The sequence below is a fragment of the Sulfitobacter sp. 1A15258 genome (genome assembly GCF_043557045.1).
In the GTDB taxonomy this organism is placed as follows: Bacteria; Pseudomonadota; Alphaproteobacteria; order Rhodobacterales; family Rhodobacteraceae; genus Sulfitobacter; species Sulfitobacter faviae.
Window position 1 is genome coordinate 333738 of the sequence record NZ_JBIFFK010000003.1, and the last position, 111156, is coordinate 444893.

At 63.9% G+C, this 111156-nt stretch carries 110 protein-coding genes (2 of these 110 running past the window's edge); 60 read left to right on the forward strand and 50 right to left on the reverse strand.

Features of this window, described 5'->3' with window-relative positions; all coding sequences use genetic code 11:
* A protein-coding gene (locus ACGYK9_RS08950; protein WP_243266482.1) for an AEC family transporter crosses the window boundary here: on the reverse strand, nucleotides 1–414 show its 5' portion. 516 nt of this gene lie to the left of the window's left edge; only the first 414 of its 930 coding nucleotides appear in the window; it begins with the start codon at nucleotides 412–414; the stop codon falls past the left edge of the window.
* A gap of 254 nt (nucleotides 415–668) precedes the next feature.
* Here ACGYK9_RS08950 and ACGYK9_RS08955 point away from each other — a divergent pair, with 254 nt between their 5' ends.
* Nucleotides 669–1121: an I78 family peptidase inhibitor gene (locus ACGYK9_RS08955; protein WP_394409699.1), complete on the forward strand. Its 453-nt coding sequence runs from the start codon at nucleotides 669–671 to the stop codon at nucleotides 1119–1121.
* Between the two features lie 9 nt (nucleotides 1122–1130).
* Here the strand turns inward: ACGYK9_RS08955 and paaK are convergent, their stop codons facing one another.
* A complete protein-coding gene (gene paaK, locus ACGYK9_RS08960; protein WP_394409702.1) occupies nucleotides 1131–2441 on the reverse strand; it encodes a phenylacetate--CoA ligase PaaK in 1311 nt (436 codons plus the stop codon).
* Nucleotides 2441–2878, reverse strand: a complete 438-nt coding sequence (gene paaI / locus ACGYK9_RS08965) for a hydroxyphenylacetyl-CoA thioesterase PaaI (RefSeq protein ID WP_394409705.1) — start codon at nucleotides 2876–2878, stop codon at nucleotides 2441–2443. The genes paaK and paaI overlap by 1 nt, the downstream gene beginning before the upstream one ends.
* Before the next feature lie 130 nt (nucleotides 2879–3008).
* Here paaI and ACGYK9_RS08970 point away from each other — a divergent pair, with 130 nt between their 5' ends.
* Entirely contained in the window at nucleotides 3009–3356 is a 348-nt protein-coding gene (locus tag ACGYK9_RS08970; protein ID WP_209218493.1) for a DUF2794 domain-containing protein, read from the forward strand.
* On the opposite strand, the gene ACGYK9_RS08975 is transcribed toward ACGYK9_RS08970, so the two are convergent.
* From ACGYK9_RS08975 to ACGYK9_RS08985, 3 genes are all read right to left on the reverse strand, one after another.
* Nucleotides 3353–4135, reverse strand: a complete 783-nt coding sequence (locus tag ACGYK9_RS08975) for an NlpC/P60 family protein (protein ID WP_394409708.1) — start codon at nucleotides 4133–4135, stop codon at nucleotides 3353–3355. The two genes, ACGYK9_RS08970 and ACGYK9_RS08975, sit on opposite strands and share 4 nt — an antisense overlap.
* A complete protein-coding gene (locus ACGYK9_RS08980) occupies nucleotides 4132–5514 on the reverse strand; it encodes a leucyl aminopeptidase family protein (protein WP_394409711.1) in 1383 nt (460 codons plus the stop codon). Before ACGYK9_RS08980 ends, ACGYK9_RS08975 begins: the two co-directional genes overlap by 4 nt.
* 63 nt (nucleotides 5515–5577) lie before the next feature.
* Nucleotides 5578–5955: a hypothetical protein gene (locus tag ACGYK9_RS08985; protein ID WP_394409714.1), complete on the reverse strand. Its 378-nt coding sequence runs from the start codon at nucleotides 5953–5955 to the stop codon at nucleotides 5578–5580.
* Between the two features lie 155 nt (nucleotides 5956–6110).
* On the opposite strand from ACGYK9_RS08985, the gene ACGYK9_RS08990 reads away from it, so the two are divergent.
* Complete coding sequence (locus ACGYK9_RS08990; protein ID WP_209218489.1) at nucleotides 6111–6761, forward strand: carbonic anhydrase; 651 nt, start codon at nucleotides 6111–6113, stop codon at nucleotides 6759–6761.
* A gap of 78 nt (nucleotides 6762–6839) precedes the next feature.
* Here the strand turns inward: ACGYK9_RS08990 and ACGYK9_RS08995 are convergent, their stop codons facing one another.
* From ACGYK9_RS08995 to ACGYK9_RS09005, 3 genes are all read right to left on the reverse strand, one after another.
* Nucleotides 6840–7862 (reverse strand): aspartate-semialdehyde dehydrogenase, encoded by a 1023-nt coding sequence (locus ACGYK9_RS08995; protein WP_067266005.1) that lies wholly within the window; start codon nucleotides 7860–7862, stop codon nucleotides 6840–6842.
* A gap of 108 nt (nucleotides 7863–7970) precedes the next feature.
* A complete protein-coding gene (locus ACGYK9_RS09000; protein ID WP_082852096.1) occupies nucleotides 7971–8645 on the reverse strand; it encodes a hypothetical protein in 675 nt (224 codons plus the stop codon).
* 1 nt (nucleotide 8646) lies between these two features.
* Nucleotides 8647–8940 (reverse strand): hypothetical protein, encoded by a 294-nt coding sequence (locus ACGYK9_RS09005; RefSeq protein ID WP_394409717.1) that lies wholly within the window; start codon nucleotides 8938–8940, stop codon nucleotides 8647–8649.
* 217 nt (nucleotides 8941–9157) lie between these two features.
* Here ACGYK9_RS09005 and ACGYK9_RS09010 point away from each other — a divergent pair, with 217 nt between their 5' ends.
* The 3 genes from ACGYK9_RS09010 to ACGYK9_RS09020 all read left to right on the forward strand — a co-directional run bounded on the left by ACGYK9_RS09010 (nucleotide 9158) and on the right by ACGYK9_RS09020 (nucleotide 11682).
* Nucleotides 9158–9739, forward strand: a complete 582-nt coding sequence (locus tag ACGYK9_RS09010) for a hypothetical protein (protein WP_394409720.1) — start codon at nucleotides 9158–9160, stop codon at nucleotides 9737–9739.
* 124 nt (nucleotides 9740–9863) lie between these two features.
* Nucleotides 9864–10493 (forward strand): ribonuclease HII, encoded by a 630-nt coding sequence (locus tag ACGYK9_RS09015; protein ID WP_394409723.1) that lies wholly within the window; start codon nucleotides 9864–9866, stop codon nucleotides 10491–10493.
* Between the two features lie 88 nt (nucleotides 10494–10581).
* On the forward strand, nucleotides 10582–11682 hold the full coding sequence (locus tag ACGYK9_RS09020) for a site-specific DNA-methyltransferase (protein WP_394409726.1): 1101 nt from the start codon (nucleotides 10582–10584) through the stop codon (nucleotides 11680–11682).
* A gap of 124 nt (nucleotides 11683–11806) precedes the next feature.
* On the opposite strand, the gene ACGYK9_RS09025 is transcribed toward ACGYK9_RS09020, so the two are convergent.
* The 3 genes from ACGYK9_RS09025 to mutY form a co-directional block, all read right to left on the reverse strand.
* A complete protein-coding gene (locus ACGYK9_RS09025; RefSeq protein ID WP_394409729.1) occupies nucleotides 11807–12232 on the reverse strand; it encodes a response regulator in 426 nt (141 codons plus the stop codon).
* Nucleotides 12233–12300: 68 nt separating this feature from the next.
* On the reverse strand, nucleotides 12301–13449 hold the full coding sequence (locus ACGYK9_RS09030) for an alkane 1-monooxygenase (protein ID WP_394409732.1): 1149 nt from the start codon (nucleotides 13447–13449) through the stop codon (nucleotides 12301–12303).
* Nucleotides 13450–13515: 66 nt separating this feature from the next.
* Nucleotides 13516–14580: an A/G-specific adenine glycosylase gene (gene mutY / locus ACGYK9_RS09035; RefSeq protein WP_394409735.1), complete on the reverse strand. Its 1065-nt coding sequence runs from the start codon at nucleotides 14578–14580 to the stop codon at nucleotides 13516–13518.
* Nucleotides 14581–14662: 82 nt separating this feature from the next.
* Here mutY and ACGYK9_RS09040 point away from each other — a divergent pair, with 82 nt between their 5' ends.
* Genes ACGYK9_RS09040 through ACGYK9_RS09050 form a run of 3 tightly spaced genes read left to right on the forward strand, consistent with a single transcriptional unit; the run spans nucleotide 14663 to nucleotide 17012 of the window.
* Nucleotides 14663–15172 (forward strand): DUF721 domain-containing protein, encoded by a 510-nt coding sequence (locus ACGYK9_RS09040; protein ID WP_394409738.1) that lies wholly within the window; start codon nucleotides 14663–14665, stop codon nucleotides 15170–15172.
* 35 nt (nucleotides 15173–15207) lie between these two features.
* Nucleotides 15208–15894 (forward strand): DsbA family protein, encoded by a 687-nt coding sequence (locus ACGYK9_RS09045; protein WP_394409742.1) that lies wholly within the window; start codon nucleotides 15208–15210, stop codon nucleotides 15892–15894.
* The gene (locus ACGYK9_RS09050; RefSeq protein WP_067624451.1) at nucleotides 15894–17012 is read left to right on the forward strand and encodes a CaiB/BaiF CoA-transferase family protein; all 1119 of its coding nucleotides are present in this window, start codon (nucleotides 15894–15896) and stop codon (nucleotides 17010–17012) included. Before ACGYK9_RS09045 ends, ACGYK9_RS09050 begins: the two co-directional genes overlap by 1 nt.
* Here the strand turns inward: ACGYK9_RS09050 and lpxK are convergent.
* The 6 genes from lpxK to ACGYK9_RS09080 form a co-directional block, all read right to left on the reverse strand.
* Nucleotides 17009–17995, reverse strand: coding sequence for a tetraacyldisaccharide 4'-kinase (gene lpxK, locus ACGYK9_RS09055; protein ID WP_394409745.1), 987 nt, complete (start codon nucleotides 17993–17995; stop codon nucleotides 17009–17011). The genes ACGYK9_RS09050 and lpxK overlap by 4 nt on opposite strands.
* Nucleotides 17982–19226 (reverse strand): 3-deoxy-D-manno-octulosonic acid transferase, encoded by a 1245-nt coding sequence (locus ACGYK9_RS09060; RefSeq protein WP_394409748.1) that lies wholly within the window; start codon nucleotides 19224–19226, stop codon nucleotides 17982–17984. The genes lpxK and ACGYK9_RS09060 overlap by 14 nt, the downstream gene beginning before the upstream one ends.
* A gap of 6 nt (nucleotides 19227–19232) precedes the next feature.
* Nucleotides 19233–19475, reverse strand: a complete 243-nt coding sequence (locus ACGYK9_RS09065) for a DUF4170 domain-containing protein (protein WP_067262181.1) — start codon at nucleotides 19473–19475, stop codon at nucleotides 19233–19235.
* A 63-nt stretch (nucleotides 19476–19538) separates the two neighbouring features.
* Entirely contained in the window at nucleotides 19539–20315 is a 777-nt protein-coding gene (locus tag ACGYK9_RS09070; protein WP_394409751.1) for a 3'(2'),5'-bisphosphate nucleotidase CysQ, read from the reverse strand.
* Complete coding sequence (locus ACGYK9_RS09075; protein WP_394409753.1) at nucleotides 20308–21654, reverse strand: TldD/PmbA family protein; 1347 nt, start codon at nucleotides 21652–21654, stop codon at nucleotides 20308–20310. Before ACGYK9_RS09075 ends, ACGYK9_RS09070 begins: the two co-directional genes overlap by 8 nt.
* A 112-nt stretch (nucleotides 21655–21766) precedes the next feature.
* Nucleotides 21767–23407, reverse strand: a complete 1641-nt coding sequence (locus tag ACGYK9_RS09080) for a DUF2125 domain-containing protein (protein WP_394409755.1) — start codon at nucleotides 23405–23407, stop codon at nucleotides 21767–21769.
* 143 nt (nucleotides 23408–23550) lie between these two features.
* On the opposite strand from ACGYK9_RS09080, the gene ACGYK9_RS09085 reads away from it, so the two are divergent.
* Nucleotides 23551–24300 carry an SDR family oxidoreductase gene (locus ACGYK9_RS09085; protein ID WP_067261708.1) on the forward strand — a complete coding sequence of 250 codons (750 nt, stop codon included), beginning with the start codon at nucleotides 23551–23553 and terminating at the stop codon, nucleotides 24298–24300.
* Entirely contained in the window at nucleotides 24297–24911 is a 615-nt protein-coding gene (locus ACGYK9_RS09090) for an enoyl-CoA hydratase/isomerase family protein (protein ID WP_394409757.1), read from the forward strand. Before ACGYK9_RS09085 ends, ACGYK9_RS09090 begins: the two co-directional genes overlap by 4 nt.
* Here the strand turns inward: ACGYK9_RS09090 and ACGYK9_RS09095 are convergent.
* Nucleotides 24908–25213: an HNH endonuclease gene (locus tag ACGYK9_RS09095; RefSeq protein ID WP_394409760.1), complete on the reverse strand. Its 306-nt coding sequence runs from the start codon at nucleotides 25211–25213 to the stop codon at nucleotides 24908–24910. The two genes, ACGYK9_RS09090 and ACGYK9_RS09095, sit on opposite strands and share 4 nt — an antisense overlap.
* A 121-nt stretch (nucleotides 25214–25334) precedes the next feature.
* On the opposite strand from ACGYK9_RS09095, the gene ACGYK9_RS09100 reads away from it, so the two are divergent.
* Nucleotides 25335–26513 carry a TIGR03862 family flavoprotein gene (locus tag ACGYK9_RS09100; RefSeq protein ID WP_394409763.1) on the forward strand — a complete coding sequence of 393 codons (1179 nt, stop codon included), beginning with the start codon at nucleotides 25335–25337 and terminating at the stop codon, nucleotides 26511–26513.
* Here ACGYK9_RS09100 and ACGYK9_RS09105 read toward each other — a convergent pair.
* From ACGYK9_RS09105 to ACGYK9_RS09125, 5 genes are all read right to left on the reverse strand, one after another.
* A complete protein-coding gene (locus ACGYK9_RS09105; RefSeq protein ID WP_394409766.1) occupies nucleotides 26510–27103 on the reverse strand; it encodes a glutathione S-transferase family protein in 594 nt (197 codons plus the stop codon). The genes ACGYK9_RS09100 and ACGYK9_RS09105 overlap by 4 nt on opposite strands.
* Nucleotides 27104–27122: 19 nt before the next feature.
* Complete coding sequence (holA, locus tag ACGYK9_RS09110; protein ID WP_394409769.1) at nucleotides 27123–28121, reverse strand: DNA polymerase III subunit delta; 999 nt, start codon at nucleotides 28119–28121, stop codon at nucleotides 27123–27125.
* Nucleotides 28118–28618, reverse strand: a complete 501-nt coding sequence (lptE, locus tag ACGYK9_RS09115; protein WP_394409772.1) for an LPS assembly lipoprotein LptE — start codon at nucleotides 28616–28618, stop codon at nucleotides 28118–28120. Before lptE ends, holA begins: the two co-directional genes overlap by 4 nt.
* Nucleotides 28605–31151 (reverse strand): leucine--tRNA ligase, encoded by a 2547-nt coding sequence (gene leuS / locus ACGYK9_RS09120; protein WP_394409775.1) that lies wholly within the window; start codon nucleotides 31149–31151, stop codon nucleotides 28605–28607. The genes lptE and leuS overlap by 14 nt, the downstream gene beginning before the upstream one ends.
* An 82-nt stretch (nucleotides 31152–31233) precedes the next feature.
* Nucleotides 31234–31728, reverse strand: coding sequence for a DUF3576 domain-containing protein (locus ACGYK9_RS09125; RefSeq protein ID WP_394409778.1), 495 nt, complete (start codon nucleotides 31726–31728; stop codon nucleotides 31234–31236).
* 280 nt (nucleotides 31729–32008) lie between these two features.
* Between ACGYK9_RS09125 and ACGYK9_RS09130 the strand changes: the two genes are divergently transcribed.
* Together ACGYK9_RS09130 and ACGYK9_RS09135 are read left to right on the forward strand one after the other, a co-directional pair.
* Nucleotides 32009–32896, forward strand: coding sequence for a porin (locus ACGYK9_RS09130; RefSeq protein ID WP_394409781.1), 888 nt, complete (start codon nucleotides 32009–32011; stop codon nucleotides 32894–32896).
* Between the two features lie 102 nt (nucleotides 32897–32998).
* Nucleotides 32999–33652 carry a YggS family pyridoxal phosphate-dependent enzyme gene (locus ACGYK9_RS09135; protein WP_394409784.1) on the forward strand — a complete coding sequence of 218 codons (654 nt, stop codon included), beginning with the start codon at nucleotides 32999–33001 and terminating at the stop codon, nucleotides 33650–33652.
* On the opposite strand, the gene ACGYK9_RS09140 is transcribed toward ACGYK9_RS09135, so the two are convergent.
* Together ACGYK9_RS09140 and ribA are read right to left on the reverse strand one after the other, a co-directional pair.
* Nucleotides 33642–34136, reverse strand: a complete 495-nt coding sequence (locus ACGYK9_RS09140) for a L,D-transpeptidase (RefSeq protein ID WP_394409786.1) — start codon at nucleotides 34134–34136, stop codon at nucleotides 33642–33644. The two genes, ACGYK9_RS09135 and ACGYK9_RS09140, sit on opposite strands and share 11 nt — an antisense overlap.
* The gene (gene ribA / locus ACGYK9_RS09145; RefSeq protein WP_394409789.1) at nucleotides 34133–35224 is read right to left on the reverse strand and encodes a GTP cyclohydrolase II; all 1092 of its coding nucleotides are present in this window, start codon (nucleotides 35222–35224) and stop codon (nucleotides 34133–34135) included. Before ribA ends, ACGYK9_RS09140 begins: the two co-directional genes overlap by 4 nt.
* 162 nt (nucleotides 35225–35386) lie before the next feature.
* Here ribA and ACGYK9_RS09150 point away from each other — a divergent pair, with 162 nt between their 5' ends.
* The 5 genes from ACGYK9_RS09150 to ACGYK9_RS09170 all read left to right on the forward strand — a co-directional run bounded on the left by ACGYK9_RS09150 (nucleotide 35387) and on the right by ACGYK9_RS09170 (nucleotide 38976).
* Complete coding sequence (locus ACGYK9_RS09150) at nucleotides 35387–36073, forward strand: response regulator transcription factor (RefSeq protein ID WP_067261731.1); 687 nt, start codon at nucleotides 35387–35389, stop codon at nucleotides 36071–36073.
* 288 nt (nucleotides 36074–36361) lie between these two features.
* Nucleotides 36362–37150: an exodeoxyribonuclease III gene (locus ACGYK9_RS09155; RefSeq protein ID WP_394409792.1), complete on the forward strand. Its 789-nt coding sequence runs from the start codon at nucleotides 36362–36364 to the stop codon at nucleotides 37148–37150.
* A 54-nt stretch (nucleotides 37151–37204) separates the two neighbouring features.
* Nucleotides 37205–38125, forward strand: coding sequence for a thioredoxin (trxA, locus tag ACGYK9_RS09160; protein ID WP_394409795.1), 921 nt, complete (start codon nucleotides 37205–37207; stop codon nucleotides 38123–38125).
* A gap of 27 nt (nucleotides 38126–38152) precedes the next feature.
* On the forward strand, nucleotides 38153–38797 hold the full coding sequence (locus tag ACGYK9_RS09165; protein ID WP_067261736.1) for an LON peptidase substrate-binding domain-containing protein: 645 nt from the start codon (nucleotides 38153–38155) through the stop codon (nucleotides 38795–38797).
* Nucleotides 38794–38976 carry a Trm112 family protein gene (locus tag ACGYK9_RS09170; protein WP_271692896.1) on the forward strand — a complete coding sequence of 61 codons (183 nt, stop codon included), beginning with the start codon at nucleotides 38794–38796 and terminating at the stop codon, nucleotides 38974–38976. Before ACGYK9_RS09165 ends, ACGYK9_RS09170 begins: the two co-directional genes overlap by 4 nt.
* A gap of 15 nt (nucleotides 38977–38991) precedes the next feature.
* Here ACGYK9_RS09170 and ACGYK9_RS09175 read toward each other — a convergent pair whose 3' ends face one another.
* Nucleotides 38992–40218, reverse strand: a complete 1227-nt coding sequence (locus tag ACGYK9_RS09175) for an FAD-dependent oxidoreductase (RefSeq protein ID WP_394409798.1) — start codon at nucleotides 40216–40218, stop codon at nucleotides 38992–38994.
* Between the two features lie 85 nt (nucleotides 40219–40303).
* On the opposite strand from ACGYK9_RS09175, the gene ACGYK9_RS09180 reads away from it, so the two are divergent.
* The 4 genes from ACGYK9_RS09180 (at nucleotide 40304) to ACGYK9_RS09195 (ending at nucleotide 46668) form a co-directional block, all read left to right on the forward strand.
* Nucleotides 40304–41638, forward strand: coding sequence for an amidase (locus ACGYK9_RS09180; protein WP_394409801.1), 1335 nt, complete (start codon nucleotides 40304–40306; stop codon nucleotides 41636–41638).
* Nucleotides 41639–41759: 121 nt separating this feature from the next.
* Complete coding sequence (locus tag ACGYK9_RS09185) at nucleotides 41760–42944, forward strand: aminotransferase class I/II-fold pyridoxal phosphate-dependent enzyme (RefSeq protein WP_394409804.1); 1185 nt, start codon at nucleotides 41760–41762, stop codon at nucleotides 42942–42944.
* A gap of 12 nt (nucleotides 42945–42956) precedes the next feature.
* Nucleotides 42957–45893: a DNA translocase FtsK 4TM domain-containing protein gene (locus ACGYK9_RS09190; protein WP_394409807.1), complete on the forward strand. Its 2937-nt coding sequence runs from the start codon at nucleotides 42957–42959 to the stop codon at nucleotides 45891–45893.
* 169 nt (nucleotides 45894–46062) lie between these two features.
* Nucleotides 46063–46668, forward strand: a complete 606-nt coding sequence (locus tag ACGYK9_RS09195) for an outer membrane lipoprotein carrier protein LolA (protein ID WP_394409811.1) — start codon at nucleotides 46063–46065, stop codon at nucleotides 46666–46668.
* 70 nt (nucleotides 46669–46738) lie between these two features.
* Here ACGYK9_RS09195 and ACGYK9_RS09200 read toward each other — a convergent pair whose 3' ends face one another.
* On the reverse strand, nucleotides 46739–47329 hold the full coding sequence (locus ACGYK9_RS09200; RefSeq protein ID WP_394409814.1) for a lytic transglycosylase: 591 nt from the start codon (nucleotides 47327–47329) through the stop codon (nucleotides 46739–46741).
* Between the two features lie 304 nt (nucleotides 47330–47633).
* Here ACGYK9_RS09200 and hspQ point away from each other — a divergent pair, with 304 nt between their 5' ends.
* Nucleotides 47634–47960, forward strand: coding sequence for a heat shock protein HspQ (gene hspQ / locus ACGYK9_RS09205; protein WP_067261750.1), 327 nt, complete (start codon nucleotides 47634–47636; stop codon nucleotides 47958–47960).
* A gap of 38 nt (nucleotides 47961–47998) precedes the next feature.
* Here the strand turns inward: hspQ and ACGYK9_RS09210 are convergent, their stop codons facing one another.
* From ACGYK9_RS09210 to ACGYK9_RS09220, 3 genes are all read right to left on the reverse strand, one after another.
* A complete protein-coding gene (locus ACGYK9_RS09210; RefSeq protein WP_394409817.1) occupies nucleotides 47999–49576 on the reverse strand; it encodes a gamma-glutamyltransferase family protein in 1578 nt (525 codons plus the stop codon).
* Nucleotides 49577–49802: 226 nt separating this feature from the next.
* The gene (locus ACGYK9_RS09215; protein WP_394409820.1) at nucleotides 49803–50267 is read right to left on the reverse strand and encodes an ATP-binding protein; all 465 of its coding nucleotides are present in this window, start codon (nucleotides 50265–50267) and stop codon (nucleotides 49803–49805) included.
* A 4-nt stretch (nucleotides 50268–50271) separates the two neighbouring features.
* Complete coding sequence (locus tag ACGYK9_RS09220) at nucleotides 50272–50610, reverse strand: STAS domain-containing protein (RefSeq protein WP_067266757.1); 339 nt, start codon at nucleotides 50608–50610, stop codon at nucleotides 50272–50274.
* A gap of 87 nt (nucleotides 50611–50697) precedes the next feature.
* On the opposite strand from ACGYK9_RS09220, the gene ACGYK9_RS09225 reads away from it, so the two are divergent.
* From ACGYK9_RS09225 to ACGYK9_RS09240, 4 genes are all read left to right on the forward strand, one after another.
* A complete protein-coding gene (locus ACGYK9_RS09225; protein ID WP_394409823.1) occupies nucleotides 50698–51870 on the forward strand; it encodes a thiolase family protein in 1173 nt (390 codons plus the stop codon).
* 75 nt (nucleotides 51871–51945) lie between these two features.
* Nucleotides 51946–52404 carry a GAF domain-containing protein gene (locus ACGYK9_RS09230; protein ID WP_394409826.1) on the forward strand — a complete coding sequence of 153 codons (459 nt, stop codon included), beginning with the start codon at nucleotides 51946–51948 and terminating at the stop codon, nucleotides 52402–52404.
* A gap of 48 nt (nucleotides 52405–52452) precedes the next feature.
* A complete protein-coding gene (locus ACGYK9_RS09235) occupies nucleotides 52453–53100 on the forward strand; it encodes a pseudouridine synthase (RefSeq protein ID WP_394409829.1) in 648 nt (215 codons plus the stop codon).
* Nucleotides 53101–53283: 183 nt separating this feature from the next.
* Nucleotides 53284–53937 (forward strand): peroxiredoxin, encoded by a 654-nt coding sequence (locus ACGYK9_RS09240; protein ID WP_394409833.1) that lies wholly within the window; start codon nucleotides 53284–53286, stop codon nucleotides 53935–53937.
* Nucleotides 53938–53944: 7 nt separating this feature from the next.
* On the opposite strand, the gene ACGYK9_RS09245 is transcribed toward ACGYK9_RS09240, so the two are convergent.
* The 9 genes from ACGYK9_RS09245 to rbfA form a co-directional block, all read right to left on the reverse strand.
* Nucleotides 53945–54697, reverse strand: coding sequence for a glycosyltransferase family 25 protein (locus ACGYK9_RS09245; RefSeq protein ID WP_394409836.1), 753 nt, complete (start codon nucleotides 54695–54697; stop codon nucleotides 53945–53947).
* A 51-nt stretch (nucleotides 54698–54748) separates the two neighbouring features.
* On the reverse strand, nucleotides 54749–55453 hold the full coding sequence (locus tag ACGYK9_RS09250; protein ID WP_394409839.1) for a glycosyltransferase: 705 nt from the start codon (nucleotides 55451–55453) through the stop codon (nucleotides 54749–54751).
* Between the two features lie 60 nt (nucleotides 55454–55513).
* Nucleotides 55514–57655, reverse strand: coding sequence for a polyribonucleotide nucleotidyltransferase (gene pnp / locus ACGYK9_RS09255; protein WP_394409842.1), 2142 nt, complete (start codon nucleotides 57653–57655; stop codon nucleotides 55514–55516).
* Between the two features lie 281 nt (nucleotides 57656–57936).
* A complete protein-coding gene (gene rpsO, locus ACGYK9_RS09260; protein WP_067266742.1) occupies nucleotides 57937–58206 on the reverse strand; it encodes a 30S ribosomal protein S15 in 270 nt (89 codons plus the stop codon).
* Between the two features lie 168 nt (nucleotides 58207–58374).
* Nucleotides 58375–59313: a calcium-binding protein gene (locus ACGYK9_RS09265; protein WP_394422490.1), complete on the reverse strand. Its 939-nt coding sequence runs from the start codon at nucleotides 59311–59313 to the stop codon at nucleotides 58375–58377.
* Between the two features lie 87 nt (nucleotides 59314–59400).
* A complete protein-coding gene (locus tag ACGYK9_RS09270; protein WP_394410006.1) occupies nucleotides 59401–59937 on the reverse strand; it encodes a DUF1643 domain-containing protein in 537 nt (178 codons plus the stop codon).
* A gap of 6 nt (nucleotides 59938–59943) precedes the next feature.
* Complete coding sequence (gene truB, locus ACGYK9_RS09275) at nucleotides 59944–60870, reverse strand: tRNA pseudouridine(55) synthase TruB (RefSeq protein ID WP_394409848.1); 927 nt, start codon at nucleotides 60868–60870, stop codon at nucleotides 59944–59946.
* A gap of 78 nt (nucleotides 60871–60948) precedes the next feature.
* Nucleotides 60949–61695 carry a phosphodiester glycosidase family protein gene (locus ACGYK9_RS09280; RefSeq protein ID WP_394409851.1) on the reverse strand — a complete coding sequence of 249 codons (747 nt, stop codon included), beginning with the start codon at nucleotides 61693–61695 and terminating at the stop codon, nucleotides 60949–60951.
* A complete protein-coding gene (rbfA, locus tag ACGYK9_RS09285; protein WP_394409854.1) occupies nucleotides 61692–62135 on the reverse strand; it encodes a 30S ribosome-binding factor RbfA in 444 nt (147 codons plus the stop codon). The genes ACGYK9_RS09280 and rbfA overlap by 4 nt, the downstream gene beginning before the upstream one ends.
* Before the next feature lie 96 nt (nucleotides 62136–62231).
* On the opposite strand from rbfA, the gene dapB reads away from it, so the two are divergent.
* Nucleotides 62232–63050, forward strand: a complete 819-nt coding sequence (gene dapB / locus ACGYK9_RS09290) for a 4-hydroxy-tetrahydrodipicolinate reductase (RefSeq protein ID WP_394409857.1) — start codon at nucleotides 62232–62234, stop codon at nucleotides 63048–63050.
* A 79-nt stretch (nucleotides 63051–63129) separates the two neighbouring features.
* On the forward strand, nucleotides 63130–63489 hold the full coding sequence (locus ACGYK9_RS09295) for a dihydrodipicolinate reductase (protein ID WP_394409860.1): 360 nt from the start codon (nucleotides 63130–63132) through the stop codon (nucleotides 63487–63489).
* 5 nt (nucleotides 63490–63494) lie between these two features.
* Here the strand turns inward: ACGYK9_RS09295 and ACGYK9_RS09300 are convergent, their stop codons facing one another.
* The gene (locus ACGYK9_RS09300) at nucleotides 63495–63695 is read right to left on the reverse strand and encodes a DUF1674 domain-containing protein (RefSeq protein WP_271689916.1); all 201 of its coding nucleotides are present in this window, start codon (nucleotides 63693–63695) and stop codon (nucleotides 63495–63497) included.
* A 199-nt stretch (nucleotides 63696–63894) separates the two neighbouring features.
* On the opposite strand from ACGYK9_RS09300, the gene ACGYK9_RS09305 reads away from it, so the two are divergent.
* On the forward strand, nucleotides 63895–65166 hold the full coding sequence (locus tag ACGYK9_RS09305; protein WP_394409863.1) for an RsmB/NOP family class I SAM-dependent RNA methyltransferase: 1272 nt from the start codon (nucleotides 63895–63897) through the stop codon (nucleotides 65164–65166).
* Between the two features lie 3 nt (nucleotides 65167–65169).
* Here the strand turns inward: ACGYK9_RS09305 and ACGYK9_RS09310 are convergent, their stop codons facing one another.
* Nucleotides 65170–65919: a phosphate/phosphite/phosphonate ABC transporter substrate-binding protein gene (locus ACGYK9_RS09310; RefSeq protein ID WP_394409866.1), complete on the reverse strand. Its 750-nt coding sequence runs from the start codon at nucleotides 65917–65919 to the stop codon at nucleotides 65170–65172.
* A gap of 164 nt (nucleotides 65920–66083) precedes the next feature.
* Here ACGYK9_RS09310 and ACGYK9_RS09315 point away from each other — a divergent pair, with 164 nt between their 5' ends.
* The 6 genes from ACGYK9_RS09315 (at nucleotide 66084) to ACGYK9_RS09340 (ending at nucleotide 73234) form a co-directional block, all read left to right on the forward strand.
* Nucleotides 66084–67832, forward strand: a complete 1749-nt coding sequence (locus ACGYK9_RS09315; protein WP_394409869.1) for a heparinase II/III family protein — start codon at nucleotides 66084–66086, stop codon at nucleotides 67830–67832.
* Between the two features lie 16 nt (nucleotides 67833–67848).
* Nucleotides 67849–69435, forward strand: coding sequence for a bifunctional phosphoribosylaminoimidazolecarboxamide formyltransferase/IMP cyclohydrolase (gene purH, locus ACGYK9_RS09320; protein ID WP_394409872.1), 1587 nt, complete (start codon nucleotides 67849–67851; stop codon nucleotides 69433–69435).
* 15 nt (nucleotides 69436–69450) lie between these two features.
* Complete coding sequence (gene lspA, locus ACGYK9_RS09325) at nucleotides 69451–69939, forward strand: signal peptidase II (RefSeq protein WP_067266723.1); 489 nt, start codon at nucleotides 69451–69453, stop codon at nucleotides 69937–69939.
* A 52-nt stretch (nucleotides 69940–69991) separates the two neighbouring features.
* Entirely contained in the window at nucleotides 69992–70504 is a 513-nt protein-coding gene (locus tag ACGYK9_RS09330; protein ID WP_394409875.1) for a DUF3035 domain-containing protein, read from the forward strand.
* A gap of 64 nt (nucleotides 70505–70568) precedes the next feature.
* Entirely contained in the window at nucleotides 70569–71915 is a 1347-nt protein-coding gene (locus tag ACGYK9_RS09335; protein ID WP_394409878.1) for a M16 family metallopeptidase, read from the forward strand.
* Nucleotides 71912–73234 carry a M16 family metallopeptidase gene (locus tag ACGYK9_RS09340; RefSeq protein WP_394409881.1) on the forward strand — a complete coding sequence of 441 codons (1323 nt, stop codon included), beginning with the start codon at nucleotides 71912–71914 and terminating at the stop codon, nucleotides 73232–73234. The genes ACGYK9_RS09335 and ACGYK9_RS09340 overlap by 4 nt, the downstream gene beginning before the upstream one ends.
* Before the next feature lie 57 nt (nucleotides 73235–73291).
* Here the strand turns inward: ACGYK9_RS09340 and ACGYK9_RS09345 are convergent, their stop codons facing one another.
* Nucleotides 73292–75637, reverse strand: coding sequence for an aldehyde dehydrogenase family protein (locus ACGYK9_RS09345; RefSeq protein WP_394409883.1), 2346 nt, complete (start codon nucleotides 75635–75637; stop codon nucleotides 73292–73294).
* A 44-nt stretch (nucleotides 75638–75681) separates the two neighbouring features.
* On the reverse strand, nucleotides 75682–76695 hold the full coding sequence (gene deoC, locus ACGYK9_RS09350) for a deoxyribose-phosphate aldolase (protein ID WP_394409886.1): 1014 nt from the start codon (nucleotides 76693–76695) through the stop codon (nucleotides 75682–75684).
* A 177-nt stretch (nucleotides 76696–76872) separates the two neighbouring features.
* Here deoC and ACGYK9_RS09355 point away from each other — a divergent pair, with 177 nt between their 5' ends.
* The 12 genes from ACGYK9_RS09355 (at nucleotide 76873) to ACGYK9_RS09410 (ending at nucleotide 89993) form a co-directional block, all read left to right on the forward strand.
* Complete coding sequence (locus ACGYK9_RS09355) at nucleotides 76873–77862, forward strand: metal ABC transporter solute-binding protein, Zn/Mn family (protein ID WP_394409889.1); 990 nt, start codon at nucleotides 76873–76875, stop codon at nucleotides 77860–77862.
* 3 nt (nucleotides 77863–77865) lie between these two features.
* Nucleotides 77866–78660 carry a metal ABC transporter ATP-binding protein gene (locus ACGYK9_RS09360; protein WP_394409892.1) on the forward strand — a complete coding sequence of 265 codons (795 nt, stop codon included), beginning with the start codon at nucleotides 77866–77868 and terminating at the stop codon, nucleotides 78658–78660.
* Nucleotides 78657–79862: a metal ABC transporter permease gene (locus tag ACGYK9_RS09365; protein ID WP_067266713.1), complete on the forward strand. Its 1206-nt coding sequence runs from the start codon at nucleotides 78657–78659 to the stop codon at nucleotides 79860–79862. The genes ACGYK9_RS09360 and ACGYK9_RS09365 overlap by 4 nt, the downstream gene beginning before the upstream one ends.
* Nucleotides 79859–80788: a metal ABC transporter permease gene (locus ACGYK9_RS09370; protein WP_394408699.1), complete on the forward strand. Its 930-nt coding sequence runs from the start codon at nucleotides 79859–79861 to the stop codon at nucleotides 80786–80788. Before ACGYK9_RS09365 ends, ACGYK9_RS09370 begins: the two co-directional genes overlap by 4 nt.
* Before the next feature lie 296 nt (nucleotides 80789–81084).
* Nucleotides 81085–82974, forward strand: coding sequence for a DNA mismatch repair endonuclease MutL (mutL, locus tag ACGYK9_RS09375; protein WP_394409896.1), 1890 nt, complete (start codon nucleotides 81085–81087; stop codon nucleotides 82972–82974).
* On the forward strand, nucleotides 82971–84215 hold the full coding sequence (locus ACGYK9_RS09380; protein ID WP_394409898.1) for a DNA recombination protein RmuC: 1245 nt from the start codon (nucleotides 82971–82973) through the stop codon (nucleotides 84213–84215). The genes mutL and ACGYK9_RS09380 overlap by 4 nt, the downstream gene beginning before the upstream one ends.
* The gene (locus tag ACGYK9_RS09385; protein ID WP_394409901.1) at nucleotides 84216–85229 is read left to right on the forward strand and encodes a pyridoxal-phosphate dependent enzyme; all 1014 of its coding nucleotides are present in this window, start codon (nucleotides 84216–84218) and stop codon (nucleotides 85227–85229) included.
* A 136-nt stretch (nucleotides 85230–85365) separates the two neighbouring features.
* A complete protein-coding gene (locus ACGYK9_RS09390; RefSeq protein ID WP_394409904.1) occupies nucleotides 85366–86685 on the forward strand; it encodes an NAD(P)/FAD-dependent oxidoreductase in 1320 nt (439 codons plus the stop codon).
* On the forward strand, nucleotides 86682–87470 hold the full coding sequence (locus ACGYK9_RS09395) for a DUF1365 domain-containing protein (protein WP_394409907.1): 789 nt from the start codon (nucleotides 86682–86684) through the stop codon (nucleotides 87468–87470). The genes ACGYK9_RS09390 and ACGYK9_RS09395 overlap by 4 nt, the downstream gene beginning before the upstream one ends.
* Nucleotides 87467–88702, forward strand: coding sequence for an MFS transporter (locus tag ACGYK9_RS09400; RefSeq protein WP_394409910.1), 1236 nt, complete (start codon nucleotides 87467–87469; stop codon nucleotides 88700–88702). Before ACGYK9_RS09395 ends, ACGYK9_RS09400 begins: the two co-directional genes overlap by 4 nt.
* On the forward strand, nucleotides 88699–89265 hold the full coding sequence (locus ACGYK9_RS09405) for a DUF3833 family protein (protein ID WP_067267771.1): 567 nt from the start codon (nucleotides 88699–88701) through the stop codon (nucleotides 89263–89265). Before ACGYK9_RS09400 ends, ACGYK9_RS09405 begins: the two co-directional genes overlap by 4 nt.
* Nucleotides 89262–89993, forward strand: coding sequence for an SDR family NAD(P)-dependent oxidoreductase (locus tag ACGYK9_RS09410; protein WP_394409913.1), 732 nt, complete (start codon nucleotides 89262–89264; stop codon nucleotides 89991–89993). Before ACGYK9_RS09405 ends, ACGYK9_RS09410 begins: the two co-directional genes overlap by 4 nt.
* A gap of 3 nt (nucleotides 89994–89996) precedes the next feature.
* On the opposite strand, the gene ACGYK9_RS09415 is transcribed toward ACGYK9_RS09410, so the two are convergent.
* The 3 genes from ACGYK9_RS09415 to ACGYK9_RS09425 are packed head-to-tail and all read right to left on the reverse strand — an operon-like array spanning nucleotide 89997 to nucleotide 92348.
* Nucleotides 89997–91052, reverse strand: a complete 1056-nt coding sequence (locus ACGYK9_RS09415; protein WP_394409916.1) for a saccharopine dehydrogenase — start codon at nucleotides 91050–91052, stop codon at nucleotides 89997–89999.
* A complete protein-coding gene (locus ACGYK9_RS09420) occupies nucleotides 91049–91672 on the reverse strand; it encodes a glutathione S-transferase family protein (protein WP_394409919.1) in 624 nt (207 codons plus the stop codon). The genes ACGYK9_RS09415 and ACGYK9_RS09420 overlap by 4 nt, the downstream gene beginning before the upstream one ends.
* Before the next feature lie 25 nt (nucleotides 91673–91697).
* Nucleotides 91698–92348 carry a histidine phosphatase family protein gene (locus ACGYK9_RS09425; protein WP_209218422.1) on the reverse strand — a complete coding sequence of 217 codons (651 nt, stop codon included), beginning with the start codon at nucleotides 92346–92348 and terminating at the stop codon, nucleotides 91698–91700.
* Nucleotides 92349–92521: 173 nt separating this feature from the next.
* Here ACGYK9_RS09425 and fdhF point away from each other — a divergent pair, with 173 nt between their 5' ends.
* Nucleotides 92522–95287 carry a formate dehydrogenase subunit alpha gene (fdhF, locus tag ACGYK9_RS09430; RefSeq protein WP_394409922.1) on the forward strand — a complete coding sequence of 922 codons (2766 nt, stop codon included), beginning with the start codon at nucleotides 92522–92524 and terminating at the stop codon, nucleotides 95285–95287.
* A 15-nt stretch (nucleotides 95288–95302) separates the two neighbouring features.
* Nucleotides 95303–96496 (forward strand): Zn-dependent hydrolase, encoded by a 1194-nt coding sequence (locus ACGYK9_RS09435; protein WP_394409925.1) that lies wholly within the window; start codon nucleotides 95303–95305, stop codon nucleotides 96494–96496.
* 6 nt (nucleotides 96497–96502) lie between these two features.
* Here ACGYK9_RS09435 and ACGYK9_RS09440 read toward each other — a convergent pair whose 3' ends face one another.
* Both ACGYK9_RS09440 and ACGYK9_RS09445 read right to left on the reverse strand, forming a co-directional pair.
* Entirely contained in the window at nucleotides 96503–97219 is a 717-nt protein-coding gene (locus tag ACGYK9_RS09440) for a response regulator transcription factor (RefSeq protein WP_394409928.1), read from the reverse strand.
* The gene (locus tag ACGYK9_RS09445) at nucleotides 97216–99126 is read right to left on the reverse strand and encodes a PAS-domain containing protein (protein ID WP_394409931.1); all 1911 of its coding nucleotides are present in this window, start codon (nucleotides 99124–99126) and stop codon (nucleotides 97216–97218) included. The genes ACGYK9_RS09440 and ACGYK9_RS09445 overlap by 4 nt, the downstream gene beginning before the upstream one ends.
* Nucleotides 99127–99253: 127 nt before the next feature.
* On the opposite strand from ACGYK9_RS09445, the gene ACGYK9_RS09450 reads away from it, so the two are divergent.
* From ACGYK9_RS09450 to ACGYK9_RS09490, 9 genes are all read left to right on the forward strand, one after another.
* Nucleotides 99254–99676, forward strand: a complete 423-nt coding sequence (locus ACGYK9_RS09450) for a c-type cytochrome (RefSeq protein ID WP_394409934.1) — start codon at nucleotides 99254–99256, stop codon at nucleotides 99674–99676.
* 159 nt (nucleotides 99677–99835) lie between these two features.
* Complete coding sequence (locus tag ACGYK9_RS09455) at nucleotides 99836–101806, forward strand: AMP-binding protein (RefSeq protein ID WP_394409937.1); 1971 nt, start codon at nucleotides 99836–99838, stop codon at nucleotides 101804–101806.
* Between the two features lie 44 nt (nucleotides 101807–101850).
* Nucleotides 101851–102669: an ABC transporter ATP-binding protein gene (locus ACGYK9_RS09460; protein WP_394410009.1), complete on the forward strand. Its 819-nt coding sequence runs from the start codon at nucleotides 101851–101853 to the stop codon at nucleotides 102667–102669.
* 56 nt (nucleotides 102670–102725) lie between these two features.
* Nucleotides 102726–103715: a branched-chain amino acid ABC transporter permease gene (locus ACGYK9_RS09465; RefSeq protein ID WP_271688894.1), complete on the forward strand. Its 990-nt coding sequence runs from the start codon at nucleotides 102726–102728 to the stop codon at nucleotides 103713–103715.
* Between the two features lie 159 nt (nucleotides 103716–103874).
* The gene (locus ACGYK9_RS09470) at nucleotides 103875–104951 is read left to right on the forward strand and encodes a branched-chain amino acid ABC transporter permease (protein WP_067267750.1); all 1077 of its coding nucleotides are present in this window, start codon (nucleotides 103875–103877) and stop codon (nucleotides 104949–104951) included.
* An 82-nt stretch (nucleotides 104952–105033) separates the two neighbouring features.
* Nucleotides 105034–106314: an ABC transporter substrate-binding protein gene (locus ACGYK9_RS09475; protein WP_394409940.1), complete on the forward strand. Its 1281-nt coding sequence runs from the start codon at nucleotides 105034–105036 to the stop codon at nucleotides 106312–106314.
* A 67-nt stretch (nucleotides 106315–106381) separates the two neighbouring features.
* Nucleotides 106382–107218, forward strand: coding sequence for an ABC transporter ATP-binding protein (locus tag ACGYK9_RS09480; RefSeq protein ID WP_067267747.1), 837 nt, complete (start codon nucleotides 106382–106384; stop codon nucleotides 107216–107218).
* A 90-nt stretch (nucleotides 107219–107308) separates the two neighbouring features.
* Nucleotides 107309–108535: a phenylacetate--CoA ligase family protein gene (locus tag ACGYK9_RS09485; protein WP_394409943.1), complete on the forward strand. Its 1227-nt coding sequence runs from the start codon at nucleotides 107309–107311 to the stop codon at nucleotides 108533–108535.
* Nucleotides 108536–108589: 54 nt separating this feature from the next.
* Nucleotides 108590–110260: an ABC transporter permease gene (locus ACGYK9_RS09490; protein WP_394409946.1), complete on the forward strand. Its 1671-nt coding sequence runs from the start codon at nucleotides 108590–108592 to the stop codon at nucleotides 110258–110260.
* Between the two features lie 392 nt (nucleotides 110261–110652).
* Here ACGYK9_RS09490 and ACGYK9_RS09495 read toward each other — a convergent pair whose 3' ends face one another.
* On the reverse strand, nucleotides 110653–111156 hold the final stretch of the coding sequence (locus ACGYK9_RS09495; RefSeq protein ID WP_394409949.1) for a Fe(3+) ABC transporter substrate-binding protein. Its footprint extends 513 nt past the window's final position; 504 of the gene's 1017 nt are visible here — the last part of the coding sequence; the start codon falls outside the window, past its right edge; its stop codon occupies nucleotides 110653–110655.

Sequence of the window (111156 nt, forward strand, 5' to 3'; positions counted from 1 at the left end):
AGAAAAGATGATCATGTCGACGGTCAACGCCAGCAGCACGGGGCCGATCGCCTCTGGCCCCAAGAGCAGCGTCAGCATCGGCACGCCCAGAAAGCCGGTGTTGCCGATCACGGCGCATTGCGCCTCGATCCCGTTGGTGGCCACATCGAGCCCGCGCAAAAAACCCACGAGGCTGGCGATGGCATAGACGAAGGCCGTCCCCCAGAGGTAGGCGGCGACAAGGCGGCTGTCCCAGACCTCGGCCAAGGACAGATTGGCGGAAAAGCGGAACAGCATCGCCGAAAGGGCGAAGTAGAAGACGAATTTGGTGAGATAGGCCGTCGCTTCAGCAGAGAAAAACCGTGTGCGCCCGGCCCAGTAGCCAAGGCCGATCAGCGCAAAGAACGGCAGGGTTTTCAGGAAGATCGCGACCATGGGTCAAGCATTAGCCAGCCCGCCCTTGGGGTGCAATGGGGCAGGGGCTTGGGCCTTGGCTGAACCGATCGACGCCAACCGCGCGCTCATGGGGTTGCGGCCAGCGGGATCGCTTCGGGCGGCTCCGTGATCTCGCCGCCCCAGCAGTCCCATCGGCAGGTTCCGGCAAGGGCAAAGCGCCCGGCCCTTGGCGGGGCGGGTCAGGGAGCTACCTGTTGCGGGATGGACGCCACGCGAAGAACGAGGTTTGGAATATGAGAGTAGTTTTCTTGGCACCCCTAGTGCTGGCCGGATGCGCTGAATTGTCGACAGCGCCGGTGCAGAACCCGATCCCGGCCCCCGCGCCTGCGGCCACCACACCCCCGCCATCGCCGGAACCCGAGGCCCCGGCGCGGTCCGAAACCCCCAGCAGCGCGGCCAAGCCCAAACCGCTGCCGGAGTCGGTCGTGAACGCGGTGAACGACACCTCCAGCCCCTCTGAAGATGACGGGCAAGAAGAGCTTGCCGCCGCCGAGCCGCCGACCGACACCTGCAAAGAGGGCAGTTGGTGGGGGCTGATCGGACGCCCGCAATCGGCGGCGAGCATCGTCTCAGAGCCCAAGCGTGTCTATACAGAGGGCGACCCGGTGACGATGGACGCCAATCCCAACCGCACCAACATCGTCTTGGACGCGGAAGGCAAAATCGCCAAAGTCACCTGCGGCTAGGGCCGTCCCCTAGCCCTTGGGGCGGTTGTCGAGAATACGCACGGCTTTGCCCTCGGACCGGGCAACGCCGCCCACGTCCATGACTTCGACCGTGACCGAAATGCCGACGGTCTGTTTGATCTGTGCCGACAGCGCTTTGATCGCAGCAGCCCGGGCATCGGTGGTGACGCTGGCGTCAGCGCATTCACACAGCACGCGCATCTGGTCCATCCGATCGGGGCGCGAAAGCTCGATCTGGAAATGCGGGGCCAAGCCGGGCGTGGCCATTAGCGCCTCTTCGATCTGGGTGGGGAAGACGTTGACGCCGCGGAGTATAATCATGTCGTCGCTCCGCCCGGTCACCTTCTCCATCCGCCGCATGGCGCGCGCGGTGCCCGCCAGCAGGCGGGTCAGATCGCGGGTGCGGTAGCGGATGATCGGGAAGGCCTGTTTCGTGAGCGAGGTGAAAACCAACTCGCCCATTTCGCCATCCTCGACCGGGGCGCCAGTCTCGGGGTTGATGATCTCGGGGTAGAAGTGATCCTCCCAGATGTGCAGCCCGTCCTTGGTCTCCACGCATTCCATTGAGACGCCCGGCCCCATGACTTCGCTGAGCCCGTAGATGTCGACCGCATGCATGTCGAAGGCCTGTTCGATCTCCTGCCGCATGGCGTTGGTCCAAGGTTCGGCCCCGAAGATGCCGACTTCGAGCGAGGATTGGCGCGGGTCGATGCCTTGTTTGGCAAACTCATCCAAGATCGACAGCGCGTAGGACGGGGTGACAGTGATGCCCTTGGGGGCGAAATCTTCGATCAGGCGCACTTGGCGCGGGGTCATCCCACCCGAGATCGGCACGGTCGACAGGCCAAGCGCATCGGCGCCAAGGTGGATGCCCAAGCCGCCGGTGAACAGCCCATAGCCATAGGCATTGTGCAGCATGTCGCCCGGGCGCATCCCCGCCGCGCGTAGGGAGCGGGCGACGACTTGCCCCCAGTTCGCCAGATCGTCCTTGGTATAGCCCACCACGGTCGGCTGCCCGGTGGTGCCGGAGGACGCGTGAATGCGCGCCACCTGATCGCGCGGCACGGCGAACATGCCAAAGGGGTAATTGTCACGCAGGTCAGTCTTTACCGTGAAGGGAAAGCGCGAAAGATCGGAAAGCTGTTTCAGATCATCGGGATGCACGCCCGCATCGTCGAAGCTTTGCTTGTAGAAAGGGACGTTGTCATAGGCGTGGCGCAGGGACCATTTCAGGCGCTCCAATTGCAGGGCGCTGATCTCGTCCCGGCTGGCGATCTCAATCGGGTCGAGCGTATCCTTCGCGGGGGTCAGGTCTTTCATCAGGTCGGCTCCTCCTCGGTAAATAGCTGGCCCTTGACGGTGCGGGAGAGCCCGCGAAACAGGGCCACGACACGGTCATCCTCGCCCGTGACGGTCACATCATATATGCCCGACCGACCGCTGCGCGACACTTCGCGTGCGGTGGCGGTCAGCCGCTCCTCCGGCTGGCCGGGGCTGAGATAGGTGATTTGGTTCTGCTGGGCGACAGTGGTCTGGTTGTAGCTGTTGCAAGCAAAAGCAAAGGCGCTGTCGGCCAGCGTGAAGATGAAACCGCCGTGGCAAATCCCATGCCCGTTCAGCATGTCCGGGCGCACCGACATCGACAAAACCGCGCCGCCGGGGGTGACCTCGTCGATCCTCATGCCCAATCCGGCCGAGGCGGAATCTCGGGCGAACATCACCTCGGCACATTTGCGGGCGCGGGCGTCTGGGGTCATACCATCATGCCTTTGTGTTTCATTTTTCAGATTGGTTGCACAATTCTGTAACGCTTTCAAGAAATTTTGAGCCGCGCTTTCGGCCATGTCAGGGCTTGATTTGGCCCCCGTCAGGGTCAACTGTAAAGCCATGAGCATAGAGCCCCCATCGCCAATCACGGCTTTCGAGCGCCCTGCCGAACAGGTCGCTTTCCACCGCACCGAACTGTCGCTGATCCTATCGCTCTACGGGCGTATGGTCGCGGCGGGGGAGTGGCGGGACTACGGGATTTCGCACCTTAAGGACGTGGCCGTTTTTTCGGTCTTTCGCCGCACGGCTGAGATACCGCTTTACCGGATCGAAAAGCGGCCCAAGCTGCGCAACCGGCAGGGGATGTATGCGGTGGTGGGCACCGGCGGGCAGGTGCTGCGCCGGGGCCATGACCTGAAGGCCGTGCTGCGCGTGTTGGAGCGCAAGCTGATCCGCGCAGTAGATTAAACGCCGGGCCGGCGATGTGCCGTCACCGGGCCGTCACCGCCCGCTTTGATCCGGGCGATGGCCTCGGCGATGTTTTCATAGCTCACGGCCATGGCGTGGGCATTGGCGTGGATCATCGTCTCGCCGTCCACCACCAGCGCGACATGGCCTTTCCAGAACAACAGATCATTGCGCTGATAGGCATCGCTGACGGGGGCGCCCACCGTCTTTTCTTGCTGGTCGCTGTCACCGGGGCAGGGGATGCCGCAGGCCAGCAGCGCCGCCTGCACGAGGCCCGAACAATCGATCCCCCAACGGCTGTTGCCGCCCCAGAGGTAGGGCGTGCCAAGGAACAGCGCGGCGATCTGCGCGGGGTCGGCCTCTCGGCTCTCGACGGGGGCAAGATGGCCCAGCGGAATGTGCCCGTGTGGGGTTTCGGCGAAATCCTTGGCCTCTGCCGTGACCGTGACGCGCGCACCGTAGCTGAGGCTCAGCAGGTCCGGCGATTTCAGATCGGCGTCGCGATAGGCATGGGTGGCAGGCACGCAGACGCGGTGGGTGGCGCTGCGCGGGGTGCCAAGGGTGCTTTGCAGAACATGCCCGCAATAGCCATCCTTCTCGGCCTGCACATAGGTCCAGCCCGACGCCTCATGCAGCACGGTCACCTGCTCGCCGAACAACAGCTGCCGGTCGCGTGGCCCGTCAGGGCGGCGGCAGAGGTCGGCCACCGGCACCGCCACCTGCGCAGGGCGGTTCTGGGTCGCCAGCGCCGGGTCCGGGGTAAGGCGCGGGTCGCTCATGATTTCAGCAAGGCAGGCAGGGCGGCATAGATCGCGCGGGTGCCTTGGCCGGTGCCGCCTTTCGGCCGGGCGGGGGCGTCGGCAGGTTGCCAGCCGTAGATGTCGAAATGCGCGTATTTGCTGTCGGTTACAAAGCGGCGCAGGAAGAGCGCGGCGGTGATCGACCCGGCAAAGCCGCCCTTGGGCGCGTTGTCGAGGTCGGCGATGCCGGGCTCGATCAGCGCCTCGTAGGCATCATGGAATGGCATCCGCCAGACCGGATCGGCAGACCCGGCAGCGGCGCTTTCCAAAGCCGAGACGAAGGCGGCGTCGTCACTGTAATAGGGCGCAAGGTCCGGCCCCACGGCCACCCGCGCGGCCCCGGTCAGCGTCGCCATCGAGATGATCTGATCGGGCTTGTCTTCATCCGCCAGCGCCAGCGCATCGGCCAGCACCAGACGCCCTTCGGCATCGGTGTTGTTGATCTCAACCGTCAGCCCCTTGCGCGAGGTCAGGATGTCGCCGGGGCGGAAGGCATTGCCCGAGACGGAGTTCTCAACCGCCGGGATCAGCACGCGAAGCTGCACCTCCATGCCGGTGGCCATGATCATATGCGCCAGCCCCAGCACGGCGGCGGCCCCGCCCATGTCCTTTTTCATCAGCGCCATCGAGGCGCCGGGCTTCAGGTTCAGCCCGCCAGTGTCGAAACAGACGCCTTTCCCCACCAACGTCAGCTTTGGCCCCGCGTTGCCCCATGTCATGTCGATCAGCCGCGGCGCGCGGTCGGCGGCGCGGCCCACGGTGTGGATCATCGGCAGGTTGTTTTCCAGAAGGGCATCGCCGGTGGTTACCTCGATCTGCGCGCCATGCCGCTCGGCCAGTTTGCGCGCGGCGGCTTCAAGGTCGGGCGGCCCCATGTCTGAAGCGGGTGTGTTGATCAGGTCGCGGGTCAGCATCTCACCCGTGGCCAACGCGGTGATCTGTTCGACGTCGACCCCCTCGGGCGCGACGAGGCGGGCAGTCAGCGGGGATTGCTCGCGGTAGCGGTCAAATCGGTAGCCCGCCAGCAGCCAACCGAGCGCCTCTGTCGCCGCCTGATCCGCGGGCAGGCCGCTTTCGATCCGGTAATCTCCGGCAGGGAGTTTTGCCGCGGCGGCGGCGAGGTGAAAGCGGCCCCGGCGGCGGGCGGCTTCGGACCCATAGCCTGCGAGTGCCATGACCGGCGCACCTTCGGCCCCCGGCACGACAAGCGCCTGACCAAGGCCGCCCACAAAGCCGCTGGCCTTCACCCATGCCTGCACAGCGCCGGGCTGATCGGCAAGCCAGCCTTCAAGCGCGGTCTCGCTCAAGACGTGAAGCGGCAGGGCATTGGCGGAGGGGGCGGCGAATTCGGCGGACATGACAAACCTTTGCAAATCTGGATTTGCGCGCAGCCTACCTTTTCCTTCGCCACCCGCAAGCGATCAGATCGTGATCTCGGGCAAGTCCCATATTGCGGTCAGTGACCGTTCCCCGCTGCGCAGCAGCCGCGACAGCGTGGCCGCCGTGGCGATGTCATCCCCCGCGTCGATACAGACCATCACATCCGCCGCCACCCGGGCGACGAGCGCCATGCCGATTTGATCGGCGATGGCGATCAGGCGGTGCACGCTTTTGCGCAGGCCGGCGCGGTCTTGGCCCTCATGGAGCCTTTTGCAATGGGACAGGCGCAGGGCCAATTCCTCCATCGCGCGGCAGAGAACATCTTCGGCCCCCACCTCACCCAGTTGTGTGTAGAGCAGCGCCAGCCGCTCTTGATCGACGCAGACCTGTTCGGTCGGGCGAATTTGCATAAGTTGCATTGCTAACATCCTTCAAACGCCCCCACGGCCTCAGGGGCAATATGGCGCGTGAAGGTGTGCAAAGGGTTGCGATGATTGTGCCTTTTCTCTCGAATTCGTATGGCATTTGCGCTATCTGCGCTAAAACCGCATTTCGCATTAGGGGACGTTTACACATGGACAAGGCCAAGGCTCTGCCGTCGTATCTGTTGCAACGCTATCAGGGGTGGAAGGCGACCGGCTATGCCGAGAACCAAACATGGTATCGCCGATTGGCCGCCGAGGGGCAGCGCCCGCGTGCGATGGTGATCTCCTGCTGCGACAGCCGCGTGCATGTGACCTCGATCTTCGGCGCGGATCAGGGTGAGTTCTTTATTCACCGCAACATCGCCAACCTTGTCCCGCCCTATGAGCCGGATGGCAAGCAGCACGGCACCTCGGCTGCGGTAGAATATGCCGTCAATGCGCTGAAGGTCGCGCATCTGATCGTGCTGGGCCATTCCAGTTGCGGCGGCGTGGCGGGCTGCATCGAAATGTGCAAAGGCAACGCGCCCGAGCTTGAGAACCAAGACAGTTTCGTGGGCCGCTGGATGGACCTGCTGCGCCCGAAATACGAGACGGTGGAAAAGGTGGAAGACCCAGCGGAGCAGCAGCTTTTGCTGGAGCGCCAAGCGGTGCTAACCTCGCTCGAAAACCTGATGACCTTCCCGTGGATCAAGGAAAAGGTCGAAGACGGCACGCTGAGCCTGCACGGCCTGTGGACCGACATCGGCGAGGGCAGCTTGGAATATTATGACGCCAAGGCGCAGAAATTCGAGCCGGTCTGACGCTTGCGCAGACAGATGGCAGAGACGAAAAAGGGGGCCGCTTGGCCCCCTTTCTTATTCCTAAGCTGGGGCTGAACCTCAGCCCTTTTTCAGCACTTCGCGGCCCAGCAGCTCGGCGATCTGCACGGCGTTCAGGGCGGCACCCTTGCGCAGGTTGTCGCTGACGCACCACAGGTTGATGCCGTTGTCGATGGTGCTGTCCTGACGGATGCGGCTGATGAAGGTAGCGAAATCGCCGACGCATTCCACCGGCGTGACGTAGCCGCCGTCTTCGCGCTTGTCGATCACCATGATGCCTGGCGCTTCGCGCAGGATGTCGCGGGCTTCGGCTTCATCAAGGTGGTCTTCGAATTCGATGTTGATCGATTCCGCATGGCCCACGAAAACCGGCACGCGCACGCAGGTCGCGGTGACCTTGATCGACGGATCGACGATCTTCTTGGTCTCGGCGACCATCTTCCATTCTTCCTTGGTCGAACCGTCTTCGAGGAAGACGTCGATATGCGGAATCACGTTAAAGGCGATCTGCTTGGGGTAGACCTTGGCCTCGTAATTGTCGGTCGGGTTGTAGACCGATTTGGTCTGGTCCCAAAGCTCGTCGATGGCCTCTTTGCCCGAGCCGGAAACCGACTGGTAGGTGCTGACCACGACGCGCTTGATCTTGGCGCGGTCATGCAGCGGCTTCAGCGCCACGACCATCTGCGCGGTAGAGCAGTTGGGGTTGGCGATGATGTTCTTCTTGGAATAGCCGTGCACGTCTTCGGGGTTCACCTCCGGCACGATCAGCGGCACTTCGTTGTCGTAGCGGTAGAGCGACGAGTTATCGATCACCACGCAGCCCGCTTTGGCCGCGGCGGGCGCGTATTTCTTAGTCGCCTCGGAGCCCACGGCGAAAAGCGCCATGTCCCAGCCAGTGAAATCGAAAGTGTCGAGGTCTTTGGTCTTGAGGGTCTTGTCCCCGAAGGTGATCTCGGTCCCGAGCGAACGGCGGCTGGCAAGGGCCACGATCTCGTCCACGGGGAACTGACGCTCCGCAAGGATGTTCAACATTTCACGGCCCACATTGCCTGTGGCACCGACGACGGCGACGCGATAACCCATTTGATTACTCCAGTCTGTCCAATTTAATTTGACGCCATTTAACGCGCCTGCGGGGCATTGGCTAGGGCCAGCCGCGTGAGGGCAGGGCAGGGCGGTGCTTTGCCGGGGTTAAAGAACCTTGATCACGTCCTTGTTGATCGCGAGCATATAGCCGCGCCGGGCGATGTTCTTGACCAGCAGTTCCGACACCAGTTGGTTGCCAAGCGTGTCGCGCAGGCGTTTGATCCGCGTGGCACCCGCGGCCTCATCACAGTCGGCGGGGCTGCGGCCTGAGATCATGCCTTCAATCTCAGAGCCCGACAGCACGTCGTCATCCATCCGCGCCTCGGCAAGGACCGACATCGTCTCCATCGCAGCGGCGGTCAGTTTGAAGCCGAGGTTGTTGAGATAGACGGTATTCTCTTCCCGGCTGATCAGCAGAGAGTTGACCTGAATGCCCGTCCGCTCGATCTGGGCCATGCGGCGGTTGAAGCCGATCAGCATGAAGAGAAACACCATCGCCGCGACCAGCATGGCGCTGGCAAAGACCAAGAGCACCACGATCACGATGCGGTAGCTGGCCAAAGTCTCGGAAAAGGCGGTGCCGGACTGGGCGAGGATTTCCAGCAGCTTGATCTCGGCTTGGGTGGTCAGATCATCGTTCTCGATAAAGATCCGCTCAACCCGGGCGTTAAAGACGTTCGCATCCGGCAGCGCCCAGAGCAGCACAAGCGCCCCGACCAAAAGCACGGCGACCACGGCGGCGATGCCCCCGATCACGAAACGCCCGCCAAATCTGCGCATGTCAGAAGCGGAGGTAGAATGTTCCTGCACTGTCTTTCCTTTGATCCAAGCCTTCGTCCCCGAAAACAGACAGCACATTCAACAATGTCCAGCCCTCCGCTGCAAGACGCGGCGTGAGTTCGGTTTCGGCGGAGGCAGGCTCACAGGCCCCGGAGATCTGCGCCACCCCATAGTGAAGGCGCAGCGGGTTGTCTTGCTTGGCCTTGTAATCGGCAAAGCATCCAGCCGTTGCCGCGGCGGGCAGGGCCAGAATGACCGCTAGTGCGGTCAGCAAGAAGAGACATGGGTTTTTCATATGTTTTTAATGCGCTTTCACCCGCTGATATTCAATATCCAAGGCATTTTGAGCGCCTTGTTATTGGATAGCGACCCCCTGTTATTGCCTGTCTTTGGCCCTCATCCCAATTTGGTGGCACCAACAGACACACGAACCGATACGCGGCCCCCGAGTTTTGGCCGCAGAGGATCAAGGGCGCAGCGAAACGCGCCGATAACGAGAAGGGACCAGACCCATGTACCGCAAGTTCATTGCTACCATCGCCGCCTTGTCGGTTGCCATCACCGCCTTTGGCGCCCGCGACGCCGCCGCTGATGAAAAGGAAGTGCTGCGCACGCTTGCCGCGATTGCCGGTGTCGCGATCGTGGGCAAGATGATCTACGACAACAAGAAAGAGCGCGAGGAGCGTGAGGCGGTCACCCGCCGCCGCGCCGCGCCGGTCTATGAGGCGCCCCGGTATTACCCGACGGTTTCCAAACGGCCCCATCCGCGCCCCTATGTCGATCCGCGCCCCGCGCCGCGCCGCGACGACTGGACCCGCCCTGATCGCGACCGTGCCACCTACCCCGAGCGCGAAGTGCGCCCCCTGCCTGAGCGCGTGGACCGCAAGTTGCTGCCGCAGCAGTGCTTCCGCAGCTACACGGGCGATGAGGGCAAAGTCATGATGTTTGGCGAGCCCTGCCTTGAGAAGAATTACTCCTATGCCGACCGCCTGCCCCGCTACTGCGCCAAACGCGTCAGTACGTCCGAGGGCGCGCGCTACGGCTATGACGCCCGCTGTCTGCGCGACTCGGGTTACAGCTTGGCGCGTCGGTAAATCCGGCGTGCCTTGACCGAGCGGCACGTCCCTGTCGCTCGGGTTTTGAAAGGGGGGGTGTTCGGGCGCCTCCCCTTTCTCTTTTTTGTTGCACCTTTTAGGCGCATGCGGTTTCACCAGCCCCATGATACCTGACTATGAACTTGAACGCGGGGCGGCTGCCCGCGGCTTTCGCACCATCGCCGGTGTGGACGAAGTGGGCCGTGGCCCGCTGGCCGGGCCGGTCACTGCCGCTGCCGTGGTCTTTGCCGAAGGGCAGATCCCCGAGGGGCTGAACGATTCCAAGAAACTGACCGCCCGCGCCCGCGAAAAGCTTTATGAAGAAATCATGTCGGTCGCCGTGGTCTGCGTGGCCCATGCCACGGTCGAAGAGATCGAGGAACACAACATCTTGCGTGCCAGCCATCTGGCCATGACCCGCGCCTTGGCCGGTTTGGCCTGCAAGGCGGACTATGCGTTGATCGACGGCAATATGCTCCCGCGGGATCTGGCGCTGCCCGCGCAACCTGTGGTGAAGGGCGATGCGCGCTGCCTGTCGATCTCAGCGGCTTCTATTGTTGCGAAAACCGTACGCGATAACCTCATGGTGGATTTGGCGCAACAGCATCCGGGTTACGGCTGGGAAACCAATATGGGCTATGGCTCGAAAAGCCACATAGCTGCCCTGCGGGATCTTGGTGTCACCCCACACCATAGACGTTTGTTCAAGCCGGTACACAATATCTTGTATCAAGCCAATTTGTTAACCGATTGATTCAAAAAAGAAATTGACCACGATTCTCTGATGGCTCATTTTATCCACAACCAATGAGCGCTTAAGCGCCGGGTAATGAGGCAGAGATATGAAAACGATGACAAAGGGCGCCGCGGCGCTTCCCTTGAACACTATTGTTGCGGGCGATTGCATTGAGGCAATGAACGCCCTCCCAGCAGAATCGGTGGATCTGATCTTCGCGGATCCGCCCTACAACTTGCAGTTGCGAGGTGATTTGCATCGCCCCGACAACTCCAAGGTCGATGCAGTTGATGACGAATGGGACCAATTCGCCAGCTTCAAAGCCTATGACGAGTTCACCCGTGGATGGCTCAAAGCCGCGCGGCGTTTGCTGAAACCCGATGGCGCGATCTGGGTGATCGGCAGCTATCACAACATTTTCCGCGTTGGTGCTGCGCTTCAGGATCAGGGGTTCTGGATCCTCAACGACGTGGTATGGCGCAAGTCCAACCCGATGCCGAACTTCCGCGGCAAGCGCTTCACCAATGCCCATGAGACGATGATCTGGGCGGGCAAGAGCGAGAACAGCAAATACACATTTAACTATGAGGCGCTGAAGGCGCTGAACGAAGGCATCCAGATGCGCAGCGATTGGGTGCTGCCGATCTGCACCGGCCATGAGCGTCTGAAGGATGAGTCGGGCGACAAAGCGCACCCGACGCAAAAGCCAGAAAGCCTGCTGCACCGCATCCTCGTTGGTTCGACCAACCCCGGCGATGTGATCCTCGACCCGTTCTTCGGCACCGGCACCACCGGGGCTGTCGCCAAGATGCTGGGCCGCGATTTCATCGGGATCGAGCGCGAGGAAGCCTATCGCAAGGTTGCCGAAAAGCGGATCTCGATGGTGCGCAAATTCGACAACGAAGCGCTGCAAACCACCACCTCCAAACGCGCCGAGCCGCGGGTGCCTTTCGGCCAGTTGGTCGAGCGTGGCATGCTGCGCCCGGGCGAGAACCTCTATTCCATGAATGGCCGCCACAAGGCCAAGGTCCGTGCCGATGGCACCCTCATTGGCAGCGATGTCAAAGGGTCGATCCATCAGGTGGGCGCAGCCTATGAGAAAGCGCCAAGCTGCAACGGCTGGACCTATTGGTGCTACAAGAAAGACGGCAAGAATGTCCCCATCGACATTCTGCGTCAGCAGATCAGAGCCGAGATGGCGAACTGATCCACCCCGGATAATCGAACACCGCCGGCACCCGTGGCCCCTCTGCGTGAGGGGCATGCACACGGGTGCCTACCTTGACCCCGCCCGATGGCGGGGTTTTTTTGAATCAGCCTGTAAGGCTGGCCTAATGCATCTGCCGGTTGCGGCCCTGAAGCGCGCGCAGCGCAGCGGCGAGGTAGCTGGCATCGAAATCGCATTTATTCACCACATAGAGCACCCCGGCAGAGGCGGCTTTCTCCCACATGACCGGAGAGGGCCAATCGCTGAGCATGATGACGGGGGTTTGAGCGTGGCGATGATCACAGGCCAGTTCCAGCGCGAAATTCGCGCCCAGCCCATCGGGCAGGTTGTTGTCGAGCAGGATCAGCGCCTTGTCCCCGGCGCTGAGCGCCCGGCGTGCCGCTTCGATGCTGGGGGCGAATTCGACCCGCATCCCGCCATAGGCGCGGGCCAGAACGCGGCGCAGTCTTTCTCGGTCAAACTCACTGTCTTCGACGATCAGACAGGTGCCATCATAGGCCGCCCGCGCGGGTGTTTGTTGGTGCTGCATCAATACCACTCCACTGGTAACAATCGCAGCTTTTCTGGCAGGCAAACTTTAACTTTGCGTTGCCGTGTTCAAAGCCGGGGCAGGGGGTTGCTGGCCTTGTTGTAGGCTTTCCAGTCGGTGATCTCGGGGTAATACATCTCGCGCCATTTGCGCACCCGCGGGTTCATGACGCGCCGCCACAGCGGCGGCACCATGGCGGCCATGGTCATCACCGGATAGCCATAGGGAAGCTGCGGCGCATCGCCCGTGCCGTAGGTCTGCAAGACCGGAAAACGCCGGTCGGGTTTGTAGTGGTGATCGGAATGGCGTTGCAGGTTGATCAGCAGCCAGTTGCTGGCTTTATGTGCCGCGTTCCACGAATGGCGCGGCTGCACATGCTCATATTTCCCGCCGCCCAGATGTTTACGCGTCAGCCCGTAGTGTTCAATGTAATTGACCAGTTCCAACTGCCAAATCGCGACCCCGGCCTGCACAAGGAACAGGCCCAGACCGCTCCACCCGCCCAAGACAAGCGCCAGCAGCAGAAAGGCGGCTTGCAGCGCCCAGTATTTGAAGAAGGGATTGCCCGGATCTGTCCAAGGTAGCCCCTTGCGCGCCAGCATGTTCTCTTCCGCTTGGAAGGCCGAGGTCAGCGACTCGCGCAGCACGCGGGGGTAGAAGCGATGGAACCCTTCGTTGTAGCGCGCTGTCACCGTGTCGCGCGGGGTGCCGACATGGCGGTGGTGCACCAACAGATGCTCAGACCGGAAATGCGAATATAGCACCATGGCCAGCAGGATATCCGCCAGCCGCCGTTCGGTCTTGTTCCGCTGGTGCATCAGCTCATGGCTGTAGTTGATCCCGATGGTGCCGGTGATGATGCCGACGCCGAAGAACAGGAAAATACGCTCTGCAGAGCCCAGATGCGCGGCCCGCGTGGCGTAATAGATCAGGCCAAAGACGGTCAGGCATTGCAGCGGGGTCCAGAGCAGGGTGACGAGGCGGTACCAATAAAGATCATCCTCCGTCGCCTCCAGATCGGCGTTGTCGAGGTTCAGCCCCAGCACCGCGTCGAGCATCGAAAACAGATACCATGTCACCAGCGGCAGCAGCGCGATGGTCCAGCCGCCCTGCGCCGCACAGAACCACGCCAGCGGGATCAGCAGCAGGGACATCCAGAAAGGCAGGGCGCGCGACAGACGGGCGAGGTCTTGGGCGGCGATGATGCGGTTGGCCATGGGGCACCTCATAGTTGCGCGCCAGATATACCGCAGTTTGCCCGATGCACAAAGCCTGACGCGGCGCTAGCGCGCGAGGTCGAAGGCTTTGCGCATGACGGTGGGCAGATCGCTGGGGCGGAACTGGTTCTGACCGATGAATTCACCGTTTTGCGGCGCGGCATCATGGCCGACCCGCGCGTGCTGCACCGTCAACATCAGATGGAAATGGGTGAAGGTGTGGCGCACCTCACCCGGCAGGGCGCGCCAATCGGCGGCCAAGGGGGGCGTGCCTTCGGGCCGCGGCTCTGACGTGTCGACCCAGTCGGAGCCGGGCCAGCCGAGCATACCGCCAAGCAGCCCCTTCTCGGGCCGCGTCTCTAGCAGCCAAGCGCCATCCTCGCGCTCTGCCAGATAGACCGTGCCGTGCCTAATGGGTTTCGGTTTTTTCGGCGTCTTCTTGGGTAAAAACGTCGCCGTGCCTTCCGCTCGCGCGGCGCAGGGTTCGCGCCAAGGGCAGATGCCGCAGGCGGGGGATTTCGGGGTGCAGATCGTGGCGCCGAGATCCATCACCGCTTGGGCATAGTCGCCGGGGCGAGCCGCCGGGGTCAGGGCGGCGGCCCGGGCCATCAGCTCGGGCTTGGCGGCGGGCAGGGGCGTGTGGATGTCATAGACCCGCGCCATCACCCGCTCCACATTGCCGTCGAGCACCGCATGGGGCAGATCGAAGGCGATGGAGGCAATCGCCGCCGCCGTATAAGGCCCGATCCCCGGCAGTTTCAGCAGCGCGTCGTGATCCGCGGGGAAGTTGCCGCCATGCTCATCCACCACCACGCGGGCGCATTTCAGCAGGTTGCGGGCGCGGGCGTAATAGCCAAGCCCGGCCCATTCGGCCATCACATCGGCATCCTCGGCAGCGGCGAGGGCGGCGACATCCGGCCAGCGGGCGGTGAACCGCGCGAAGTAATCCTTTACCGTGGCCACGGTGGTTTGCTGCAACATGACCTCGCTCAGCCAGATGCGGTAGGGGTCGGGCATGACCCCGGCGATCCGGTCCTGTGGCGGCACCCGCCATGGCAGGGCGCGGGCATGGGTGTCGTACCACTCTAGCAGGATCGGCGGCAGCTCGCTGACGCGGGTTTTCTCACGCAATGTTTAGGCCTTTCGACGGGTCGGGGGCTGGTGACGCTGGGGCAAATGGTTATGTATGTCAGCACATTCGGGAAACAAAGCCATGCCGCCACGTCGTACGACTACAAAAGGGTTCAAACGCACCAACAGCCTGCTCTCGCAACAGATCCGCAAGGCGAGCGAGACCCGTGGCTTTGCGCAATCGCGCTTGCTGACCCATTGGGCTGAGATCGCGGGCGAGGCAACCGCCGCCATCTCGCGCCCTGTCGAGGTCAGCTATGGCCGCAAGGAGGGCATCGGTGCCACCCTGACCCTGCTGACCACCGGGGCCAATGCGCCCATGCTGGAGATGCAGAAAGAGCAACTGCGCGCGCGGGTCAACGCGGTCTACGGCTACAACGCCATCGCGCGGGTGCGGATCACCCAAACGGCGGCGACCGGCTTTGCCGAGGGGCGCGTCGCTTTCGATCACAAGCCCCAGGGCGAGAAGCCCCGCCCCAACCCCGCGTTGCAACAAAAAGCAGCCGAGGCCGCCAAGCCGGTGGCCGATGAGGGGCTGCGCGAGGCCCTTGCACGTCTGGGCGAGAACATATTGAACAAGAACCAAAGCTGACGATCTGATAGCTGGTCAAACGGAAGGAACATCCTATGAATCGCAGAAACGTAATCCTTGGCGGTCTTGCCACACTCGGCGTCGGCGGCTGGTTCGCCGCCAGCAGCTTTGGCTCGGCCCCCCTGGGCAGCACTGCGCTGACCCCCTTCGTCGGCGCCGCGAACGCGCAAACGACCGAGGGCGAAGTCGACACCTCCGGCATCACAGAGATGGTCTTGGGTGATGAGAACGCGCCGGTCACGATGATCGAATATGCCTCCTACACCTGCCCGCATTGCGCGACCTTCCACAACGACACCTTCAAAAAGCTGAAGGCCGATTACATCGACAGCGGCAAGGTCAAGTTCATCTACCGCGAAGTCTATTTCGATCGCTACGGTCTCTGGGCCTCCATGGTGGCGCGCTGCGGCGGGCAGGAGAAGTTCTTTGGCATCGCCGACCTGATCTACAAATCGCAAAGCGAATGGACCCGCGCGGGCGAGCCTGCGGCCATCGTCGACGAGCTGCGCAAGATTGGCCGTCTGGCCGGGCTCGATAACGAGACGTTGGATGAATGCCTGAAAGACGGTGAAAAAGCCGAGGCGCTGGTGGCATGGTACACCGAGAACGCCAAGCAGGATGACATCTCAAGCACGCCGAGCTTTGTCATCGACGGCAAGAAACACTCCAACATGTCCTATGCCGACATGAAAGAAATCCTCGACGAAGCGCTGGCTGGCTAATGACCGCACCGCTTGCAGGACTGAAAGTCGTCGAATTGGCGCGTGTTCTGGCTGGCCCTTGGGCCGGTCAGACACTGTCGGACCTCGGATGCGAGGTGATCAAGGTGGAAAGCCCGGCGGGGGATGACACCCGCCAATGGGGGCCGCCCTTCGTCACCCGGGACGAGGATGTCACCGCTTCCTATTTCCACTCGACCAACCGGGGCAAAGCCTCGGTCACCGTGGATTTTCGCACTGAGGAAGGTCAGGCGCAGGTCAAAGAGCTTTTGGCCGATGCGGATATCCTGATCGAGAATTTCAAGACCGGGGGATTGGCGAAATACGGGTTGGACTATGCCAGCCTGTCTGCGCAGTTCCCGAAACTGATCTATTGTTCGATCACGGGGTTCGGCCACACCGGTCCCTACGCCCATCGCGCGGGCTATGATTTCATCATCCAAGGCATGTCCGGACTGATGTCGATCACCGGAGAGCCGGACGGCCAGCCGCAGAAATCCGGCATGGCAATCACCGATATCTTTACCGGGGTCTATGCCAGCACCGCGATTTTGGCCGCCGTGCACCAGCGTCACCAAACCGGCGTGGGCCAGCATATCGACATGGCACTACTCGATTGCGCTGTGGCGATCACCGGCAATCAGGCGATGAACTATCTGACCACCGGCAAGGCACCGACACGGATGGGCAACGCGCATCCTAACCTGACGCCTTATGAGGTGTTTGAGTGTTCCGACGGCCATCTCATCATCGCCACGGGCAATGACGGGCAATACCAGCGTCTGTGTCAGTTGCTGGGGCTGGATGACATGGCCACCGCGCCGGAGTACCTCAAGAACGCCGACCGGGTCGCCAACCGGCCCGAGATGATCCGCCGCCTGACCGGGGCGACCCGTCTGCGCAGCCGTGACGACCTTTTGGCCGCTTGCGAAGCACATGGCGTGCCTGCCGGGCCGATCAATGACATGGCCGATGTCATGGCCGATCCGCAGGTCGTGGCGCGGGGCATGCAGATCGAACTCGACGGGGTGCCGGGGCTGCGCTCGCCCTTCACCTTTTCGGGGGCCGAGCTTTCGCTGCACCGGCCTGCGCCGAAACTGGGCGAAGACAACAAGGCCTAAGGCGGTGGCAGCCTGTCCAGCGCTGCATGCAGCGCATTGCCTTCGGGCAGGGACAGGCGCACCGGCAGGGTCAGCACCTTGGCGCGGAACTCAATCGGCAGGCGCACCGCGTCTTTCTCGGTGGTGACAAGCTGTGCGCCGCGCATCGCGGCCTCGGCCTCCAGCCGCAACATCAGCCGCGATGTCAGCGGCTGGTGATCCTCCAGTGCCTCGGCATGAAGGATCGTCGCCCCCAGCCCGCGCAGCGTGGCGAAAAACTTCTCAGGATGGCCGATGCCTGCAAAGGCGAGGACTTGGGAATCCGACCAATCCATCCCGGTTTGCAGCGGGGCGAGTTCGGCGCGGGCGTGCGGCAGGTCTGTCTTGGGCAGTCGTTTCGCAAAGCGCGCTTGGGCCGCCTCATCCCCGATGGAGAGCAAGAGATCGGCCCGCGCCAGCCCCGCCGCGACAGGCTCCCGCAACGGGCCAGCAGGCAGGCAGAGGCCGTTGCCGAAGCCTTTGACCGCATCTACCACGACGATGCTCAGATCCTGCACCAGCGCGGGGTTCTGAAAACCGTCATCCAGCACCACCAGCGTGGCCCCCGCCGCTTCGGCGGCCTGCGCACCCGCTGCGCGATCCCGGGCGACCCAGACATCCGCAAAGGCGGCGAGCAGCAGTGGCTCGTCCCCGACTTCCTCGGCGCTGTGCTGCAGGGGGTCGACCCGCACTGGCCCCTCTAGCGTGCCGCCATAGCCGCGTGAGACGACATGCGGGCGATGGCCGCGCTCCAGCAGATATTGCAGCACGGCCATCACCGTGGGCGTCTTGCCGGTGCCGCCTGCGTTGATGTTGCCGACGCAGATCACCGGCACCCCCAACCGCAGCGGCGTGCCGCCCGCCAGCCGCCGCGCGGTGGCCGTGGCATAAAGCGCGCCCAGCGGTTGCAACAGCCGCGCGCGCCAGTTGGGGCGGGGCAGGTGCCAGAAATCAGGCGCGCGCATCGGAAGCTCCCGCTTGTTCGTCGAGCCGGTCTTGCACCATCTCAATCACCCTATCGGCCAGTTCGGCCCCTTCGCTGATCACGTCCCAGCCCGCATGGGCCATGGTGGCGGCCTGATCCGGCGCGATCAAGCGCGACACCGCATTGCCAAGCGCGCCCGCGTCATTGACGATCCGCGCGGCGCCTGCCGTGGCCAGCCGCCCGTAAGAGGGCAGGAAGTTACGCACCTTGGGGCCGTAGAGCACCGCCGAGCCAAGCGCCGCCGCCTCGAACGGGTCGCAGCCGCCGTGGCCCGAGACCAGCGAAGACCCGAGGAAAGACACCGGCGCCACCCGAAAGAACAACCCCCGGTCGCCGGGATCGTCCGCCACCATGACCTGTGTCGTCTCATCGGGGTAGGGGTCATCGCCCCACCGCATCGTGGTGAACCCCCGCGCGCGGGCGCGCTCATGGGCGATATCGGCGGTCGGGTAATCATGGGTGTGCAGGATAAGCAGCAAGCGATGCGAGAGGCGCAGCGCTTGGCGATGGGCGGTGAGCACGACGGGTATCTCTTCGGTCAAAACCTGCGTCGCATACCAAACCGGACGCCCCACAAGGCAGGCCGACATATCCGCCAAATCCGATTCCGCGCAGCGCAGCGCCTGACCACCCGCCAGCAGCGGCGATGTCACCTGCCCCTTGTTGCGCGGCAGACCCAGTTGCACGAGGCGGCGCAGCACGGCGGGGGAGCGGGTCAGCACCTGTTCGAAAGCCCCCAGCAACTGCCGCGTGACATCGGGCAGCCAGCGGTCGCGGCGGCCATCGAAACCGGCGCTGTCGGCGTCGATCATCATCATGGGGCAGCCGCGCCCTGCGGTCTCCAACACGAGGTTGGGCCTCAGCCCGCCCCATGTCCACAGGCAGAAATCGGGCCGCCAATGGTCAAGGAACCGCGCCACATTGTCGGGGTGTTCGCTGGGGGCGGGGAGGATGAACAGATCGCGCGTCTCGGGCGTGGGCAGCTCTTGAGCCGCCGCGCTTTCCGAGAGGGTGACCAGCACCGCGACCCGGTCGCGCATCGCCATGAACCGTTTGGCGAGGTCGAGCACGGCCAGCACGTTGCCCGCTTCGGCGGCATGCATCCAGACCAGTTCCCCCTCGGGGCGGGGGGCGTAGGGCGGCGCGTCTTCGGCCCCGCCCCGGCGCACGAGGGCGCGATAGGCTGCAAGCCCCAGCGACCGCGCCGCCATGGTGGTTTATTCCAGCTCTTCGGTGGGCGAGGCCGAGGTCTCTTCGTCGCGCAGGCGGTGCAGATGGGCGATGTAATAGCGCATATGCGCGTTATCCACGGTGCGATGCGCTTCGGATTTCCATGCGTCATAGGCGCTGGCATAGTTGGGGAAGATCCCCACGATGTGGATGTCGTCGACATTCTTGAACGCGTTCTTGGTCGGATCGACCAGTTCGCCACCGAAAACAAGGTGCAGGCGTTGGGTCATGGAGCTGTCCTTTGATCTGTCAAAGCTGCGGTGCTGCGCATAGTGCCTAGCAGATGAGGCCGGTCACGCAAGGGCGTCGATCAACGCGCGCTGCACCGGGGGGCCACCCGCCACGATGCCATCGACACGCGGGTCGCGGTTGTTGAACCTCAGCGGCGCGCCCGTGGCGGTGGTGCAATTGCCGCCCGCTTCGGCCACGATCAACGTGCCGGCGGCAATGTCCCATTCCCATGTGCGGCGCAGGGTGATCATCGCGTCGAAAGAGGCATCGGCCACCAGCGCCATACGGTAGGCCAGCGAAGGACGGTAGCTGCGTTTGAACACCGGTGCCGCGCCGCCGTGCCAACGCTCGGCCACCAGCGCGGGCCGCGCGGCAAGCACGGTCGCCTCGGCCAGCCTGCCTACCTCGGAGGTGTGGATCGGCGCGCCGTTCAACGTGGCCCCACCGCCCCGGTGCGCGGCATAGAGCATGTCGCGCATCGGCAGATAGACCACCGCCGCCGTCACCGCGCCGCCCTCGGCCACCGCCAGCGAATGCGCCCAAGTGTCGGACCCTTCGACAAAGCTGCGGGTGCCGTCGATCGGGTCGATGATGAAGACCCGCTCATGCCTCAGCCGGTCGGTATTGTCCTCCGTCTCCTCAGACAGCCAGCCATAGTCGGGCCGCGCGCTGCGCAACTCTGACAGCAGCAGATCGTTCACCGCCAGATCGGCTTCGGTCACCGGGCCTGCGTCATCGGGCTTGTCCCAACGTTTCGCCGTGGCCCCGACAAAGTCGCGCGCCACGGCACCCGCCTTGCGAGCGGCGTCGATCAGGAGGGAAAGATCGTCCTTAGGCACCGGCAAGGGTCATTCCCGGCACCAGCAGCGAGGGCACAACGCGGCTGAGATGCATGCGCGCGTCATTGGCGGGGATCATCGCCCGCAGCATGTCGCGCAGATTGCCCGCGATGGTGCATTCGTTGATCGCATGGGTGATCTCACCATTCTCAACCCAGAGGCCCGAGGCGCCGCGCGAATAGTCGCCCGTGTTGGGGTTGATCGTGCTGCCGATCATCGAAGTCACCAACAGCCCGGTGCCCATCTCGGCTATCAGATCGTCGCGGCTGGCCTCGCCTTGGGTCAGCGCGATGTTCCAGTTCGACGGCTGCGGGCCAGAGCCGGGGCCGCGCGCGGCGTTGCCGGTGGGGCTGAGTTCCAGCTTGCGGGCGGTGGCGAGGTCGAGCGTCCAATCTTGTAAGATGCCCTTTTCGACGATGGCCCGCCGCTGGGTCGGCAGCCCTTCGGCGTCGAAGGGGCGCGAGCCGGTGGCGCGGATGCGGGTCGGGTCTTCGATCAGGGACAGGGCTTCGGGCAGTACCTGTTCGCCCTTGGCATCGCGCAGGAAGGACGCGCCGCGCGCAATCGCCTGACCGTTGATCGCCCCCAGCAGGTGCCCGATCAGCGAGGCGGCGATGCGTTCGTCGAACAGCACCGGGTAGCTGCCGGTGGGGGGCTTGCGGGCATCGAGCCGCGCCAGCGCGCGTTCGCCCGCGCGTGTGCCGATCTCTCGCGCGTCGCGCAGATCGGCCTGAAAGATGCGGCTGTCGCCGTCGTAATCCCGCTCCATCCCGGTGCCGCTGCCTGCGATGGCGACACAGGACAGCCCGCGTTCGCTGCGGGCATAGCCGCCCTCGAACCCGTTTGTCGCGGCGAGGTAAATCTCTTGCGCGCCATAGCCCGCGCCCGCCGATTGCACTTGGCTGACCCCTTTGACGGCCAACGCGGCGGCTTCGGCGCGGGCGGCGTCCTCTTGCAGGGCTTCGGGGGAGGGTTCGGGCGTGGGGTCGCAAAGCTCCAGCCCTTCGGCATCGCGGCGGGGTGAGAGTTGATCGGGATCGGCCAGCCCGGAATAAGGGTCTTCGGGCGCTTCTCGGGCCATGGCGACGGCGCGTTCGGCCATCTCTTCGATCGTGCGCGATGACGTGTCGGAGGCCGAGACATTGGCCGAACGTTGGCCGACGAAGACCCGCAGCCCGATGTCCGTCCCTTCGGAGCGTTCGGCCTGTTCCAGCGCCCCGCCGCGCACTTCGATCGAGACAGAGCTTGCCGTGATCGCCATGGCATCGGCCGCATCCGCCCCGGCCTTGGTGGCCGCGTGAAGGAGGGATTTGGTCAATGCATCAAGGGCGTCTGGCATGGTCTGGCTCCTTTTGGGGTTGGAAAAGGGGTAATCCCCTGCCCCGCGGGGGGCAAGGGCTGGGCTCTATTTTCCCAGATGGGGCGGGCGCGGCGCAGGGCCGCGCCGCCGGTTATTTGATCTGCTGACCGTTGGCGAGGATGCCGCCCTCTTCGGTGAACTCGATTCTGGAGGTCAGGGAGTCTTCGCCCTCGCCCGGCACGGTGAAGAGGCCCATCATCATCCGCGCGCCCATCGCCTGATCCTGCGGCACGAGGCCCATCGCCACCAATTTGTCGAGCAGGGCCACGCCGCCGACCAGCGACAGATCCAGCGCGCCCACGGGTTTCGGCATGCCGGGCACGGTTTGCATATCGTCATTGTCAAAGGTGATCGCGCCCGAGGCGTCGAACTCGGCCCCGGCCACGTCCAGCGACACTTCGTTCACGTTCAGCGCGTGAATCTCGCCCGGGGCCTCATCGCCCATGGTGGCGGTGACTTCGGGGTCCATCAATTCGAACAGCAGTTTGGCCTTGCCCGACAGGTCCACGACCAAGGTCGCCGGGTCGCGGGGCAATTGGCCGGTGGGATCGAAGATGCCCCAGATCATGTCCGACATCTCAAAACGGTCGAGCGTAACGCCAAAGGCGAAATCCTGCGGCTCTTCGGACTTCAATACCGGCATTTTGAGGTTAAAGGCGCTTTCTGCCATGCTGAACTGGATCGGGAAGGGCATGTCGGCGGCGGTCACGCTGACTTCGATGTCCTGCTGGCCGCCGTCATAAGAAAGCCCCTCCGGCCCCATGGCCACGCCGAGCTTTGCGCCAGTCGAGCTTGAGATCAGTTGAAACTCCCCATTTTCGGGGTCGGAAACCTGCATGTCAGTCCGGCCCGCGCCAGCGGTAAAGCTGCCGTCGAAGGCCAGACCTTCGCGCATCATCGCGGCGACATTAGTGCCCTTACTCTCGTCCTCAGGGTCTGCTTCCTGCGGGTCAATGCTATCCATTTCGGTGTTCAGGTTGGTGCCAGATCTCAATTCTTTGAGCTTTTCTGCGGCCACGTCGGCGCCTGCGTCGATCATCGGCAAGGTGCCGCTGCCGTCAAAGACCACCTGATCGACCCCGCCTGTGACGGCGACGCGGGCCGGGTCTTCGGGGGTTTTCATCACCACGTCATATTGCAGGCTGTCGATGCGGCCCGATTGGCCATAGCGGCGCGGGTCGGTCCCGGTCATCTCGGTCCGGCTGCTGACGCCGGTGCCGATCAGCGTGAACTTGGCTTCTTCCTCGGTATAGCTTTGCTCGCCCACTTTGAGACCGGCCAGCGTGAGCGAAATGCTGTCGGCGGCATAGTCATATTGCAGTGCCTCGGCGCTGCCGCTTGCGCGCATCACCGGCGCGGTCTGGGCGTAGTTCAACACCATCGACACCGGTTCATCCTCCGCCGTTTCGGGCGCGACGTTGATCGTCATCGGCATGACGGTGGGCATGCGGATATTGACCGCGCCGTCGCCTTCGGGCTCAAAGCTCAGCGTGCCGAGCGACATGGAGAAATCGCCACCCTCTTCGGCCATGTCCATCTTTAGGGTCACATCGCTGACGGTCAGGTCATCGCCGTTGAAGGCTTCGCTCGCCTCGATCTCATAGCCCATGCTCTCCATATACTGGCGCCAATCGCCCCAGACGTCGGAAGGGGTCAGATCGGCCCAGAGGGGCGTCGAAGCCAGCGTGACCGGCAGGGCGAGGAACAGCGACGCGGTGGAAATGCGAGACATCGGAAAATCCTTTTCGGCAATGAGTTACGCATAGGGTCTGCCAATCCCCGCGCAGGGTCAAGCGATGCGAGGCTGGACCCGGGTTGATCGGCAGATTACCACAGCCCTCAAGCAATGTACAAAACAAGCGGAAGGATCCCCCCATGGACATGACAGGCAAGACGATCATGATTACCGGCGCGAGCCGGGGCATCGGCGCCGCCGCCGCGCGTGTGTTCGCCGAGGCGGGCGGCAATGTCGCCCTGTTGGCGCGCAGTCAGGATGCCATCGCCGAATTGGCCGGAGAGTTGGGCAAACAGGCCATCGCCATCCCCTGCGACGTGACCCGCTATAACGAGATGACCTCGGCGGTCGAGACCACGCGTCGGGCCTTTGGTGGCCTCGACGTTCTGATCAACAATGCAGGCGTGATTGACCCGATTTCGCTCATGGGAGAGGCCGATCCTGCGGATTGGGCCAAGGCGATCAACATCAATGTCACAGGGGTCTTCCACGGCATGCGCGCGGCGCTGCCCTTGATGAAGGAAAACGGCGGCGGCACGGTGCTGACGATCTCTTCGGGCGCGGCGCATAACCCGGTCGAGGCTTGGAGCCACTACTGCGCCTCCAAGGCGGCGGCGAATATGCTGACCCAGTGTTTGCACCACGAAGAGGGCGGCAACGGCATCCGCGCCATCGGCCTGTCTCCCGGCACCGTGGCCACAGACATGCAACGCGACATCAAGGACAGCGGCGTGAACCCAGTCAGCCAGTTGGATTGGGACGTGCATATCCCCGCCGATTGGCCCGCCCGCGCGCTGCTGTGGATGTGCGGCCCGGAGGCGGATCGTTTCTTGGGTGATGAGATTTCCCTGCGCGACGAAGGCATCCGCAAGGCGGTGGGCCTCATATGATCGAGCTTGACCGCGCGGGCGACATCTGGACCGTCACGATCAACCGACCCGACAAGGCCAATTCCCTGACCCACGCCATGCTGGTCGAATTGGCCGAGATCATGGAAGAGGCGCAGGCCGCCCGCGCGGTGATCCTGACCGGGCGCGGCAAGGTGTTCAGCGCCGGGGCCGATCTGGACGAAGCCCGCGCGGGCCTTGCGAAATCGGATGTTTGGGAGCGTTTGTCAGGCGCGGTGGCCGCCTTGCCGGGGTTGAGCATCGCCGCGCTTAACGGCACGTTGGCGGGCGGTGCGATGGGCATGGCGCTGGCCTGTGATCTGCGCATCGCGGTGCCGGGGGCGAAGTTCTTCTATCCGGTGATGAAGCTGGGCTTTTTGCCGCAGCCCTCTGACCCGGCGCGAATGGCGGCGCTGATCGGCCCTGCGCGGACCAAGCTCTTGCTGATGGGCGGGCAAAAGATCACGGCGGAAGAGGCGCTGACTTTTGGCCTGATCGACCGCATCGTCGCGGCGGAGGAGGTGCAGGAACACGCGCAGGCGCTGGCCGCCGACACAGTGGCGGCAAGTCCGGACATCGCGCAGGAAATCAAACGGATGTGCGGCCCCGCCTAACGTTTGCGCGTGCCGCCCGGCACTTTGGAGCGGAAGCCGGGCGGGCGTTTCGCCACCCATGCGGCGAATTTGGCAAGCCTCGGATGACTGCGCAGTGCTTCGGGCGTGTTATAGTGCCGCGCCAGTTCGGTCTCGGTCAGAGCGGCGTGCACCTCTCGGTGGCAGATGTGATGCATCAGCACCGTCGGCCCGCCCTTGCCACCGCGCAGTTTGGGGATCAGATGATGCAGGCTCTGCGGCACGTCCCGCGGGATGGGACTTAGGCAGAGCGGGCAAAGCGGCAGGGTTTCGCCTTCGGTCACGGTGCCTTCCTTTCGCTTGCATTGCGGGGCCACGGAAGGCAGAGGATGTGTCAAATCCTCCCTAAGGCAAGGACAGGCCCATGGCTTCCCCGTCAGACAAGCAGACCCAAGGGCGCGCCGCGTGACCCGCGCCTTGGTCATCGGGGGCGGCCCGGCGGGGCTGATGGCGGCAGAGGTCATGGCGCAGGCGGGGCTGTCGGTCACGCTTTGTGAGGCGAAACCTTCGGTCGGGCGCAAGTTTTTGATGGCAGGCAAATCCGGGTTGAACCTGACCAAGTCCGAGCCCTTCGCCCCCTTCCTCGCCGCCTATGAAGAAGCGCAGCCTGCCTTGCGCCCGATGCTGGAGGCTTTCGATGCCCAAGCGGTGCAGGACTGGGCCGAAGGGCTGGGGCAAGCGGTCTTTACCGGCTCCACCGGGCGGGTTTTCCCCCGGGCGATGAAAGCCTCTCCGCTGCTGCGGGCATGGCTCGCGCGGCTGGCGGACTGCGGGGTGACGATCAACACCCGCTGGCACTGGCGAGGCTGGGAGGGGGACGCACTCACCTTCGATACGCCCGGCGGGCGGGAAGCGGTTGAGGCCGATGTGACGGTGCTGGCGCTTGGCGGGGCGAGTTGGCGGCGGCTTGGCGCCACTGGCGAATGGGCGCCCCTGCTGGCGACGCGCGGCGTGGCCCTTCGGGATTTCGCCCCGGCCAATGTCGGGCTGTTGGTCGATTGGTCCCCGCATATGACGCGCCATTTCGGCGCAGCGCTCAAGGGGGTGGCATGGCAGGCTGGCCCCTACCGCTCGCGCGGGGAGGCGGTGATCTCGGCCCGTGGGCTGGAGGGGGGCGGCATCTATAGCGTCTCACGCGGGCTACGCGAGGGGCAGGGGCTGACGCTTGATCTGCTGCCGGACTTGCAGGCCCACGTGGTGGCAGCGCGTTTGGCAAAGCCGCGCGGCAAGGACAGTCAGGCCAACCATCTGCGCAAACGGCTGAAGCTGAGCCCCGCCCAGATCGCACTGCTGCAAGAGATGGCCCGCCCGTTGCCGCAGGAGGCCGAGGCGCTGGCCGCCTTGTTGAAGAACCTGCCCATCGCCCACGCCGGGCTGCGACCGATGGATGAGGCGATATCAACGGCGGGGGGCATAGCGCTCGACGCGCTGGACGCGGGGCTGATGCTGCGCGCGCTGCCGGGCGTCTTTGCCGCAGGGGAAATGCTGGATTGGGAAGCGCCCACGGGCGGCTATCTGATCAACGGCTGTCTGGCGACCGGCCATTGGGCAGGCCGCCATGCTGTGGAATGGGCGCGGGGTTAACCGTTTTCCTTGGTCATCGCGGCCACGAAAGCCGGGCGTTCACGCAGGGATTTCGCCCAGAGGTTCAGCTTGTCATCTACACGCGGAAATTTCGCGCCGATCGACCAATTGATGCAATGCACCGCCAAAAGGTCGGGCAGGGTGATCTGATCGCCCATCAGGAAAGGCCCCTCAAGCCGGTCGGACAGGGTGCTGCCCGCACGCTCGAACTCGGCCTTCAGGCTGTCCTTGATGGCGGGCACGCGGGCCTCTTCGGGAAAGACGAAACTGTGCTTTGCCGCGGCCCAAAGCACCGCGTCGAATTCGTCGATCAGCCAAAAGGTCATCGCATCCTGCCGCGCCCGCGCGGGCGTTCCGGCGGGGGCGGTGAGCGCGCCGTGTTTGTCGGCGAGATAGGTCATGATGGCAACGGAATCGGTCAGCACCTCATCGCCATCCACCAGCGCCGGGATCTTGCCCGAAGGGTTGTATTTGCGCGCCTCGTCCGAGCGGGGTGCTGCGGGGTTCAAATCGTAGGGCTGGCCCAATTCTTCGAGCATCCACATGACGCGAAAGGCGCGGGTCTTGGTGCCGCCGATGACTGTGTACATTGAATTTCCTCTCCCAAAATCAACGTTGTGCGCCCAGCATCGCCAGACGGATAAAGGCCCGTTCGACCAGCGCTAACGCCGGCGCGTGCTGGCCGGCGGAGCGCAGCTTGAGGTCCGTCTCGGTCAGCACCGCCAGCGCGGTTTCCAGCTTTACCGCGCCCCAGTTGCGCGCCTGTCGCATCGCACGGTCGCGGTCGCGCACGCCGTAGATCGGCGCGCCGGGGTTGGCGGCGATGCGGTAGAGAGTGCGGAAATGCCGGGTGGCCATGATGATCAGGGTCACCGGGTTTACGCCTTGGCCTTGCAGCTTGCTCATCACCGGGCCGATCTCAGCGGCGCGGGTCTCGGCCACCACATGCAGGATGTCGTCGACCTCGGCCTCGGTCGAGGTGGGGGCGCAGGCGGCGATGTCATCCAGCCCGATGTTGCTGCTGTCGCCCAGTTTATAGAGCGTGATCTTCTCCAGCGTTTGGCGGAAATCGCCGGGGTCGAGGGTGCGGGCCAGATCGGTCAGGGCGCCCATGGCGTCGGCCTCAGGCGTGAGCTTCGCGTCCTTCAGCATCTGCTCGATCTCGGCCCGGTCGGGCGGGTTGTCGTAGATCGCGGTGGCAAAGGCGTTGGGGTGGCTCTCAAAGGCCTTCAGCACCTTTGAGGTCTTCTTGAGATCGCCGCCGGTGACCACGATCTGCGCATCGCCCGGCTGCCATTCCTTGAGCGCGTCGAGCAGGATTTTCGCGATATTGTCATTCGCCTCTTCCACCAGCGCGGCACGCGGGCCGGGGAAGAAGCCGACCGCCTTGATCGCATCCAGCAGCATCGCCGGATCGCGGCGCAATTCGCCCGCGGGCATCCGGCTGAGGCGCATTTCCTCTTCGGCATTGGGGCCGAGCAGGTTTTTCAGGAATTCCTGCCGCTTCAGCGCCACGCGCATCGCGTCGCTGCCATAGATCAACAGCCCCGTGCGCGCGGGATCGGGCCGCGCGAAATAGGGTTTCGCCTCGCGCAGGGTCAGTTTCATTGGGGCAGGTCGGCCGCATAAAGGCGGCTGATCACGAGGTCCGCGAGGATGGTCATCAGACGTTCCTGCGCGTCCAGTTCCGCCGCGCGGGTCGCCACGGTGGTGCCGGTGGCGGAATAGCCGGTGAAGCTTTCGACCTTGCCCGAGGTCACGATCTGCCCGCTGTCGAGGTCACGCAGCGCATAGGCGGTTGTGCCCACGAGGTTGTAGCGCCGTGTGTTGCCTTCGCTGTCGATGGCCAGCCCGTCTTCGACCGTGGTGGTGGTCAGGGCGAGCCCCCAGCGGGGGGTGGCGGCGCGGCCAAGGCGGCTTTCCACCTCGCGCACCAGAAAATAGCCAAAGCGGTCTTCCGGTGCGTCCACCAACACACGGTTTTGCAATGCCGTGCCCGGGCCGCCGGGGCCATAGACCGGCTCGAACCCGCAGGCGGCAAGCGCCAGTAGGGGCAGGGCCAGCAGGAAGCGGCGGCGCATATGGGTGGGCTTAGGCAACGACATTCACAATCCGTCCGGGCACGACGATGACCTTTTTCGGCGTGGCCCCGTCCAGCGTTCGAATGACAGCTACATGCGCCAGCGCGGTTTTTTCAACCTCTTCCTTCGGCATATCGGCGGGCACTTGGATTTCCGCCCGGCGTTTGCCGTTGATCTGGATCGGCAGGGTCACGGTGTCGTCGACCAGCATCTTCTCATCCGTTTTGGGCCATGGAGCCTTGGCGACCAGCCCTTCGCCGCCCTGATGCGCCCAGATGTCTTCCGAGAGGTGCGGGGTCATCGGTGACATGAGCTGCGCCAGCGTCATGATCGCTTCGCGTTGCGCGGCGTAGCCCGCCTTGGACTTCTGCAAGGTCGCGGTGAAGGCATAGAGCTTGGCAATCGCGGCGTTGAAGCCGAAGGATTCGATCCCCATGGTCACGTCATGGATCGTCTTATGCATGGCGCGCAGCAGGTCTTCGTCGCCGGTGCCTGCCGCCTCGCGGTCCATCTCGCCCACGCGGTCGCAGATGTTCCAGACGCGCGAGAGGTGTTTGTAGGCGGCCTCGGCACCGGAGGCGGTCCATTCCACGTCCCGCTCGGGGGGCGAATCGCTCAGCACGAACCAACGCGCCGTATCGGCGCCGTAGTTCGAGATGATGTGCAGCGGGTCGACGACGTTCTTCTTGGACTTCGACATCTTGGCGGAAGGGATGATCTCAACCTCGGTGCCATCGGCAAGTTTGCCCTCCGTCACCTCTTCGGGCAGGTGATAGACCGGGCGGCCATTATCGTCGCGCGTCTGGTAGATCTCATGGGTCACCATGCCTTGGGTGAAGAGCGCGTCAAACGGCTCCACCGCGCTTTCGGGCAGGTGGCCGGTGATCTGCATCGCACGGGCGAAGAAGCGCGAGTAGAGCAGGTGTAAGATCGCATGTTCAATGCCGCCGATATATTGATCGACGTTCATCCAGTATTGCGCGTCTTCCATGACGGTCGGCGTCTCGGCACGCGGTGCGGTGAAACGGGCGAAATACCACGAACTGTCGACGAAAGTGTCCATCGTGTCGGTCTCGCGCAGGGCGTCCTTGCCACAGGCGGGGCAGGCGCAGTTGCGCCATGTCGGGTGCCGGTCCAGCGGGTTGCCCGGCGTGTCGAAGCTGACGTCGTAAGGAAGCTCGATCGGCAGGTTTTCTTTCTTTTCCGGCACCACGCCGCAGTCGTCGCAATGCACCACCGGAATCGGGCAGCCCCAGTAGCGCTGGCGCGAGAGGCCCCAGTCGCGCAGGCGGTATTTGGTGACGCCGTGGCCGATTCCGTTTTCCTCGCAAAAGGCGATGGCGGCGTCGACACCCTCTTCGCCGGTTTGCCACTGGTCGCCCGCGAAGCCCCGGTTGTAGAACACCTTTTCGGTCTTCGGCGGGACGAAAGCGGCGTCCAGCTCGGGCCCGGCATCCTCGGACGGCAGGAAGGTCGAGATGATCGGCAGGTCGTATTTCGTGGCGAACTCGAAGTCGCGCGGGTCATGGCCCGGGCAACCGAAGATCGCGCCGGTGCCATAATCCATTAGGATGAAGTTGGCGATATAGACCGGCAATTCATGCGCCGTGTCAAAGGGATGGCGCACGCGGATGCCGGTGTCATAGCCCAGCTTCTCGGCAGTCTCGATCGCCTCCTCGGTGGTGCCGCCCTTGCGGCATTCGGCGCAGAATGCGGCCACGGCTTCGTCGTCCCGCTCCAGCGTCTTGGCGAGCGGATGGTCGGGCGAGATGCCGACGAAGGAAGCGCCAAGCAGCGTGTCGGGGCGGGTGGTATAGACCTCGATCCGGTCAAAGCCCTCGGGCGCTTCGATGGTCGAGAAGGCAAATTGCAGCCCGCGCGATTTGCCGATCCAGTTGGCCTGCATCAGCTTCACCTTGGCGGGCCAGTTGTCGAGGCTGTCGAGCGCCGAGAGCAGTTCTTCGGAATGGTCGGAGATCTTGAAGAACCACTGCGTCAGCTCGCGCCGCTCAACCGGCGCGCCGGAGCGCCAGCCGCAGCCGTTCTCGACCTGCTCGTTGGCAAGCACGGTCATGTCGACCGGGTCCCAGTTCACCACGGCGTTCTTGCGGTAGACCAGACCCTTCTCGAGGAAGTCCAAAAACAGCGCCTGCTGCTGGCCGTAGTAGCCGGGATGGCAGGTGGCGATCTCGCGGCTCCAGTCGATGCTGAGGCCCAAGGGCTTCATCTGCTTCTTCATCTCGGCGATGTTGTCATAGGTCCAATCCGCCGGGTGGCCGCCGATGGCCATGGCGGCGTTCTCGGCGGGCATGCCGAAGGCGTCCCAGCCCATCGGGTGCAGCACGTTATGCCCGGTCGCGATCTTGTAGCGCGCGATCACGTCGCCCATCGTGTAGTTGCGCACATGGCCCATGTGGATGCGCCCCGAGGGGTAGGGGAACATCTCAAGCACATAGTATTTCGGCTTGTCAGCGTTGCGAACGGCCTGAAAAATGCCGTCCTTTTCCCAGGCTTGCTGCCAGCGGGCTTCGATCTCGGCGGGGGTATAGCGGGGCATGAGGGGACCTTCGTGACATGAAAAACGCCGGGCTGCTGTTTTCACAAGGCCCGGCGTTGGAACGGTGTTGAGTTAAGCGGGCTCAGAATTTGCTGTCGGACACGCGCATCTCCCGCGCTCGGCTGAGGATCGCATCCTCTACCGCGCGGGTGGTGGCCCGTGCTACGGGCTGACCGCCCGAAGATTGCAGCGCGACGTTGAGCGAACGCGCGTCCAGCGCCGGATCGTCGATCAGCACGGTGGCGCGATAGGCGCGGCCCCCGCCCGGCGGGGTGCCGTAGCCTGTGACGATCACACCGGTGAAAGGATCGACCGATTGCACAGGCAGGAAGTTCAGCACTTCAAGCGAGGCCGACCAGAGGTATTTGTTCACCGACACACTGGTGTCTGTGTTCTTGCGGTTAAAGATCGACCAGATCGTATTGTCGGGATTGGTCTCGATGTTATTGGGGTTGTTCGGATTGGTGTATTGATCCGGCCGATCTGTGGCCGGGCTGCCAAAGCTCCCGCCACAGGCGGTCAGCGCGCTGAGCGCCAGAACGGTGATTGCCAATTTGCAAGCGGTACGAAGGGCCATTGCAGCTTTCCTTTGCCTGTTTGCGCTCCGGTCTATCCAAGCAGGCCCTTATCGGCAAGGTCTATGTCATAGGAGCGCACTGCGCGGCATCGGGCGCCGCCATAGGCAAAGGCGCGGCCCTGGGGTGAAGGAACTGTGGCATAGCTGCACCAACCCCGGCGACATTGCGGGTGGGGAGGCCGTGAACCTTGCCAAGTGCAGGGGATTGGGGGCAAACAGCCTGCATACCCTTACCGGATTCCCCGGTCTGGGCATATGAATTCAAACCGAGGGAAAACTCATGAAAAAAGTTCTCTTCGCTACAACAGCCCTGGTTGCGACCGCCGGTGTAGCAGCAGCAGACGTGACATTCGGCGGCTACGGCCGTTTCGGTATCATGTACAACGACAACGACTCCAACGCTCTGCTGGACAGCTCCACAGACCTGACATCGCGTATGCGTCTCCAGATCGACGCGACTGCTGAATCCGATGCAGGCGTTGTCTTCGGTGCACGTGCACGTATCCAAGCTGACGGCGACGGCACCACCAACGGTGCAGGCGCAGACTTCAACGGCGTTCGTTACTTCGCACGCTCCGGCGGCTTCGAAGTCGGCGTTGGCAACATCTTCGGTGCTCTGGAATCCATGCCGGGTCAGTACCCCGTCGACATGGGTCTGACCGGTCTGGGTTATGACTACACCGCATTTGACGGCAACGGCGACGCATACACCTCCACTGGTGACGGCGCTCTGAACGGTGTTGAAGTTCTGTACTCCGCTGGTGACCTGGCAGTGCACGTTTCGGCTTCTGACGTAAGCGACCGTGTTGCAGGCTACGTTGCTTACACATGGAGCGGCTGGACCTTCGCAGTTGGTGGCCAAGACTCCGACAACGCGGGCGACACCGAGTGGACAGCGACAGCTGGTGGATCCTTCGGCATCGCCGACGTAACTCTGGCCTATGCTGACAACGGCACAAACGGCGACCGCGTTATCCTGGCTGGCCGCTTCGACGTTGGTGCAGCGACAGACGTTGAAGTCTATGTTGGCGACCAAGACGGCGCAGACACCGGCTACGGCATCGACTTCAACCACGACCTGGGCGGCGGCACCTCGCTGCGCGGCGGTGTGGTTAAGCAGTTCGACGGCGACACCGTTGCCGACATGGGTGTTCGCTTCAACTTCTAAGTTGAACGACATACTATGAATATTGGGGCAGGCCTTTCGGTCTGCCCCTTTTCTTTTGCCCACCGCTGTTGTTTTCTGCGCGCCTGACATGGAGGGCCGAAAATGAGTCTGAGCGACATCCAAAACCGCATCTCGAAAGCCGAAGCCGATGCAGGCCGCCCGGTGGGGTCGGTCAAGCTGATCGCCGTCAGCAAGGTTCAGCCCGATGCGCGTGTGCGTGCGGTCTTGGAAGAGGGGCATCGCTCTTTCGGAGAGAACCGCGTGCAAGAGGCGGCGGGCAAATGGCCTGGCTTCCGCGAAGATTTTGACGGCATCGACCTGCACATCATCGGCCCATTGCAAAGCAACAAGGTCCGGCAGGCGATGGAACTGGCCGAGGCGATCCACACGGTCGACCGCCCCAAACTGGCCAAAACCATCGCGCGGCTGGCGCAGGAGATTGGCCGCTGCCCCGACCTCTTTATTCAGGTGAATACGGGCGAGGAAGAGCAGAAGGCGGGCGTGATGCCCCGCGACGCGGATGCGTTTGTCGCCGAGTGTCGCGCGCTGGACCTGCCGATCAAGGGGTTGATGTGCATCCCGCCGGTGGACGAGGCGCCGTCGCTGCATTTCGTCCTGCTGGCCAAGATCGCCGCGCGCAACGATCTGAGTGGGTTGTCGATGGGCATGAGCGGCGACTTCGAGCAGGCCATCGCACTGGGCGCCACCCATGTGCGTGTGGGCTCCGCCATCTTCGGCGAACGGGTTAGCGGATAATCAGCCGCGTCGCCGGACCCACATGCGCGGCGATCTTATGGAGGTCGCTCCGTGCAAAGGCGATGCACCCCTCGGTAGGATAGCCCGGCCGCCGCCATTGATGGATAAAGATCGCGGAGCCGCGTCCTGCCGTGGCATCGGGCCAGTTCCAATCGGTCAGGATCACCAGATCATAAAGCGGATCGGCGCGGCGCAGGGCCTCATGACTATGGGGGTAGGGGGCGCGGACGCGATGGTTGTAGTCGGGCTGGCCGCTGGCATCTGACCACAGATCGCCCGGACCGATCGGCTGGGCCCAGGCGCTTGGCGCCGGGATGCGATCAGGCCGATAGAGCATCCCAACCAAGCGATGCACCCCGCGCGGGGTGCCGCCATCACCTTCGCGTTTGTTATCGGTCAGCCCGCCCTTGCCGATGCTACAGGCATAGCGCCGCCCCTGAAACCGCAGCCCCGTGGGCGTTAGAACCATGTCATTCGGGGTCATAGCAGATGCCCCGATTTCGCGGCTTTGGTGGCCAGATAGGCGCTGTTGTGGCGATTCTCGCCCACGGCCAGCGGGACACGCTCGGTCACGGCGACGCCGCTTTGCTCCATCATGCCCACCTTGCGCGGGTTGTTGGTCAGTAGGCGCACGGCGGAGAACCCCATCGAGCGCAGGATGTCGGCCCCGAGGCGGAAGTCGCGCTCGTCATCCTCGAACCCCAGCCGGTGATTGGCTTCGACCGTGTCAAATCCCTGATCCTGTAAGGAATAGGCGCGCATTTTATTGGCAAGACCGATGCCGCGGCCCTCTTGGTTAAGGTACAAAAGCACGCCATGCCCCTCGCCGCCCATCTGCGCCAGCGCGGCGCGCAGTTGTGGGCCGCAGTCGCATTTCAAGCTGCCCATCAAATCGCCGGTGAAACAGGCCGAATGCAGGCGGCAAAGTACCGGCGTGTCGCGGGCAGGGCGGCCAATTTCGATGGCGTAATGCTCTTCGCCGCCATCCTCGGGGCGGAAGATATGCAGACGCCCGGCCTCGGAGACCTCCATCGGCAGGCGGGCGTTCACCACCGGATGCAGCGCGCTGCGCTCGGCAAGGATCGGGGCGGCGGCGGTGAGGTCGATCAAGGTCAAACCATGCGTCCGCGCGAAATCGGCCCCCTGCGGCAGATCGAGCACCAGTGCGGCGGGCAGCATCCGGGCGGCTTTCACCAAATCAATCGCGGCGCGATGCGCCGCCGTATCACCGCCCCGCGCGGTCTGAAGTGGCCCTTTCATCGGGGCGCGCAGGTCATCCGCCGGGTCCGCGATGCTTTGCACCCAAGCAGGTGTCGCCCCCTCAGGCAGCAGCACCCGGGCGAGATTGCCATCATAGGCCCGCGCTTTGAGCGTTTCGGCCCGCCGCGCGGTGATCGCCAGCACCGGCGCACCGCCCAAGGCCAGCACATCCGCAAGGCGCTGTGCGGTCAGCGTCTCTGCCGCCAGCACGAGGGCGGCCTGCGCCGCATCCGCCAGAATCACGGGCACGCCCATGCGCAGATCGGCCCGCGCACGCGCCAGTTGTTCGGTGATGTCCGGGGCGAAACTCATGGTTTGTTGCAACTCCGCAAAGGCTTCCCCGTCTATCTAGGTTATATCGCAAGGAATTGAAACATTTCACGCTTTGTTGACACGAGGCTGTGAGACAGTGGTCACATCCCTTGTCCGGGCCCCGCCCAAGGCGCATGTATAAGACAACAGACGGAGAGACAGATGGCGCAGCTTAAGAAAATCCTGCTTGTCGATGACGACGATGACCTGCGCGAAGCGCTGAGCGAGCAGTTGATCATGACCGAGGATTTCGACGTTTTCGAAGCGGCCAATGGCACCGAGGCGATGACCAAGGCCAAGGAAGCGCTTTACGATCTGATTATCCTCGACGTAGGCCTGCCCGATACCGATGGCCGCGAGCTGTGTCGCCTGATGCGCAAACAGGGGGTGAAAAGCCCAATCCTGATGCTGACGGGCCATGACACCGATGCCGACACGATCCTCGGCCTTGATGCCGGGGCGAATGACTATGTCACCAAACCGTTCAAATTCCCGGTCCTTCTGGCCCGCATCCGCGCGCAGCTGCGCCAGCATGAACAGTCCGAAGATGCCGTCTTCCAGCTCGGGCCCTATACGTTCAAACCCGCGATGAAGGTGCTTACCACGGAGGACGACCGCAAGGTGCGTCTGACCGAGAAAGAGACCAATATCCTCAAGTTCCTCTACCGCTCCAATGACGGTGTCGTGCCGCGCGATGTGCTGCTGCATGAGGTCTGGGGCTATAACGCAGGCGTCACGACCCATACGCTTGAAACCCATATCTACCGCCTGCGGCAGAAGATCGAGCCTGACCCCTCGAACGCCCGTTTGCTGGTGACGGAATCCGGTGGCTATCGCCTGATGGCATAAAAACCGGGAACCAATTCCGACCCCCGTGGTTGGAATACCTGAGAGGCGGGGTTTTCATGACCCGCACCTCGGTTTGAAGCCCGACTTTTGTACCCGGGTAAAGGTACATACCTCCCTGTTGGACTGGCCGGGCCTTTGTGCCCGGTCTTTTTTTGTGGGGATCGTCACCCCGGACCGAAATCAAGCCGTAGGCGATGGCCCTCACCGCAAGGAAGCCCCATTTCCGCATGGCACCCCCGCGCCGTCCGCGTTACTGTGCCGAACCACCCCCAGACCGGAGCCTCCCCCATGTCCTTTACCCTCGCCACTTGGAACATCAACTCCGTCCGCCTGCGCGAGCCTTTGGTGCTGAAACTGCTGGCCGAACACGGGCCGGATGTCCTCTGCTTGCAGGAATGTAAGAGCCCCGTGGACAAGATCCCGGTCGAGGCGTTCAAGGCGGCGGGCTACACCCATATGGTCGCGCGCGGGCAGAAGGGCTACAACGGGGTGGCGATCCTGTCGAAACTGCCGCTGGTGGATGCGGGCGATCAGGATTTCGCCATGCTGGGCCACGCCCGCCATGTGGCGGCCAAGCTGGAGAATGGCGCGACGATCCACAACTTCTACGTCCCCGCAGGCGGCGATAAACCCGACCGCGAGATCAATGAGAAGTTTGGCCAAAAGCTCGATTACCTGTCGGAGATGCGCGACTGGTTCCATGGCGGCAAGCCCGAGAAGTCGATCCTTGTGGGTGACCTCAACATCGCCCCGCGTGAGGATGACGTCTGGGATCATAAGAAGCTGCTAAAGATCGTCAGCCACACCCCGGTCGAGGTCGAAGCGCTTGGTGCGGTGCAGGATGCGGGCAATTGGGTCGACATCACGCGGCAGGATGTGCCGGAGGGCAAACTCTATAGCTGGTGGTCCTACCGCGCCGCCGATTGGGATGCCGCCGACAAGGGTCGCAGGCTGGATCATATCTGGGCCACATCGGATATCGCGCAGGCCGGGCACTCCAGCCACATCGTCCGCGATGCGCGCGGTTGGGAGAAACCCAGTGACCACGCGCCGGTTTTTGCCAGTTTTGACCTTTGAATCGCGCCCCTGCACGTCCATATAAGGCCAAACGCGATTAGCGAGGATAACGATATGACCGACCTGAACCTTTCCACCGCCGCCCCTGCAGATGCCGATCTGATCAAGGACACGACCGAGGCGACCTTCATGTCTGATGTGGTCGATGCCTCGCAAACGGTGCCGGTCATCGTTGATTTCTGGGCGCCGTGGTGCGGCCCTTGCAAGACGCTTGGCCCGATGCTGGAAGACGCCGTGCGCGCGGCCAAAGGCGCGGTGAAGATGGTGAAGGTCAACGTCGATCAGGCGCAGAACATCGCCGGTCAGTTGCAGATCCAATCCATTCCCACGGTCTATGCCTTCTACAAAGGCCAGCCGGTCGACGGTTTCCAAGGCGCGCTGCCGCAGTCCGAGATCAAGGCCTTTGTCGACCGCGTGGTAAAGGCGGGGGGCGGCGAAGCGCCAGGTGACACGCTGGCCGATGCCGTCGCCGCCGCCGAAGAGATGCTGGCCGAAGGGGCCGCCACCGATGCGGCGCAGACCTTTGCCGCGATTCTCGAAGAAGACCCGATGAACGCGCCTGCCTATGGCGGCATGGTTCGGTCTCACATCGCCATGGGCGCATTGGATCAGGCCGAAGCCCTGCTGAACGGCGCGCCGATCGAAATCTCCAAGGCCCCCGAACTCGAAGCTGCCCATGCTCAGTTGCAACTGGCCCATCAGGCCGCCGATGCCGGCCCCGTGGCCGAGTTGACCGATAAGGTCGAGGCCAACCCCGACGACCATCAGGCGCGGTTCGATCTGGCCCAGGCGCTTTATGCCCATGACAATGCCGAAGCTGCTGTTGACCACCTGCTAGAGCTTTTCCGCCGGGATCGTGAGTGGAACGAGGGCGCCGCCAAGACGCAGCTTTTCACTATTTTTGAAGCACTTAAGCCCAATGATCCGGTGGTGCTGAGCGGGCGTCGCAAACTGTCGTCAATGATATTTGCCTGAGGAGACGGGCGCGCTAAGTCCCTTGTCATGATCAAGCCAGCAGAACTGCCCAAGACTATTGCGATCTTTCCGTTGGCAGGGGCGCTGCTGCTGCCCCGCTCGCGCCTGCCGCTGCATATCTTCGAGCCGCGCTATCTTCAGATGATCGAAGACGCGCTCAAGACAGACACGCGGTTGATCGGCATGGTCCAGCCCAACGAACTGCCCGGTCGCGACGGCCACGGGCTGCACCAGATCGGCTGCGCGGGCCGCATCACCCAGTTTTCCGAGACCGAGGATGGCCGCTATATGGTGACCCTTGGCGGCGTCTCGCGCTTTCGCGTGGTGGAGGAGATCGAGGGCTTTTCCCCCTATCGCCGCTGCGATGTGAATTGGTCGGGCTTTGACCGCGATCTGGGCGAGGATGAGGTCGACGACAGCTTTGACCGGGCGCGGTTTCTTGACCTTCTGGGGCGCTATTTCGACAGCCGCGGGCTTTCCGCCGATTGGGACACGTTGAAAGATGCCGAAGATGAGTTGCTGATCAACTCCCTGTCGATGATGCTGGAGTTCGAGGCCGAGGATAAACAGGCGCTGCTGGAGGCGCCTTCGCTGGAGACCCGGCGGGAGACATTGGTGACATTGATCGAATTCGCGATGCGCGGCGGTCAGGAAGAGGGCTTGATGCAATGACAGATGCGACCGTTCAATTCGATCGCCGGATGCTGGAGGCATTGATTTGCCCGCGCACCCAGACGACGCTGACCTATGACGCGGAAAAGCAAGAACTGGTGTCGAAAGCTGCCGGGTTGGCCTATCCGATCCGCAATGGCATTCCCGTCATGCTGCCGGACGAAGCGCGGAGGCTGTAACGGCCTGCGGCTCCGTTACAGGGGCTTGCCACGCATCAACCGGGGCAGTTCGCCCGTCAGCCCTGCGGCTTCGCGGATAAAGGTTCGGCGCAGGCCGGGCAGGGCGTTGATCGCGGCCATGCCCATGTCGCGGGCCAACCGCAGAAACGCGTTATCGTTCGAGAACAGCCGGTTGAAACTGTCGGTCGCCAGCGCGAGGCTGGCATTGTCGAAGCGCCGCCATTCCTGATAGCGCGCGAGGACCGCGTCGTTTCCGGGGTCTTCGCCCCGGCGAACCGCATCGGCAATCACCTCGGCCAAGGCGGCCACATCGCGCAGCCCTGCGTTCAACCCCTGACCGGCGATGGGATGCACCCCATGGGCGGCGTCGCCCAAAAGCGCCACGCGCGAAGCGGTCATGGAATGGGCCAGCGACAGGCCGAGCAGATAGCTGTAGCGCGGGCCGGTCAGCGAAAGCTCCCCCAGAAAACTGCCAAAGCGCGGGCGCAGCACCTCAAGGTATTGCGCATCCGGCAGGGCGTTGATCGCGGTGGCATTGGCGCTGGCTTCGCTCCAAACGATGAGGGAGCGGTTGCCGGTCAGCGGCAGGATCGCCAGCGGGCCGGGGGGCATGAAGAATTGATGCGCGATGCCGTGGTGCGGCTTTTCGTGATCCACCACGCAGACCAGCGCCGTCTGACCATAGGACCATGCGACACGCTTGATGCCCGCCCGCTCCGCCGTGCCGCTGGCGCGGCCATCGGCCCCTACGGCCAAGCGCGCGCGTAGAGTCTTGCCGCCCTCAAGCGTCAGGGTGATGCCGGTCGGCGCCACCGATTGCCCCGTGACGCGGGTGTCGTTCATCATCGTGATCGCCGGATCAGCAGCAGCCGCTTTCAGCAGCGCGCGGCGCAGATGGCGGTCTTCGACCATCTGGCCCATCGGGCCTTCTTCGATCTCGGCATGATCGAAATGCATGAACATGGGCGAGGGGCCGGTGCCGGCACGCCCATCGGTGACCTTGATCTCAAGCATCGGTTGGGCGTCATCCGCGATGTCGGGCCAGATGCCGATGCCTTCCATTAACCTGACCGAAGTCAGCGCCAGCGCATAGGCGCGCCCGTCGAAGGCGGCGTTCTCAAAGGTCTGTGCGGGCTGGGCGTCAATCACAGCCACGCGCAATCCCGCGCGGCTGAGGGCCAAGGCAAGGGCGGGGCCATTCAGCCCCCCGCCGATGATCGCGATATCGTGGTCAAAATCCATGGCCCTAGATATGACCTGCGCGCGGGGATTGTCCATGCGCCGAACGGTCGCTAGGTTCGCCAAGAACAGCGGTAAGGGGCACGACATGCAAGAATGGTTGGAAATGACGGCGGCGGATCTGGGGCGCGGGATCGCGGCGGGCGATATCGACCCTGTGGCGCTTTGCGATGCCTATCTCGATGCCATCGACGCACATCCGATGCGCGACCGTACCTATGCCCGCGTCACCCCTGACCGCGCCCGCGCCGAAGCCGCCGCCGCGGCTGAGCGGGCCCGCGACGGCCAGCGCCTGTCGCCGCTCGACGGGGTGCCGATCTCTTGGAAAGACCTCTTCGATACCGCCGGAACCGCCACCGAGGCGGGCTCTAAGCTGCTGGAAGGCCGGGTGCCAGAGAGCGACGCCGAAGTGCTCGCCAGCGCGACGGCCTTGGGGCTGGTCTGCTTGGGCAAGACGCATATGAGCGAATTGGCCTTCTCGGGCCTTGGCCATAACCCCAGCACCGCCACACCGCCCTGCGTGAACGAGCCGGACAGCGTCTCGGGCGGGTCGTCCTCAGGCGCGGCGGCTTCGGTTGCCTTTGGCTTGGCGGCGGCGGCGATCGGGTCGGATACTGGCGGGTCGGTGCGCATCCCGGCGGCGTGGAACGATCTGGTGGGGCTCAAGACCACCGCAGGCCGTGTCTCCCTTGCCGGGACCGTGCCGCTCGCGGCGAAGTTCGACACGGTTGGCCCGCTTTGCCGTTCGGTCGAAGACGCGGCGCTGCTGCTTGCCGCCTTGGAGGGGGGCAAGCCTGCCGATCTGCAAGAGAGCGAGTTGGAGGGCTGCCGTTTCGCGGTGCTGACCAATGTTGTCATGGATGAGCTTTCCGATGAGCCAAAGGCCGCTTTTGACGCGGCAGTGGCGCGATTGCGAGAGGCCGGTGCCACGGTTGACGAGATCACCGTGCCCGAAGTCGAAGAGGCGATGCCGCTGAGTTCCTGTCTCTACACCACCGAAGCCTATGGGCTATGGCGCGATGTGATCGAAGCCGACCCGGAAGCGATGTTCAGCGAAATTCTTGAGCGTTTCCGGTTGGGTAAGGGGTTCTCCGGCCCCGATTACGTTGCCGCTTGGGCCAAGCTCGATCTGGCGCGGGCAGGCTATGACCGGGCCGTGGCGGGCTATGACGCCGTGTTGGTGCCCACAGCGCCCATGCTGCCGCCGAACATCGAGCGGCTGAACAGTGATCACGACTACTACCTCGCGCAGAATCTCCTGTCCCTGCGCAACACGCGAGTCGCGAATCTAATGGGGCTTTGCGCGCTTACCTTGCCGACCGATACGCCCTCTTGCGGCATTTCTCTGATGTGCGCACCGGGGGCCGAAGAACAGCTTTTGCGCCTTGGTGCGGCGGCTGAAGCGGCCCTGCGCGAGGCCTAAGAGCGCACGACCGAAAAGCCACAAGGGCGGCAAAACTCCCCGGTTTTTCTGGACGGGAGAGGCGCCCTTGGGTACCTTGGGGCAAACGGGGCGCGAATGATCCCGATCCGAGGCAGTTTTGATGATGTATACCGAGCGGTTTTCGAACCTTCCGGCCCACGTGTGGCCGCGCCTGCGCGCATTGCTTGACGGGCATGAGGGCGGCGGCACGCCGATCCATATGACCATTGGCGAGCCGAAACATGCGTTTCCGGCTTGGGTGACCGATGAGATCACGAAACACGCCGCAGGGTTCAACAAATACCCGCCAAACGACGGTTCACCCGAATTGCGCGCGGCCATCGCTTCATGGATCGCGCGGCGCTACGGGGTCGAGATGGACCCCGACAGCGAGGTGATGGCCCTGAACGGCACGCGCGAGGGGCTCTATAACGCCGTCATCGCGCTTTGCCCGCCCACCAAGAATGGGGAGAAATCGGCCATCCTGATGCCGAACCCCTTCTACCAAGTCTATATGATCGGCGCGATTTCCGGTGAGGCGGACCCGATCATGGTCCCCGCCACTGCCGAGACCGGGCATCTGCCAGATTTCGCGAGCCTGCCCGAAGAAGTGCTGCGCCGCACGACGGCGGCCTATCTTTGCTCCCCCGCCAATCCGCAGGGCGTTGTCGCCTCGCGCGATTACTGGGCCGATCTGATCGCGCTGTCCGAGAAGTATGATTTCCTGATCTTCGCCGATGAATGCTATTCCGAGATCTACCGCGACACGCCACCCACCGGCGCGCTGGAGGTGGTCAAGGAACTGGGCACCGACCGCAACCGCGTGGTGATCTTTCATTCGCTGTCGAAACGCTCGAACCTGCCGGGGCTGCGGTCGGGCTTTGCCGCCAGCGGGGCCGAGACGATGCGCCAGATCAAACAGTTGCGCAACTACGCGGGCGCGCCGCTGCCGCTGCCCCTGCAGCAGGCCGCCGCCGCCGTTTGGGCGGATGAGGCGCATGTGGAAGAGAACCGCGCGCTCTACCAAGAGAAATACGCCATCGCCGACCGCATCTTTGGCAATGTGCCGGGCTATGTGAGCCCCGAGGCGGGGTTCTTCCTCTGGCTTCCGGTCGAGGATGACGAGGCCGCGGCGCTGAAACTCTGGCGCGAGACCGGCGTGCGGGTGCTGCCCGGCAGCTATCTGGCGCAGAACGTCGCCGGGGGGAACCCCGGGCAGAATTACATTCGGGTCGCCTTGGTGGCCCCAAAAGACGAAACGACGCGCGGATTGGAAGCGATCCGCGACTGTCTGTATTCGGCATAAGCGAGGGACGACATGGCATATCAGACACGGGGACGCGATCCATTGCTAGACAGCAACATGGCCGAGGCAATCGAAAAGCGCGGTCGTGAACTGCTGGGGCTGGCGCTGATCATGCTGGGCATCATGGCCGCCATGATGATCGGCAGCTACACGCCCGACGATCCCAACTGGATGGTCTCAACCGATGCGCCGGTGCAGAACTGGATGGGCCGGATCGGTGCCTCTATCGCGGCACCGCTGTTCATGATCGTCGGCTGGGGCGCTTGGGGCATCGCCATCGTCCTGCTGTTCTGGGGCGGACGTTTCGCGCTGCATCAGGGCGATGACCGCGCGCTTGGGCGGCTGATCTTTGCGCCTATCGCCGTCGCACTTGGCGCGATCTACGCCGCGACGCTGGCCCCCGGTCAGGAATGGCTGCTGACCCATAGCTTCGGTCTGGGCGGGCTTTTTGGCGATACCGTCATGGGCGCGCTGCTGACGATCCTGCCCATCGGCTCGACCCTGACGGTCAAGCTGATGTCGCTTTTGATGGGTGTTGCAATTCTCGCGTTGGGCGCCTTCGTCTTGGGCTTTACCAAGGCCGAGCTGTTCCGCATTGCGCGGTTTCTGCTGGTCGGTCTGATCATGGCCTATGCCGGGCTGATGACCCTTCTGGGCCGCGGGGCCAATGGGGCCGTCGTCGCCGCGCAGAACCTCTCGGCCCGTCAGGCCGAACGTCGTGAGCGCCGCCGTCAGGAAGCCGAAGACACCGAAGCCTGGGCCGCGCAGGAAGCCGAGCAGAGCTATGCTCCGCAGCACGCCCCGGTGGCCGAGCCGGAAGCCGAACCGCGCAGCCTGTTCGGTCGGATGCCCGGGCTGATCAAACGGCCCGAACCCGAAGACGACATGCCCGAGCCGGAACTGATCGAGACCTACAGCGATGCCATCGTGGATGAGACACCGGGCGAAGAGCGCATCAAAAGCAAGATCGCCGATGTGATCAAGAACCGCGTGCGCCATGCCAATGCGATCCATACGCCGACGACCGCGCCGCTGACTAAAGGTCGGGGCCGTGGGCCGGACCCGCTGGTGCTGAACACCAGCCAGCCCGCCGCCCAGCCCGCCGGGCTGCGTGCCGAACCGCCCTTGACCGCCGAACCGGCCACCCTGCGCCCCGAGCCGCTGCTGCGCAGGCCGCAGGCCCAGCCCGCGCCCGCCCCGACGCCCGAGCCGATGGTTCAGGAACCGGCAGCGCAGGCGCCGATGGCCGCGCCCTACGAAGACACTGTGGCGTCTGAGACCCTGCCGTTGCAGCAGGCGCCCGCGCCTGAGGCGATGAAAATCCCCGTGGCGGAGCCGCGCAAAGTGGTGCAGCAGCCCGCCCGCAAACCCGTCCAGCCCTCGAAACAGGCGCAGGTCGAAGCGCAGCCCACCCTGACCTTCGACGACACGCACCCCGGTTTCGAACTGCCGCCGCTGAGCCTTCTGGAAAGCCCCGAGAGCGTGCAGCGCCTGCACCTGAGCGACGAGGCGTTGGAGGAGAACGCGCGGATGCTGGAAACCGTGCTCGACGACTACGGCGTGAAGGGCGAGATCGTCGCCGTGCGCCCCGGTCCGGTCGTCACAATGTACGAGTTGGAGCCGGCGCCGGGTCTCAAGGCCAGCCGTGTGATCGGTTTGGCAGACGACATCGCGCGTTCCATGGCCGCCCTTTCGGCGCGTGTCTCCACCGTGCCGGGCCGCTCGGTCATCGGTATCGAACTGCCCAATGAGAACCGCGAAAAGGTGATCCTGCGCGAGATCCTCTCGAGCCGCGATTTCGGCGACGGCAACCACCGCCTGCCGCTGGCGCTTGGCAAGGACATCGGCGGCGATCCGGTTGTCGCCAACCTCGCCAAGATGCCGCACCTGCTGATTGCGGGGACCACAGGCTCGGGTAAGTCCGTGGCGATCAACACGATGATCCTGTCGCTGCTCTACAAGCTGACGCCGGAAGAATGCCGGATGATCATGATCGACCCCAAGATGCTGGAACTGTCGGTCTATGACGGCATCCCGCATCTGCTGAGCCCGGTCGTCACCGACCCCAAGAAGGCCGTCGTGGCGCTGAAATGGGTCGTCGGCGAGATGGAAGAACGCTACCGCAAGATGTCCAAAATGGGCGTGCGCAACATCGAAGGCTACAACGGCCGCGTCCGCGAAGCGCTGGCCAAGGGCGAGATGTTCTCCCGCACCGTGCAGACCGGCTTTGACGAGGACACCGGCGAGCCGATCTTCGAGACCGAAGAGAACACCCCCGAGGCGCTGCCCTATATCGTGGTCATCGTCGACGAGATGGCCGACCTGATGATGGTCGCAGGCAAAGAGATCGAAGCCTGCATCCAGCGTCTGGCGCAGATGGCGCGTGCCTCGGGCATTCACCTGATCATGGCCACGCAGCGTCCCTCGGTCGATGTGATCACCGGCACGATCAAGGCGAACTTCCCCACGCGGATTTCCTTCCAAGTGACCTCGAAAATCGACAGCCGCACCATCTTGGGCGAGATGGGCGCCGAGCAACTCTTGGGCATGGGCGACATGCTTTATATGGCGGGCGGGGCGAAGATCACCCGTTGCCACGGCCCCTTTGTCAGCGACGAAGAGGTCGAAGAGATCGTCAACCACCTCAAGCAATTCGGCGAGCCAGATTATGTCTCGGGCGTGGTCGAAGGGCCGTCCGAGGATAAGGAAAGCAACATCGACGCGGTGCTGGGCCTTGGCGGCAATACCGATAGCGAAGACGCGCTTTATGACACCGCCGTGCAGGTGGTGATCAAAGACCGCAAATGCTCCACCTCCTACATCCAGCGCAAACTGGCGATCGGCTATAACAAAGCCGCACGACTGGTCGAGCAGATGGAGGAAGAGGGGCTGGTCTCTCCGGCGAACCATGTCGGCAAGCGTGAGATACTGGTGCCGGAGCAGGCATAGGGCGACCTCTCCCCCCTTGGGGACGACAATCAGAAACACCGCCGGGCCACCCTCCCGGCGGTGTTTTTTTATGGGGCAGGGCGGGCGATAGCGAAAAACCGCGCCCTGATATCGAATATCACGCCCGCCCGCCCTATGTCAGAACGTGAGGCAACACAGGACGAACAACATGCGTAAACTTACTTCTGCGATTCTGGCGGTTGGACTGGCCGTATCAGCCCCCCTCGCGGCGGCGGCGCAGCAACTGTCGCTGAACGAGATTTCGGGCTATCTGAACCAGCTTCGCACCGCCAAGGGCGACTTTACCCAGATCAACGATGACGGGTCGATCAGCACGGGCACGATCTATATCAAACGCCCCGGCAAGGTACGTTTCGAATATAACGCGCCGGATTCCGGGCTGGTCGTCGCGGGGGCGAATACGGTCGTGATCTACGACAAGAAGTCGAACCAACCGGCTGAGACCTATCCGCTGGCGCGAACACCGCTGTCGATCATCTTGGCCGACAACGTCAATTTGGGCCGCGCCAAGATGGTGACAGGCCACAGCTATGACGGCACCGCCACCACGGTCACGGCCCAAGATCCCGCCAACCCGCAATATGGCAACATCCAGATGAAGTTCACTGGCAATCCGGTGCAGCTGCGTCAGTGGATCATCAACGATGGCAACGGCAGCGCCACGACCGTCGTGCTGGGTGACATGCAGGTGGGGGGCAATATCTCTAACAGCCTGTTCGACACCGGCGGCGCACGGGCTGGCGGCAGACGCTAAGCAGCCCTGTTGAAACAAAAAAACGCCCCGGCTGATCAGGCTGGGGCGTTTTGCATTGGAGTGGGCGGGTTTACCAGCGGCCCAGACGGCAACCGGCGATCTGCCGTTGATAGAGTTTGGCGCGGGAATCGACTTTGCCCGCGACCCCGACCAGCCACGCCTTGCTGTTGTAGCTCTTGCGGGCAAAACCGGTGTGGCCCTCGTGATAGGCGAGGTATTGGTTACGGGCGTCATGCAGGGAGACGCCGTTCCGCTCCCGCGTCAGGTTCATGTACCAGCCCATGAAATCGCTCGCGTCGCGAATCCGGTCGCGTTTGGCGCGCCAGCGGCCCTCGGATTCCAGATACTCATCCCATGTCGCGTCCAAAGCCTGCGAATAGCCAAAGGCGCTGGATTGGCGGCCCATCGGAATCACACCCAGCACATATTTGAACGGCGTCCGGGCATCCGCCACGAATTTGCTCTCTTGGTGGATGGTGGCCATTTGAACGTGAATGGGGACACCCCATTTCCGCTCGGTCGCGCGGAATGCCCGCAGGTAATCGGGGCGCTCTTTCAGGATAGTGCAGGCGTTATCCAGATCACGCGGGGCCGTTTGAGGCCCGCCGCCGCAGGATGCCACCAGCAGTACGATCATCATTGCGCAAAAATGCTTGGTCATCTGCCTCTCGCCTCTCGTTTTTTATTAGGGTCGTTTTTTCGGAGGAGTTTAACCGATTCACCCCCTCCATCACATCACTAAATTGGGAAAATGCTCGGTTTGCTGGGCGGTATTGCGCTGACCATGCGGCTCCGCGCAGGCGGTATTTCGCGGAAATGCAGCAAAGCGGTTGATCCCCAGCTATGATGCCGCCGGAAACCCACTGTCGGTGCTGCGTTCACAGTCTGTTTCCCCGCGCGGAGCCGCCTTGATTGGACAAAAGCCCCTTGAAAGGGCTACCGTCGAGGGGTAGGGGCAGCATGTTATGATACGTACGCGCGCAAAATATCACCTCGGGCAAATCGTCCGTCACAAGAAGCATCCCTTTCGGGGTGTGATTTTTGACGTCGACCCGGAATTCGCAAATACCGAAGAATGGTATGAGGCGATTCCCGAAGAGAACCGTCCGGTGAAAGACCAGCCGTTCTATCATCTCTTGGCCGAGAATGATCAGAGCTACTATGTGGCCTATGTGTCCGAGCAGAACCTCGTGGCTGATTATTCGGGGGAGCCTGTGGACCACCCCGATATCCCCGATCTTTTCGGCCCCTTCACCGACGGTGCCTATCCGCTGCATTTCCAGATGAACTGAGCCCGGCGGGCTGTTTCCCAGCCCGCCAGAGGTCTTCATCAATAGCCCAAGGCGCAGCCGTCCTTACGCGGATCGCTCGCGCCTTCCAGTACGCCATCTTCTCGGATGCGGATCGCCTGTGCCCCGCCGATCGCCGTTTCGGGCACTTCGACCCTATGGCCCAGATCGCTCAAGCTTTGGCGCACATCGTCGCCAAAGCCGCGCTCGACCTTCATCACCTGCCCATCGGCAAAGGCGCGCGGCGCATCGATAGCGCTTTGCACATCCATGCCGAAATCGGTGAGGTTCGAGGTAAAGCGCGCATGGCCGCAGGGCTGATAGGCCCCGCCCATCACGCCAAAGGGCATGGTCACCCGGCCATTCTCGCGGATCATGCCCGGGATGATCGTATGCATCGGGCGTTTGCCGCCTTTCAGCTCATTCGGGTGGCCTTCCTCCAATGTGAAACCCGCGCCACGGTTTTGCAGCAGGATGCCGAACTTGTCCGAGGCGATGCCAGAACCGAAGCCGTGGAAGATCGAATAGATGAGCGAGACCGACATGCCGTCGCCGTCCACCACGGTGATATAGATCGTGTCTTTATGTACCGCCTCGCTGATCGGGGCGGCGGCGGCCATGGCGCGTTTGGGGTCGATCAGGGCCGCAAGGGCGCGGGCGGTCTCGGGCGCCAGCATGCGCTCAAGCCGGGTGGTGTGGTCCGGGTCGGCCAAAAAGCGGTTGCGCGCGTCATAGGCCAGTTTGGTCGCCTCGGCTTCGATATGCAGCCGTTCGGCCCCCAGCGGGTCCATCCCGGCGATGTCGAAGTGATTAAGGATATTCATCAGCAACAGGGCGGTTGCCCCTTGGCCGTTGGGCGGATGTTCGACCACTTCGAGGTCTTTGTACTGGCCTGACACGGGCGTCGTGACCTCGGCGCGGGCCTTGGCGAAATCCTCGGCGCTGTGGCTGCCGCCTGCGGCTTGCAAGGTAGCGATCATGTCCTCGGCGATCTCTCCGGTGTAGAAGGCATCGCGGCCCTGTGCGGCCACGCGGCGCAGCACTTCGGCCTGTCCCGGCGCGCGGAAGATGTCGCCGGTGCGGGGCGTTTTGCCGTTGATGAGGAAGTGATCCCGCGCGCGCCCCTGAAGGGTGCCGCCATCGGTGGCCCAGTCAAAGGCCACGCGCGGGGCGACGGGCACCCCCGCCTCGGCATAGTGGATCGCGGGGGCGAGCAGGGCGTCCAACCCCAGTTTGCCGGCGCTTTCCGAGAGGTGGCAGAAGGCGTCGATGGCCGTGGGGATGGTCACGGCATCCGCCGAGCGGAGCGGCACCGTCTGCTCACCTCGGTCCCGCAGTTTCGCGGCATCCAGCGCCGCTGGCGCGCGGCCGGACCCGTTGAGGGCATGGACCTCCTCGCTCCCCGCCGGGGAGTAGAGCACGAAACAGTCGCCGCCGATCCCGGTCATCTGCGGCTCGCAAATGCCGAGGAGCACCGCCCCGGCGATGGCCGCGTCCATCGCGTTGCCGCCCCGCGCAAGGATATCGACCGCCGTCCGCGCCGCCAGCGGATGCGATGTGGCGCAGATGCCGTTGGTGGCCAAGACCGGTGACCGGCCGGGAAGGTGAAAATCGCGCATGTGCTGCCCCTCGCTGAATTACGTCAGCGTGACCCTAGACGGAGATCTCGGTTCTGCCAATGCGGGGGAAAGTTCCTCGGCACCGCGTACTGGGTGGGGGCTATTAAACACGGCACCGAGGGAAGCCATATGCAGCTACAGCCCCGTTTATGACCGGCAACCAAGGCGCAATTGTGATCCCAGCGGGGCCGTTTTGGGAAATATGCGGGACGCGCTGCCGCAGATGTTAACGCGGCGGTAACCCAACCGGGAGCCGCAGGTCGATCCGGTTCTCTTGGGCCAAGCGGCGATAGGTCAGGTCTTTCGCCAGATCGCGGATCAGGAACCAGCCAAAGCCGCCTTCCGGCAGGTCGCAAACGGGGCGGTCGATCTCTTTCGGCAGGCCCAAGGGCACTTGCAGATCGGGCATCGGCAGCCCTTCGTCCGAAACGGCAAGGTGCAGGCCGTCGGGAGCGTGATGGCAGGCGATATGGATGGGGCCGGGGGGGTGCGGGTCGGGGTAGGCATGTTCGACGATATTGTTCAGCATTTCGGCGACCACCAAACGCACCACGCAGACCTCCTCGGCCCCGAGCGAAAGGCAGCTGAGCGCGTCCAGCAAAAGCGTGAGCGCCTCCCGCGCGGCCTGCGGGCCGCTGTGAACGGTGATCTCGAACGGGCAGAGCGCGGACCGCGCGGCGGAGAGCCGCATGGCGCTATTCTCGATGCGCGGTAAGGGCGGCGTCAAGCGTGTGAAAGATGCCAAAGACCCTATCCATCCGGGTGAGGGTAAAGACCTTTTCCACCGCCGGAGTCAGCCCGGCCAGCACGAGCGCGCGCTGCGGTGCCAGATGTTTCATCGCCGCCACGATTGCGCCCAAACCGCTGGAATCAATGAAATTGACCCGATGCAGATCAAGGATCACCACCGGCGGCGCATGGGCCGCGGCGCGGCGCAGCGCATCCTTGAACTCCAGCGCCGCGGCGGCGTCGATCCGGTCATGCAGCACGCTGACCACGCAAAAGCGGTCTTCTGTTTTGGCGGAAACTTCCATAGACATGCCCCGAGACTTTGAAGTTCGAGACGTGATTAACCGTAAAACCTTACCAACTGGTATGCAGTGCAACTCTAGGAGAACGTGATGCGCAATGTCGTGATAACCGGTGCAGCCAGAACCCCGATGGGCGGTTTTCAGGGGGCCTTTGAGGGGCTGACCGCCGCTGAATTGGGCGGCAGCGCGATCAAGGCGGCTTTGGGCAAGACGGATCCTGCCGAAGTGCAAGAGGTGCTGATGGGCTGCGTGCTGCCCGCAGGCCAGGGCCAAGCCCCCGCACGTCAGGCCGGGTTCAAAGCCGGTCTGAGCGAAGAGGTGCCCGCGACCACGCTGAACAAGATGTGCGGCTCAGGCATGAAGGCGGCAATGATGGCCTTTGACCAGATCGCGCTTGGCCAGACCGATGTGATGGTCGCGGGCGGCATGGAAAGCATGACCAACGCGCCCTACGTCCTGCCCAAGATGCGCGGCGGCGCGCGGCTCGGCCACGGTCAGGTGATCGACCACATGTTCCTCGACGGATTGGAAGACGCCTATGACAAGGGCCGCCTAATGGGCACCTTTGCCGAGGATTGCGCCGAACGCTTCCAGTTCACCCGCGAGACGCAGGACGACTACGCGCTGGCCTCTCTGTCGCGCGCCATCGAGGCGCAGGAGGGCGGCGCCTTTGAAGATGAGATCGCCCCGGTCGAGGTGAGGTCGCGCCGCGGCAGCACCACGGTCAGCGCCGACGAACAGCCTGCCAGCGCCCGGCCCGAAAAGATCCCCCAGCTAAAACCGGCCTTCCGCGAGGGTGGTACGGTGACGGCGGCGAATTCCTCGTCGATCTCCGATGGCGCGGCGGCGCTGGTGTTGGCGGATGAGGAGAGCGCCAAGCGCAAGGGGCTGAACATCCGCGCCCGCATTGTCGGCCACGCCAGCCACGCCCAAGCGCCGGGGCTGTTCACCACAGCGCCCGTCCCCGCGGCGCAGAAACTGCTGGAGCGGATCGGCTGGAAGAAAGAGGATGTCGATCTGTGGGAGGTCAATGAGGCCTTCGCCGTTGTGCCGCTGGCTTTCATGCATGAGATGGACCTCTCCCATGACATCGTGAATGTCAACGGCGGCGCCTGCGCGCTTGGCCATCCCATCGGTGCCTCGGGCGCGCGGATCATGGTGACCCTGTTGAACGCGCTAGAAAAACGCGGGCTGAAACGTGGTGTCGCGGCGATCTGCATCGGCGGTGGCGAAGGCACCGCCATCGCCATTGAGCGCCCCTGATCCTACGGGCCGACTAGAGTATTTATGGGGGAGGCGGTTAGCCTCCTTTTTCCCGTCTGCAATATGAGTATCCCCATGACCGTCGACTACCAAACCCTCGCCAAGACCATCGCCGCCCTGACCGAGGGCGAAGACGATGCCGTGGCCCTAATGGCCACCATCGCCTGCGAGGTGCATCACGCGGATGACCGTTTTGACTGGACCGGCTTCTACCGGGTGACCGCGCCCGAACTGTTGAAGATCGGCCCCTATCAGGGCGGGCACGGCTGTCTGGTGATCCCCTTTTCGCGCGGGGTCTGCGGGGCCGCGGCGCGTACGGGCGAGGTGCAATTGGTCGAGGATGTCGACGCCTTCCCGGGCCATATCGCCTGCGCCTCTTCGACACGTTCGGAATTGGTGCTGCCGGTCTGGAACGGCGCGGGGGAGTTGCTGGGCGTTTTCGACATCGACAGCGACCAACCAAACGCTTTCACGCAAGCCGATGCCGATGCGCTGAGCGCGATCCTTAAGGAGAGTTTCGCCACCGTCGCCTGACGGCCACGCCCCGCTTGATCCGCGGGGCTGCATCTGCGAGGGGGAGCCATGGATAGCGAATATAACCCGCCGCAGGACCCGTTGGTCATTCTGCATGAAGATGCCGAAGTTCTGCTGGTCGACAAACCTTCGGGGCTGCTCAGCGTGCCGGGGAAGGGCGAACATCTGGCCGATTGCCTGATCACGCGGGTGCAGGCGGTCTTCCCTCAAGCGCTCCTGGTGCACCGGCTAGATCGTGACACTTCGGGCGTGATGATCTTTGCCCTGACGCCCCATGCGCAGCGCCACCTCGGGTTGCAGTTCGAAAAACGCATGACCCGCAAGACCTATATCGCGCGGGTCTGGGGCGTGCCGGCGGAGAAATCCGGCAGCGTCGATCTGCCGTTGATCGTCGATTGGCCCAACCGCCCCCGGCAGATGGTCTGCCATGAGACCGGGAAGCCTGCGCAGACCGATTGGAAGATGGTCAAGAACGATGGGGAGACTGCGCGCCTCCGGCTGTTCCCCAAGACCGGGCGCAGCCATCAGCTGCGCGTGCATATGCTGGCGCTTGGGCATCCGATTTTGGGCGACCCTTTCTATGCCACGGGGCCCGCGCGGGATTTTCCGCGGTTGATGCTGCATAGCGAGGAATTGCGGTTCAACCATCCGCAGGGTGGCGCATCGACGAAGGTGCGGGCCAAGGCGCCTTTCTGAGCTGCGCTCCCTGCCCGGCCTTGCGCCGTGAGGTGGGGGCGGGATTGGTATTTGAGAAAGGATGAAGGGGAAGGGACCGTGGCGCTGCGGTGAAGTTGGGCTTTGTGGCGATCGGGGGGTGAAACCGGCGGGGTTTGCGATTACCTCTGACCTATCTGTTCACAGATTGACCCGGAGGATATCATGGGCTTGCGTATCAACGACACTATTCCCGATCTTACAGTCGAAACCGATCAGGGCAGCTTTTCCCTGCATGACTTCGTCGGTGACAATTGGGCGATCCTGTTCTCCCACCCCAAGGATTTCACCCCTGTTTGCACCACCGAGTTCGGCGCCGTGGCGCGGCTTTCCGAGGAATGGGAAAAGCGCGGCACCAAGGTGATCGGTGTCAGTGTCGACGGCGTCGAGGAACATAAGAAGTGGAAGGGTGATATCGAGAAGGTTGCAGGCGCCGAGGCCGGTTTCCCGATCATCGCGGATGCGGGGCTGGAGGTGTCAAAAGCCTTTGATATGCTGCCTGCGGAGGCCTATCTGCCCGATGGCCGCACGCCCAATGACAGCGCGACGGTGCGGTCGGTTTTCATCATCGGGCCGGATAAGCAGTTGAAGCTGAGCATGACCTATCCGATGAACGTGGGCCGGAACTTTGCCGAGGTCCTGCGGGCTTTGGACGGGTTGCAGACGGCGGCGAAGAACGCAGTGGCCACGCCTGCGGATTGGCAGGTGGGTGAGGATGTGATCATCCCCGCGACGGTGTCGGATGAGGACGCCAAGGCGAAGTTCGGGGCGTTTGAGACGGTGTTGCCCTATTTGCGCAAAGCGCAGCTGCCGGGCTGACCTGCCCTTAGCGATGGCCGAGCTTATGGGCGAAGGCCATCGCTTTTTCATGCAGCAACCTACGCTGTTTGCGCAGGCCATAGAGGGCGGAGCGCCGGTATTGCCCTCTGTTTCCTCCAGAACGAGCGGAAATGTCACTGTCGAACCGGCCTGCTGTGACGAGGCTTTGGGCCGTGGCCAGCCCCATGTCGGAACGCGTGAGGACCTGTCTGAGCATGTTATCGGCGGGGCAGAAGATAGGTTCGGAGGCGGCGAGGAACGCCTCGGCCCCGGCACGGTTCCAGATCAGCGCGTGGGCGAGCATCGGAAAGTAATGTGCGCGGAGTACCGGAATGCCTGCGACTTCGGCCATGGGGCTGGTGATTTTCAAACGGGTCGCGCCCAGATTTACGCAGTGCCAATCGGTGCGGAGGCGCAGCCATTCTATCAGCTCTGGCGCGACGGTTCGGAATCTGGGTTCCAGGGCGATGTCATCTTCGAAGACGAAGCCAAGCTCATCCCCGCTCTCTAGGAAGGCGGCGGCGGCACGTTGGTGCGAGACGTAGCAGCCAACCTCGCCTTGGGTCATCGACCGGCCCATGAAACGTCGGGCTTTGCGATCGTCATAGGGGGCGAATTGGGCCAGATCGATCTCGCGCCCGTCGAAGGCATCCACGCGGACCGCCTCGATCTGTGCGGCGTCCAGTTCGGCCTTCGCACTGTCCAGTCGCTGGGGGGAGGCGGCCAGATTGATGACGAATCCCTTTGGGCGCTGTGACATCGATGTGACCTCATTCCTGCGGCGCGCGGGGCGATGACAGGCTTATACGGGTTAAACTTTGGGGGTGGGCCGCCCGCGCAGCCAGTTCTTGAACCGTTTGAAAGCGGAGGGCGGTTTGTGGGCGACGCTGACAAACCCGATGTGCTGGCAAGCGCCGGGTTTCATGAAAGCGGTGAATTTACCCTGTTTGCGCAATTGGCGCGAGATGTGGCTTTCGCGTTTGAAACCGCTGAAGCCGCCGACCTCTTTCCAAAGGGAAAGCGGGGCCAAATGCGGATTGAAGGTATAGCCGTACCATTTGGGGCTGAGCGCATCCATCCGGGCATAGGGGATGCCGGCGCATTCTTCGGTGACGATCTGGGCGCGAGCCGCATCTTCGATGAAGAAGTTATCGGTGTCGCGGAAGCAGACCGAAGAGACATCGGGATGGGCCTCTAGCAGGCGCAGGGCGTCATCTAAAAAATCGTGGCGGGTGAATTCCCAATCGTCTTCCATGTGAAAGACATAATGTGTGCGCACCTTGGCATACATGGCGTCGACGGCGGGGTGGTGGCCGACCTGTTTGCCCAGATCGATGCGTTGCCCATGAGGGCAGAGCCGGTCGAAGACCGCGCTGGTTTCGGCATCGCCGAAGTCGTTGATGCCAATGATCGGCAGCTTGCGCAGCTCGGGGCCGAGGCTTTCGAGCGTTTGTTGCAAGACATCGGGGCGCAGCCCCATGGTGATGCAAATCGTGACCAGATTTTCTGCGCGCATGTCTCGTACTGCCATGAGGGGAAACTGCGGACCCAGGTGAGGGTCCGCAGCAGGTTTTGTTTAACCCTCTGCCGCTTCTTTCTTCTCGGCAGAGATCTCTTCGCCGGTCTCCTGATCGACGACTTTCATCGACAGGCGCACCTTGCCGCGATCGTCGAAGCCCAGAAGCTTGACTTTCACTTCCTGACCTTCCTTCAGAACGTCCGAAGGGTGGTTCAGGCGGCGGTTTTCGATCTGGGAGACATGCACCAGACCGTCGCGCTTCCCGAAGAAGTTCACGAAGGCGCCGAAATCGACGATTTTCACAACGGTGCCGGTGTAGATGGCACCTTCTTCGGGCTCGGCCACGATCGAATAGATCATGTCATAGGCTTTCTTGATCGCTTCGCCGTTGGGGCTGGCGATCTTGATGGTGCCTTCGTCGTTGATGTCGACCTTGGCGCCGGAAACCTCGACGATCTCGCGGATCACCTTGCCGCCCGAGCCGATCACTTCGCGGATCTTATCGGTCGGGATTTGCATGGTCTCAATGCGCGGCGCGTGGACGGAGAAGTCCGCGGCGCCCGAGATCGCCTTGTTCATCTCGCCGAGAATGTGGATACGGCCCTCTTTGGCTTGTGCCAGGGCTTTCTCCATGATCTCGGGCGTGATGCCGGCGACCTTGATGTCCATCTGCAGCGAGGTGATGCCGGCTTCGGTGCCCGCGACCTTGAAGTCCATGTCGCCGAGGTGGTCTTCGTCACCCAGGATGTCGGACAGAATCGCGTAGGAGCCGTCATCTTCGAGGATCAGACCCATTGCCACACCGGCCACGGCCGATTTCAGCGGCACGCCCGCGTCCATCATGGACAGGGAGCCACCGCAGACCGATGCCATCGACGAGGAGCCGTTGGATTCGGTGATCTCGGAGACCAGACGGATGGTGTAGGGGAAGTCTGTTGCCGCGGGCAGAACCGCCTGCAGGGCGCGCCATGCGAGCTTGCCGTGGCCGACTTCGCGGCGTCCGGGAGGGCCCACGCGACCCACTTCGCCGACCGAGTAGGGCGGGAAGTTATAGTGCAGCAGGAAGTTCGATTTAAAGTTGCCGTGCAGCGCGTCGATGAACTGCTCATCGTCGCCGGTGCCGAGCGTGGTCACCACGAGGCCCTGCGTCTCACCACGGGTGAAGAGCGCCGAACCGTGGGTCCGCGGCAGGATGCCGGTTTCGGCCACGATGTCGCGGATCTCGTCGGTGCGACGGCCGTCGATACGCTTGCCAGTTTTCACCACGTCGCCGCGCAGGATGCTGGCCTCAAGGCCCTTCATCGCGGAGCTGAGGTTCTTGTCCTCAAGCTGCTCTTCGGTGAGCTTGCTCTTGATCGTCTCACGGGCAGCAGCAACGGCGGCGGTGCGCTCTTGCTTGTCCACGATCGCGAAAGCGGCACGCATTTCGTCTTCGCCAGCGGCTTTCACGGCAGCCGACAGGTCCGAATAGTCGTCGGGCTGGAAGTCGAAAGGCTCTTTCGCGGCTTCTTCGGCCAGATCGATGATCAGGTCGATGACCGGCTGGATCTGCTCATGAGCGAACTTAACGGCGCCCAGCATTTCCTCTTCCGACAGCTCATAGGCTTCGGATTCGACCATCATCACGGCGTCTTTGGTGCCGGCGACGACCAGATCGAGGCGCTGATCGGGGTTCAGGCGCAGGTCCTGCATGTCGTCGATTGTCGGGTTGAGGACGTAATCGCCACCCTCATAACCCACACGGCAGCCCGCGATCGGACCCATGAAGGGCGCGCCCGAGATGGTCAGCGCGGCGGAGGCGGCGATCATGGCGACCATGTCGGGGTCGTTGACCAGATCGTGGCTCAGCACGGTGCACATCACCAGAACTTCGTTCTTGAAGCCGGGGACGAAGAGCGGGCGGATCGGACGGTCGATCAGACGCGCGGTCAGTGTTTCCTTCTCGGTGGGGCGGGCCTCACGCTTGAAGAAGCCACCCGGTACTTTACCGGCGGCATAGTATTTCTCTTGGTAGTGCACGGTCAGGGGGAAGAAATCCTGCCCGGGCTTTTGCTGACGTGCATACGTCACGTTGGCCATGACGCTGGTCTCACCCAGCGTGGCAATCACCGACCCGTCCGCCTGACGGGCAACCTTACCGGTTTCCAGGGTCAGCGTCTCTTCGCCCCACTGGATCGATTTTTTCGTTACATTAAACATCTACGTTTCCTTTTTGGCCCATTGGCCATTGCATAGGGGCCGTATTGCCCCTGACTCCGGTATCTTCTTTTTCAGGCGCTGGAGTCCGGGCGCCGGATTTCAGATTGCGCGGGCATACATGTTTTCATGGCAAATGGGAAGCGTTCTGTCGCCTCGGGGCCATAAGCGGCGGGTTCTTTCCGCCGCAGCGCGCCCCGGTCTGCGCGCAACAAAAAACCTCCCGGCGGGGCCGGGAGGTTTTGGTCGTCCTGTCACCGGAACTTCCGGCGGCTTGCGCGCGATTAGCGGCGCAGGCCGAGGCGTTTGATCAGGTCCTGATAGCGGGACTCGTCTTTGGCCTTAACGTAATCCAGCAGCTTGCGGCGCGTCGCGACCATTTTCAAAAGACCACGGCGGCCGTGGTTGTCTTTTTTGTGGGTCTTGAAGTGCTCGGTCAGCGTGGTGATGCGCGAGGTCAGAATGGCAACCTGAACTTCGGGCGAACCGGTGTCGCCTTCTTTGGTGCCGAATTCTTTCATGACTTTTGCTTTTTCTTCAGCAGTGATCGACATCGGGGTCTCCTTTCGAAAAGAGTTAAAATGGATGGCGCAGGCCGGGATGTCGTCCAGCGCAGGCCCATGGAGATATCACCCGCTGACGGAATCAGCAGGCGATGGGGGCGTATAGGAGGAATTTCCGCCTTTGGCAAAGGGTGATTTGCGCATGGGCTCCGCCCCGCCTTAGGCCGCGAGGCCGAGGTCGAAGGCTGCAGAGAGCGGGATCAGCGCGATATCGTCCAGCGTGATGCTGTCCCCCGCCACCCGCGCGACGATGATATCATCCAGCAGGACGAGGGTTTGATCCGCATCCTCCGGGTCGGGCATGATAGAGAGCGGCGGCTCCGCCCCGCCCGCGCTGCTGTCGTCCCAGACAAAGAGCAGCGAATCGTCCGCCGCGTGGTAGTCCGTGATCTGCGCCGCCCCGCCTTGGCCGATCCAGTCCCCCAAGGCGATCTGATCGGTGCCGTCGCCCGAGGTCACCACATCCCCGGCGCCCGCGATGATCAGGTCGTCGCCGCCGCCGCCGTTCAGGAAATCGGGGCTTTGTTGGTCATCCGCCCCGGTGAGCGTGTCGTCGCCCCAGCCGCCAAAAAGCGTATCCACGCCCGCGCCGCCGCGTAGCGCATCGTCGCCAAGCCCGCCTTGCAGGGCATCGTTTCCGGCTTCGCCCTCGAGCAGGTCGTCGCCCGCCGCGCCTTGCAGCGCATCATCGCCCGCCCCGCCATAGAGAAAGTCATCGTCATTGTGGCCAAAGAGGCTGTCGTTGCCCGCGCCGCCGAAGAGGTCGTCATCCCCGTCATTGCCATGCAGAATGTCGCCGCCCGCGCCACCTTGGAGCGTGTCATTGCCGCCGTGGCCGTGCAGGTCATCATCCCCGCCACCGCCACGAAGCAGGTCCTCCCCGCCGTAGCCGCCAAGCTGGTCGTCGCCGGGGCCGCCCTGCACCGTCTCACCGTCATCGCTGCCCGACAGGATATCTCCAACCGTGGTGGTGCCGCCGCCCGGGCTGTCCCCCTCAGGCAACGCGTCCTCCGGCGGTGTTTCGATTTCCACGAAAGTGACGGCGCCGACCGCCATCAGACCCATTACCCCAGCCAGCCACAACATCTGCAGTTCCACCCGTTGATTGCTTGATGCCCCACACATCGTCCCAGTTTCAAAAGGGCATGTCGTGGCTGTAAAATCAAAGGAATAGCGGGGAAATGGTTAACGAATGCCTGCCCGCGCCGGGGGCTCGGGCTGCCACAGAACCGGCTCTTGGGTGTAGGGCAGGTAAAGCGGATGGCGCGGATGCCCGGCTTTGGAGAGGCCGAGGTGGTAGAGCGGTTTCGCCCCCTCAGCCAGCCGAGCCGCGACGGCCAGACCGCGGCCCAGATGGGCGCCATGCACGCCCCAAGCGGCGATGATCTGGTTGGCCCAATCGGCCCCCTCGGCCAGCGTGGCATCGTTGTCAGGACCGATGGGATCAGCCGCAGCGCGCATGTCGCGCGGGTCGGTGGCGCGGAAGGCGAAGATATTGGTGACCCGGAAGCCGCCGAAGCCCAGCACCCGCGCCCGACGCTCGCAACGCTCGACCGTCGGGTCGTTTTGCACCTCGGTCGCGGTCGAGGGGTTCAGCATCACGAACATCACCCGCGGCGCGCCTGCGTCCCAGATCCGCGTGAGGCTGTAGCGGTATTGCTCGCAGGGCGAGTAGACCGCGGTCGAAGGCGCGTCGCCCTTGGTGTGGCTGCGGGTGATCAGGGCCATTCAGCCCTCATTCGCGTCCGGTGATAGGTTGAACACCCGGCTCGGGTGCAATTCCCCCGCCTTGAAGCGGCCCACGGCGACAGGCTGCCCATCGAGCGAGGCCCAGCATTCATCGCCATATTCCACGTCATGGGCGATGACCATGCCGGGGTTGCCGTTGCGCAGGCGGGTGGCGCCTTCGGGGGTGGCTTTGACCTCGGGCAGGTCGGCAAGCCCTTCTGCCAGCGGCAACAGATAGGTGTCGAGTTCCGGTGTCCGGGCCAGTTCGTCCACCTGCGCCAGCGTCAGGGCGTTGGCCGCTTCGAAGGGGCCGGACCATGTGCGGCGCAATTCGCGGACGTGGCCGAGACAGCCAAGCTTCTGCCCCAGATCGCGCGCGATGGAGCGGACATAGCCGCCCTTGCCGCAGACCATCTCAAGCGTGACATGATCGGCATCGGGGCGGTCGACCAGCAGCAGGCTTTCCACCCATAGGGGGCGGGCGGCGATCTCCATCTCTTCGCCGTCGCGGGCGCGTTTATAGGCGCGTTGGCCGTCGATCTTTACGGCGGAGAACTGCGGCGGCACCTGCTGAATGTCACCGATGAAGCCGTTCAGCGCATCCTTGATCGCGGCATCATCGGGGCGCAGGTCAGAGGTGCCGATGGCTTCGCCTTCGGCGTCGTCGGTATTGGTGGCGATGCCGAGCCGCACGGTGAACTCATAGGCTTTGAGCGCGTCGGTGATATAGGGCACGGTCTTGGTCGCTTCGCCCAGGGCGATGGCCAGAACGCCGGTCGCTTCGGGGTCGAGCGTGCCTGCGTGGCCCGCCTTCTTGGCCTCCAGCGCCCAGCGGACCTTGTTGACCACGGCGGTCGAGGTGGGGCCAGCGGGCTTGTCCACCACCAGCCAACCAGAAATATCGCGACCCTTGCGTTTGCGTGCCATGTCTTGCCCCTTCGCTTTTGTGGTGCTGCCCTCTATCGGAGCCGCGCCGCCCTGCCCAGCCCCCAAGCGGGGAAAAGCTTACTTTGCGGGCGTCACGATGCCTACGATCGGCCCCAAGGTGGTGAAGCCCGCCCCGCTGCGGCGGAGGCCGGGTGCGCGCAGGCGCGAGATATTGCCGTCAAAATACAGCGCGTTAGGCAGGTCCAACTCATCCCGGTAGAGCCGGGCGAATTCGTGAAAGGTGACCACATCGTTGGAAATCGCGAAAACCGCGCGTTTGCCATCTGCCGTGGTGCCAACGCCGTTCCGGATATAGCGCGAGGTGCTGTCGGGCAGGAATCGCGGGTGTAGCGCCCCGTCGATCACCAGCATCGGCCCCGATTGCGTGGCAAAGCGGCACTCGGGCTTGTCCTTGAGGTAACGCTTGGTCTCGATCACATCGGCGCGGCCCTCACGCAGGCAGAAAACACCATTGGGCAGCAGGCCGAAATTGCCGGGGCCAGCACTGTCGATCACGCCGCGCGTCTCGACCCCTTCTTCGATGTAATGCCCAACCGGAGAGCGGTCTTCGTGGTACATGCCTGCGTTCATGGCAAAACCAAGCCGCAGCCCCTGCGCTTTCAGCGCCTCGTCAAGCGAGCCGAAGAACCCATAGGGCGCGCCCGCCTCATTGTTGAGAAAGAGCCGCAGGTCGTCCCGTTCCAGATCGACTTCACAGACCGTGTAGGAACTGCCGTCAAAGGTAATGTTGCGGCATTCGGCAGCGTCCGCAGGCGTGCCTTTCAGCGCCAGAAGCGCGAATGCGATCAGGCCCGCGCGGATCACTGATCCGGCGCGCCGTCGGCACTGTCATCGGCGCCGTCGTCATCGGGGGCATCCGCATCGCGGCGCACCACCTCTTGGTTCAGCATGCGGCGGGTGTCGTCCATCCGGTCAAAGGTCTGGTCCAACTGAAAGCGCAGATCGGGCGAGAACTTGAGCGTCAGTTTCTTGGCGACCTGACGGCGCAATTCGCTTTTGTTGCGGGCCAGCAGTTTGAGAACCTCATCCTGACCCTCCCCCCCCAAGGGCAGCACATAGGCCGTGGCGATCTTGAGGTCGGGAGAGATGCGCACCTCGCCCACGGTGATCGACATCCGATTGAGATCGGTGTCATGCACATCCCCGCGTGCGAGGACATCGGACAAGGCGCGGCGGACGGTTTCGCCCACGCGGAGTTGTCGTTGCGACGGGCCGGGGCCCTCATGAAACTTGTTCTTTGCCATGCCCCCCATCTAAGGCTTCGGTTGCACTTTGCCAAGCGCTCCGCGACGGGCTAAACCGGCCCTGCCAGTCACGGCCAGAACCGCAGGAGACCGAGTATGACACAGACCCCCGGCATTGCCGTCACCGGCGCCTCTGGCCGCATGGGCCGAATGTTGATCCGTGAGATCAACGCAAGCGACAAAATGCATCTGGCCGCGGCGCTAGAGCGTCCGGGCCATGACTGGATTGGCCGCGATCTGGGCGAGGCGATCGGCGGCACGGCCTCGGGCGTGACCGTGACGGACAATGCGGCAGAGGCGTTTGGCAAGGTGCAGGCCGTCATCGACTTCACCGCGCCGCAGGCCACCATCGCTTTCGCCGGTGAGGCCGCCAAGGCTGGCATCGTCCATGTCATCGGCACCACCGGCATGACCGAAGATGAGATCGCGCAGCTTGCCCCTGCCGCCGAACAGGGGGCCGTCATCGTCCGCGCGGGGAACATGAGCCTCGGCGTGAACCTGCTGACGCAGCTCACCCGGCAGGTCGCCGCCGCGCTGGACGTGGATTACGATATCGAGATCATCGAATCGCACCACAATCAGAAAGTCGATGCCCCCTCGGGCACCGCATTGATGCTGGGCGAAGCCGCCGCCGAAGGGCGCGGGGTCAAACTGGCGGATGTTTCGGACCGGGGCCGCGATGGGATCACCGGTGCACGGCAAAAGGGCGATATCGGGTTCACCGCGATCCGGGGCGGCGATATCGTGGGCGAGCATGACGTGATGTTCGCCGCCGCCGGAGAGCGGATCATCCTGCGCCACATCGCCTCGGACCGTGCGCTTTTCGCCCGCGGGGCGCTCAAGGCCGCGCTTTGGGGGCAGGGCAAAGCGCCGGGGGAATATGACATGTTGGACGTGCTTGGCCTGAAGGGCTGAGGCGCAAACAGATTATCTGAAACTTTACCTTCCTTGGCTACGTGAGTGCCTCAGGCAACTCACCCCAAGGGAGGTTTCGATGAAGATTACCTTTGCACTGGCCGTGACAGCGATGCTCGCGGCTGTTGGTCTGCCCGCTGCGGCGGGATATGCCCGTATTCAGAACAAGTCAGACTTCGTCGCGGCGGTGAATGGCAAAAGGCTGACCCGCCCGCTGGTTGACCTGCGGGTCACCTCCGGCGGGGTCATTTCCGGCAAGGGCGCGGTTTGGGAGGTGACCGGCAAGTGGTCGTGGCAAGACGGTTATTTCTGCCGCACGCTGGTCTGGGGCGGCAAGGACTTGGGCTATAACTGCCAATTGGTCGCCCGCGATGGCGCGAAACTCCGCTTTACCTCCGACAGGGGCGCGGGGGAGTCGGCGGTGCTGACCCTGCGCTGAGGCGCTTAAAAATCGACAGCGATGCCCTTCTTCTCCCAATCGCCATAGCGCACAGGCTCTGGCCCATCGCGCCCGCCAAGTTCGGTGGGCATGTCGAGCGCGGCTGCCGCCTCACGCCGGGCGGCAGCCTCGGCCAAGGCGCGCTGGGCGGCGGCGGGCAGATCGGGGCCGGGGGCCGGCGTCGGGTCTTGCGGCGTGTCGGGGATCGGTTTCGGCCCCGGTTTGGGCTGCGGTGGCAGGTCCGGCGCGGGGCTGGGCGTTGGGTCAGGGCCGGGTTTGCTGTCGGGAATGGGGCGTTGATCGGGCATCATGGTCCTCTTGAGCCAAGTTCTCCCTTGATATACGTCGCCCGCTGGCCCAGACAACCCGGCAACCCCTCAAGCCAGACCCAGATAGGATATGACCATGGCAGACACAGGCGTTCAGGCCCGCAGAAGCGCGGTTTATCTGCTGGATCAGATTTTGGGCGATGAGCCGCGGCTGATGTCTGAGCTTCTTGCCGCGGGCGCGCTGGACAAGCTGCCCCCCGATGATCGGGCGCGGGCGCAGCGTCTCGCGCAGGACACGCTGCGCGGGTTGGAACGGGCGGACCGGTTGCTGCAAAAGCATCTGCAAAAGGCACCGCCGCTGACCGTGCGCAATGTGCTGCGGGTCGGCACGGTTGAGCTTTGTCAGGGCGGGGCCGCGCATGGGGTGGTGAATGCGATGGTGAACCTCGTCTCGCAACACCGCACGCTGAGCCATCTCAAGGGGCTGACCAACGCCGTGCTGCGCAAGATCGCCGCTCAGGGGCCCGAGGCGTGGGATGCCCTGCGCGCGCCGCGTTTGCCGAAATGGCTGCGCGGACCGCTGGCTGAGGCTTGGGGCACCGATGCCATGGCCGCGATGGAACAGGCGCATTTCGCGGGCGCACCGCTTGATCTGACCGCCAAGGGCGATGCTGCCGCCTTGGCCGAGGCGGTGGGCGGCACGCTGCTGCCGACAGGCTCCGTCCGGGTGACAGATGCCGGGCAGGTCTCTACCATGCCGGGTTTTGCCGAGGGCGATTGGTGGGTGCAAGATGCCGCCGCCGCGATCCCGGTGCGGGTGCTGGCCCCGAAGGAGGGCGAGACGGTGCTGGACCTCTGCGCCGCGCCGGGCGGCAAGACGATGCAACTGGCCGCCGCGGGGGCGGTCGTCACCGCCGTTGACCAGTCGCACCCCCGGATGCAGCGGGTGAAGGAAAACCTCGCCCGCGTCGGGCTGAAGGCCAAGACGCTGACCAAAGATGCGCGTGCCGTGCAGGGCACATTCGACGCCATTCTGCTGGACGCGCCATGCTCCGCCACTGGCACCATCCGCCGCCACCCGGACCTGCCCTATGCCAAGGACGGATCTGAATTCGGGGATCTGATCGAGTTGCAATCCGAGTTGATCGACCATGCCTGGAGCCTGCTCAAGCCCGGCGGGCGGTTGGTGTTCTGCACCTGTAGCCTGCTGCCCGACGAGGGCGAAGTGCAGGTCGACGAAGCCTTAGAGCGGCATGGCGACATGACCGTCGACACCGCCGCGCTGGAACTGCCGGGGGTCGAGGCCGATTGGCACACCGAAGAGGGCGGGCTGCGCCTGCGCCCCGATTTCTGGGCCGATCAAGGTGGGATGGACGGGTTCTACATCGCCTGTCTGCGCAAGGACTGACCCTCACGCCCCGTCGGGTGGGGAGGGCACGGCGAGATAGGCCGCTTTCGGGATGTCTATGAGGCCGCGGAGCCCCAGCGTGGCGGCATCTGCTGCCATGAGTCCGCCAATGGCCGCGCGCACCGCCGCGGCTGTTGCCACCGCATCGGCACCCGCTGCCGCAATATAGGGTAGGCCGGGGGTGGGGGCCGTGCGTTCTAGCACCCGCAGGTCACCCGCGAAAGCGTCATGGCTTTCGATCAGCCGCCAAGAGACTGCATCCAGCGCCGCGATATCCGCGCGCGCCTCGGCCACAGCCTTGGCCGAGGCGCGGTGACTGTGGCTTTGGCTACGCTCTGAAAACCAAAAGCCCCGCGCCCGGCAATGCGCGTAAGGGGCGGCATAGCCTGATTGCGAGAACGTCTGGTTGTAGGTGAAGCGCGCCGCGTGGAAATCGGAAATTGTTTCACGGGGATCATTGGCGCGAACAACGAAAACGCTGTTGTAATACCCCGGCGGGCAGCCTTCGACGCCAAAGTCCGGCGTGCCGATCAGCGTGACACGGTCGTGCAGCCACAGGCGGTAAGGCATCCCGCAGGTCTGGGAGAAGGTGAGGTCCGGCGCGGTCCAGACGGCGAATTCCTCGGCAACATTGCTCAGCCTTTCCGGGGCCGGGATGCCCTGCGCGTGCAGCGCGTCACGGATTAACGCCCAGTAGCGCCCTGTCGCCTCGGCGGTCTCGGGGCGCAGGTACATCATCAGGCTGGCGATCATCGGCGGCTCCGCTTGGGGTGTTCCTGTTTAGGCCGCGCCGCCGCGCGGTGGCAAGCGTCGGTTCCCCGCCGATCCCCCGCCGCGTGGGGAAAATCCGGTGACTCATTGTGGGGCCGCGGTTATGCTGCTGCCAAACGCCAGCAGAGCGTCAGGGGCAGCTTGATATGATTAATCTTTCCAGCGTCACGGCACGCAGGGCGCGGTTTCTGAACCGCTGGCACGCTTGGCGTGCGACCCGGGGCCGGGGGCGGGTCGTCGCGTTCACCTCTTCGCCCGAGCCGCGCACCATCGGCTCTTTCGCGCGGGGGCGGCAGTTGATGGCGGGCAATTACCTCTTTGCCGGCAGCCTGCTGACCGCGCCGCAAGCCGCCATGTGGGACCTTAGCCCGCCTGACCCCGCATTTGCTGCGGAACTGCACGGTTTTGCGTGGCTCGATGACCTCGCTGCCGTGGGCGATGCGCGGGCGCGGGGGGCGGCGCAGGCGTGGCTTTGGGGCTGGATCGACCGTTTCGGGCGCGGGCAGGGGCCGGGCTGGACCCCGGCGCTGACCGGGCGGCGGTTGATCCGTTGGATCAACCACGCGCTTTTCCTGCTGCGCGGGACCGAGACCGAGCAGAGCGATGCCTTCTACCGATCCCTCGAACGGCAGACCCGATTCCTGTCGAAACGCTGGCGTGGCGCGGCCCCTGGCCTGCCGCGTTTTGAGGCGCTGGCCGGGCTGATCTATGCCAGCCTGTCGCTGGAGGGGCTGGCCGAACTGGCCGATCCGGCGGTCAAGGCCCTCGCCCGGGAATGCGCCAGCCAGATTGACGCCGAGGGGGGGCTGCCCACGCGCAACCCCGAGGAACTGCTGGCGGTCTTCACCCTGCTGACATGGGCCGCCGCCGCGCTGAGTGATGCAGGCCGCAGCACGCCTAAGGAGCATCTGACCGCAATCGAGCGTATTGCGCCGACCCTGCGCAGTCTGCGCCATGCGGATGGGGCGCTGGCGCGGTTTCACGGCGGCGGGCGCGGCATGGAGGGCTGGCTGGACCACGCGCTGGCGGCGGCCAAGGTCAAGACACGGCAGCCCGATGGGTTGGCCATGGGCTTTGCAAGACTGTCCGCAGGCCGCACCAGCGTGATCGTCGACGCGGCAGCCCCGCCGAGCGGTGTGGCCTCGACCAACGCCCATGCCTCGACATTGGCGTTTGAGTTGACCTCGGGGCGGCGGCCCTTGGTGGTGAACTGCGGCTCCGGCGCGTCCTTCGGGCTGGAGTGGCGGCGGGCGGGGCGCGCCACGCCGTCGCATTCGGCCCTGTCGCTCGTCGGCCATTCCAGCGCGCGACTTGCGGAGCCTGACCCCCATACCGGGGCGGAGGCGCTAATCGCTGGCCCGCGCCATGTGCCCGTCGAGATCGGAGAGGCATCGGACGGGTTGCGTTTCGAAGGCGCCCATGATGCCTATTTGCGCAGCCACGGGCTGACCCATGCGCGGCGGCTTGAGCTAACCTCGGACGGGCGCGGCCTTTCGGGGGAGGATATGCTGCTTGCGATAGAGGGGGCGGAGAAGCGGCGCTTTGACAAGGTGCTCAATGCCACCCAATCAAAGGGCATCGCTTTCGACATCCGGTTTCACCTGCACCCTGATGTGGATGCCACGCTGGACCTTGGCGGGGCTGCGATCTCAATGGCGTTGAAAAGCGGGGAGATTTGGGTGTTTCGCCATGACGGCACGCATAATCTGTCTTTGGAACCGGGGGTTTACCTTGAGACAACCCGTCTGAAACCCCGTGCCGCACAGCAGATCGTGCTCTCGGGCTATGCCATGAACTACGCGACAAGGGTGCGCTGGTCGTTGTCAAAAGCGCAGGAAACTGCGATTGGCGTGCGAGATTTGTCGATCGACGATCCCTATGCTGATGAAGACTGACCAAGGAACCAGCCCCATGCCCGACCTCTATCCCATCAAACGCGCCCTGCTTTCCGTATCCGACAAGACCGGTCTTTTGGACCTTGGCAAGGCTTTGGCGGCGCGGGGCGTCGAATTGCTCAGCACCGGCGGCACCGCGAAAGCGCTGCGCGACGCGGGGCTAGACGTGCTGGATGTGGCCGATGTGACGGGCTTTCCCGAGATGATGGACGGGCGCGTGAAAACGCTGCACCCGGTCGTGCATGGCGGTCTGCTGGCCCTGCGCGACAATGACGAACACGTCGCCGCGATGAACGAGCACAACATCGGCGCGATCGATCTGGTGGTGGTGAACCTCTACCCCTTCGAGGAAACCGTCGCCAAGGGCGCGGCATACGCCGAGGTGATCGAGAACATCGACATCGGCGGCCCGGCGATGATCCGCTCGGCGGCCAAGAACCACGGCTTCGTCAACGTCGTGGTTGATGTCGAAGACTACGCCGAGGTGATCGCCGAGATGGAGGCCAACGACGGTCAGACCACCTACGCTCTGCGTCAGCGTCTGGCCCAGACCGCCTATGCCCGCACCGCTGCCTATGACACCGCCGTCAGCACATGGATGGCCGCGCAGGTCGCGGCCACGCCGCGCCGTCGCACCTTCGGCGGCACGCTGGCCCAGACCCTGCGCTATGGCGAGAACCCGCATCAGCAGGCGGCCTTCTACACCGATGGCTCGAACGCCCCCGGTCTGGCCAACGCGGTGCAGCATCAGGGCAAGGAACTGTCCTACAACAACATCAACGACACCGACGCGGCCTTCGCATTGGTTAGCGAGTTCGACCCCAAGGACGGCCCCGCCTGCGCGATCATCAAACACGCCAACCCCTGTGGCGTGGCGCGCGGGGAGACGCTGCTGGAAGCCTACACTCGCGCCTTCGACTGTGACCGCACCTCGGCCTTTGGCGGCATCATCGCGCTGAACCAGCCGCTGGACGGGCCGACGGCAGAGGCCATCGCCGCGATCTTTACCGAAGTCGTCATCGCCCCCGGCGCGGACGAGGATGCCAAACGCATCTTCGCCGCCAAGAAGAACCTGCGCCTGCTAACCACCGAGGGGCTCGCCGATCCGACCGCTGCCGAACTGGCGGTGCGGCAGGTCTCGGGCGGCTTCCTTGTGCAGGACAAGGACGTGGGCCGCATCACGCGCGATGACCTGAAAGTGGTGACCAAGCGCAAGCCATCGGATCAGGAACTGGACGACATGCTCTTTGCTTGGACCGTGGCGAAACACGTCAAGTCCAACGCCATCATCTACGTCAAGGACGGCGCCACCGTGGGCGTGGGCGCGGGCCAGATGAGCCGCGTGGACAGCACCCGCATCGCCGCGCGCAAGGCCCAAGACATGGCCGAGGTGATGGACATCGACGCCCCCCTGACGCAGGGTTCGGTCGTGGCCTCTGATGCCTTCTTCCCCTTCGCGGACGGCCTCATCACCGCCGCCGAGGCCGGTGCCACGGCGCTGATCCAGCCCGGCGGCTCCATGCGTGACGACGAGGTGATCGCGGCGGCGGATGAGGCGGGGCTTGCCATGGTCTTCACCGGCATGCGTCACTTCCGGCACTAAACGAAGGGGAGCCCCATGCGGACATTCGGCATCGCGGCCTTCGTGGCCTTTCTGATCGACCAGATCAGCAAATATGTGGTCATTCACATGATGGAACTGGCGCGTGTCCGCTCCATCGACGTGCTGCCGCCGGTGCTGAATTTCCGCTATGGGGAAAACCGGGGCATCAACTTTGGCCTTGGCGGCGACATGAGCCAATGGGTGCTGATCGTGGTGGCGCTGGTGATCTGCGCGGGCGTCACCCTATGGCTCTGGCGCAGCCCGCATGGGCGTTGGGCGCAGCTCAGCGGTGGCCTGCTGGTCGGCGGGGCGCTGGCGAATGTGGCGGACCGGCTGATCTACGGCTATGTGCTCGATTTCCTGAACAACTCCTGCTGCGGCATCAACAACCCTTTCGTCTACAACTTGGCGGATGTCTTTATCTTTGCCGGGGCCTTGGGGCTGATCCTCTTTACCGGAGAGCCGAAAAGCGCGCCCAAACGCCGGGGCAAAAAAGGTCAGTGACATTGCCCGCTTGCCTGCGATATTGAACAAGCAGACCCCGAAAGGAGACACCATGCGCCGCATTGCCCTAATCAGCTTGATCCCGCTGGCCCTCGCCGCCTGCAGCAATCAGGGCCTTCGCGATTTGCAGCCGATTTCTGAAGGGCCTGATGAGTTCCTGATCCAACCGGTTAAGCCGCTGGAGCGTCCCGACAACCTGAACACCCTGCCCACGCCGGCGCCGGGGCAGGCGAACCTGACCGACCGCTCGGCGGTGGCCGAAGGGGTGGCGGCATTCGGCGGGCGTTTGGATACCTCAACTGGCATCCCGGCGGGGGATGCGGCGCTGGTCCAACATGCGGGCCGGATGGGCGTGCAGCCCGGCATCCGTGAGAGCTTGGCCGAGGCCGACGCGAAATTCCGCAAGCGCAAGGGCCGTTTCACCCAATTCCGTATCGTGCCGGTTGATCGCTACGGCCAAGCCTACAAGCGCATGATCCTCGACGCCCATAGCGAGGCGGAGCGCTGGCGCAGGGCAGGCGGGCGCACGCCGTCCTACCCGCCGCAGGACACACGTTTTCGCTAGGCTTCTTGAAAGTAGTGCCAGACCGCGTAGGTAATGCGGCAGGCGATATATTTCGAGGTAAGCAATGATCCGACTGCCGATGATGGCGGCCCTGGTGGCGACGCTTTTCACAGCCCCCGCCGCACGGGCGGGGCAGACCGAGAACGAAGCGGTCACCCATTTCACTCTTGATAACGGTATGGAGGTCGTGGTCGTCGAAGACCACCGCGCCCCGGTCGTGCAGCAGATGGTCTGGTACCGCGCAGGCTCCGCTGATGAACCCAAAGGGTCATCCGGCGTGGCGCATTTCCTTGAACACCTGCTGTTCAAAGCCACCGACAAACTGGAAGCGGGCGAATTTTCCGCCACCGTGGCCGCCAACGGCGGACGCGATAACGCCTTTACCAGCTACGACTACACTGCCTATTACCAGCGCGTCGCAGCGGATCGCCTCGGATTGATGATGGAGATGGAAGCCGACCGGATGAAGAACATCCGTTTGACCCCCGAAAACATCGAAACCGAACGCGATGTGATCCTCGAAGAACGCAACCAGCGGACCGAGAATAACCCCGCCGCGCTGTTCAGCGAGCAACTCAACGCCGCGCAATATCTCAACCACCGCTACGGCGTGCCGATCATCGGCTGGAAACATGAGATGGAGGAGTTGGACCTCGAAGATGCGCTGTCGTTCTATGAACTCTACTACTCGCCCAATAACGCCATCCTCGTGGTCTCCGGCGATGTGACGCCGGAAGAAGTGCGCGAACTGGCCGAGGCCACTTATGGCCAAATCCCCGCCAACCCCGCCTTGCCAGAGCGTCTGCGCACCGAAGAGCCGCCCCAGATCGCCGAGCGCCGGTTGATCTACAAAGACGCCCGCGTGGCCCAGCCCTATGTCCGCCGCTCCTATCTTGCCCAAGAACGTGACAGCGGCGAACAGGAGGAAGCGGCGGCGCTCTTGCTGCTCAGCGAATTGCTGGGCGGCGGCACCACGTCCTACCTTGCCGAGAAACTGCAATTCGACGCGCAGATCGCCAATTACACCGGCGCCTTCTACAAGGCCGACACGTTGGACGACACAACCTTTGACCTTGTCGTGCTGCCCGTGCCCGGCGTCAGTCTGCAACAGGCCGAAGAGGCGCTGGACGAGGCGCTCGCGCAATTCATGGAGGCCGGTGTCGACCCCGAACACCTTGAACGCCTGAAGGCGCAGTTGCGCGCCGATCAAATCTATGCCCGCGATGACGCGGACCGCGTGGCGCACCGCTATGGTTCGGCCCTCGCCATCGGCCTCACGGTCGAAGACGTGCAGGCATGGCCCGATGTGCTTCAGGCCGTCACCGCCGAAGACATCATGCAGGCCGCCCGCGACCTGTTCGACAAACGCGCATCGGTCACCGGCTGGCTGATGAAGGAGGACGCGCAATGAGACTGATCTACGCCCTGATCCTGACGGTAATTGCCGCACTCCCCGCCCGCGCCGAGGTCGATATTCAAGAGGTGACCAGCCCCGGCGGCATCACCGCTTGGTTGGTTGAGGAACATTCGATCCCCTTCGTGGCGTTGGAAATCCGTTTCCGTGGCGGCGCGTCTCTCGATGCCCCCGGCAAACGCGGCGCGATCAACCTGATGACCGGCCTCTTGGAAGAAGGGGCAGGCGAGATGGACGCCCGCGCCTTCAGCCGCGCGACCGAAGCGCTGGCCACGAACCTCAGCTTTGATGTCTCTGACGATGCGCTTTCCGTGTCCGCACGTTTCCTGACCGAGAACCGCGCGCCCTCGATCGACCTTCTGCGCGCGGCCCTTCAGGAGCCGCGTTTCGACGAAGACGCCATTGAGCGGGTGCGCGGCCAAGTGATTTCGAACATCCAGTCAAACCAGAAAGACCCCAACAAAATCGCCCAACAGACCTTTGACCGGATCGCCTTTGGGGATCACCCCTATGGCAGTTCGCTGAACGGCACGTTGGAAAGCGTCGCGGGCCTGACCCGTGACGATCTGCTCGCCGCGCATCGCGCGGTGCTGGCGCGGGACCGCATCATCGTTGGCGCGGTGGGCGACATCACACCCGAGGAGTTGGGCCAGATGCTCGACAAGCTGTTGGGGGGGCTGCCCGCCGAAGGCGCGCCGATGCCGCCCCGGGCCGAGGTCGATATCCCCAGTGGCACCACCGTGGTCGATTTCGCCACCCCGCAGTCCGTCGCGCTCTTTGGTCAGCCCGGCCTCGCGCAGGACGATCCCGATTGGTTCACCGCGACGGTGCTGAACCACGTCCTCGGTGGCGGCGGTTTCGAATCCCGGCTGATGACCGAGGTGCGCGAGAAACGTGGCCTGACCTACGGCGTCTATTCCTACCTCGCCCCGCGTGATCTGGCCGAGACCTATCTCGGCTCCGTCAGTTCGTCCAATGACCGCATCGCCGAAGCGATCGAGGTGATCCGCGCCGAATGGGCCAAGGCCGCCGCCGAAGGCATCACGCAAGAGGAATTGGACGCGGCCAAGACCTATATCACCGGCGCCTATCCGCTGCGCTTCGATGGGAACACGCCCATTGCCAATATCCTCGTCGGCATGCAGATGCTGGGCCTGCCGACCGACTATATCGCCACCCGCAACGACAGGGTTGAGGCGGTCACGCTTGAAGATGTCAAACGCGTCGCTGCCGAGCTGTTGGAGCCCGAAAACCTGCATTTCGTTGTTGTCGGCCAGCCCGAAGGGCTAGAGGCCGCAGACGCAGCGCAGGAATAAAAAAAGCGCCGCTCCCGACAGGGGGACGGCGCTTCTGCATAGGCCGGGCGGTGGGCGTTATTCGCCGTAGGGCACCCAGATGTTCTTGACCTCGGTCGCGGCCTGTAGGAAGTCGCGCCCCGCGCCCTCGGCCCCGAACCAATCCCGCGCCATGCCATGGTTGACCCAGCTGCGTTTGATGTTGCTCGCGGCCCCTTTCTCGACAATGCCGGAAAGCGCCGCGGCGCCGAAGGACCAGACCGCATCCACATCCATATGACGCGCCATCGCCTCGGCCAGATCCGCCTGTGGCCCGGTCAGGATATTCACCACGCCCGCGGGCACATCCGATGTCTCAAGCACCTGAACGAAGTCCGTCGCCGCCAGCGGGAAGGGTTCGGACGCCGAGAGGATCACCCGGTTACCCATGGCGATGGCGGGGGCCATGCAAGAGATCAGCCCCAGCAAAGGCGCCTCGGCAGGGCAAAGCGCGCCGATCACACCCACGGGTTCCTTCATCGCCAGCGCCACACCACGGATCGGCACCCCGTGCACCTGTCCGTCGTATTTGTCGGCCCAAGCGGCATAGGTGAAAAGCCGGTCGATGGCCGCATCGACCTCCCTACGGCCCGTCTTCGTGCCCTGCATCGCATCGAGACGTGCTGCGAATTCATCCCCCCGTGCCGAAAGGTTCTCGGCAATGTAGTACAGGATCTGCGCCCGCAGATGGCCGGTGGTTTTCGACCAGCCCTTCGCCGCATGCGCCGCCTCGACGGCATTGCGGACGTCCTTGCGATTGGCGAGGCTCACATGCCCTAACAGCCCGCCGGATTTGCCCCAGACCGGCGCGGAATAGCCCCCATCGGGCCGCGCTTGCTTGCCACCGATATAGAGCTTCGCAGTCCGGTCGATCCCGTCCTCCGGCGCGCCCTCACCTGAGAAAGCTTCGATCTCTTTCAAGGGCTTCGCGGAGGTCTTGGGCTTGGTATAGCCCGCCAGACCTTCCCAGCCACCCTCGCGGCCAAAGCCGCTCTCACGCTTGCCGCCAAAACCAGTGGCTGCGTCCATCATATTGGTGCCGTTGACCCAGACAATCCCGGTCTCCAACTGCGGCGCGATGTCGAGGGCGAGGTTCACATTCTCGGTCCAGACCGTCGCCGCCAGCCCATAGCGCGTGTTGTTGGCCAACTGCACCGCCTCGCCGGGCGTGCGGAAGGTGGTCGAGACCAGAACTGGCCCAAAAATCTCCTCCTGCATCAGCCGATCGGCGGGGTTCAGCCCGGTGATCAGCGTCGGCGGATAGAAACAGCCATTCTCCGGCATCTCCCCCGGCGTCACGAAACGCTCACCGGCGGTATTGGCCTCGACCATCTCGCTCACGCGCTTGTATTGCACCGGGTCGACCAGCGCGCCCACATCGATGCTTTTGTCCAAGGGGTCGCCAACGCGCAGCTTCTCCATCCGCGCACGCAGCTTGGCATAGAACCGATCCGCGACCGGCTCATGCACCAGCAAGCGCGACCCGGCACAGCAGACCTGACCCTGATTGAACCAGATCGCATCGACCAATCCTTCGACAGCGCTGTCCAGATCGGCATCGTCGAAAACGATGTAGGGCGATTTGCCACCCAACTCCAAGGTCAACGCCTTGCCGGACCCCGCCGTCGCCTCGCGAATGCGGCGGCCAACGGCGGTGGAGCCGGTAAAGGCGATCTTGTCGATATCCTCATGGCCGACGATCATCTCGCCCACGGTACCATCGCCCGTCACGATGTTGACCACACCCTTGGGCAGCCCCGCCTGACGGCAGATATCGGCAAACAAAAGCGCGGTCAGCGAAGTGTATTCCGCAGGTTTCAACACCACGGTATTTCCCATCGCCAGCGCGGGCGCGATCTTCCACGCCAGCATCAGCAGGGGGAAGTTCCACGGGATGATCTGCCCGCAAACCCCAAGCGCCTGCGCATCGGGCAGTTCGCTCTCCATCAACTGCGCCATGCCCGCGTGATAATAGAAATGCCGCTGCGCCAAGGGCACGTCGATATCGCGCGCCTCGCGAATGGGCTTGCCGTTGTCCAAAACCTCCAAGACCGCAAACAGCCGCGCGTGTTTCTGCAACAGCCGCGCCAGCGCATAGATATGCCGCGCCCGGCCATGGCCGCCAAGCTTCTCCCACTTGGGCTGCGCCTTGCGCGCCGCCTTCACGGCGGCATCCACATCGCCCTGCGACGCCTGCGTCAAACTGGCCAAGACCTCACCCGTCGCCGGGTTCGTGCTGTCAAACCCCGCCCCCGGTGCGGTGAAGGCGCCATCGATGAAATGGCCAAACCGCCCGCCCTGATCGACGATCCACGCCAGCGCATCTGCCGCCGATTCCGGGGCTGGCCCGTATTCCATGCTTTCGAATATGTCGGACACGCTCATGCCTTCATCCTTTTCCAAATACCTTCCCGCAGCCTGCAACAGGCTCAGGCGGTCGCGTGGCGGTAAGCCGCCGAATAATTGCCGGTCACATGATGCTCCAACTGCCGCTCGATATCGCCCAAGAGCGAGGACGCCCCAAAGCGGAACAGGTCAGGCTGCAACCAACGGTCGCCCAGCTCTTCCTTCATCAGCGCCAGATAGGTGATCGCATCCTTGGCCTTCGAGATGCCGCCCGCGGGCTTATAGCCCACCCGCACCCCGGTGCGCTCATAATACTCACGGATCGCGCGGATCATCACGAGGCTGACGGGCAGGGTGGCGTTGACGCTTTCCTTGCCGGTCGAGGTCTTGATGAAATCGGCCCCGGCCATCATGCAAACCAGCGACGCGCGGGCCACATTGCGCAGTGATCCCAATTCGCCGGTGGCGAGGATCGCCTTCACATGGGCCTCGCCGCAGGCCTCGCGGAAGGCGCGCATCTCATCGTAAAGCGCCTGCCAGTCGCCCGAGAGCACATGACGGCGCGAGATCACGATGTCGATCTCACTCGCACCGGCCTCAACACTCATCTCGATCTCGCGAATGCGCAGCTCCAAGGGCGACAGCCCTGCCGGGAACCCGGTTGAGACGGCGGCGATGGGAATGTTCGTGCCCTCCAGCGCGCGCCGCGCGGCGGGGATCATCTCGTGATAGACGCAGACCGCGCCGGTGGTGATCGGCGCCATGCCAAGCGCCTCAAGCAGATCGGGCGCAATCGGTTGGCGCGCCTTGGCGCAAAGCCGCTCGACCCGGCGTGCGGTGTCGTCGCCCGAAAGGGTCGTCAGGTCGATACAGGTCACCGCGCGCAGCAGCCACGCGGCTTGGTGGTCCTTTTTCAGCGAACGGCGGGCGGGCAGGGCGGCGGCGCGGCGCTCGATCGCCGAGGTATTCGCCTGCACCGAGCGCAGCCAGTCCATATCAAGCGGCATCGGTTCGACGCGGGGTTCGGTGACCTGGGGCAGATGGCCCGGCGCGTCGGCCTCTGTCTCACGGTGCTGCGGGGTCGTCTGGGTGGCCATCGGGGTCTCTCCGGTTTGGTCAGGCGCGCAAAATGGCATGGGGCAGGGGCCAAAGCAAGCGACGCTAAACTCGCGTCACCGGTCGAATGCCTCAAAAACAGGCGAAATGTGGAAATTGTTAATGAGAACCATTCGCAACTATTGACTTAATTGAGAATCGTTCTCACTAATACCTCCATGACACATGCATCTGATCCGTTTCGCCCGTCCCGCCGCACCGCTTTGATCGGCAGCCTGAGCGCATTTGCCCTGCTCGGGGCCGCGCCCGCTGCCTTTGCCGCGCCAAAGCTCAACGTCGTTGCGACCACCGGCATGATCGCTGACGCCGCCCGGCGGATCGGTGGCGATCTGGTGGAGGTCCGCTCGCTCATGGGGTCGGGCGTCGATCCGCACAGCTACCGCCAGACGCGCAGCGACATCGTGGCGCTGACCCGGGCCGATCTGGTGCTCTGGCACGGCCTTTACCTTGAGGCGCAGATGGAGCGGTTCTTTGAGGATCTGGGCCGGAAACGCGCCGTGATCGCCGTGGCCGAAGCCCTGCCCAAGGAGGGGCTGCTTAGCCACCCGGATTACGAGGGCCGCTATGACCCGCACGTCTGGATGGACCCGAAAACATGGATCGCCGTCGTCGATGAAGTCACCCGCGCATTGACCAAGGCGCACCCGGCGGGGGCCGAGACCTTTGCCGCGAATGCCAAGACCTACCGCGCGGAACTGGACCAACTCGCCACCTATGCCGCCGAGACCGTGGCGCAGGTGCCCGAAGGCCAGCGTGTCTTGGTCACGGCGCATGACGCTTTCAGCTACTTCGGACGCGCCTTCGGCTTCGAGGTGATCGGCATTCAAGGCATCTCGACCAACAGCGAGGCAGGGCTCAATCGCATCTCTTCGCTGGTCGATGAGCTTGTCGAACGCGAGATCGGCGCGGTTTTCGTCGAAACCTCGGTGTCCGACCGTAACATGCGCGCACTGGTCGAAGGCGCTGCGGCGCGCGGTCATGAGGTCGTGATCGGCGGGTCGCTCTATAGTGACGCCATGGGGGAACCGGGCAGCTATGAGGGCACTTATATCGGTATGATCGATCACAACGTCACCACCATCGCCCGCGCGCTCGGCGCGCCGGTGGATGCGGGCGGGATGAACGGCAAGCTGGTACAGGGAAGCTGATCCATGACACTTGAACTCGCCAGCAGCCGTGACGCCGCGCCCACCTCCCGCGCCGACAGCCCGCTCGCTGTGCGCGGCATGACCGTTTCCTATGGGCAGAAACCTGCGGTTTTTTCGGTCGATATGACCGTTGAGCCAGGCAAGATGACCGCGATCATCGGCCCGAATGGCGCGGGCAAGTCGACTTTGCTCAAGGCTGCTTTGGGCATTCTGACCCCGCTGGCGGGCACCGCCACCGTCTATGGCAAGCCGGTGGCCGAACAACGCCACCGCATCGCCTATGTGCCGCAGCGCGCCAGCGTGGATTGGGATTTCCCGACCCGCGTGATCGACGTGGTGCTGATGGGGCTCTATCCGCAACTGGGCCTGCTGGGCCGCATCCGCCCTGTGCACCGCGCCCGCGCCACCGATTGTCTGGCCCGCGTCGGGATGGAAGATTTCGCCACCCGTCAGATCGGCCAACTGTCAGGCGGCCAGCAGCAGCGGGTGTTCCTTGCGCGGGCCTTGGCGCAGGATGCGGATCTCTACCTGCTCGACGAACCCTTTGCCGGGGTCGATGCGGCAACGGAAAAGGCGATCATCGCGGTGCTGAAATCCCTGCGGGATGCGGGCAAGACGGTCGTCGCCGTGCACCATGATCTGTCCACGGTGCCTGAGTATTTCGACAATGTCTTCCTGATCAACACCCACCGCGTGGCCGAAGGCAGTGTCGCTGAGGTCTTCAAGTCCAACCACCTGCAAGACGCCTATGGCGGGCGTTTGGCGGGCGCGCAGATGGATGCTTTGCAACTGTCATGATCTGGGACGCGCTGACACTGCAACTGGGCTACAACGCCACGCTGGTAACGCTGGGGGCCACACTTTTGGGCATGGCGGCAGGCGTCGGCGGCACATTCTTGTTTCTGCGCAAACGGGCGTTGGTGAGCGATGCGATTTCGCATGCGACACTGCCCGGCGTGGCGTTGGCCTTCATGGTGATGGTCGCTTTGGGCGGCGATGGGCGCAACCTGATCGGCCTGCTGTTGGGGGCCGCGCTGTCGGCGGGGGTGGGGCTGCTCTTGGTCTCATGGCTCAGCAACCGCACGCGACTGGCCGAAGATGCGGCGATCGGGTCGGTCCTGTCGGTTTTCTTTGGGCTGGGCATCGTGTTGCTGACCGTGATCCAGACCATGAGCGCCGGACGGCAGGCGGGGCTGGAGGATTTCCTTTTGGGCTCCACCGCCGGGATGCTGCGCAGCGATGCTTTGATCATCGCCGTGGCGGCGGCGCTGACGCTGGCGCTGGTGTTGCTCTTGCGCCGCCCGCTGACGCTGGCCTCCTTCGATCCTGAATATGGCACCGCCATCGGGCAGAACGTGCCGCGCACGGATCTGGCGATGATGGGGCTGGTGCTGGCCGTGACGGTTGTCGGGCTCAAGATCGTGGGGCTGATCCTGATCGTAGCGCTGCTGATCATCCCGCCCGTGACAGCCCGGTTCTGGAGCGAGCGGACCGACCATGTGGTGCTGATCTCGGGCGCGCTCGGCGGCATTGCGGCCTATATCGGCGCGGCGCTGTCGGCGGCCCAGCCGAACCTGCCGACGGGGCCGATCATCGTTCTGGTGGGCTTCGCGCTCTTTGCGCTGTCGCTGCTGCTGGCACCGGGGCGGGGTGCGCTGTCGGCGCTACTGCGGCACCGGCGCTATCAGCGTCGGGTCCATTTGCGGCAGGGGCTCTTGGCCTTGGCCCATGGGCAGCCGATCTACGAACAACTTACCCTCCGCCTGCTGCGGGCCGAAGGCTACGCCCTGCCCGATGGGGTCGCCACCAAGGCGGGCCGGGGCCGCGCGGCCAAGGCGCTGCGCGATGAAACCCGCTGGCAACTGATCCGCCGCGATCCGGCCTACGAGGCGGCGGCACAGCAATATGATGGTCTGACCCCCATCGAGACAGTGCTGACCGCCGACCAAATCCGCGAAATCGACAGCCGCATCGACATGCGCGGCGGGGTGATGGCATGAACGGTTCCGAATTCGTCCCCCTGTCCTTGGTGCCGATGCTGACGGGCATCTTCGTGGCGGTGGCCTGCGCCTTGCCGGGGAACTTCCTTGTGCTGCGCCGCCAAGCGTTGATCGGCGATGCGATTAGCCATGTGGTGCTGCCGGGGATCGTGGTGGCGTTTCTGCTGACCGGTGTGGTCAGCACTTGGCCGATGCTGCTGGGCGCGGCCGGCGCAGCGTTGGTCGCCGTGCTGGCCATCGAAGGCGTGCGGCGTTTGGGCAAGATCGAATCCGGCGCGGCCATGGGCGTGGTCTTTACCGCGATGTTCGCGGGCGGCGTGCTGCTGCTGGAACAATCCGACACCAGCAATGTGCATCTCGACGTGGAACATGCGCTTTATGGCAATCTCGAAAGCCTGATCTGGCTGGATGCGACCGGCTGGGGGTCGCTACTCGACCCCGAGGCGCTGGCGACCATCCCGGTGGAGCTGCCGCGCATGGCGATCACGTTTCTTTTCGTTGCGCTTTTCACGGCGGTGTTCTGGCGTCCGCTCAAGATCAGCACATTCGACGAAGGCTTTGCCCGCACCATCGGGATGAAGACCGGCCCCTTGGGCCTCGGGCTGGTGATCGTTGCCGCCATTGCCGCCGTGGCCGCCTTTGACGCGGTGGGCAGCATCATCGTGATCGCCATGTTCATCTGCCCGCCCGCTGCGGCGCGGATGATGACCAACCGGCTGGAGCATCAGATTGCATGGTCGGTGGGTTTTGCCACGGTGGCCGCGATTTTGGGCTATGTCTTGGCAGGTTACGGGCCGCTGTGGATTGGACTGCGGGATTCGGTCTCGGCGGCGGGGATGATCGCGACTGTCTCAGGGCTGATCCTTGGCGCCGCGGCAGTGATGGGGCCGCATCGGCATAGAGGTGCCGCCGCGCCCACCGCTTAACCGAATCGCAACGATTCGTTTTATCGGCGACTGATTCGCTTTTGCTTTGACCTGTGATTCGTCCTGCGTCTATACAGGTGGCAAGCTCCGCCGGAGACGACTTGTACCCGGGTCGCCCGCCGCTCTGATAAGACCGGAATAACAAAAGCACCAGTGCGCCGAGTAGCCGACCCAGCAGCGGATCGCCCCACCTTTGGCGGCGGTCCGCTGACTTTCCCCAGAACCTCTGATACCCGGCCCACATAGACGCATTCACATCTGGCAGAATCAAAAGCCGCCATGCTAGGTCTTGCGGTATGCCCAGCCCGACCCCCAATATAAGCGAAGTTCGCCCCGTCATCCGTCAGTTGGACGATTCCGCGATCAACCGCATCGCCGCGGGCGAGGTGGTCGAACGCCCCGCTTCGGCGGTAAAGGAATTGGTCGAGAACGCCATCGACGCGGGCGCGCGGCGCGTCACCGTGGAATATGCCGATGGCGGCAAGACGATGATCCGCGTGACGGACGATGGCTGCGGCATCGCGCCCGAAGATTTGCCGCTGGCCCTGTCGCGCCATGCGACCTCCAAAATCGACGGCTCCGACCTGCTGGATATCCACACCTTCGGCTTCCGCGGCGAGGCGCTGCCCTCGCTCGGCGCTGTCGGGCGGCTCACGATTACCAGCCGCGCGGCTGGGTTCGACGGGGCCGAGATCACCGTCGACGGGGGCCGCATGGGCGAGGTGCGCCCGGCGGCGTTGAACGGCGGCACCATCGTCACCCTGCGCGATCTGTTCTTCGCCACGCCTGCGCGGCTCAAATTCCTGCGCACCGACCGGGCCGAGGCGCAGGCGATTGGCGATGTCATCAAGCGGCTGGCCATGGCCGAGCCTTTCGTGCGTTTCGTGCTGCGCGATGTCTCGGGTGACGGTAAGGGCCGCGATGTGTTCCGCGCCGAGGCCGAGCAGGGCGATCTCTTCGATGCGCTGCATGGCCGTCTGGCGCAGGTGCTGGGCCGGGAGTTTGCCGAGAATGCCCTGCCCATCGACGCCATGCGCGAGGGGCTGCATCTGACCGGTTTCGCTGCCCTGCCGACCTACTCGCGCGGCTCTGCCGTGGCGCAATATCTCTTCGTGAATGGCCGCCCGGTGCGAGACAAACTGCTGACGGGCGCACTGCGCGGCGCCTATTTCGATTTCCTTAGCCGCGACCGTCACCCGGCGGCGGCGCTTTTCGTGGAATGCCCGCCGACGCTGGTCGATGTGAACGTGCATCCCGCGAAATCCGAAGTGCGCTTTCGCGATCCGGGGTTGGCGCGCGGGCTGATCGTCTCGGCCCTGCGCCACGCGCTGGCCGAGGCCGGACACCGCGCCTCGACCACTGTGGCGCAGGCGACCTTGGGCGCGATGCAGCCCGAGCCGCAGGGCGCGCGGGTCTATCAGATGGACCGCGCCGGCATGGACCGCCCCAGCCCCGCCGCACGGGAGGCCGCCTATCAGGCGCAGGCCCCCGGCTTTGCCGAGACCGCAGGCGTTTGGGGCCGGGTGGAGGGCACGCGGCTGCCCGAGACCCCCGCGCAGAGCCATGCCGCCGCCCCCGAAGCCGAAGAGGCCGCGCCCGCCCCCGGCTACCCGCTTGGCACCGCGCGGGGGCAGGTGCACGAAAATTACATCATCGCCCAGACCGCCAATGGCATGGTTATCGTCGATCAGCACGCGGCGCATGAGCGGCTGGTCTATGAGAAGCTCAAGCGGCAGATGAACGAGAACGGCGTCGCGGCCCAAGCGCTGCTGATCCCCGAAATCGTCGAACTGTCCGCCAATGACTGCGCGCGGCTGCTGGAACTGGCGGAGGAGCTTGCGCAACTCGGCCTCGGCATCGAAGCCTTCGGCGGCAGCGCCATCGCGGTGCGCGAGACGCCTGCGATCCTCGGCACCGTCAACGCGCGTGCGCTCATCCTCGACGTGCTCGATGAATTGGCCGAGGGCGAGAGCAGCAACATCGTTCAGGCCAAGATCGAAGCAATCCTGAGCCGGGTGGCTTGTCATGGCTCGATCCGTTCGGGCCGCTGGATGCGCGCCGAAGAGATGAACGCGCTCTTGCGCGAGATGGAGGCGACGCCGCATTCGGGCCAGTGCAACCACGGGCGGCCCACCTATGTCGAACTCAAACTCGCCGACATCGAACGGCTTTTCGGGCGCACTTGATGGAGCTTGGCGGCACGACGTTGAACCTGTCTGACCCTGTAACGCTCTTGGCCCTTGCGGGCGCGGGGCTGCTTTTGCTCATCGTCATCCTGCTGATCATGGCGGTCCGCGCCGCAGGGCGTTCGGCGCGTGTGGCCGCCCCCTTGGCGCAGCAGATGCGGGTGCTTGGCGGCCATGTGCAGCAATTGGGGCAGGGGCAAGAGCAGTTGCGGGGTGGCTTGCAAATGGTCTCGGAGACACAAAGCAATACCCAAGCGCAGATGATGCAGACGATGGAAGCGCGGCTGGCCTATGTGCAGCAGCAGATGCAGGACCGTCTGGCCGACAACGCCGCCCGCTCGGCCCGCTCGCTGGCCGAGATGCAGCAGCGCATGACCGAGACGCTGCACGGCTCGTCCAAACGCACCACCTCCAGCCTTGCGCAGTTGCAGGAACGGCTCGCCTCCATCGACAAGGCGCAGGACAATATCACCAAACTGTCGGGCGACGTGCTGTCGCTGCAAGACATCCTGAGCAACAAGCAGACGCGCGGGTCTTTCGGGGAAATCCAACTGCGCGACATCGTGTCGAAAGCGCTGCCCTCGGACAGCTATTCGCTGCAAGCCACGCTTAGCAACGGCAAGCGGCCGGACTGCCTGATCCACCTGCCGAACCCGCCGGGGCCGATCGTGATCGACAGTAAATTCCCGTTGGAAGCCTATGAGGCCCTGCGCCGCGCCAAGACCGAAGCCGAGACCCGCGCCGCCGCCCAGCAGATGAAGACCGCCGTGCGGGTGCACCTCAACGCCATCGCCGACAAATACATTCTGGAGGGGGAGACGGCGGAAGGCGCCTTGATGTTCCTGCCCTCCGAGGCGGTCTATGCCGAGTTGCACGCAAATTTTTCCGAACTCGTGCGCGAAGGCTTTGAGAAACGTGTCTGGATCGTCAGCCCGACCACCTGCATGGCCACGCTCAACACCATGCGCGCCATTCTGAAAGACGCGCGGATGCGCGAACAGGCAGGGGCGATCCGCAAGGAGTTGGGCAATCTGAACAAGGATGTCGAACGTCTGGCGACGCGGGTGGGCAACCTCGACCGGCATTTCACCCAAGCGCGGCGGGACGTGGAAGAGATCAAAGTCAGCAGCGAAAAAGCCGCCAAACGCGCGGGGCGTTTGCATAATTTCGACTTCGAAGAACTGGCAGAAGCCAAAACCGAGGCTATTGTTCCCCTAAGGACACCCGAAGGGAACGGCTGAATGAACGACGTGGACATTACCGGGATGACGCTGGAGGCGATTCAGACGCGGGCCGCCGCGTTGCGCAGCGATATCTTGCAAACGCCGGTGGTGACGCTGTCTTCTCCCATGGTCGACGAGGTGCTGGGCGGCGCGCGGGTCGCGCTCAAACTGGAGTGTTTCCAGCATACCGGCACCTTCAAGGCCCGCGGCGCGCTGTCGGTGGCGCGACAGCTTGACGATGACACCCGCGGGCGCGGGATCACCGCGGCCAGCGCGGGCAACCACGCCATCGCCGCAGGCTGGGCCGCGGCCAAACTGGGCATCAGCGCCAAAGTCGTGATGCAGGACAATGCCAACCCTTTTCGCATCGCCCTCGCCCGTGCCACCGGGGCCGAGGTCATCCTGAAACCCGCCGGGCAAGAGACCTTTGCCGAGGCCGAGCGGTTGGTGCGCGAAGAGGGGCGGTTCTTTATCCATCCTTTCGAGGGGCTGCACACCTCGCTCGGCACCGCCGGGGTGGGGCTGGAACTGATGGCGCAGGTGGCGGATTTGGACGCGGTCGTCGTATCTGTCGGCGGTGGCGGGCTGATCAGTGGTATCGCCGCCGCGGTCAAGGCGATCAATCCCGCTTGCCGGGTCTATGGCGTGGAGCCCGAAGGGGCTGACAGCATGTCGCAAAGCCTTGCCTCCGGCGCGCCGGTGACGATCCCCGAGGCCAACACAATCGCCGACAGCCTTGGCCCGCCGATGGCGCTGCCTTTCGGCCATGCGCTTTGCGCGGTCTATGTCGATGACGTGGTGACGGTCAGCGACGATGCGATCTGCGCCGGGATGGTGGTGCTGCAACAGGCGGCGAAACTGGCGGTGGAACCTGCCGCCGGGGCCGCGATGGCGGGGGCGATCGGCCCCCTGCGCGGGCAACTGTCAGGGCGGCGGGTCGGCGTGATCGTCTGCGGGGCCAATATCGACACCGACAGCTATTTGGGCCAACTCAGCCGCGGGCAAGCGGCGCTCGACAGCCTGCTGTCCTAGTGCCCTCCAAGGGGCTTTGCACGTGGTCGCGGTGCTGCGTGCATTTTCCAAGAAAATCTATCGGGCGCTGCAACTTTAACTCCCCTTTACCCGTGGGTGCCCCATATCCAAAGTTCCGGACCAAAGCAGGACGCCTATGCCTTTTGAAGCTCTGAACGACAGTACCCTCCCCCCACAGCCGCTTGGGCGGCGTGTCGCCGTGATTGGCGGCGGGATTTCCGGCATGGGGGCGGCGCATATGTTGGCACCTGCGGACCGCGTCACCCTCTATGAGGCGGGGGCCAAGATCGGCGGCCATGCGCGGACGGTGATCGCGGGCAAGAATGGCGATCAGCCGGTCGATACCGGTTTCATCGTGTTCAACTATGCCAACTACCCGCATCTTGCGGCGCTCTTTGCGGAGTTGGACGTGCCGGTCGTACCCTCGAACATGAGCTTCGGCGCGTCGATTGATGGCGGGCGGCTGGAATATGCGCTGACCAATTTCAACGCCGTCTTCGCGCAGAAACGCAATATGTTCAGCCCGCCGTTTCTGCGGATGCTGCGCGACATCGTGCATTTCAACAAGAACGCGCTGGCGGTGTCGCGCGACCCGTCGATGACCATCGCGGAGTTTCTCGACCAGCTGGGCACCGGGCCATATTTCCGCGACTTCTACCTGTCGCCCCTGTCGGGTGCGATCTGGTCTACGCCGACGGAAAAGATCATGGATTTCCCCGCCCATGCCATGGTCAATTTCTTCGAGAACCACGCGCTGTTGAACTATTCCGGCCAGCATCAGTGGTACACGGTAAAGGGCGGCTCGCGCCAATATGTCGACCGGTTGGAGAGTGCCCTGCGCGCCAAAGGTGTCGACCTGCGCACCGACAGCCCTGTGCAGGCGGTGCGCCGCACGGCGCAGGGGGCCGAGGTCCGCGCCTATGGCGGGGAGTGGGAGACTTTCGACGAGGTGATCTTTGCCACCCATTCCGACGACACGCTGGCGATGCTTTCCGATCCGACGGAGGCTGAACAACGCGCCCTCGGCGCCATCCGCTACCAGCCCAATGACATCGTGCTGCATGCCGATACCAATATCATGCCCAAGCGGCGCTCCACTTGGGCGTCATGGGTCTATACCGAGGATCGCGAGCAGAAGTCCGACCGGATCGACCTGACCTATTGGATGAACTCGCTGCAACCGATCCCGCAGGACGATCCGCATTTTGTCACGCTCAATACCAAACGCACCATCCGCGAGGAGTTGATTTACGACCAAGTCACTCTGCGCCATCCGGTCTACGACCTTGCCGCCTTGGCCGCGCAGGAGGAGGTGCGTGCTTTTAATGGCAGCCATAACACATGGTTCTGCGGCGCATGGCTGCGCAATGGTTTCCACGAAGACGGGCTGGCCAGCGCGGTGGATGTGGTCGAACGGATGCAAGCCGCGCGGGCGGCGCCCTTGGCGGCGGAGTGACGGCTCAGGTCGATCATATCCGCGGCCAGACCTTCCATGGCCGCAAGGGCGCGGTCGAGAACCGTTTCCGCTATTCGGTCGACTATGTGATCTGCGACGCCGAGGCGGAGGCGCTGGCGGCGCCTGCGCTTTTCGCCCGCAATGGTGCGAATGTGACCAGCCTGCACGACAGCGACCATGGCGGCGCGCCGGGGCAAGGGCGCGGCGCCCCTTGGGTGCGCGAGGTTTTGGCGGCGCATGACATCACCGGGGTCGCACGGATCGAACTGTTGGCACAGCCGCGGGTGCTGGGCCATGTCTTCAACCCGGTCAGCTTTTGGCTCTGCCGTCGGGCCGATGATGCGCTGATCGCCGTGATCGCCGAGGTCACGAATACCTATGGCGACCGGCATTCCTATCTCTGCCATCACCCCGATCTGCGCCCCATCGCGCCCGAGGATCGCTTGCGGGCCGCAAAGCTCATGCATGTCTCGCCCTTTCAGGACATCTCGGGCGGCTATGTCTTTCGCTTTGACATCAGTGCTGAGCGGATCGGCATCTGGATCGATTTCTCGGATGGGGAGAACGGGTTGATCGCCACCTTGACCGGGCCGCGTGCGCCGCTGACCAATGGCCGTATCCTATGGTCGCTGCTGCGCCGCCCCTTTGGGGCGCGGCGGGTGCTGGCGCTGATCCATTGGCAGGCGCTGAAGCTCTGGCTCAAGGGGGCGGGGTTCCGCAACCGCCCCGAGGCACCGCAGGTCGAGGTTTCCCGCGATGCGGCCCATGGCGCGGGCGGGCGATGAGGGCGCGCGCGGCCCGGCTGCCCGCCTATGCGCTTTTCGCCGCATTGCTCGCCGCGGCGGGGCTGCCAATCTACATTCACGCGCCGAAGTTCTATGTCGATGAATATGGGGTTTCGCTGACGGCGCTTGGCTCTGTGCTTTTTGGATTGCGGCTGTTGGACGTGGTGCAAGACCCCGCGCTCGGATGGCTGGCCCAAGCGCTGCGCCACAAACGCGGGCTGGCGGTGACGGTGGCGGGGGCGGTGATGGCGCTGGCGATGCTGGGGCTTTTCGCGGTGCCCGCGCCAATGGCGCCCGTGCTGTGGTTCGCCCTGATGCTGACGCTGGTCTTCTCGGCCTTCAGCTTTCTGACCATCTGTTTTTATGCCCAAGGGGTGGCCAAGGCCGACAGCCTGCCGGGGGCCGGACATTTGACGTTGGCCCGATGGCGCGAGACCGGGGCGCTTTTGGGCGTCTGTCTGGCCTCGGTTGCGCCCCTGCTGTTGGGCTTGGCGCTGGATCGCCCCTTTGCTGGTTTCGCGGTGGGCTTCGCGGTTCTGGCGCTCTGGGCTTTGGTGGCGATGCGCAGGGAGTGGCGGGCGACAGGGCTGCCGGGGGCGAGCGGTTTCGGCACCGTCTTGCGTGACGGGCAGGCGCGGCGGCTGTTGCTGATCGCACTGGTCAATGCCGCCCCGGTGGCCGTGACCTCAACCCTGTTTCTCTTCTACGTCGAACTGGCGCTTGAGGCACCGGGATGGGAGGGGCCGCTCTTGCTGCTGTTTTTCATCGCGGCGGCGGCGGCAGCACCGCTTTGGGGGATGCTGGCCGAACGCCACGGCCCGCGCCGGGTGCTCTTGGCGGCGATGGCCTTGGGCATCGCGGCTTTCGGCGGGGCGCTGTTTCTGGGTCCGGGGGATGTGGTGCTGTTCGCCTTGGTCTGTCTGGCTTCCGGCGCGGTCTTGGGAGCCGACCTCACCCTACTGCCTGCCATGTTCGCCAGCCGCATGGCGCAGATCTCTCCCTCGGCGGCCGAAGGCTTTGGCCTTTGGTCTTTCGTGTCCAAGCTGACCTTGGCTTTCGCGGCGGCGGCCCTACTTCCCGCACTAGAAGGTGCAGGGTTGCAGACCGCGACGGGAACCAGTTCCGACACATCCATCTCCCTGTTGATCTGGTTCTATGCCGGTGTACCTTGCGCCCTGAAATTGCTGGCGATCGCTCTGCTCGCCAGTGCAAAAGACGTGGAGATATCGTGACAGAGCCGCTGATCTTTATCGCTGTCGGGCTGGGCCTTGGTCTATTGCTCACCTTCCTGCGCCGCCGGTTGGGGGAGTTTCACGGGCAATCGCCCAGCGACTATGTGGATTCCTTCCCCGTCTTCGACCTGCGTTTGCATCTGCGCGATGAGATGATCTGCGAGGGCGTGATTTTCGGCCCCCTTGGTCGGGTCACCAGCAGTTTCACGGCCAAGTTCGACGTGTCTTGGGAGGGCGATGTCGCCACGGTTGCCGAGAGTTTTCGCTATAACGATGGTTCGCGTCAGCAGCGCGAATGGACCGTGACACTGGGCGAGAATGGCCGTTTCACCAGCACCGCGCCGGATGTGATCGGGGTGGGGCAGGGCGTTCAGGCTGGTCCGACATTGCAGTTGCGCTATCGTATCCAACTGCCCGAGGAACTGGGCAGCCATGTGCTGAAAACCGTCGATTGGATGTATCTCACCCCCGATGGCACCATCGTCAATCGCAGCCAGTTTCGGAAGTTCGGGATCAAAGTAGCAGAATTGGTCGCCACCCTGCGACCGACGGAGGAAAGATGAAAGACTGGCAAGGCAAGACCTATTGGCTGGTGGGCGCGAGCGACGGGCTTGGCGCGGCACTGGCGCATCAGCTGAGCCGCACCGGGGCCGAGGTGATCCTCTCTGCCCGGTCCGAAGACAAGCTGACCGAACTCGCGCAGGCGCTGCCGGGGCGGGCACGGGTGCGGGTCATGGATGTGACCGATGACGAAGACGTCGCACAGGCGGCGAAGGATGTGGGGCCAATCGACGGGCTGGTCTATCTGGCGGGGGCCTATTGGCCCTTTGGCGCGCAGGAGTGGGACGCGAAACATGGGGTAACGATGGCCGATGTGAACTTCACCGGCTTGATGCGGGTCTTGGGGCAGGTGGTGCCTCAGATGGTCGCCTGCGATCACGGGCATATCGTCATCACCTCAAGTCTGACCGCCTATCGCGGGCTGCCCGGCTCCATCGGCTATACGGCCTCCAAGGCGGCGACGCTGTCGCTGGCGGAATGCATGCATGCCGATCTGCGCAAGACCGGCGTGCAGGTGCAGGCGATCAACCCGGGCTTTATCAAGACCCAGTTGACCGACAAGAACGATTTCAAAATGCCCTTTTTAATGGAGCCCGATGACGCCGCGCGCCGCGTCTTCGAGCATATGAACAGCGACAGTTTTAAACTGGACTTCCCTTACGGTTTCTCACTGCTGTTCCGTTTGGGGCGCTTCCTGCCGGATTGGCTGTATTACCGGTTCTTTTCCTGAAGGTCAGACCTCGGCGACATGCTGATCGAACAGATCTCGCGCGCGTTGCCAGACGGCATGATCCGTCTCCGGCAGCGCCTGCAGGGTCGGCAGCAACTGGCCCGCGAAATCCTCTGAGCTTTCGCGCGGCAGCATGGACGGCAGGTTGTCGATGGCCATGACATCCAGCGGCGGCGCGTCATGTACGCGCAGCGCTGGCTCCGCCCAAGTGGTCGCGCGGTCATAGACCTGCACCGGGTTGAAAGCGCTGTCGGGGTCGCAGGCGATGTCGCCAATCACGCGCAGGGCACGCTCGGCCTGAGGAGCATCGGGGCGGACGAAGGCGGGGGTGTCTGGCCCTGCGAGGATGCAGTTGAAGAAATAGGCGTGGTCGAGGATTTCGGGGAAGGGTCCGCCGTGGGCGGTCTCTGCCATGTCCCAACCGGTGACGGGGATGCCAAGTGCCGCGCAAAGATCGCTCGCCCCGCGTCCCACCCGGCCCAAGGCCCCGATCACGAGCGCGCGGTCGCCGCTCGCGTCGACTTGGGCGAGTTCTTTGCTCAATGCGGCTTTCAGCGCTTCGGCGTCAGGGTAGGGCGCGACGGGCCCGCAAGTCTCCCCGCGCAGCTGCGCGATGCGGCATTTGACCGAGACGGCCGCTCCCGCGAAACCCGCCCAATAGCCAAAGGCGGCAACGCGGCGACCAGTGTCATCGGTCAGGTACTCCAAATCCAGCAGCGTGCCGCCGCCCGCCTTGAACCGCTGCAACAGTTTGCGGCCCGAGGATTGGCCCTTGTAGGCATGGCCGAACATGATGTGCGTATGCGGCAGGGGCGTGCCGTCTTGGGGTAGTTCCTTGAGGCCAAAGATCACCGCATCGCGCGGGGCGTCGGGCCAGCTATGGGCCGGAACGATCTCGCACCCCGCCTGCGCATAGGCGGCGGTGGGGATCACGCGGCTGTCGCTGTCTTCGACGCTCACCTTCATGCCGGATGCGATCAGCGCGGCGGCCCCTTCGGGCGTCAGCCCGGTGCGGGTCTCATTGTCGCGCTGCTCGGCGCGGAGCCATAGGTGGGTCATGCCAAAAGTCCTTTCGCGCGCATGGTCTTGACGCTGTCGCGGTCTTCCATCCGGGCGGCGAAGGCGTCGAGCCGTGGGTAGGCCGCGCGGTCGACCCCGTCACCGGCCAGCCACCCCGAGACGACAAAGAGATAGGGATCGGCCAGCGTTAGGGCATCGCCCGCCACGAAGTCACCCCGGAAGGCGTGGTTCTCGATATAGGCGGCGCAATCGGCCATGGTCTGCGGCACCTTGGCTTTCATATCGTCAAAGCTGGATTGCTGATCGGCCCAGCGGTGGCCGCGCATCTTATGCGCGTGGGCCACATGCATGGTCGAGGCGAGGTAGTACATCACCCCGCGCATATGCGCCGCGCGTTCAGGGTCGGCAGGGACCAGCCCTGCATCGGGCGCGCGGGCGGCGACATAGTCCAACAGCGCGCCGGTCTCGGTCAGGGCGCTGCCCGCTTCGGTCACGAGGGTCGGCACGCGGCCCTTGGGGTTCAGCGCCAGATAGGGTGCTGCGGTCTGTTCGGCGCTGGCGAAATCGACCTTCACCGGCTCATAGGCCAGCCCCGCTTCTTCGAGGGCGATGGCAACGGCAACCGAGATCGTGCCGGGGGCGTAGTGAAGTTTCAGCATGGGTCAGCCTTTCGCGGGCGAGGGGTTACATGTGCGTTTGTGCAAGGCGGCGGTCGGGCCGGTCAAGATGCGGCACCGCGTTGAACAGCACCGGCGACCAATGCCCGCCGATGGGAAAGAGCCGGTGCATCGAAGTATGCATGATCGCCAGCGCCAGCCGTGCCATCGCCGGAATCCCGACGCCCATCGCCTGCGCCATCGCCAGAGAGATCAGCCCGCCCGAGGTCACCACCAGCGCCGGGCCTTCGCCCTCGGCGATCTCGGCGAGGACGGATTGCACCCGCGTCTCGAAACTCTCATAGGTTTCGGGCGTATCGGCAAGTTTGCCCGCTTTCCAATAGTCAAAGACCTGCGGCAGGTGGTGCACGAACTCGCCCTCGCGGGGGAAGGGCACCTTGTGCTGCTGCTCCATTAGATTGGCGAGGGTGAAATACTCCAACTCGTTCAACCGCGCATCGCGGATGGGCTCCAGCCCGGTGTTCATCCCCTCGGCAGTCTCGATATGGCGGGTCAACGTGCCGGTATAGAGCCTTGTGTGGTAGGTCTCGCTCTGGCGCAGATGGTCGCCCAGCCACGCGGCTTGCTCGTGGCCAAGCGGGCTGAGTTGGTCATAGCTCAGCTCGTCCTTGGCGGTGGAATTGGCTTGGCCGTGGCGGATCAGGGTAATGTGGGACATCAAATGGCTTTCACTGTTCGCCCAAGTGATAGGGCAGCTTGTCGGGCCATACAATGCAATGCGCCGCAATGCGCTGGCGCGGCGTTTATCCGTGACGGGGTGTCGGGATTGGCCCCTGACAAGCGCCGGATTTTGCCTATAGTTTGGGCAATAGCCAAGGGGAGGGGGCAGCCATGGCCGAGAGGATCACATTCACGCTTGATGGGCAGACCGTCGAGGCCGAGGCCGGCATGACCATTTGGGAGGTCGCCAACGGTCGGGGTTTGAAAATCCCGCATCTGTGCCACAAACCCGCCCCCGGCTACCGCCCCGATGGCAATTGCCGCGCCTGTATGGTTGAGATCGAGGGCGAGCGTGTGCTGGCGGCGTCGTGCATCCGCGAACCTGCCGAGGGGATGGTCGTCACCACCAACAACGCCCGGGCCGAGAATGCGCGCAAGATGGTGATGGAATTGCTGCTGGCGGACCAGCCTGCGCAGGACGTGGCGCATGACAAGTCGAGCCACATGCGCGAGATGGCGGCGCTGAATGGCGTAGAGGAAAGCCGTTTTCCCAAGTTGGAGCGCGACCGCGTACCGCTTTTGGACGACAGCCATGTCGCCATGCGCGTGAACCTCGACGCCTGTATCCAGTGCAACCTTTGCGTTCGCGCTTGCCGTGAGGTGCAGGTCAACGACGTGATCGGCATGGCGGGACGCGGCCATGACGCCTATCCGGTCTTCGACATCGACGATCCCATGGGTGCCTCAACCTGCGTGGCCTGCGGCGAATGCGTGCAGGCCTGTCCCACCGGCGCGCTGATGCCCGCCAGCGTGGTGGACGAGGCGCAGATCGGCGACTCTGCCGAATATGACAAGGAGGTCGCCAGCGTCTGCCCCTTCTGCGGCGTCGGCTGCCAGATCTCGCTCAAAGTGAAGGACAACAAGGTCAAATATGTCGAGGGGATCAATGGGCCAGCGAACGAGGGGCGGCTCTGCGTCAAGGGGCGCTTTGGCTTCGACTACATCCACCACGAGCACCGCCTGACCAAGCCGTTGATCCGCCGCGACGACGCGCCCGCCAAGGGGCTGAACGTCGACCCCGGCAACTGGGGCGAGGTGTTCCGCGAGGCGTCCTGGGACGAGGCGCTCGATTTTGCCGCCAAGGGCCTGAAAGGGCGCGGGCGCGAAGTGGCGGGTTTCGGCAGTGCCAAATGCACTAACGAGGAAGCCTATCTGTTCCAGAAGATGATCCGGCAGGGGTTCGGGCACAACAACGTCGACCACTGCACACGGCTGTGCCATGCCTCCTCGGTCGCGGCGCTGATGGAGAACGTCGGATCGGGCGCGGTCACCGCCACCTTCAACGAGATCGAGAACGCCGATGTGGCCATCGTGATCGGCGCCAATCCGGTGGAGAACCACCCTGTCGCCGCGACCTATTTCAAACAGTTCAGCAAACGCGGCGGCAAGCTCATTGTCATGGACCCGCGCGGGCAGGGCCTGCGCCGGTTTGCGTCGCATATGCTGCAATTCCGCCCCGGTACCGACGTGGCGATGCTGAACGCGATCATGCACGTGATCGTGGAGGAAGGTCTCTATGATGAGCAATACATCAAAGCCTATACCGAGAATTGGGAGGCCGAGAAGGCGCACCTGAAGGATTTCCCGCCCGAGGCCATGGCCGCCGTCTGCGGCATCGAGGCCGAGGTGCTGCGCGACGTGGCGCGGACCTTCGCCGGGGCCAAGGCGGGGATGATTTTCTGGGGGATGGGGGTCAGCCAGCACATCCACGGCACCGACAATTCGCGCTGCCTGATTTCGCTGGCGCTGATGACCGGCCATGTCGGCCGCCCCGGCACCGGGCTGCACCCCCTGCGTGGGCAGAACAACGTGCAGGGCGCCTCGGATGCGGGCCTCATTCCGATGTTCCTGCCCGACTACCAGCCCGTCGGCGACGACGGCGTGCGCACGGCTTTCACGGAGGTTTGGGGCACAGGTGATTTCAGCGCCGAGAAGGGGCTGACGGTGACCGAGATCATGGATGCGGTGCACGAGGGCGAGATCAAGGCGATGTATGTGCTGGGTGAAAACCCGGCGATGTCGGACCCGGATGTCGATCACGCCCGCGCGGCGCTCGCGAAGCTCGACCACCTCGTGGTGCAGGACATCTTCCTCACCGAGACGGCGAATTACGCCGACGTGATCCTCCCCGCCTCGGCCTTCGCCGAGAAGTCCGGCACGGTGACCAACACCAACCGGCAGGTGCAGATGGGCCGCCCGGCGGTGACACCCCCCGGAGACGCGCGCGAGGATTGGTGGATCGAGGTGGAACTGGCCAAGCGGCTGGGGCTGGGCTGGGATTACGAAAGCCCGGCTGAGGTCTTTGCCGAGATGAAGCGCAACATGGCCTCACTCGACAATATCACATGGGACCGGCTGGCGCAGGAGAATGCGGTGACCTACCCGTCGCTCAGCGAAAACGATCCCGGCCAGGCCATTGTCTTTAGCGAGGGGTTCCCCCGGCCCGAAGGCCGCGCCAAATTCACCCCCGCCGCGATCGTGGCCCCGGATGACGCGCCGGATGACGCCTATCCGATGATCCTGACCACCGGGCGGCAGTTGGAGCATTGGCATACCGGCTCGATGACCCGCCGGTCCAAGGTGCTGGACGGGCTGGAGCCGGAGGCGAATTGCTCGCTCCACCCGTCAACCCTGCGCCGTCTTGGCGTGGCCCCGGGGGAACATGTGCGCCTGTCGACCAAGCGCGGCAGTATCGAGATTATGGCCCGCGAGGATCGGGCGGTATCACCCGACATGGTCTTCCTGCCCTTCGCCTATGTCGAAGCGGCGGCGAATATCCTGACAAATCCAGCGGTTGACCCCTATGGCAAGATCCCGGAGTTTAAGTTCTCTGCCGTTAGGGTGGAGGCGGCAAAAGGGGCCGTCGCCGCCGAGTAAGGAAAGTTTGGAAGAATGAAGATTGATGCCGCCCGTTTCTTGAAAGACCTGCACGATCTGCGCGCCATCGGCGCTGCGGGTGTGGGCAAGGGCGTGGTGCGCCCGGCCTATTCCGCCGCCGATGTGGAAGCGCGCGAATGGCTTGCCGGGCGGATGCGCGATGCGGGGCTGAAGGTCGAGGTCGACGCCATGGGCAACCTTTTTGGGCTTGCTGACGGCCCGTCGATCCTGCTGGGGTCGCATTCCGACAGCCAGCCCGAAGGCGGCTGGCTTGATGGGGCCTTGGGCGTGATCGCCGCGCTTGAAGTCGCCCGCGCGGCGGGGGAGGCCGGAGGGCCTGCAGTCTCGGTCGTGTCCTTTCAGGACGAAGAGGGGCGCTTTGGCGTGACCACCGGTTCGACGGTCTGGTCCGGCGCTTTGGATCAGGCCGAGGCCGATGGCTTTACGGATGACGCCGGGGTGAGCTTGGCCGAGGCGCGCCGCGCGGTGGCGGGCATGGTCACCGGCCCCGTCGATCCCGCGCAGTTCACCGGCTATATCGAGTTGCACATCGAACAGGGGCCGACGCTGGATGACAGCGGTGAGCAGATCGGCGTGGTCAGCGACATCGTCGGCATCCGCGACATGAAGGTGACCTTTGAGGGCCAGCAGAACCACGCGGGCACCACCCCGATGGCGGTGCGGCGCGATGCTTTTCAGGCGGTGTCGGAGTTTAACAGTCTGCTGAACGACCGGCTGCGCAATGTGGTGACGCCGAGCACCGTCTGGACCATCGGCCATGTCAGCCTGCACCCCAATGCCTCGTCCATCGTGCCGGGCAAGGCCGTGTTCTCCATGCAATGGCGCGACGGGGATAGCGACCGTTTGGGGCGGATGGAGAGGATCATTCGCGAAACCGCCGAAGAGGTTGCCAAGGGCCGCGGGATGGACCTGAGCTTTGGCCCGATGTTGGGGCTGGAGCCGGTTGCCATGGACGCGCGGCTGCGCGATGCGCTGGCGAAGGCGGCTGAAGCCGTGGCCCCCGGCAAATGGCGCAAGATGCCCTCGGGTGCGCTGCATGACGCGACCAATGTGGCGCGGCTGATGCCGGTCGCGATGCTGTTCGCGCCGTCGATCAACGGGATCAGCCATGCCTTCGAAGAAGACACGGATGAGGCCGATTTGGTCGCGGCAGTCGAGGTGTTGGGGCGGGCGGTGGCGGCGCTTTAAACGCGCTCAGTCCCAGTCCACATCGCCGAGGAAGATATAGCCCGCGCCGTAGATCGTCTTGATCAGTTGCGGGTTCTTCGGGTCTTCGCCAAGCTTCGTGCGCAGCCGCGAGATGCGCACGTCCATCGCTCGGTCAAAACTTTCCGAGGCGACGCCGCCGAGGCTTTCTTGCATCTGCGCGCGGCTGATCAGCCGTTTCGGCGCGTCGAGGAAGAGCCGCAGTACCTCGCCCTCGGCATGTGAAAAGGTCACCTCGGTACCCGTGGCATCTTGCAACACATAGCGGTCGAAATGCGCGGTCCAGCCGTTGAACCGTGCGGTGGTGCCGGCCTGCGGAGTCGGCTTGGCGCTGCGCAGGCGGGCGCGGATACGGGCGACCACTTCGGCAGGATCGAAGGGTTTGATGATGTAGTCGTCGGCCCCCAACTCCAGCCCCGTGACCCGGTCCTGCACCTGTGCGCGGCCCGAAATGATGATCACGATGGCGCCTTGCTCTAGCGCCAGCCGGTGTACTAGTGTCAGCCCGTCAGTGTCAGGCAGCGACAGATCGACAAGGCAGACATCGGGCGTATGGCTCGCCAATGCGGCCTCAAAGGCCCGCGCACGGCCAAAGCTGAGCGTGTCAAAGCCCGCTTCCTCCAGCGTGTCCGACAGCATCTGCCGGATTTCGGGTTCGTCATCCAGAATGGTGACCAGCGGGCGCGGGGCGGTATCACGGCTCATGGGGCGGTGGCTTTCAATGGGGCAATCAGTGCTTGCAGATCGTCTTTTTCAAAGGGTTTGCGCAGCACCGGCGCGAGGGTTTGCGCCTCGACAAACAGCGGGTGATCGGGGGGCAGGGAGGTCATCAGCAAAAGCGGCAGGCTGCTGCCGACGCGGCGGGCAAGGTCGATCCCGGTGCCCTCGCCCGAAAGCTGGATGTCCGACAGCACCAGTGTGATGTCGGGCAGATCGGCGATGAGGGCGGTAGCCTCATCCGCGCTGGTCGCCTCGATCACCGAATGGCCCTGATCCATAAGCATGTCGCGCACCACGGCGCGGATATCGGTGGTGTCCTCGACCAGCAGCACCAGCCCGGTGGTGGCGGGCACGGCGGCGCGGTAGGGCAGGCGCAGGCTAATCTGCGCGCCGCCCTCGGGCGCATTGCTCAGCCGCAGATCGCCGCCTGAGGATTTGGTCATGTCATAGACCATCGACAGGCCCAGCCCTGACCCCTCGCTGCCCTTGGTGGTAAAGAACGGCTCGACCCCGCGTTCCAGCGCCGAGGGCGCAAAGCCCGGCCCGGTGTCGTGGATCACCCATTCGATCCATGTGTTATGCACCAGCCGTTGCGTCAGCGTGATCGTGCCCCGCGCGCCACAGGCGTCGCGGGCATTGAGGATGAGGTTCAACAGCGCATCCTGCACCCGGCCTTTGTCGAGCAGCACCGCGCCCTCGGGCACGTCATTGCGCACCACCAGCGCGCATTTCGGCGGCAGCGTGGGGGCGGCGAGGGTCGAAAGCTCACTCAGCAAAGCGGCGGGGTCGGTGGCCACGGGGCGCAGGGCGCGGGGTTCGGTCACATCGGCGATGGAGCTGAGCAGCGTGCCGCCCCGCCGTGCGGCGGCCAAGGTGCCTTCGACCAATTCACCCGCTTGTGGCGGCATGTCGGGCAGCCGGGCCAGTTTCGATTGCATGCCGAGGATGATCGTCAAAAGGTTCGAGAAGTCATGCGCCAGCCCAGAGATCATCCGCGAGGCCAACTCGCGTTTCAGCGTCTGTTGCAGGGCGACACGGGTCTGGGTCTCTTCGGTGATGTCCATCGACAGGATATAGACCCCGCCGCGCCCGTCGGGGGTAAACGCACCGCGAATGCGGCGGGCGGATTCGTCATGGGTGAATTCGATCACCGCCGGGCTGCCCGCATAGGCTTGGGTCAGCGCGGGCTTGATCCGCGCATAGGCCGCCGCCCCAAGCGCGTCACTGATATGCAGCCCGTAGATGTTGCTGGGCCGCCCCGGCATCACGCTGCTGAGCCGGCGGTTGGAGTAGATGTAATGCCCGCTCGCGTCGACATGGGCGATATGGGCGGGCATCATCTCGGTCGTCAGCCGGGTGCGGGCCTCGCTTTCGGTGACCTGTCGTTTGGCCTCCTCCAGCGCGGTGATCGTCGCCTCCAACTGGCGGTTCGTGGCGGCCAGTTGTTCGGCATGGGACAGCAGTTGATCGCTCAGCGCGTCTGAACGAGCCCGCAACAGCGCCTCTTGCCGCTTGGTGTTGGTGATGTCGGTATAGACGGTGACCCAGCCGCCTTGGGGCAAGGGCGAGCCTTCGACACTGATGGTGCGCCCGTTCGAGCGGGTCCGCTCCATGTAATGCGGCACGAAGGCGCGGGCCTGTTCCACCCGTTCGGCCACGAAAGCGTCGACATCCCCCACCTCGCCATATTCGCCGGTGCCAGCCAGATGGCGGATCGTATCCTCGAAGGGCGCGCCGGGGGTCACCAGCCGGTCGGGCAGGTCGAACATGGATTGAAACGGGGCGTTGCAGACCGCAAGCCGAAGGTCGCTGTCATAGATGGTCAGCGCCTGAGCGATCAGGTTTAGACCGGCATTGGTCAGCGCTTTGGTTTGGTCGTCGGTGATCTGCATCGGCATCCTTTCGCATAGGGCTAGCACCGCGCGGGCGAAAGGCAAAGAGCCGCGCGTAAATCGCGCTTGACCTTCTTGCGCTGGAGGCCCCGAGAAGCGCGCCGAATGGAAACCGGAAAGGCAGAGCATGAACAAGAAAACCGGAGCAGGCGCAGCGGCGGCACTGGTCTTGGCAGGCGGGTATATCTGGTGGCAGGCCGAAGAGGCCCCGGCCCCCGCTGCCAGCGGCGCAGCCATGGTGAAGGTCACCGTGCCGGAGAGCCTGAGCGGCCCCGCGCAGATCGGCGCGCGGGCATTCAAAGCGAAATGCGCCGCCTGCCACGGGGTCAACGCTGCCGGGCGCGAGGGGGGTGGTCCGCCGCTGATCCATAAGATCTATGAGCCCAGTCATCACGGCGACGCATCCTTCATGGTCGCCGCCACCAATGGCGTGCGCCAGCATCACTGGTCTTTCGGCAACATGCCCCCGGTCGAAGGGATTACCCCGGCAGAGGTGAAATCAATCGTGACCTATGTGCGCGAGGTGCAGCGCGCCAATGGGATCGACTAGCGGAAAATGGGCCGCGGGGGCGCTGTAACAATTCGTTAGAATTCGGAAAAGATCAGGAAAAAGTTGACCTCCACAAAAAAGAGAACGTCACTTGTGGGATCATAGAATCGCACAAGCGATCGAACCCGCCGGGGAGGGCGGGCATGGGAGGAAGACAATTTGGCCAAGCCGCTGACGCGTGCCGACGGACCTCAGTCCGTGCCGGCGCTGTTGCACCGCAACGCAAGTGAATTCGCAAACGCCCCCGCTTACCGGGAGAAGGAATACGGGATCTGGCAAAGCTGGACCTGGTCGCAGACCCGCGACGAGGTCGAGGCGCTGGCCCTCGGGTTTCTTGAGCTGGGGCTGAACGAGGGCGATTTCGTCGCCATCATCGGGCGCAACCGTCCCTATCTCTACTGGGCGATGATGGCAGCCCAAATGGCCGGGGCCGTGCCGGTGCCGCTCTATCAGGACGCCAATGCCGAAGAGATGGCCTATGTCATGGGCCACTGCGGCGCGCGCCTTGCCGTGGTGGGCGATCAGGAGCAGGTCGACAAGATCATCGAGGTGCAGGGCCAACTGCCTGACTTCGAGCGGATGATCTACCTCGACCCGCGCGGCCTGCGCAAATACGACCATTCCAAGCTCGACCAATATACCGCCGTGCAGGAGATGGGCCGCGCCAACCGCGAAAAGCATATCGCCGAGTTGGAGGCGCGTCAGGCCAAGCTGGATTACGATTCGACCGGCGTGATGCTCTATACCTCGGGCACCACCGGCAAGCCCAAGGGCGTCGTGCTGAGCAACCGCAACGTGATCGAGACGGCGAAGTCGTCGTCGGAGTTCGACGACCTCAAGCGCAATGACGAGATTCTTGCCTATCTGCCGATGGCATGGGTGGGGGATTTCATCTTCTCCGTCGGCCAAGCGCTCTGGACCGGCTTCTGCACCAACTGCCCCGAAAGCGCCGACACGATGCATGTCGACCTGCGCGAGATCGGGCCGACCTATTATTTCGCCCCGCCGCGCGTGTTCGAGACGCAGCTGACCTCCGTCATGATCCGCATGGAGGACGCAAGCCGGTTCAAGAAGTGGCTCTTTGACACTTTCATGGCCCATGCCCGCAAGGTCGGCCCCGCCATTCTGGACGGCAAGAAGGTCTCCTTCATGGACCGTGTGAAATACGCGTTGGGCGAGTTGATGATCTATGGCCCGCTGAAGAACACCCTCGGCTTTAGCCGCGTGCGCGTGGGCTATACCGCCGGTGAGGCGATCGGCCCGGAGATCTTTGATTTTTACCGCTCGCTCGGCATCAACCTGAAGCAGCTCTACGGCCAGACCGAGGCAACGGTCTTCATCACCGCGCAGCCCGATGGCGAGGTGCGCAGCGATACCGTTGGCGTCACCTGCCCGGGCGTGGAGTTGAAGATCGCCGACAATGGCGAGGTCTTCTACCGCTCGCCGGGCGTCTTCGTGGAATACTACAAGAACCCCGAAAGCACCGCCGACACCAAGGACCCGGAAGGCTGGGTCGCCACCGGCGACGCGGGCTTCATCGAGGAAAGCTCGGGCCATCTGCGCATCATTGACCGCGCCAAGGACGTGGGCCAGATGGCCGACGGCAGCCTTTTCGCGCCGAAATACGTGGAAAACAAGCTCAAGTTCTTCCCCAACATCCTTGAGGCCGTGGTCTTCGGCAACCAGCGGACCGAGTGCACCGCCTTCATCAACATCGACCTGACGGCGGTGGGCAACTGGGCCGAGCGCAACAACATCGGCTACGCCTCCTATCAGGAACTGGCACGGCATCCGCAGGTGATGGACACGATCCAGTCCCATGTGGAGGAAGTGAACCGTTCGGTCGCCGAGGATGAGATGCTTTCGGGCTGTCAGGTGCACCGCTTTGTCGTGCTGCACAAGGAACTCGACGCCGACGATGGCGAGCTGACCCGCACCCGCAAGGTGCGCCGCAAGATCATCGAGGAGAAATACGCCGACATCATCGCCGCCCTCTATGACGGCTCCGACAAGGTCAGCACCGAGACGGAAGTGACCTATGAGGACGGGCGCAAGGGTTCGATCAAGGCGACGCTCGAAATTCGCGACGCCGCGGTGCAGCCGGTCAGCCGCCGGATGGCAGCGGAATGAGCGCGGCCAGCGCCGGACAGGCGGGAACTATGGAAAGGGACAGCGTGAAAGATCAGGCTGACAGCTATGTCACCGACGACGGCCGCACCATCGGCCCGACGGTGATGGAGATGAAGAACATCACCCTGCGCTTCGGCGGCGTGGAGGCGATCAAGGATATTTCCTTCGACATCCGCGAGGGCGAGATCCGCGCGATCATCGGGCCGAACGGGGCGGGCAAGTCCTCGATGCTCAACGTGATCAGCGGCTTCTATGTCCCCCAAGAGGGTGAGGTCTGGTACAAGGGCGCCAAGCGGCCCCCGATGAAACCCTATCAGGTGGCCCAGCAGGGCATCGCCCGGACCTTCCAGAACATCGCGCTTTTTGAAGGTATGTCGGTGCTCGACAACGTGATGACGGGCCGTCTGACGCAGATGAAATCGGGGCTGCTGGCGCAATCCTTCTGGAAAGGCGCAGCCGAGCGCGAAGAGATCGAGAACCGCGAGATCGCCGAGAAGGTCATCGACTTTCTGGAAATTCAGGCGATCCGCAAGACGCCCGTGGCGCGTCTGCCTTACGGTTTGAAGAAACGCGTTGAATTGGCCCGCGCCTTGGCGGCCGAGCCGACGATCCTGCTGCTGGACGAGCCGATGGCGGGCATGAACGTCGAAGAGAAAGAGGACATGAGCCGCTTCATCCTCGACGTGAACGACGAGTTCGGCACCACCATCGCGCTGATCGAACACGACATGGGCGTGGTCATGGATCTGTCCGACCGCGTGGTCGTGATGGATTACGGCCGCAAGATCGGCGACGGCTCGCCCGACGAGGTGCGCAACAACCAAGAGGTGATCGACGCCTATCTGGGGGTGGCCCATGACTGAGCGCTGCACGATCACCCGCAACGACACTGCCGTTCTGACTTTGGGGAGGGCCAATGATGCCTGAGCAACTGGCGTTTACGATCGAGGTCTTTCTCAACGGGCTGATGGCCGGGGTGCTTTACGCGCTCGTGGCGCTTGGCTTCGTGTTGATCTACAAGGCTTCGGGCATCTTCAACTACGCCCAAGGTGTCATGGCGCTTTTCGCCGCGCTGACGCTGGTGGGGATCATGGAAGGGCAGGTGCCTTTCGGCCATCTGATCAACGCGATCCTTGGTACCGAAGTGCATCACTTCGGCTGGCACATTCCGGCGTTCCTTGCCATCGTGCTGACCATGGTCGTGATGATCGTGCTGGCCTATTGCGTGCAGCGTTTCGTCTTTCGCTACCTCGTGGGGCAAGAGCCGATCATCCTCTTCATGGCGACCATCGGTCTGGCCTATTTCCTCGAAGGCGTGGGCGACCTGATGTGGGGTTCCGAGATCAAGACGCTAGACGTCGGCCTGCCGCAGGGCATCAACGTCTGGATCGACGAATTCACCTATAACGCCACCGGCTACGGCTTTTTCATCGACAACCTCGATATCGTGGCTTCCATCGTGGCGGCGGTGCTCGTGATCGGGCTGGTGATGTTCGCGCAATACACCAAGCAGGGCCGCGCCATGCGCGCCGTGGCGGATGACCATCAGGCCGCGCTTTCGGTCGGTGTCTCGCTGAACTTCATCTGGATCCTTGTCTGGTCGCTCGCGGGTTTCGTGGCGCTGGTCGCGGGCATCATGTGGGGTGCCAAGTCGGGCGTGCAGTTCTCGCTCTCGCTCATCGCGCTGAAGGCGCTGCCGGTGCTGATGCTGGGCGGCTTCACCTCGATCCCCGGCGCCATCGTCGGCGGTCTGATCATCGGCGTGGGCGAGAAGCTCTTCGAGTTCCTGATCGGCGCCCCCTTCCTTGGCGGCGCGACCGAGAACTGGTTCGCTTACATGCTGGCGCTGGTCTTCCTTGTCTTCCGCCCGCAGGGCCTGTTCGGGGAGAAGATCATTGAACGGGTTTGATACAGGCTACCCGGAAACTGTCCGGGGGACAGTTTCGCCTGTTCAAAGGGCGAAGCCCCGAATTGATAACGGCTTGGTGCGCGGCGCGCGCGCACCCTATGGCACGGCATTGCAGGCAAGTGCAGTGCAAATGACTACCGCAGAAGGGAAAGCAGTCTAATGTTCTATCGTGAAGCGGGCGATTTCAACACATCCTACGCCCAGGACCAGCAGACCTTCCCGATCCGGTTCGACCGGTACCGCTACTATCTGGTGCTGTTCATCGCGGTCTTCGTCGTGCCCTTTGTGGTCAACGACTACTGGGTGAACTCGCTGTTCCTGCCCTTCCTGATCTACGCCATCGCGGCGATCGGGCTGAACATCCTCGTGGGTTATTGCGGGCAGGTGAGCCTTGGCACCGGGGGCTTCATGGCGGTGGGGGCTTATGCCTGCTACAAGCTGATGACGGCCATGCCCGAGGTCAGCATGTTCATCCACATCCTGCTGGCGGGCGGCATCACCGCCGCGGTGGGGGCGCTCTTCGGCCTGCCGAGCTTGCGGATCAAGGGCTTTTACCTTGCCGTGGCGACGCTGGCGGCGCAGTTCTTCCTCGTGTGGCTCTTCAACCGGGTGCCGTGGTTCTACAACTACTCCGCCTCCGGCCAAATCAGCGCGCCCGAGCGGGACACCTTCGGCATCCTGATCACCGGCCCCAATACCGAAGCCTGGGCGACCTATATGTTCTGCCTGATCTTCACCGTGGGCTCGGCCTTGGTGGCGCGCAACCTGACGCGCGGCTCGGTAGGCCGCAAGTGGATGGCCATCCGCGACATGGACATCGCCGCCGAGATCATCGGGGTGAACCCGCTGCGTGCCAAGCTTACGGCCTTTGCGGTCAGCTCCTTCTTCATCGGCATCTCCGGCGCGTTGTTCTTCTCGATCTACCTCGGCGCGGTCGAAGTGGGCGAAGCCTTTGGCATCAACAAATCGTTCCTCGTGCTCTTCATGATCATCATCGGGGGCTTGGGCAGCATCTTTGGCAGCTTCGCCGGGGCGGCGTTCCTTGTACTGTTGCCTGTCTTGCTCAAGATCGTCGGCGTCGACTGGCTGGGCTGGCCCACGGATATCGTGGCGCATCTGCAGCTGGTGATCGTGGGCGGGCTGATCGTGGTCTTCCTGATCGCAGAGCCGCACGGGCTGGCGCAGCTGTGGCGCGTGGCCAAGGAAAAACTGAGATTGTGGCCCTTCCCGCACTAAGCGGGAGCCATGAAAAGCGAGGCCGGAGGGAGGAAACCCGGCCCAAACACCCAAGTCGGACAATCCAAGGGAGGAAACACCGATGAAATACAAACTGGGAACACTGGCCGTAGCTGGCCTGATGGCCGCAAGCCCCGTGATGGCGGACCTTGTCTTTCCGTCGCTGAGCTATCGCACCGGGCCCTATGCCGCGGGCGGCATCCCCTTCGCCGACGGCTATGCCGATTACTTCACCCTGCTCAATGAGCGTGACGGCGGCATCGGTGGCGAGACCATCCGCGTGCCGGAATGCGAGACCGCCTATAACACCGAGAAGGGCGTGGAATGCTACGAATCCACCAAGGGCGAAGGCGCGTTGGTCTATCAGCCACTCTCGACCGGCATCACCTACCAGCTGATCCCCAAAGTCACCGCCGATGACATCTCGATGCTGACCTCCGGCTTGGGCCGCACCTCGGCCAAGAACGGTGATGTCTTCAGCCATGTCTTCAACTTCCCGGCGAACTACTGGGACGGCGCCTCGGTCGCGGTGAAGCACATCATGGAGCAGGAAGGCGGCAGCCTTGAGGGCAAGAAGATCGCGCTCGTGTACCACAACTCCGCCTATGGCAAGGAGCCGATCCGCACCCTGCAGGAATTGAGCAAGAAACATGGTTTCGAGCTGAAGGAAGTGCCCGTCGACCACCCCGGTCAGGAGCAGAAGTCCCAGTGGCTGCAAATCCGCCGTGACAAGCCCGACTATGTGATCATGTACGGCTGGGGCGTGATGAACCAAGTTGCCGTTCAGGAAGCCGCCAACATCCGCTTCCCGATGGACAAGTTCATCGGCATCTGGTGGTCCGGCTCCGAGAACGACGTGCTGGCCGCGGGCGCCAAGGCCGATGGCTACAAGGCGCTGACCTTCCACAACGTCGGTTCCGATTACCCGCTCTATGACGACCTTCAGGAATACGTTGTCGATGCGGGCAAAGCCGCGGGCGCGGGCGATCAGGTCGGCTCAGTCCTCTACAACCGTGGCATCTACGCCGCGATGCTGGTGGCCGAGGCCGCGCGCACCGCGCAGGAGATCCACGGCGTGACCGACATCACCAGCGGCCAGATGCGCGACGGGATGGAACAGCTTGAGATTACCGAAGAGAAGATGGCGGCGCTTGGCCTGCCGGACTTCGGGCCCGAGTTCAGCGTCTCTTGCGAGAACCACGGCGGCGAAGGTTTCGTGGCCGTGACGCAGTGGGATGCCGAGGCCAAGGAATGGAACCTCGTCTCGGACTTCATGCAGTCCGACCAAGAAGTGATCCAGCCGCTGATCGATGCCGACAGCTCGGCCTATGCCGAGGAAAACGCCATCGAGGGCAACTGCTAAGAACCCTGCTCCCGGCCACCTTGCGGGTGGCCGGGGACACCTTCGAACCCCAAGAAAGGTCATGCCCATGCTGGATGCCGCCAACACCAATGACGTCGCAGTCGACAACCTGCTCGAGGTCAACAATATCGAGGTGATCTACAACCACGTCATCCTCGTGCTGAAGGGCGTCAGCCTGAACGTGCCCAAGGGCGGCATCACCGCGCTTCTGGGCGGCAATGGCGCGGGCAAGACAACAACGCTCAAGGCGATCTCGGGTCTGCTGGCCTCGGAACGTGGCGAGGTCACCAAGGGCTCGATCAAGTACCGCGGCGGCGCGATCCAGCATCAAGACCCCGCCGAGATCGTGAAACAGGGGGTCGTGCAGGTCATGGAAGGCCGGCACTGCTTTGAACACCTCACCATCGAGGAAAACCTGCTCACCGGCGCCTATACGCGCAGCGACGGCAATGCCGCGATCCAGCAGGACCTTGAGATGGTCTATAATTATTTCCCCCGTCTGAAGGAACGCCGCCGTAGCCAGGCCGGATATACCTCGGGCGGCGAGCAGCAGATGTGCGCCATCGGCCGCGCGCTCATGTCGCGCCCCGAGACGATCCTTCTGGACGAGCCGTCGATGGGTCTGGCCCCGCAGCTGGTGGAGCAGATCTTTGAGATCGTGAAATCGGTGAACGAACAGGAGGGCGTGACCTTCCTGCTGGCCGAGCAGAACACCAACGTCGCTCTGCGTTTCGCCCATTACGGCTACATCCTCGAATCGGGGCGCGTGGTGATGGACGGTCCCGCAAAGGACCTGCGCGAGAACCAGGACGTGAAGGAATTCTACCTCGGCATGTCCGACGAAGGCCGCAAGAGCTTTCGCGACGTGCGCAGCTACCGCCGCCGCAAGCGCTGGCTGAGTTAACCGGCCCCCCGGACCCGAAGGAAAGACCAAGACGAGACCTGAGCGGGCCTATGCCCTCTCCAGTGATGCCATAGCAGGAAAGTGACAGGGATGCTGACCAAGCCCCATTTCGATGATCTGGAAACCCGCAGCGCCGACCAACGGGCGGCCGATTTGGCGCAGGCCTTGCCGCAGCAGATCGCCCGCGCGCAGAGCTTGGCGGGCTATGGCGACACGCTGAAGGATGTGGATGCCGCGCAGATCACCTCTGCCGAAGCGCTTGCCGATCTGCCGGTGCTCCGCAAATCCGAACTGGGCAAGGCGCAGGCCGGCCAGCCGCCCTTCGGTGGTTTCACCACCAAGCCGGTGCATGACTTCTCTCATGTCTTCCAGTCGCCCGGCCCGATCTACGAGCCGTCGAGCAACGATCCAGACTGGTGGCGCATGGGGCGCTTCCTGCATGCCGCCGGGATCGGCGCGGGTGACGTGGTGCACAATTGCTTTGGCTACCACCTGACCCCCGCGGGCATGATTTTTGAGAGCGGCGCACGCGCCGTTGGCGCCACTGTGCTGCCCGCCGGGACCGGCCAGACTGAGCTTCAGGTCACCGCGGCGCGCGACGTGGGCTCCACCGCCTATGCCGGCACGCCGGATTACCTGAAGGTGATTCTCGAGAAGGCCGATGCCATGGGGGTGACGCTGAACATCACCAAGGCGGCGGTCGGCGGCGGGGCCCTGTTCCCCAGCCTGCGCGCCTTTTATCAGGAGCGCGGCATCACCTGCCTGCAATCCTATGCCACGGCGGATCTGGGCAATATCGCCTATGAAAGCCCTGCGATGGAGGGGCTCATCGTCGACGAACAGGTCATCGTCGAGATCGTCACCCCCGGCACCGGCATTCCCGTGGCTCCCGGCGAGGTCGGCGAGGTCGTGGTCACCACGCTGAACCCCGACTACCCGCTTATCCGCTTCGCCACTGGTGACCTGAGTGCGGTCTTGGAAGGCGAAAGCCCCTGTGGGCGCACGAATATGCGCATCAAGGGCTGGATGGGCCGCGCCGATCAGACCACCAAGATCAAGGGCATGTTCGTCCGGCCCGAGCAGGTGGCGGCGCTGGTCGCCCAGCACGACGAGATCGAGAAGGCCCGCGTCATCGCCAGCCGCGAAGGCGAGGCCGATGTCATGACGGTGCAGATCGAGACCGCCGGAGAGGACAAGGACGCCTATGCCCAATCCGTGGCCGATCTGCTCAAGCTCAAGGGCCGTGTCGAACTGGTCGCCCCCGGCAGCCTGCCGCGCGACGGGCTGGTGATCGAAGATACCCGCAGCTACGACTGAGCCGCGGCGTCGCGCCCTCTGGCATTTCCGAGTGAAATCGTCGAAATAGGGCGCATGACGCTGAACCCCGCCTCCGCTGAGACACCTCACCTGCGCCGCGCTCGCGACGGGCTGCGTGCGCTCTCGGGTGTTGCCCTGACAGTAGCCCTCTTCTGCGCGCTGCCGATGCTGGCGGTGCTGATCGCTGCCCTCAGCGGCGGGACGGAGACGGTGCAGCACCTGATCGACACGGTGCTGGGCCGCTACACGGTGACGACATTCCTCTTGGTGCTGCTGGTCTCTCTGGGCACCTTCGCCATCGGTGTGGGGGCCGCGTGGCTGGTCACGATGACGCGTTTTCCGGGGGCGAAGTTTCTGGAGATTGCGCTGGTGCTGCCGCTGGCTTTCCCGGCCTACGTGCTGGCCTATGCCTATACCCATGTGCTGGACCACCCCGGCATCGTGCAGACGGTGCTGCGCGACGTCACCGGCTGGGGCCCGCGCGATTACTGGTTCCCCGAGATCCGGTCGCTCGGCGGTGCGGCGGCTATGCTGGTGCTGGTGCTCTACCCTTACGTTTACCTGCTCGCCCGCGCGGCCTTCCTGCAGCAAAGCGGGACGACTTTTCTCGCCGCCCGCGCGCTTGGGTCGAGCGCATGGGCTGCGTTCTTCAAGGTCAGCCTGCCTCTGGCACGTCCTGCCATCGCGGGGGGCGTCTTGTTGGCCGTTATGGAGACCATCGCGGATTTCGGCACCGTGGCCTATTTCGGCGTTCAGACCTTCGCCACGGGTATCTATACTAGCTGGTTTTCCATGTTCGACCGCGCCGCCGCCGCGCAGTTGGCGCTTTGTCTGCTGAGCTTTGCCTTGCTGCTGGCGATGCTGGAGCGGGCGCAACGCGGCAAGGCCAAGTATCACGACCCCGCGCGCCGTACCCAGTCCGCGCCGCCGGCCGAGCTTAAAGGCTGGCAGGCCGCGGCGGCGATCGTGCTGTGCGGGGTGCCGGTGCTCTTCGGGGCGGTGCTGCCGGTGGTGATCCTCGTGACCATGGGGATCGAGAGCGAGCAGAGCCTCTTCAGCCCGCGTTACCTCGGGTTCATGCGCAATTCGGTGACGCTTGCGGCGGTGGCGGCGGTGCTGACGGTGCTGGCGGCGATCAGCGTGGGGTTCTACCGGCGGCTGCGCCCGGGACGGGTCTCGCAGGGCGCGGCCTATGTGGCGCGGCTTGGCTACGCGGTGCCGGGCGGGGTGATCGCGGTGGGTCTGCTGGTGCCTTTCGCGGCCTTCGACAACGCGCTCGACGCCTGGATGCGCGAGACCTTCGACATTTCCACCGGGCTTCTGATCACCGGGTCGATCTGGCTGTTGGTGCTGGCCTATCTGGTGCGCTTTCTGGCCGCAGCGCTTGGCGCCTACGAGGGCGGGCAGTCCATGGTGCATGCCAACATGGATGCCGCCGCGCGCTCGCTGGGGCAGACGCCTCTGGGTACTTTGCGCCGGGTGCATCTGCCGATCCTCGCGCCGAGCCTGTTGACCGCGCTGTTGATCGTCTTCGTCGACGTGATGAAGGAACTGCCCGCGACGCTGATCATGCGGCCGTTCAACTATGACACGCTGGCGGTGCAGGCGTATCGCTTGGCCAGTGATGAGCGGCTCAATGGGGCGGCGGTGCCGAGCTTGGTGATCGTGGCAATGGGGCTGTTGCCGGTGATCCTGATCTGCCGACAGGTGGGGCGTCAGCGGTAGATAGCGAGGGCCAGCGCCTGGGGTGGCGATGCAGACGTGGCTTCGTGCCACTTTGTGGCTCAACCGTGATGTGCGTTCGCGAGGTTGCACTTAGCCTCACCAAATCGCCTCCCCGTGGGGACGGGCAGGCGATGGCCCGGCGCCTGCGGCTTGACGCCGGGCCGTCTGGCGATGAGGGCAGCGCCCTCCCTGGGGGGCGATGATCGGCCTGCTTTCTGCAATGTCATTGCCAAAGGCGCAGGCCCTGCGTCAGGATCCAGCGTTGCAAAATCGCCCTCCGGGGGGGAGGGAGGGCGATGCCCGGCGTGCCGCCGGGCGGGGCGTTTGGAGGCAGCACAGCACATAAAAAAGGCGGGCCCGAAAGCCCGCCTCCTGCGCGATTGTCGTACTGATTATTCCCAGCCGACCGAGTTAAAGATCTTCTGCGCGGTGCCGATGTTCTCGGCCACGTCCGACAGGTTCACGTCGTCGGCCTTGAACTCACCCAGCTGCTTCACGCTGTCGGCCAGTTCCACGCCTTCCACGGTGGGGAATTCGTCGTTGCCCGCCGAGAAGTAGACCTGCGCCTGATCCGAGGCGAGATACTCAAGGAATTTCACCGCGTTCTCACGGTTCGGCGCGTTCTTGGCCACACCGCCGCCCGAGAGGTTCATATGCGCGCCGTTGCCTTCCTGATCCGGCCAGATCACGCCGATCTTGCCGATATCGGCGCTGACGCCATCGACATCGGTGCGGATCGCACGGGCGAAATAGTAGCTGTTGGAGACCGCGATGTCGCACTCACCGGAAACGATGCCGCGCAGCTGGTCGGTGTCGCCGCCCTGCGGTGCACGCGCCATGTTGTCGACCACGCCCTGCGCCCATTCGGTCGCGGCTTCTTCGCCCTCATGGGTCAC

Excerpts from the sequence above, each read along its gene's own strand:
- ACGYK9_RS09360 (WP_394409892.1), top strand. The coding sequence starts at position 77,866 with ATGACACTTGAACTCGCCAGCAGCCGTGACGCCGCGCCCACCTCCCGC.
- ACGYK9_RS09175 (WP_394409798.1), bottom strand. The coding sequence starts at position 40,218 with ATGGATTTTGACCACGATATCGCGATCATCGGCGGGGGGCTGAATGGC.
- ACGYK9_RS09235 (WP_394409829.1), top strand. The coding sequence starts at position 52,453 with ATGGATAGCGAATATAACCCGCCGCAGGACCCGTTGGTCATTCTGCAT.
- ACGYK9_RS09420 (WP_394409919.1), bottom strand. The coding sequence starts at position 91,672 with ATGCTGAAACTTCACTACGCCCCCGGCACGATCTCGGTTGCCGTTGCC.
- ACGYK9_RS09480 (WP_067267747.1), top strand. The coding sequence starts at position 106,382 with ATGCTGGATGCCGCCAACACCAATGACGTCGCAGTCGACAACCTGCTC.
- ACGYK9_RS09355 (WP_394409889.1), top strand. The coding sequence starts at position 76,873 with ATGACACATGCATCTGATCCGTTTCGCCCGTCCCGCCGCACCGCTTTG.
- ACGYK9_RS09065 (WP_067262181.1), bottom strand. The coding sequence starts at position 19,475 with ATGACCCAACGCCTGCACCTTGTTTTCGGTGGCGAACTGGTCGATCCG.
- ACGYK9_RS09200 (WP_394409814.1), bottom strand. The coding sequence starts at position 47,329 with ATGACCAAGCATTTTTGCGCAATGATGATCGTACTGCTGGTGGCATCC.
- ACGYK9_RS09450 (WP_394409934.1), top strand. The coding sequence starts at position 99,254 with ATGAACAAGAAAACCGGAGCAGGCGCAGCGGCGGCACTGGTCTTGGCA.
- ACGYK9_RS09215 (WP_394409820.1), bottom strand. The coding sequence starts at position 50,267 with ATGCGGCTCTCCGCCGCGCGGTCCGCGCTCTGCCCGTTCGAGATCACC.
- ACGYK9_RS09150 (WP_067261731.1), top strand. The coding sequence starts at position 35,387 with ATGGCGCAGCTTAAGAAAATCCTGCTTGTCGATGACGACGATGACCTG.
- ACGYK9_RS09080 (WP_394409755.1), bottom strand. The coding sequence starts at position 23,407 with ATGTCTCGCATTTCCACCGCGTCGCTGTTCCTCGCCCTGCCGGTCACG.
- ACGYK9_RS09030 (WP_394409732.1), bottom strand. The coding sequence starts at position 13,449 with ATGGCCAACCGCATCATCGCCGCCCAAGACCTCGCCCGTCTGTCGCGC.
- ACGYK9_RS08970 (WP_209218493.1), top strand. The coding sequence starts at position 3,009 with ATGAGCATAGAGCCCCCATCGCCAATCACGGCTTTCGAGCGCCCTGCC.
- pnp (WP_394409842.1), bottom strand. The coding sequence starts at position 57,655 with ATGTTTAATGTAACGAAAAAATCGATCCAGTGGGGCGAAGAGACGCTG.
- ACGYK9_RS09010 (WP_394409720.1), top strand. The coding sequence starts at position 9,158 with ATGTACCGCAAGTTCATTGCTACCATCGCCGCCTTGTCGGTTGCCATC.
- ACGYK9_RS09485 (WP_394409943.1), top strand. The coding sequence starts at position 107,309 with ATGCTGACCAAGCCCCATTTCGATGATCTGGAAACCCGCAGCGCCGAC.
- truB (WP_394409848.1), bottom strand. The coding sequence starts at position 60,870 with ATGGCACGCAAACGCAAGGGTCGCGATATTTCTGGTTGGCTGGTGGTG.
- ACGYK9_RS09020 (WP_394409726.1), top strand. The coding sequence starts at position 10,582 with ATGAAAACGATGACAAAGGGCGCCGCGGCGCTTCCCTTGAACACTATT.
- ribA (WP_394409789.1), bottom strand. The coding sequence starts at position 35,224 with ATGAGTTTCGCCCCGGACATCACCGAACAACTGGCGCGTGCGCGGGCC.
- ACGYK9_RS09370 (WP_394408699.1), top strand. The coding sequence starts at position 79,859 with ATGAACGGTTCCGAATTCGTCCCCCTGTCCTTGGTGCCGATGCTGACG.
- ACGYK9_RS09240 (WP_394409833.1), top strand. The coding sequence starts at position 53,284 with ATGGGCTTGCGTATCAACGACACTATTCCCGATCTTACAGTCGAAACC.
- ACGYK9_RS09040 (WP_394409738.1), top strand. The coding sequence starts at position 14,663 with ATGCCGCCACGTCGTACGACTACAAAAGGGTTCAAACGCACCAACAGC.
- ACGYK9_RS09345 (WP_394409883.1), bottom strand. The coding sequence starts at position 75,637 with ATGAGCGTGTCCGACATATTCGAAAGCATGGAATACGGGCCAGCCCCG.
- ACGYK9_RS09105 (WP_394409766.1), bottom strand. The coding sequence starts at position 27,103 with ATGTACACAGTCATCGGCGGCACCAAGACCCGCGCCTTTCGCGTCATG.
- leuS (WP_394409775.1), bottom strand. The coding sequence starts at position 31,151 with ATGCCCCGCTATACCCCCGCCGAGATCGAAGCCCGCTGGCAGCAAGCC.
- ACGYK9_RS09000 (WP_082852096.1), bottom strand. The coding sequence starts at position 8,645 with ATGCGCAGATTTGGCGGGCGTTTCGTGATCGGGGGCATCGCCGCCGTG.
- ACGYK9_RS09305 (WP_394409863.1), top strand. The coding sequence starts at position 63,895 with ATGGCAGACACAGGCGTTCAGGCCCGCAGAAGCGCGGTTTATCTGCTG.
- ACGYK9_RS08955 (WP_394409699.1), top strand. The coding sequence starts at position 669 with ATGAGAGTAGTTTTCTTGGCACCCCTAGTGCTGGCCGGATGCGCTGAA.
- ACGYK9_RS09135 (WP_394409784.1), top strand. The coding sequence starts at position 32,999 with ATGAGTCTGAGCGACATCCAAAACCGCATCTCGAAAGCCGAAGCCGAT.
- ACGYK9_RS09140 (WP_394409786.1), bottom strand. The coding sequence starts at position 34,136 with ATGACCCCGAATGACATGGTTCTAACGCCCACGGGGCTGCGGTTTCAG.
- ACGYK9_RS09315 (WP_394409869.1), top strand. The coding sequence starts at position 66,084 with ATGATTAATCTTTCCAGCGTCACGGCACGCAGGGCGCGGTTTCTGAAC.
- paaK (WP_394409702.1), bottom strand. The coding sequence starts at position 2,441 with ATGAAAGACCTGACCCCCGCGAAGGATACGCTCGACCCGATTGAGATC.
- ACGYK9_RS09390 (WP_394409904.1), top strand. The coding sequence starts at position 85,366 with ATGCCTTTTGAAGCTCTGAACGACAGTACCCTCCCCCCACAGCCGCTT.
- ACGYK9_RS09185 (WP_394409804.1), top strand. The coding sequence starts at position 41,760 with ATGATGTATACCGAGCGGTTTTCGAACCTTCCGGCCCACGTGTGGCCG.
- ACGYK9_RS08995 (WP_067266005.1), bottom strand. The coding sequence starts at position 7,862 with ATGGGTTATCGCGTCGCCGTCGTCGGTGCCACAGGCAATGTGGGCCGT.
- fdhF (WP_394409922.1), top strand. The coding sequence starts at position 92,522 with ATGGCCGAGAGGATCACATTCACGCTTGATGGGCAGACCGTCGAGGCC.
- ACGYK9_RS09060 (WP_394409748.1), bottom strand. The coding sequence starts at position 19,226 with ATGGCGGCGCGGTCGCTGGGGCTTGCAGCCTATCGCGCCCTCGTGCGC.
- hspQ (WP_067261750.1), top strand. The coding sequence starts at position 47,634 with ATGATACGTACGCGCGCAAAATATCACCTCGGGCAAATCGTCCGTCAC.
- ACGYK9_RS09250 (WP_394409839.1), bottom strand. The coding sequence starts at position 55,453 with ATGCGCGCAGAAAATCTGGTCACGATTTGCATCACCATGGGGCTGCGC.
- ACGYK9_RS09445 (WP_394409931.1), bottom strand. The coding sequence starts at position 99,126 with ATGCAGATCACCGACGACCAAACCAAAGCGCTGACCAATGCCGGTCTA.
- ACGYK9_RS09075 (WP_394409753.1), bottom strand. The coding sequence starts at position 21,654 with ATGCCAGACGCCCTTGATGCATTGACCAAATCCCTCCTTCACGCGGCC.
- purH (WP_394409872.1), top strand. The coding sequence starts at position 67,849 with ATGCCCGACCTCTATCCCATCAAACGCGCCCTGCTTTCCGTATCCGAC.
- ACGYK9_RS08980 (WP_394409711.1), bottom strand. The coding sequence starts at position 5,514 with ATGTCCGCCGAATTCGCCGCCCCCTCCGCCAATGCCCTGCCGCTTCAC.
- ACGYK9_RS09015 (WP_394409723.1), top strand. The coding sequence starts at position 9,864 with ATGATACCTGACTATGAACTTGAACGCGGGGCGGCTGCCCGCGGCTTT.
- paaI (WP_394409705.1), bottom strand. The coding sequence starts at position 2,878 with ATGACCCCAGACGCCCGCGCCCGCAAATGTGCCGAGGTGATGTTCGCC.
- lptE (WP_394409772.1), bottom strand. The coding sequence starts at position 28,618 with ATGTCGTTGCCTAAGCCCACCCATATGCGCCGCCGCTTCCTGCTGGCC.
- ACGYK9_RS09130 (WP_394409781.1), top strand. The coding sequence starts at position 32,009 with ATGAAAAAAGTTCTCTTCGCTACAACAGCCCTGGTTGCGACCGCCGGT.
- rbfA (WP_394409854.1), bottom strand. The coding sequence starts at position 62,135 with ATGGCAAAGAACAAGTTTCATGAGGGCCCCGGCCCGTCGCAACGACAA.
- ACGYK9_RS09230 (WP_394409826.1), top strand. The coding sequence starts at position 51,946 with ATGACCGTCGACTACCAAACCCTCGCCAAGACCATCGCCGCCCTGACC.
- ACGYK9_RS09310 (WP_394409866.1), bottom strand. The coding sequence starts at position 65,919 with ATGATCGCCAGCCTGATGATGTACCTGCGCCCCGAGACCGCCGAGGCG.
- mutL (WP_394409896.1), top strand. The coding sequence starts at position 81,085 with ATGCCCAGCCCGACCCCCAATATAAGCGAAGTTCGCCCCGTCATCCGT.
- holA (WP_394409769.1), bottom strand. The coding sequence starts at position 28,121 with ATGAAACTGACCCTGCGCGAGGCGAAACCCTATTTCGCGCGGCCCGAT.
- trxA (WP_394409795.1), top strand. The coding sequence starts at position 37,205 with ATGACCGACCTGAACCTTTCCACCGCCGCCCCTGCAGATGCCGATCTG.
- ACGYK9_RS09045 (WP_394409742.1), top strand. The coding sequence starts at position 15,208 with ATGAATCGCAGAAACGTAATCCTTGGCGGTCTTGCCACACTCGGCGTC.
- deoC (WP_394409886.1), bottom strand. The coding sequence starts at position 76,695 with ATGGCCACCCAGACGACCCCGCAGCACCGTGAGACAGAGGCCGACGCG.
- ACGYK9_RS09490 (WP_394409946.1), top strand. The coding sequence starts at position 108,590 with ATGACGCTGAACCCCGCCTCCGCTGAGACACCTCACCTGCGCCGCGCT.
- dapB (WP_394409857.1), top strand. The coding sequence starts at position 62,232 with ATGACACAGACCCCCGGCATTGCCGTCACCGGCGCCTCTGGCCGCATG.
- lpxK (WP_394409745.1), bottom strand. The coding sequence starts at position 17,995 with ATGCGCGCGCCTGATTTCTGGCACCTGCCCCGCCCCAACTGGCGCGCG.
- ACGYK9_RS08975 (WP_394409708.1), bottom strand. The coding sequence starts at position 4,135 with ATGAGCGACCCGCGCCTTACCCCGGACCCGGCGCTGGCGACCCAGAAC.
- ACGYK9_RS09410 (WP_394409913.1), top strand. The coding sequence starts at position 89,262 with ATGAAAGACTGGCAAGGCAAGACCTATTGGCTGGTGGGCGCGAGCGAC.
- ACGYK9_RS09190 (WP_394409807.1), top strand. The coding sequence starts at position 42,957 with ATGGCATATCAGACACGGGGACGCGATCCATTGCTAGACAGCAACATG.
- ACGYK9_RS09365 (WP_067266713.1), top strand. The coding sequence starts at position 78,657 with ATGATCTGGGACGCGCTGACACTGCAACTGGGCTACAACGCCACGCTG.
- ACGYK9_RS09220 (WP_067266757.1), bottom strand. The coding sequence starts at position 50,610 with ATGGAAGTTTCCGCCAAAACAGAAGACCGCTTTTGCGTGGTCAGCGTG.
- ACGYK9_RS08990 (WP_209218489.1), top strand. The coding sequence starts at position 6,111 with ATGGACAAGGCCAAGGCTCTGCCGTCGTATCTGTTGCAACGCTATCAG.
- lspA (WP_067266723.1), top strand. The coding sequence starts at position 69,451 with ATGCGGACATTCGGCATCGCGGCCTTCGTGGCCTTTCTGATCGACCAG.
- ACGYK9_RS09425 (WP_209218422.1), bottom strand. The coding sequence starts at position 92,348 with ATGTCCCACATTACCCTGATCCGCCACGGCCAAGCCAATTCCACCGCC.
- ACGYK9_RS09440 (WP_394409928.1), bottom strand. The coding sequence starts at position 97,219 with ATGAGCCGTGATACCGCCCCGCGCCCGCTGGTCACCATTCTGGATGAC.
- ACGYK9_RS09385 (WP_394409901.1), top strand. The coding sequence starts at position 84,216 with ATGAACGACGTGGACATTACCGGGATGACGCTGGAGGCGATTCAGACG.
- ACGYK9_RS09225 (WP_394409823.1), top strand. The coding sequence starts at position 50,698 with ATGCGCAATGTCGTGATAACCGGTGCAGCCAGAACCCCGATGGGCGGT.
- ACGYK9_RS09005 (WP_394409717.1), bottom strand. The coding sequence starts at position 8,940 with ATGAAAAACCCATGTCTCTTCTTGCTGACCGCACTAGCGGTCATTCTG.
- ACGYK9_RS09470 (WP_067267750.1), top strand. The coding sequence starts at position 103,875 with ATGTTCTATCGTGAAGCGGGCGATTTCAACACATCCTACGCCCAGGAC.
- ACGYK9_RS09415 (WP_394409916.1), bottom strand. The coding sequence starts at position 91,052 with ATGACCCACCTATGGCTCCGCGCCGAGCAGCGCGACAATGAGACCCGC.
- ACGYK9_RS09170 (WP_271692896.1), top strand. The coding sequence starts at position 38,794 with ATGACAGATGCGACCGTTCAATTCGATCGCCGGATGCTGGAGGCATTG.
- ACGYK9_RS09050 (WP_067624451.1), top strand. The coding sequence starts at position 15,894 with ATGACCGCACCGCTTGCAGGACTGAAAGTCGTCGAATTGGCGCGTGTT.
- ACGYK9_RS09165 (WP_067261736.1), top strand. The coding sequence starts at position 38,153 with ATGATCAAGCCAGCAGAACTGCCCAAGACTATTGCGATCTTTCCGTTG.
- ACGYK9_RS08985 (WP_394409714.1), bottom strand. The coding sequence starts at position 5,955 with ATGCAACTTATGCAAATTCGCCCGACCGAACAGGTCTGCGTCGATCAA.
- ACGYK9_RS09025 (WP_394409729.1), bottom strand. The coding sequence starts at position 12,232 with ATGCAGCACCAACAAACACCCGCGCGGGCGGCCTATGATGGCACCTGT.
- ACGYK9_RS09335 (WP_394409878.1), top strand. The coding sequence starts at position 70,569 with ATGATCCGACTGCCGATGATGGCGGCCCTGGTGGCGACGCTTTTCACA.
- ACGYK9_RS09210 (WP_394409817.1), bottom strand. The coding sequence starts at position 49,576 with ATGCGCGATTTTCACCTTCCCGGCCGGTCACCGGTCTTGGCCACCAAC.
- ACGYK9_RS09155 (WP_394409792.1), top strand. The coding sequence starts at position 36,362 with ATGTCCTTTACCCTCGCCACTTGGAACATCAACTCCGTCCGCCTGCGC.
- ACGYK9_RS09465 (WP_271688894.1), top strand. The coding sequence starts at position 102,726 with ATGCCTGAGCAACTGGCGTTTACGATCGAGGTCTTTCTCAACGGGCTG.
- ACGYK9_RS09295 (WP_394409860.1), top strand. The coding sequence starts at position 63,130 with ATGAAGATTACCTTTGCACTGGCCGTGACAGCGATGCTCGCGGCTGTT.
- rpsO (WP_067266742.1), bottom strand. The coding sequence starts at position 58,206 with ATGTCGATCACTGCTGAAGAAAAAGCAAAAGTCATGAAAGAATTCGGC.
- ACGYK9_RS09340 (WP_394409881.1), top strand. The coding sequence starts at position 71,912 with ATGAGACTGATCTACGCCCTGATCCTGACGGTAATTGCCGCACTCCCC.
- ACGYK9_RS09195 (WP_394409811.1), top strand. The coding sequence starts at position 46,063 with ATGCGTAAACTTACTTCTGCGATTCTGGCGGTTGGACTGGCCGTATCA.
- ACGYK9_RS09085 (WP_067261708.1), top strand. The coding sequence starts at position 23,551 with ATGGACATGACAGGCAAGACGATCATGATTACCGGCGCGAGCCGGGGC.
- ACGYK9_RS09475 (WP_394409940.1), top strand. The coding sequence starts at position 105,034 with ATGAAATACAAACTGGGAACACTGGCCGTAGCTGGCCTGATGGCCGCA.
- ACGYK9_RS09400 (WP_394409910.1), top strand. The coding sequence starts at position 87,467 with ATGAGGGCGCGCGCGGCCCGGCTGCCCGCCTATGCGCTTTTCGCCGCA.
- ACGYK9_RS09245 (WP_394409836.1), bottom strand. The coding sequence starts at position 54,697 with ATGTCACAGCGCCCAAAGGGATTCGTCATCAATCTGGCCGCCTCCCCC.
- ACGYK9_RS09180 (WP_394409801.1), top strand. The coding sequence starts at position 40,304 with ATGCAAGAATGGTTGGAAATGACGGCGGCGGATCTGGGGCGCGGGATC.
- ACGYK9_RS09125 (WP_394409778.1), bottom strand. The coding sequence starts at position 31,728 with ATGGCCCTTCGTACCGCTTGCAAATTGGCAATCACCGTTCTGGCGCTC.
- ACGYK9_RS09435 (WP_394409925.1), top strand. The coding sequence starts at position 95,303 with ATGAAGATTGATGCCGCCCGTTTCTTGAAAGACCTGCACGATCTGCGC.
- ACGYK9_RS09330 (WP_394409875.1), top strand. The coding sequence starts at position 69,992 with ATGCGCCGCATTGCCCTAATCAGCTTGATCCCGCTGGCCCTCGCCGCC.
- ACGYK9_RS09090 (WP_394409757.1), top strand. The coding sequence starts at position 24,297 with ATGATCGAGCTTGACCGCGCGGGCGACATCTGGACCGTCACGATCAAC.